Origin of the sequence: Pseudomonas sp. GM17 (genome assembly GCF_000282175.2) — a bacterium.
GTDB lineage: Bacteria > Pseudomonadota > Gammaproteobacteria > Pseudomonadales > Pseudomonadaceae > Aquipseudomonas > Aquipseudomonas chlororaphis.
Genome location: NZ_CP124732.1, coordinates 5139913 through 5252399, shown reverse-complemented (window position 1 = coordinate 5252399; position 112487 = coordinate 5139913). Strand labels below are relative to the sequence as shown.

Annotated in this window: 98 protein-coding genes, 1 tRNA gene and 7 pseudogenes (2 of these 106 only partly in view); 57 read left to right on the top strand and 49 right to left on the bottom strand. The window is 62.5% G+C overall.

Annotated features, from left to right (window positions below; all coding sequences use genetic code 11):
* Window positions 1–1136: the 5' portion of an amidase gene (locus tag PMI20_RS23375; RefSeq protein ID WP_007927899.1), read on the bottom strand. Its footprint begins 577 nt before the window's first position; 1136 of the gene's 1713 nt are visible here — the first part of the coding sequence; it begins with the start codon at window positions 1134–1136; its stop codon lies off the left edge, out of view.
* A gap of 428 nt (window positions 1137–1564) precedes the next feature.
* On the opposite strand from PMI20_RS23375, the gene PMI20_RS23370 reads away from it, so the two are divergent.
* Window positions 1565–1639 (top strand) — tRNA-Gln (locus PMI20_RS23370).
* A 126-nt stretch (window positions 1640–1765) separates the two neighbouring features.
* Here the strand turns inward: PMI20_RS23370 and PMI20_RS23365 are convergent.
* Entirely contained in the window at window positions 1766–2428 is a 663-nt protein-coding gene (locus PMI20_RS23365) for a glutathione S-transferase family protein (RefSeq protein ID WP_007927900.1), read from the bottom strand.
* Window positions 2429–2533: 105 nt separating this feature from the next.
* The gene (locus PMI20_RS23360) at window positions 2534–3139 is read right to left on the bottom strand and encodes a LuxR C-terminal-related transcriptional regulator (RefSeq protein WP_007927901.1); all 606 of its coding nucleotides are present in this window, start codon (window positions 3137–3139) and stop codon (window positions 2534–2536) included.
* A 113-nt stretch (window positions 3140–3252) separates the two neighbouring features.
* Between PMI20_RS23360 and PMI20_RS23355 the strand changes: the two genes are divergently transcribed.
* Window positions 3253–4881 (top strand): ATP-binding response regulator, encoded by a 1629-nt coding sequence (locus tag PMI20_RS23355; RefSeq protein WP_007927902.1) that lies wholly within the window; start codon window positions 3253–3255, stop codon window positions 4879–4881.
* 127 nt (window positions 4882–5008) lie between these two features.
* Here the strand turns inward: PMI20_RS23355 and PMI20_RS23350 are convergent, their stop codons facing one another.
* Window positions 5009–5710: an 8-oxoguanine DNA glycosylase OGG fold protein gene (locus PMI20_RS23350; RefSeq protein WP_007927903.1), complete on the bottom strand. Its 702-nt coding sequence runs from the start codon at window positions 5708–5710 to the stop codon at window positions 5009–5011.
* A 120-nt stretch (window positions 5711–5830) separates the two neighbouring features.
* Complete coding sequence (locus PMI20_RS23345; RefSeq protein ID WP_007927905.1) at window positions 5831–6721, bottom strand: LysR family transcriptional regulator; 891 nt, start codon at window positions 6719–6721, stop codon at window positions 5831–5833.
* 140 nt (window positions 6722–6861) lie between these two features.
* On the opposite strand from PMI20_RS23345, the gene PMI20_RS23340 reads away from it, so the two are divergent.
* Entirely contained in the window at window positions 6862–8286 is a 1425-nt protein-coding gene (locus tag PMI20_RS23340) for an MFS transporter (protein WP_007927907.1), read from the top strand.
* 109 nt (window positions 8287–8395) lie between these two features.
* Here the strand turns inward: PMI20_RS23340 and PMI20_RS23335 are convergent, their stop codons facing one another.
* The 3 genes from PMI20_RS23335 to PMI20_RS23325 all read right to left on the bottom strand — a co-directional run bounded on the left by PMI20_RS23335 (window position 8396) and on the right by PMI20_RS23325 (window position 11575).
* A complete protein-coding gene (locus PMI20_RS23335; RefSeq protein ID WP_007927909.1) occupies window positions 8396–9913 on the bottom strand; it encodes a T6SS phospholipase effector Tle1-like catalytic domain-containing protein in 1518 nt (505 codons plus the stop codon).
* A gap of 180 nt (window positions 9914–10093) precedes the next feature.
* Window positions 10094–10870: a nucleotidyltransferase domain-containing protein gene (locus PMI20_RS23330; RefSeq protein ID WP_284169400.1), complete on the bottom strand. Its 777-nt coding sequence runs from the start codon at window positions 10868–10870 to the stop codon at window positions 10094–10096.
* A gap of 114 nt (window positions 10871–10984) precedes the next feature.
* The gene (locus PMI20_RS23325; protein ID WP_007922490.1) at window positions 10985–11575 is read right to left on the bottom strand and encodes a hypothetical protein; all 591 of its coding nucleotides are present in this window, start codon (window positions 11573–11575) and stop codon (window positions 10985–10987) included.
* 439 nt (window positions 11576–12014) lie between these two features.
* Between PMI20_RS23325 and katG the strand changes: the two genes are divergently transcribed.
* The 6 genes from katG (at window position 12015) to PMI20_RS23295 (ending at window position 19252) form a co-directional block, all read left to right on the top strand.
* Window positions 12015–14279, top strand: coding sequence for a catalase/peroxidase HPI (katG, locus tag PMI20_RS23320; RefSeq protein WP_007922488.1), 2265 nt, complete (start codon window positions 12015–12017; stop codon window positions 14277–14279).
* A gap of 317 nt (window positions 14280–14596) precedes the next feature.
* Entirely contained in the window at window positions 14597–14962 is a 366-nt protein-coding gene (locus PMI20_RS23315; RefSeq protein ID WP_007922486.1) for an avidin-fold protein, read from the top strand.
* 222 nt (window positions 14963–15184) lie between these two features.
* Window positions 15185–15535, top strand: coding sequence for a BON domain-containing protein (locus tag PMI20_RS23310; RefSeq protein ID WP_007922484.1), 351 nt, complete (start codon window positions 15185–15187; stop codon window positions 15533–15535).
* Between the two features lie 556 nt (window positions 15536–16091).
* Window positions 16092–16364, top strand: a complete 273-nt coding sequence (locus tag PMI20_RS23305) for a DUF3077 domain-containing protein (protein ID WP_007922482.1) — start codon at window positions 16092–16094, stop codon at window positions 16362–16364.
* A 192-nt stretch (window positions 16365–16556) separates the two neighbouring features.
* Entirely contained in the window at window positions 16557–16736 is a 180-nt protein-coding gene (locus PMI20_RS23300) for a DUF2986 domain-containing protein (RefSeq protein ID WP_081502417.1), read from the top strand.
* 311 nt (window positions 16737–17047) lie between these two features.
* Complete coding sequence (locus tag PMI20_RS23295; RefSeq protein WP_157173136.1) at window positions 17048–19252, top strand: KAP family NTPase; 2205 nt, start codon at window positions 17048–17050, stop codon at window positions 19250–19252.
* A 135-nt stretch (window positions 19253–19387) separates the two neighbouring features.
* Here PMI20_RS23295 and argC read toward each other — a convergent pair whose 3' ends face one another.
* Window positions 19388–20314, bottom strand: coding sequence for an N-acetyl-gamma-glutamyl-phosphate reductase (argC, locus tag PMI20_RS23290; RefSeq protein WP_007922480.1), 927 nt, complete (start codon window positions 20312–20314; stop codon window positions 19388–19390).
* Between the two features lie 112 nt (window positions 20315–20426).
* On the opposite strand from argC, the gene PMI20_RS23285 reads away from it, so the two are divergent.
* A complete protein-coding gene (locus tag PMI20_RS23285) occupies window positions 20427–21311 on the top strand; it encodes a LysR family transcriptional regulator (protein ID WP_007922479.1) in 885 nt (294 codons plus the stop codon).
* Here the strand turns inward: PMI20_RS23285 and PMI20_RS23280 are convergent.
* On the bottom strand, window positions 21308–21679 hold the full coding sequence (locus PMI20_RS23280) for a PH domain-containing protein (RefSeq protein WP_007922478.1): 372 nt from the start codon (window positions 21677–21679) through the stop codon (window positions 21308–21310). The genes PMI20_RS23285 and PMI20_RS23280 overlap by 4 nt on opposite strands.
* Before the next feature lie 735 nt (window positions 21680–22414).
* Here PMI20_RS23280 and PMI20_RS23275 point away from each other — a divergent pair.
* Entirely contained in the window at window positions 22415–23230 is an 816-nt protein-coding gene (locus PMI20_RS23275; protein WP_007922477.1) for a hypothetical protein, read from the top strand.
* Between the two features lie 210 nt (window positions 23231–23440).
* Here PMI20_RS23275 and PMI20_RS23270 read toward each other — a convergent pair whose 3' ends face one another.
* Complete coding sequence (locus PMI20_RS23270; protein WP_007922476.1) at window positions 23441–23953, bottom strand: M15 family metallopeptidase; 513 nt, start codon at window positions 23951–23953, stop codon at window positions 23441–23443.
* Between the two features lie 476 nt (window positions 23954–24429).
* Here PMI20_RS23270 and PMI20_RS23265 point away from each other — a divergent pair, with 476 nt between their 5' ends.
* Window positions 24430–24672 (top strand): hypothetical protein, encoded by a 243-nt coding sequence (locus PMI20_RS23265; RefSeq protein WP_157173135.1) that lies wholly within the window; start codon window positions 24430–24432, stop codon window positions 24670–24672.
* Window positions 24673–24726: 54 nt separating this feature from the next.
* Window positions 24727–25371 carry a hypothetical protein gene (locus tag PMI20_RS23260; RefSeq protein WP_007922469.1) on the top strand — a complete coding sequence of 215 codons (645 nt, stop codon included), beginning with the start codon at window positions 24727–24729 and terminating at the stop codon, window positions 25369–25371.
* Between the two features lie 186 nt (window positions 25372–25557).
* Here the strand turns inward: PMI20_RS23260 and PMI20_RS23255 are convergent, their stop codons facing one another.
* Both PMI20_RS23255 and PMI20_RS23250 read right to left on the bottom strand, forming a co-directional pair.
* A complete protein-coding gene (locus tag PMI20_RS23255) occupies window positions 25558–26820 on the bottom strand; it encodes an OprD family porin (RefSeq protein ID WP_007922467.1) in 1263 nt (420 codons plus the stop codon).
* A 172-nt stretch (window positions 26821–26992) separates the two neighbouring features.
* On the bottom strand, window positions 26993–27886 hold the full coding sequence (locus PMI20_RS23250; protein ID WP_007922466.1) for a LysR family transcriptional regulator: 894 nt from the start codon (window positions 27884–27886) through the stop codon (window positions 26993–26995).
* 125 nt (window positions 27887–28011) lie between these two features.
* Between PMI20_RS23250 and PMI20_RS23245 the strand changes: the two genes are divergently transcribed.
* From PMI20_RS23245 to PMI20_RS23180, 14 genes and pseudogenes are all read left to right on the top strand, one after another.
* Window positions 28012–29139: a muconate cycloisomerase family protein gene (locus PMI20_RS23245; RefSeq protein ID WP_162136163.1), complete on the top strand. Its 1128-nt coding sequence runs from the start codon at window positions 28012–28014 to the stop codon at window positions 29137–29139.
* A gap of 32 nt (window positions 29140–29171) precedes the next feature.
* The gene (catC, locus tag PMI20_RS23240; RefSeq protein ID WP_007922462.1) at window positions 29172–29462 is read left to right on the top strand and encodes a muconolactone Delta-isomerase; all 291 of its coding nucleotides are present in this window, start codon (window positions 29172–29174) and stop codon (window positions 29460–29462) included.
* 51 nt (window positions 29463–29513) lie between these two features.
* Window positions 29514–30443, top strand: a complete 930-nt coding sequence (catA, locus tag PMI20_RS23235; RefSeq protein ID WP_007922461.1) for a catechol 1,2-dioxygenase — start codon at window positions 29514–29516, stop codon at window positions 30441–30443.
* A gap of 164 nt (window positions 30444–30607) precedes the next feature.
* Entirely contained in the window at window positions 30608–31564 is a 957-nt protein-coding gene (locus tag PMI20_RS23230) for an AraC family transcriptional regulator (protein ID WP_007922460.1), read from the top strand.
* 169 nt (window positions 31565–31733) lie between these two features.
* Window positions 31734–32869 (top strand): IS3 family transposase gene (locus PMI20_RS23225; protein ID WP_238543459.1). Its coding sequence is split into 2 segments (ribosomal slippage): window positions 31734–31983 and window positions 31983–32869, totalling 1137 coding nucleotides; the frame shifts between segments, so codons are not numbered across the junction.
* A 215-nt stretch (window positions 32870–33084) separates the two neighbouring features.
* A complete protein-coding gene (gene benA, locus PMI20_RS23220; protein ID WP_007922867.1) occupies window positions 33085–34446 on the top strand; it encodes a benzoate 1,2-dioxygenase large subunit in 1362 nt (453 codons plus the stop codon).
* Entirely contained in the window at window positions 34446–34934 is a 489-nt protein-coding gene (benB, locus tag PMI20_RS23215; RefSeq protein WP_007922866.1) for a benzoate 1,2-dioxygenase small subunit, read from the top strand. Before benA ends, benB begins: the two co-directional genes overlap by 1 nt.
* A 10-nt stretch (window positions 34935–34944) precedes the next feature.
* Entirely contained in the window at window positions 34945–35958 is a 1014-nt protein-coding gene (gene benC, locus PMI20_RS23210; protein ID WP_007922864.1) for a benzoate 1,2-dioxygenase electron transfer component BenC, read from the top strand.
* A 152-nt stretch (window positions 35959–36110) separates the two neighbouring features.
* Window positions 36111–36884: a 1,6-dihydroxycyclohexa-2,4-diene-1-carboxylate dehydrogenase gene (locus PMI20_RS23205; RefSeq protein ID WP_007922861.1), complete on the top strand. Its 774-nt coding sequence runs from the start codon at window positions 36111–36113 to the stop codon at window positions 36882–36884.
* Between the two features lie 170 nt (window positions 36885–37054).
* The gene (locus tag PMI20_RS23200; RefSeq protein ID WP_007922859.1) at window positions 37055–38392 is read left to right on the top strand and encodes an MFS transporter; all 1338 of its coding nucleotides are present in this window, start codon (window positions 37055–37057) and stop codon (window positions 38390–38392) included.
* Between the two features lie 117 nt (window positions 38393–38509).
* Window positions 38510–38839, top strand: a pseudogene (locus tag PMI20_RS23195) (benzoate/H(+) symporter BenE family transporter); the annotation flags it as partial.
* 242 nt (window positions 38840–39081) lie between these two features.
* Window positions 39082–39252: a hypothetical protein gene (locus PMI20_RS23190; RefSeq protein ID WP_177323779.1), complete on the top strand. Its 171-nt coding sequence runs from the start codon at window positions 39082–39084 to the stop codon at window positions 39250–39252.
* A gap of 242 nt (window positions 39253–39494) precedes the next feature.
* A complete protein-coding gene (locus tag PMI20_RS23185) occupies window positions 39495–40580 on the top strand; it encodes a hypothetical protein (RefSeq protein WP_007922856.1) in 1086 nt (361 codons plus the stop codon).
* A gap of 135 nt (window positions 40581–40715) precedes the next feature.
* The gene (locus PMI20_RS23180; protein ID WP_007922855.1) at window positions 40716–41069 is read left to right on the top strand and encodes a DUF1428 domain-containing protein; all 354 of its coding nucleotides are present in this window, start codon (window positions 40716–40718) and stop codon (window positions 41067–41069) included.
* 4 nt (window positions 41070–41073) lie between these two features.
* Here PMI20_RS23180 and PMI20_RS23175 read toward each other — a convergent pair whose 3' ends face one another.
* From PMI20_RS23175 to PMI20_RS23165, 3 genes are all read right to left on the bottom strand, one after another.
* A complete protein-coding gene (locus PMI20_RS23175; protein WP_007922854.1) occupies window positions 41074–41613 on the bottom strand; it encodes a hypothetical protein in 540 nt (179 codons plus the stop codon).
* 144 nt (window positions 41614–41757) lie between these two features.
* Entirely contained in the window at window positions 41758–41964 is a 207-nt protein-coding gene (locus PMI20_RS23170) for a tautomerase family protein (RefSeq protein WP_007922853.1), read from the bottom strand.
* Window positions 41965–42030: 66 nt separating this feature from the next.
* On the bottom strand, window positions 42031–42777 hold the full coding sequence (locus tag PMI20_RS23165) for an SDR family NAD(P)-dependent oxidoreductase (protein WP_007922846.1): 747 nt from the start codon (window positions 42775–42777) through the stop codon (window positions 42031–42033).
* Between the two features lie 118 nt (window positions 42778–42895).
* Here PMI20_RS23165 and PMI20_RS23160 point away from each other — a divergent pair, with 118 nt between their 5' ends.
* Entirely contained in the window at window positions 42896–43816 is a 921-nt protein-coding gene (locus tag PMI20_RS23160) for a LysR family transcriptional regulator (protein WP_007922845.1), read from the top strand.
* A gap of 159 nt (window positions 43817–43975) precedes the next feature.
* The gene (locus PMI20_RS23155) at window positions 43976–44425 is read left to right on the top strand and encodes a hypothetical protein (RefSeq protein WP_007922843.1); all 450 of its coding nucleotides are present in this window, start codon (window positions 43976–43978) and stop codon (window positions 44423–44425) included.
* Between the two features lie 190 nt (window positions 44426–44615).
* Here PMI20_RS23155 and PMI20_RS23150 read toward each other — a convergent pair whose 3' ends face one another.
* Entirely contained in the window at window positions 44616–45662 is a 1047-nt protein-coding gene (locus tag PMI20_RS23150) for a class I SAM-dependent methyltransferase (RefSeq protein WP_007922842.1), read from the bottom strand.
* A 389-nt stretch (window positions 45663–46051) separates the two neighbouring features.
* A complete protein-coding gene (locus PMI20_RS23145; protein WP_007922840.1) occupies window positions 46052–46903 on the bottom strand; it encodes a CAP domain-containing protein in 852 nt (283 codons plus the stop codon).
* Between the two features lie 225 nt (window positions 46904–47128).
* Here PMI20_RS23145 and PMI20_RS23140 point away from each other — a divergent pair, with 225 nt between their 5' ends.
* On the top strand, window positions 47129–47740 hold the full coding sequence (locus PMI20_RS23140; protein ID WP_007922838.1) for a cell wall hydrolase: 612 nt from the start codon (window positions 47129–47131) through the stop codon (window positions 47738–47740).
* A gap of 185 nt (window positions 47741–47925) precedes the next feature.
* Window positions 47926–48612: a GNAT family N-acetyltransferase gene (locus PMI20_RS23135; RefSeq protein ID WP_007922837.1), complete on the top strand. Its 687-nt coding sequence runs from the start codon at window positions 47926–47928 to the stop codon at window positions 48610–48612.
* A gap of 12 nt (window positions 48613–48624) precedes the next feature.
* Here the strand turns inward: PMI20_RS23135 and PMI20_RS23130 are convergent, their stop codons facing one another.
* Both PMI20_RS23130 and PMI20_RS23125 read right to left on the bottom strand, forming a co-directional pair.
* Window positions 48625–50844, bottom strand: coding sequence for a DNA/RNA non-specific endonuclease (locus tag PMI20_RS23130; protein ID WP_007922836.1), 2220 nt, complete (start codon window positions 50842–50844; stop codon window positions 48625–48627).
* 111 nt (window positions 50845–50955) lie between these two features.
* Window positions 50956–51816, bottom strand: coding sequence for a type 1 glutamine amidotransferase domain-containing protein (locus PMI20_RS23125; RefSeq protein ID WP_007922829.1), 861 nt, complete (start codon window positions 51814–51816; stop codon window positions 50956–50958).
* A gap of 121 nt (window positions 51817–51937) precedes the next feature.
* Here PMI20_RS23125 and PMI20_RS23120 point away from each other — a divergent pair, with 121 nt between their 5' ends.
* Together PMI20_RS23120 and PMI20_RS23115 are read left to right on the top strand one after the other, a co-directional pair.
* Entirely contained in the window at window positions 51938–52843 is a 906-nt protein-coding gene (locus PMI20_RS23120) for a LysR family transcriptional regulator (RefSeq protein ID WP_007922821.1), read from the top strand.
* A 150-nt stretch (window positions 52844–52993) separates the two neighbouring features.
* On the top strand, window positions 52994–55120 hold the full coding sequence (locus PMI20_RS23115; protein ID WP_007922819.1) for a TonB-dependent siderophore receptor: 2127 nt from the start codon (window positions 52994–52996) through the stop codon (window positions 55118–55120).
* Between the two features lie 110 nt (window positions 55121–55230).
* Here the strand turns inward: PMI20_RS23115 and PMI20_RS23110 are convergent, their stop codons facing one another.
* Genes PMI20_RS23110 through PMI20_RS23100 form a run of 3 tightly spaced genes read right to left on the bottom strand, consistent with a single transcriptional unit; the run spans window position 55231 to window position 59287 of the window.
* Window positions 55231–56526, bottom strand: coding sequence for a cytochrome c (locus tag PMI20_RS23110; protein WP_007922817.1), 1296 nt, complete (start codon window positions 56524–56526; stop codon window positions 55231–55233).
* Complete coding sequence (locus PMI20_RS23105; protein WP_007922815.1) at window positions 56523–58817, bottom strand: xanthine dehydrogenase family protein molybdopterin-binding subunit; 2295 nt, start codon at window positions 58815–58817, stop codon at window positions 56523–56525. Before PMI20_RS23105 ends, PMI20_RS23110 begins: the two co-directional genes overlap by 4 nt.
* Window positions 58814–59287, bottom strand: coding sequence for a (2Fe-2S)-binding protein (locus tag PMI20_RS23100; protein WP_007922813.1), 474 nt, complete (start codon window positions 59285–59287; stop codon window positions 58814–58816). Before PMI20_RS23100 ends, PMI20_RS23105 begins: the two co-directional genes overlap by 4 nt.
* A gap of 1258 nt (window positions 59288–60545) precedes the next feature.
* On the opposite strand from PMI20_RS23100, the gene PMI20_RS23095 reads away from it, so the two are divergent.
* The 5 genes and pseudogenes from PMI20_RS23095 (at window position 60546) to PMI20_RS23080 (ending at window position 68153) form a co-directional block, all read left to right on the top strand.
* On the top strand, window positions 60546–61667 hold the full coding sequence (locus PMI20_RS23095) for a hypothetical protein (protein WP_007922811.1): 1122 nt from the start codon (window positions 60546–60548) through the stop codon (window positions 61665–61667).
* Between the two features lie 68 nt (window positions 61668–61735).
* Window positions 61736–65626: an RHS repeat domain-containing protein gene (locus PMI20_RS23090; protein WP_081502419.1), complete on the top strand. Its 3891-nt coding sequence runs from the start codon at window positions 61736–61738 to the stop codon at window positions 65624–65626.
* A 64-nt stretch (window positions 65627–65690) separates the two neighbouring features.
* Window positions 65691–66002: pseudogene (locus PMI20_RS31035) on the top strand (RHS repeat-associated core domain-containing protein); the annotation flags it as partial.
* 78 nt (window positions 66003–66080) lie between these two features.
* Window positions 66081–66920: an enterotoxin A family protein gene (locus tag PMI20_RS23085; RefSeq protein ID WP_284169371.1), complete on the top strand. Its 840-nt coding sequence runs from the start codon at window positions 66081–66083 to the stop codon at window positions 66918–66920.
* Between the two features lie 48 nt (window positions 66921–66968).
* The gene (locus tag PMI20_RS23080) at window positions 66969–68153 is read left to right on the top strand and encodes an RHS repeat-associated core domain-containing protein (RefSeq protein ID WP_284169369.1); all 1185 of its coding nucleotides are present in this window, start codon (window positions 66969–66971) and stop codon (window positions 68151–68153) included.
* 264 nt (window positions 68154–68417) lie between these two features.
* Here the strand turns inward: PMI20_RS23080 and PMI20_RS23075 are convergent, their stop codons facing one another.
* Window positions 68418–69449, bottom strand: coding sequence for a response regulator (locus tag PMI20_RS23075; protein ID WP_162136167.1), 1032 nt, complete (start codon window positions 69447–69449; stop codon window positions 68418–68420).
* A 552-nt stretch (window positions 69450–70001) separates the two neighbouring features.
* On the opposite strand from PMI20_RS23075, the gene PMI20_RS23070 reads away from it, so the two are divergent.
* The 3 genes and pseudogenes from PMI20_RS23070 to PMI20_RS23060 all read left to right on the top strand — a co-directional run bounded on the left by PMI20_RS23070 (window position 70002) and on the right by PMI20_RS23060 (window position 74072).
* Window positions 70002–70499 carry a sigma-70 family RNA polymerase sigma factor gene (locus tag PMI20_RS23070; RefSeq protein ID WP_007923383.1) on the top strand — a complete coding sequence of 166 codons (498 nt, stop codon included), beginning with the start codon at window positions 70002–70004 and terminating at the stop codon, window positions 70497–70499.
* Between the two features lie 43 nt (window positions 70500–70542).
* A complete protein-coding gene (locus PMI20_RS23065) occupies window positions 70543–71526 on the top strand; it encodes a FecR family protein (protein WP_007923384.1) in 984 nt (327 codons plus the stop codon).
* A 96-nt stretch (window positions 71527–71622) separates the two neighbouring features.
* A pseudogene (locus tag PMI20_RS23060) lies at window positions 71623–74072 on the top strand (TonB-dependent siderophore receptor).
* A 164-nt stretch (window positions 74073–74236) separates the two neighbouring features.
* Here PMI20_RS23060 and PMI20_RS23055 read toward each other — a convergent pair.
* Both PMI20_RS23055 and PMI20_RS23050 read right to left on the bottom strand, forming a co-directional pair.
* A complete protein-coding gene (locus tag PMI20_RS23055) occupies window positions 74237–75397 on the bottom strand; it encodes an MFS transporter (RefSeq protein WP_114762364.1) in 1161 nt (386 codons plus the stop codon).
* Window positions 75394–75756, bottom strand: a complete 363-nt coding sequence (locus PMI20_RS23050) for a PALP domain-containing protein (RefSeq protein ID WP_007932739.1) — start codon at window positions 75754–75756, stop codon at window positions 75394–75396. Before PMI20_RS23050 ends, PMI20_RS23055 begins: the two co-directional genes overlap by 4 nt.
* 154 nt (window positions 75757–75910) lie before the next feature.
* Between PMI20_RS23050 and PMI20_RS23045 the strand changes: the two genes are divergently transcribed.
* On the top strand, window positions 75911–76381 hold the full coding sequence (locus tag PMI20_RS23045; protein WP_007932741.1) for an Lrp/AsnC family transcriptional regulator: 471 nt from the start codon (window positions 75911–75913) through the stop codon (window positions 76379–76381).
* Window positions 76382–76604: 223 nt separating this feature from the next.
* On the opposite strand, the gene PMI20_RS23040 is transcribed toward PMI20_RS23045, so the two are convergent.
* The gene (locus tag PMI20_RS23040) at window positions 76605–77027 is read right to left on the bottom strand and encodes a DoxX family protein (protein WP_007932743.1); all 423 of its coding nucleotides are present in this window, start codon (window positions 77025–77027) and stop codon (window positions 76605–76607) included.
* A 147-nt stretch (window positions 77028–77174) separates the two neighbouring features.
* Here PMI20_RS23040 and PMI20_RS23035 point away from each other — a divergent pair, with 147 nt between their 5' ends.
* The gene (locus tag PMI20_RS23035; protein ID WP_007932744.1) at window positions 77175–78080 is read left to right on the top strand and encodes a LysR family transcriptional regulator; all 906 of its coding nucleotides are present in this window, start codon (window positions 77175–77177) and stop codon (window positions 78078–78080) included.
* Here PMI20_RS23035 and PMI20_RS23030 read toward each other — a convergent pair.
* Window positions 78068–78991: a LysR family transcriptional regulator gene (locus PMI20_RS23030; RefSeq protein WP_007932747.1), complete on the bottom strand. Its 924-nt coding sequence runs from the start codon at window positions 78989–78991 to the stop codon at window positions 78068–78070. The two genes, PMI20_RS23035 and PMI20_RS23030, sit on opposite strands and share 13 nt — an antisense overlap.
* Window positions 78992–79089: 98 nt before the next feature.
* Here PMI20_RS23030 and PMI20_RS23025 point away from each other — a divergent pair, with 98 nt between their 5' ends.
* Window positions 79090–80082, top strand: coding sequence for a cyclase family protein (locus PMI20_RS23025; protein ID WP_007932749.1), 993 nt, complete (start codon window positions 79090–79092; stop codon window positions 80080–80082).
* A 302-nt stretch (window positions 80083–80384) separates the two neighbouring features.
* Here PMI20_RS23025 and PMI20_RS23020 read toward each other — a convergent pair whose 3' ends face one another.
* Window positions 80385–80636, bottom strand: coding sequence for a hypothetical protein (locus PMI20_RS23020; RefSeq protein WP_007930614.1), 252 nt, complete (start codon window positions 80634–80636; stop codon window positions 80385–80387).
* Between the two features lie 92 nt (window positions 80637–80728).
* Here PMI20_RS23020 and PMI20_RS23015 point away from each other — a divergent pair, with 92 nt between their 5' ends.
* The gene (locus PMI20_RS23015; RefSeq protein WP_007930612.1) at window positions 80729–81514 is read left to right on the top strand and encodes an AraC family transcriptional regulator; all 786 of its coding nucleotides are present in this window, start codon (window positions 80729–80731) and stop codon (window positions 81512–81514) included.
* 34 nt (window positions 81515–81548) lie between these two features.
* On the opposite strand, the gene PMI20_RS23010 is transcribed toward PMI20_RS23015, so the two are convergent.
* Window positions 81549–82265, bottom strand: a complete 717-nt coding sequence (locus PMI20_RS23010; protein WP_007930610.1) for a FadR/GntR family transcriptional regulator — start codon at window positions 82263–82265, stop codon at window positions 81549–81551.
* A 354-nt stretch (window positions 82266–82619) separates the two neighbouring features.
* Between PMI20_RS23010 and PMI20_RS23005 the strand changes: the two genes are divergently transcribed.
* The 4 genes from PMI20_RS23005 (at window position 82620) to PMI20_RS22990 (ending at window position 87192) form a co-directional block, all read left to right on the top strand.
* Complete coding sequence (locus tag PMI20_RS23005; protein WP_007930608.1) at window positions 82620–83972, top strand: MFS transporter; 1353 nt, start codon at window positions 82620–82622, stop codon at window positions 83970–83972.
* Window positions 83973–83995: 23 nt separating this feature from the next.
* Window positions 83996–85351 (top strand): glucarate dehydratase, encoded by a 1356-nt coding sequence (gudD, locus tag PMI20_RS23000; protein WP_007930607.1) that lies wholly within the window; start codon window positions 83996–83998, stop codon window positions 85349–85351.
* 76 nt (window positions 85352–85427) lie between these two features.
* Window positions 85428–86423: a diaminopimelate epimerase gene (locus PMI20_RS22995; protein WP_007930605.1), complete on the top strand. Its 996-nt coding sequence runs from the start codon at window positions 85428–85430 to the stop codon at window positions 86421–86423.
* A 130-nt stretch (window positions 86424–86553) separates the two neighbouring features.
* The gene (locus PMI20_RS22990; protein ID WP_157173177.1) at window positions 86554–87192 is read left to right on the top strand and encodes a hypothetical protein; all 639 of its coding nucleotides are present in this window, start codon (window positions 86554–86556) and stop codon (window positions 87190–87192) included.
* A 114-nt stretch (window positions 87193–87306) separates the two neighbouring features.
* On the opposite strand, the gene codA is transcribed toward PMI20_RS22990, so the two are convergent.
* From codA to PMI20_RS22955, 7 genes are all read right to left on the bottom strand, one after another.
* Complete coding sequence (codA, locus tag PMI20_RS22985; protein ID WP_007930597.1) at window positions 87307–88560, bottom strand: cytosine deaminase; 1254 nt, start codon at window positions 88558–88560, stop codon at window positions 87307–87309.
* A gap of 78 nt (window positions 88561–88638) precedes the next feature.
* Window positions 88639–89910, bottom strand: coding sequence for a cytosine permease (gene codB, locus PMI20_RS22980; protein WP_007930585.1), 1272 nt, complete (start codon window positions 89908–89910; stop codon window positions 88639–88641).
* A gap of 228 nt (window positions 89911–90138) precedes the next feature.
* Complete coding sequence (locus PMI20_RS22975; RefSeq protein ID WP_007930583.1) at window positions 90139–90762, bottom strand: NUDIX hydrolase; 624 nt, start codon at window positions 90760–90762, stop codon at window positions 90139–90141.
* Window positions 90763–90881: 119 nt separating this feature from the next.
* Window positions 90882–91394, bottom strand: a complete 513-nt coding sequence (locus PMI20_RS22970) for a nucleoside 2-deoxyribosyltransferase (RefSeq protein ID WP_007930581.1) — start codon at window positions 91392–91394, stop codon at window positions 90882–90884.
* Window positions 91391–92227, bottom strand: a complete 837-nt coding sequence (locus PMI20_RS22965) for an alpha/beta fold hydrolase (RefSeq protein WP_007930579.1) — start codon at window positions 92225–92227, stop codon at window positions 91391–91393. Before PMI20_RS22965 ends, PMI20_RS22970 begins: the two co-directional genes overlap by 4 nt.
* 168 nt (window positions 92228–92395) lie before the next feature.
* Window positions 92396–92752 (bottom strand): 6-carboxytetrahydropterin synthase QueD, encoded by a 357-nt coding sequence (gene queD / locus PMI20_RS22960; RefSeq protein WP_007930577.1) that lies wholly within the window; start codon window positions 92750–92752, stop codon window positions 92396–92398.
* Window positions 92753–92849: 97 nt separating this feature from the next.
* The gene (locus PMI20_RS22955) at window positions 92850–93929 is read right to left on the bottom strand and encodes a patatin-like phospholipase family protein (RefSeq protein ID WP_037035686.1); all 1080 of its coding nucleotides are present in this window, start codon (window positions 93927–93929) and stop codon (window positions 92850–92852) included.
* Window positions 93930–94089: 160 nt separating this feature from the next.
* On the opposite strand from PMI20_RS22955, the gene PMI20_RS22950 reads away from it, so the two are divergent.
* The 4 genes from PMI20_RS22950 to PMI20_RS22935 are packed head-to-tail and all read left to right on the top strand — an operon-like array spanning window position 94090 to window position 96693.
* A complete protein-coding gene (locus PMI20_RS22950; RefSeq protein WP_007930566.1) occupies window positions 94090–94398 on the top strand; it encodes a PepSY domain-containing protein in 309 nt (102 codons plus the stop codon).
* Window positions 94398–94712: a PepSY domain-containing protein gene (locus tag PMI20_RS22945; RefSeq protein ID WP_007930564.1), complete on the top strand. Its 315-nt coding sequence runs from the start codon at window positions 94398–94400 to the stop codon at window positions 94710–94712. Before PMI20_RS22950 ends, PMI20_RS22945 begins: the two co-directional genes overlap by 1 nt.
* Entirely contained in the window at window positions 94712–95380 is a 669-nt protein-coding gene (locus PMI20_RS22940) for a response regulator transcription factor (protein ID WP_007930561.1), read from the top strand. The genes PMI20_RS22945 and PMI20_RS22940 overlap by 1 nt, the downstream gene beginning before the upstream one ends.
* Entirely contained in the window at window positions 95377–96693 is a 1317-nt protein-coding gene (locus PMI20_RS22935) for a sensor histidine kinase (RefSeq protein ID WP_007930559.1), read from the top strand. Before PMI20_RS22940 ends, PMI20_RS22935 begins: the two co-directional genes overlap by 4 nt.
* Before the next feature lie 110 nt (window positions 96694–96803).
* On the opposite strand, the gene PMI20_RS31030 is transcribed toward PMI20_RS22935, so the two are convergent.
* Window positions 96804–97559, bottom strand: a complete 756-nt coding sequence (locus PMI20_RS31030; RefSeq protein ID WP_502945122.1) for a methyl-accepting chemotaxis protein — start codon at window positions 97557–97559, stop codon at window positions 96804–96806.
* 102 nt (window positions 97560–97661) lie between these two features.
* Window positions 97662–97808: pseudogene (locus tag PMI20_RS31025) on the bottom strand (HAMP domain-containing protein); the annotation flags it as partial.
* Between the two features lie 1570 nt (window positions 97809–99378).
* Here PMI20_RS31025 and PMI20_RS22925 point away from each other — a divergent pair.
* Together PMI20_RS22925 and ctpM are read left to right on the top strand one after the other, a co-directional pair.
* Window positions 99379–100694, top strand: a pseudogene (locus PMI20_RS22925) (Na+/H+ antiporter family protein).
* A 217-nt stretch (window positions 100695–100911) separates the two neighbouring features.
* Complete coding sequence (ctpM, locus tag PMI20_RS22920) at window positions 100912–102591, top strand: methyl-accepting chemotaxis protein CtpM (RefSeq protein ID WP_007932949.1); 1680 nt, start codon at window positions 100912–100914, stop codon at window positions 102589–102591.
* A 186-nt stretch (window positions 102592–102777) separates the two neighbouring features.
* Here the strand turns inward: ctpM and PMI20_RS22915 are convergent.
* The 7 genes and pseudogenes from PMI20_RS22915 to trhP form a co-directional block, all read right to left on the bottom strand.
* Window positions 102778–103685: pseudogene (locus tag PMI20_RS22915) on the bottom strand (MurR/RpiR family transcriptional regulator).
* A gap of 108 nt (window positions 103686–103793) precedes the next feature.
* Window positions 103794–104558, bottom strand: a complete 765-nt coding sequence (locus PMI20_RS22910; protein WP_007927261.1) for an ABC transporter ATP-binding protein — start codon at window positions 104556–104558, stop codon at window positions 103794–103796.
* 18 nt (window positions 104559–104576) lie between these two features.
* Window positions 104577–105688, bottom strand: a pseudogene (locus PMI20_RS22905) (succinylglutamate desuccinylase/aspartoacylase family protein).
* A gap of 9 nt (window positions 105689–105697) precedes the next feature.
* The gene (locus tag PMI20_RS22900; protein WP_007927258.1) at window positions 105698–106396 is read right to left on the bottom strand and encodes an ABC transporter permease; all 699 of its coding nucleotides are present in this window, start codon (window positions 106394–106396) and stop codon (window positions 105698–105700) included.
* Window positions 106397–106408: 12 nt separating this feature from the next.
* Window positions 106409–107098, bottom strand: a complete 690-nt coding sequence (locus PMI20_RS22895; RefSeq protein ID WP_007927256.1) for an ABC transporter permease — start codon at window positions 107096–107098, stop codon at window positions 106409–106411.
* 84 nt (window positions 107099–107182) lie between these two features.
* A complete protein-coding gene (gene aotJ / locus PMI20_RS22890; RefSeq protein WP_007927242.1) occupies window positions 107183–107959 on the bottom strand; it encodes an L-arginine-binding protein AotJ in 777 nt (258 codons plus the stop codon).
* 311 nt (window positions 107960–108270) lie between these two features.
* A complete protein-coding gene (gene trhP / locus PMI20_RS22885) occupies window positions 108271–109608 on the bottom strand; it encodes a prephenate-dependent tRNA uridine(34) hydroxylase TrhP (protein ID WP_007927240.1) in 1338 nt (445 codons plus the stop codon).
* 167 nt (window positions 109609–109775) lie between these two features.
* Here trhP and PMI20_RS22880 point away from each other — a divergent pair, with 167 nt between their 5' ends.
* Window positions 109776–110843 (top strand): AI-2E family transporter, encoded by a 1068-nt coding sequence (locus PMI20_RS22880; RefSeq protein WP_007927238.1) that lies wholly within the window; start codon window positions 109776–109778, stop codon window positions 110841–110843.
* Here PMI20_RS22880 and PMI20_RS22875 read toward each other — a convergent pair.
* The 3 genes from PMI20_RS22875 to PMI20_RS22865 form a co-directional block, all read right to left on the bottom strand.
* Window positions 110840–111022, bottom strand: a complete 183-nt coding sequence (locus tag PMI20_RS22875; RefSeq protein WP_007927236.1) for a hypothetical protein — start codon at window positions 111020–111022, stop codon at window positions 110840–110842. The genes PMI20_RS22880 and PMI20_RS22875 overlap by 4 nt on opposite strands.
* 108 nt (window positions 111023–111130) lie before the next feature.
* Window positions 111131–111325, bottom strand: a complete 195-nt coding sequence (locus PMI20_RS22870; protein ID WP_007927235.1) for a hypothetical protein — start codon at window positions 111323–111325, stop codon at window positions 111131–111133.
* 242 nt (window positions 111326–111567) lie between these two features.
* Entirely contained in the window at window positions 111568–111924 is a 357-nt protein-coding gene (locus PMI20_RS22865; protein ID WP_007927233.1) for a hypothetical protein, read from the bottom strand.
* 252 nt (window positions 111925–112176) lie between these two features.
* Here PMI20_RS22865 and PMI20_RS22860 point away from each other — a divergent pair, with 252 nt between their 5' ends.
* Window positions 112177–112487, top strand: the start of a protein-coding gene (locus tag PMI20_RS22860) for a shikimate 5-dehydrogenase (RefSeq protein ID WP_007927231.1). It continues 508 nt past the right edge of the window; the window shows 311 of its 819 coding nt (coding positions 1–311); it begins with the start codon at window positions 112177–112179; the stop codon falls past the right edge of the window.

Genomic DNA, 112487 nt, shown 5'->3' with positions numbered 1-112487 from the left:
CAGGCGGTCAGGTCCCACAACTCATGGTGCAGGAACTCTTTGGACACCAGGCCGCGGTTGAACACCGTCGGCGCGCCGGGGCGATCGCCCTCGCAATTGGACACCAGGGGGAAATCGACTTCGAGCACCTCGGCGCCGGCGGCTTCGAGCGCCTGGCGCGCCTGCTGCCAGAGGCCGATTACCGAAGGGCGGGTGTCGATGCGTTGCCCGGTCGGGCCACCGATCCCCGGCGCCTCGCTGGTGCCCGCCTCGGGGTCGGCGTTGATGTACATGCGCGGCACGCCGAAGCGCTTGCCGGCCAGGGCGCTGCTGCTGGCGGCCAGTTCCTGATAGGACGCCGGGCGCACCGAGGCCACGCTGGGAATCGGCACCCAGGGTTGCAGGCGCCACAGATCGCCACGGGTGTCCGGGTCCTCGGCGACCACCACGTCGAGCACTTCGAGCAGGTCGGCCATGGTCCGGGCATAGGGCACCACCACGTCCATGGTCGGGGTCAGCGGCCAGTTGCCGCGCACCGAGATCACCCCGCGCGAAGGGGTATAGGCACACAAGCCGTTGTTCGAGGCAGGTCCCCGGCCGCTGGACCAGGTTTCCTCCGCCAGGCCAAAGGCGGCGAAGCTGGCGGCGGTGGCGGTACCCGCGCCGTTCGACGAGCCCGAGGCGAAGGGTGCGGTGAGGTAGGCGGCGTTGTACGGGCTTTCCGCGCGGCCATAGACTCCGCGCTGCATGCCGCCGTTGGCCATGGGCGGCATATTGGTCTTGCCCAGGCAGATCGCCCCGGCGGCGCGCAGCCGTTCGATGGTGAACGCGTCGCGATAGGCGATCAGCCTGGCGAAGGCGGGGCTGCCGGAAGCCGCGGTGAGGCCCTTGACCAGATAGCTGTCCTTGGCGGTGTAGGGTATTCCATCGAGCGGACCCAGGGTTTCACCCTTGGCCCGGCGGGCGTCGGAGGCCTGGGCTTCCTTGAGCGCGTCGGGGTTGCGTACCACTACCGCATTGAGGGCGGTAGGCGTATCGGGGCCGTCGTAGGCATCGATCCTGGCGAGATAGGCCTGGACCAGTTCGACCGCCGTGGTCTGGCCAGTTTCGAGCGCGGCGCGCAGTTGGGCAATGGAAACCTCGGTGACTTCGATCATGCTGTTACCGCCGGCTGCTGAGGGGTGATGTAGTGAAAGTTGCCATCACACTGGCGCTGGGGTTGGGGCGGCTTGGGCACATCGCTTATCTCACAATGGGTGTTCATATTGGTTCTCGTTGCGCGGCACGACGCGACTGGGGCTGGGCTACAATCTGAGCGGGGTATTTTGCACCAAGTTGCCGGCGGGGAATCGTTAAAGGTTTCGCCGTCCTTGTTGGCGGCTGATCGGCGACTGGCGCCCGCCGTATAGCGGTTGCCGGGCATCGGCGGTTTTTACCTCACTCAGGCCCCAAAAAGTAAGTAGCTGTTTTAAAAACAAATTTATGCATCTTTGACTTCACAGACGACGAAAAAGTTGATAAATTTCCGCGCGTTCTTGCAGAGGCCCCCACGGGGCTTGCAGTGAAAGCAAGCAACAGCAGAGATAGGGGCGTCGCCAAGCGGTAAGGCAGCAGGTTTTGATCCTGCCATGCGTTGGTTCGAATCCAGCCGCCCCTGCCATCTCTCATCCCTCCCTCTATTTATCAAACGCTCCCCCAAGGTACGGCCTCGGCTCCATCCGGATGCTCAAGCGGCCCGCTTTTGTGTGCCCGGAATATTCCCATCACCTCAGCTCTGGTTCGGCGGCTAGCGAAAGCGCGGCGCGATGGCCTCGGCAAACGGGTAATGGACAAAGTAGGGCCGGGCTTCGTCGATGACCCGCTGGAACGAGGGGCGCTGTATCAGCCGCTCGAAATAGGCGCGCAAATGGCGATGGTCATCGGCAAAGGCCACCAGCGTGCTGGCATAGAACAAGGCCGGGGCGGCGGCGCAATCGGCCAGGCTGAAGTCCGGGCTGGCCACCCAGATCCTCGAGGCCAGGCGCCGTTCGAGCATGGTGTATGCGCTCAGCAGGGCTGCGCGTTCCCGGCTCAGGTCCCCATTGGTGCCATACAGGCGATCGGCGACTATCCGCTGCATCGGCCCCTGGACATGGCAATCGAAAAAACGGTCCCACAGCCGGACTTCCAGTGCGCTGTCCCAATCATCCGGAATCAATGGCTGCCGGCCCCGATAAAACCGGTCCAGGTACTCGATGATCACACTCGATTCCGGCACATCGCGCTGCCGGGCGTGATCGCGGATGACCGGGAACTTGCCCAGCGGCCACAGGCTTTGCAGCTCGGCCCGGTCGGCGTCGTTGGCCAGGTCGATGATGCGTTTTTCAAAGGCGCTGCCGTGTTCGTACAGGGCGATCAGCACCTTGTGGCAGAACGACGACAGGGGATGGAAATACAGGGTCAGCGGCATGTTCCGGTTCCTCGGTGAAGGGTGGGGCGCACGACGTGCCAGCAGGGGAACCCACCTATTATCGGCCGACCCTGGCGGCCACGCGCTGGCAGGCGACGAGCCGGGCTACAGCCCCCCTGAGTATTTCACCGCCGCCGCGGCCCGCGACGGCACGTTGAGGATACGCAGCAGCGACGACACATGGATGCGCACGGTGAAGGGCGAGATCTCCAGTTCGCGGGCGATTTCCTTGTTGGTCTTGCCCTGGGCGATCAGGCGCAGCACCTCGTGCTGGCGCGCGGTCAGGGTGGCGCCGGTGCCCAGCGGCAGCAGGCCGGAAGGGGCGAACTTGACCAGCACTTCGCCTTGGCGAATGGCCAGGACCGCCTGGCCGATCTCGTCCGGGGCGATGTTCTTGCCGATAAAGCCGTCGACGCCGGCGGCCATGACCTCGCCGATCAGCGTCTGGTCATCGACCATCGACACCACGATCAGGGTGGTGCGCGGCAATTGCTTGCGCAGTTCGGCCAGCTGGCTGACGCAGGTCAGGCCTGGAAAACGCAGGTCGAGGATCAGCGTGTCCAGTTCGTCACCGGCCCGGGTCAGGGCGAGTACCCTGTCCAGGTCGCCGGCCTGTTCGATCAGTGCATCCGGCAGCAGGCGCTGGACCGTGCGCAACATGCCCTCGCGAAACAGCGGGTGATCGTCGGCTATGATAATCCGGCATGCCATGGGGTGACTCTCCTTGGGTCGAGCTTTCCTTGAGGCAGCTACTTTAGCAGCGGGCCAGGCAACTGCCTGTGGTTCGTGTCGAGTACGACGACTGGCGCACAAGGATGTTCCCCATGAAATTCGAGAAAAACACCGAGCTCGACCAGGCCAACCTGCGCATTATTGTCGGTTCCTGTGCCGTGGCCTATATCGGCGTGCTGGGTTTCCTGCCCGGGCAGCGGGTCGATACCTACCTGCCGATCGTGATCTATATCGTCCTGTTCCTGCTGCTGTCGATCGTCCTGCGCCAGGCCATCGTGCACTGGCCCGGGCATTATCCGGCGCGAAGGATCCTGAGCATGATCCACGATTACACCGGCACCTCGTTCGGCCTGGTGGTCGGCGGGGAGGCGGCGTTGCCGCTGTACGCGGTGATGGTCTGGGTCAACCTGGGCAACGGCATGCGCTATGGCTCGCGCTACCTGGCGATTGCCACGGCCCTGGCGCTAATGGCGCTGTTGGTGGTCTATCGCCTGACGCCGCTGTGGCAGGCGCAACCCTTCATGGTGCTGATGCTGCTGATCACCAGCACGGTGATCCCGGTCTACGCCCATATCTTGCTGGAGCGCACGCGCAAGGCTTCGGAAGAGGCGATTGCCGCCAACCTGGAAAAGTCGCGTTTTCTCGCCCAGGCCAGCCACGACCTGCGCCAGCCGATCCACTCCATCGGCCTGTTCACCGCCTGCCTGCGCGAGGCGCGCCTGGGCGACGAAGAGCGGCGCCTGGTGGATAACATCGACCGCTCGCTGCTCAACGTCTCGCAATTGTTCCGCTCGATTCTCGACCTCTACACCCTCGACAACGGGCGGGTGCAACCCCGTTTCCAGACCCTGCACCTGGGCGAATTCCTCGCCGACCAGATGCGGCAGAACGCCGAAGCCGCACGCTGGGCCGGGGTCGAGCTGCGCCTGCGCCCCTGTTCGCACTGGGTCCGGGCGGACCCGGCGCTGCTCACCACCATGGTCCAGAACGTGCTGTCCAACTGCTTCAAGTACGCGGCGCGGCGACCGGTGCTGATTGGCGTGCGCCAGCGGGGCGCGGGGCTGGCCATCGTCATCTATGACCAGGGCCGGGGGATTGCCGAGGAACACCTGCCGAACCTGTTCGAGGAGTTCTATCGCGTGCGCGAGCTACGGGACAAGGACGTCGAAGGCGTGGGCCTGGGCCTGTCCATCGTCAAGCGCCTGGGGCAGTTGATGGGGCTCGAGGTGGCGATCCGTTCGCGGCTGGGCCACGGCACGGCGGTGAGCCTGTACGGGTTGCCCCTGGCGCCACCGCAGCTGCAAGCCGCCAGCCTCGACGAGGCGCGGCAGGCGGGGCTGCTGACCGGATTGAAAGTGTGCCTGGTGGAGGATGATCGCAACGTGCTGCTGGCCACCTCGGCCTTGCTGGAGCGCTGGGGCTGCGTGGTCCAGGCCGAGCTTTGCGGTAAGGATCTGGTCAGCGACTGCGACGTCATCGTCGCCGACTATGACCTGGGCAACCACGCCACGGGCATCGAGTGCATCGACAGCCTGCGCCGGCAGCGCGGCTGGGCGGTGCCGGCGCTGATCCTCACCGGGCATGAGGTGGAGAAGATCCAGGCCGCGTTGCACGACCGCAATATCGCCATCCTGTCCAAGCCGGTGCGCCCGGCCGAACTGCGCGGCAGCTTGCGGGCGCTGCGCCAGCATTCTGCGCCGGCGGTCATGCCCGAGGCGTGACAGGGCGGTTCGGCGAGCCCTGGCCGCTTCCTTCGCGCCGCAAAACCGTGGTGCTGGGGGAGGGTGGTCGATTAGCGCAAATGTGCCAGGGCGGTGATTCGCGAACCACTGTGAAAGGCACCGCGAATCAGGGCTCGGCTCCGTGCCGGGCTTTGCGTGTCTCAGGTGCATTGCTGAACATGAAGATTTCTACTCGAGACGGGTCGCTGTACCCGACCTCAAGTGCCACCTGCTCAGTGATTCGCAGGTATTCAAGGTATTGAGAGGGCGTTGGAACGTATCGGTAAGTGGCCATTTTCGCTGTCAGGGACGCATATTCCTGCGGCCTTGTCCGAGTGAGGTACTTATGTATTCTCGAGTCGTATATCTGTGCCCTATGGCCTTCGCTGGTCGTGATACCGCCAAAGTGCAGCAACTTGGTGGTGATGCCGTTCTTGACGTTGGGCAGTGAGTTGACCTGCTCGTATAGCTCGTCGTTCAAGGTGGCGCCTGGGCCAATCTGCTCGAGGATGAACGGGAGAGCGTTCAGTGCGTGTTGAAGTGTTCTGCCGCCCGGCAGCCCGCCACGCGGGAAGCCCCAGGCGATAGCGCTCAGGGCCCCCAGATGGGGATCCTGCTGGAATGCACTGAACACATCCGCTCTGCTCAGGGTGATTGCCTTGGCACCATCGAATACCGGTTGGAAGGCCGCGCCATAACGTTCGAAGCTCGACCACTTCATGCCGATGGACTGTCGCAGGGGGTCGATAGTCCGGGTGCCGCGGAGCAAGTCGACCAGGCTGACAGGAGTGGCAGCCGTCGTGGCTATTTTCTTGTTCACAAGAGTCATTCCAGTGGTAGTGAAATCGTTGAAGCGCTTTTTACCGCGATCCTTCCTGCACGCCCATGGTGAGCATGGCGCAAAGCGCCCGATGACGGCCTTGGATCATCCGTCCCCGTGTTTTTTACCTCACTTTCCACACACCTCCCGCACGCACTCGCGCAACCAGCGATGCGCCGGGTCGCTGTTCATGCGTGGATGCCAGAGCATGGACACGGTGATTTCCGGCGTGGCCAGCGGCAGGGCGAAGCTGTGCAGGCCGCTGCGCAGGTTGTGGGTGTGGCGCTCGGGGACGGCGGCGATCAGGTCCGAGGCGCGGACCAGGGCCAGGGCGGCGGAGAAACCGCCAACGACAGTGGCGATATCGCGCGTCAGGCCCGCCGCCTGCAACGCATCGTCCACCAGCCCGCGACCTGGGCCCAGGCGCGATACCAGCACATGCTCGCCAGCGGCATAACGGGCGGCGCTGATCGGCCCGCGGCTCAGCGGATGGCCGTTGCGTACCACGCCGATAAAACGATCGCGGAACAGCGCGCGGGTATGGATTTCCGGGCTGGCGTTGGCGTCCACCACGCCGGTGTCGAGGTCGACCGTGCCGTCGCGCAGGGGCGTGCTGTCCTTGCTGGTTTTCTGCATGAAATGCAGGCGTACCCCAGGGGCTTCGGCGCGCAGGCGGGTGACCAGGGCCGGGCCGAAGTTCTCGACGAAACCGTCGCTGCTGCGCAGGGTGAAGGTGCGCACCAGGCGCTGCAGGTCGAGCCGTTCGACGGGGCGCAACATGGCTTCGGCGTCCTGCACCAGGTGGCCGACCCGCTCGCGCAGTTCCAGGGCGCGCGGGGTCGGCACCAGGCCGCGGCCGGCGCGCACCAGCAGCGGATCGCCGGTGGTTTCGCGCAGGCGCGCCAGGGCCCGGCTCATCGCCGACGGGCTTAGCCGCAGGCGCTGGGCGGCGCGCACCACACTGCCTTCGGCGAGCAGCACGTCGAGGGTGATCAGCAGATTGAGATCGGGTGTGGACATGGCGGCGGTCCTGTCTGGCACAAAAGTGAGATGGCGTCAGGCGCACGAATAACCTGCAAAGGCTGCGTCTTCCGCCATGTTAGACCGCGGGCTAGATTGGCGACAGCGCCATTTCGCGCGGGTCAGAGCGGGAGTGCAGAGTGAAGCCAGTCAGTAGCGGAACAGAACCGGACGTTGTGTCAGTCGGCTGGGCGCTGGCCAGCCTGTCGTTGTCGATGTTGCTGGCATCGCTGGGCACCAGCATCGCCAATGTGGGCTTACCGACCCTGGTGCAGGCGTTCGGGGCGAGCTTCCAGCAGGTGCAGTGGGTGGTCCTTGCCTACCTGCTGGCGATGACCGCGCTGATCGTCAGTGTCGGCCGGCTCGGCGACCTGTTGGGACGGCGGCGCCTGCTGCTGGTGGGGATCCTGCTGTTCACCCTGGCCTCGATGCTCTGCGCCGCTGCCCCGACGCTGGGGATGCTGATCGGCGCCCGGGCACTGCAGGGCGTCGGCGCGGCGATCATGATGGCGCTGACCCTGGCCCTGGTTGGCGAGACGGTCAGCAAGGCCCGCACCGGCAGCGCCATGGGCCTGCTGGGCACGATGTCGGCGATCGGCACCGCCCTCGGCCCGTCCCTGGGCGGGGGATTGATCGCCGGGTTCGGCTGGCAGGCGTTGTTCCTGGCCTGCGTGCCGTTGGGCGGGCTGACCTGGGTGCTGGCTTATCGGTATCTGCCGGCCGCAGGTCACGCGCGGGCCCTTGAACGAGGCGCGTTCGATCCGCTGGGCACCTTGCTGCTGGCCCTCACGCTGCTGGCCTACGGGCTGGCCATGACCCTGGGCCGCGGCCATTTCGGCCTGCTCAACGCCGGGCTGCTGTTGGCGGCGCTGATGGCGGCCAGCCTGTTTGTCTGGGTGGAAGCGCGGGTGGCCGCGCCGCTGATACGCCTGGCGCTGTTTCGCGATGCGGCCTTGAGCGGCAGCCTGGCCATGAGTGCGCTGGTCTCGACGGTGATGATGGCAACGCTGGTGGTCGGGCCTTTCTACCTGGCCCACGGGCTCGGGCTGGAAACCTTTGCGGTGGGCCTGGCGATGTCGCTCGGCCCCTGTGTCACCGCGCTGAGCGGCGTGCCGGCCGGGCGCATCGCCGATCGTTTGGGCGTGCGGCCGATGATCTTCGCCGGTCTCGGCGCCATGGTCCTCGGTTGCCTGATGCTGGCGTTGCTGCCGGCGAGCCTGGGCATTGGCGGCTACCTGGCGCCCATCGTTGTCATCACCCTGGGCTATGCAACGTTTCAGATCGCCAACAACACCGCGGTGATGAGCGAGGTGGGCGCCGAACAGCGCGGAGTGATTTCCGGCCTGCTCAACCTGTCGCGCAACCTCGGGCTGATCACCGGCGCCTCGCTGATGGGCGCGGTGTTCGCCGCGGTGACAGGGGACCTGAGCACGGCAAGCGCCGAGGCCGTCGGCAGTGGTATGGGCTTCACCTTCGCCCTGGCCGCGGGGCTGGTGGTCATGGCGTTGTCTGTTGCGCTGGCCAGCCAGCTGCGTGGGCGGCAGGCAGTGGATTCGACGGTTTAGCCCGCAGGCAGCGTCAGCCGACCGCAAACATCTTCTGTAGGAGCGAGGCGTGGCGGGGAGCGGCTGCGATTGCGTGGGACAATCGCTGGCCGTTCCTGGTCCGGTGGTTTTATTGGGCACTCTCGACGTTCACCGCGTCGTTGTTTGCGCCTTTCCTGACGGTGCCGTTGGTGGTTGTGCAGTTGGCTTTGTAGGTGCCGACAATGATGTAGTTGCGCTCCAGGTCGTCGTTCTGGCAGCGCTCGCGCCTGGCGTAACCCAGGTTGATCGGGTCGTAGCGGGCCTCGGGTTCGCGCAAGGGATGAGGCGCCTTCAATTGGGGGATGTCCATTCTCAGAAACACACTGGCATGGACCTTGTCTCGTTCCACCGGTTTGCGGCGAATCAGCCCGGCTTCCTTGTAGGCGGAACTGATCACGTATTTGGCATCGTGGAATTCATCATGCAGCGGACCGCCGATGCACTCGGCCGGCCAGCTCGTGCTGTTGGCGAATAGGCCGTCGCTCTCGAGGTTCTTCAGCATCCAGCGCAGCGGAATGGTCTCCAGCCCCTGGCCGCCCTTGGCATACGGGCTTTCACCGCACTTGGCGGTGTCCGGGGCATTCAGGTAACCGCCCCCCACATCGGCATGTGCGCCGGCGAACCATACCTCTTCCAGTACCTGTGATTTCGATTGCTGCATGCCGAAGCGCAGCAGGCGGAACGAGGCCCTCTGTTCGTCCAGGGACATGGCGTGGTAACCGCGCTCGGCATACAGCTCCAGGCGGTGTTCGTCGGGCTCTTCCTTCAGATTGGTGCCCACCGCCGGTACGGTGTCGAATACCCCGATGACTTTGACCACGACTTTTTCAGCGCTCTTGTCGGGGGTGTCGCCATAGACCCTGATGCCGTTGTCGTGCCGGTACTGCGCCAGAAGCTTGCGCAGCTTGTCGTCGAACCCAGGCACGCCATCGTTTCTCGACTTGTAGATGTCGTACATGTCTTCGACCACATCGTGCATATGGCCGGTCCAGCCCCACAGGAAACTGTCGTCGCGGCTATCGGCTTTCAGGTTGCTGGGCAGGCCGGCGACTTCGATAAAACCGTTCAACGAACGAGCGGTGAAGGCGCCGCGGCTGAAACCGAAGATATAGATCTCGTCACCGGGCCGGTAAGCCTCAATCAGAAAGCGGTAGGCCTGGCGGATATTCAGGCTGACCCCGCTGCCGAACAGGGCACCGAAGGGAGTAGTAATGCTGGTGGCCACGCCCTTGTCGTAATAGGGAATGACCCTGGCCCCGTTCCTGGCCTGCTCGAGCGCCTGGTTGTACATGCGCCAGATATTGGTGTTGTCCTCCTTGGTGTTTTCCGTGCCGTCGAGCAGCACCACGAGTTTTCTGGGCTTGGCATCGCTGTACAGGCAGTCGAGGAGTTTCCAGCGCTCCCGGACTTTGAAATAGCCGTCTTCAATACCCTCGGTATCGAACGCATTCGCGCACTTTTGTGCTGAGGCCTGCGATGGGGCCGTTCGGGCTTTGCTCAGTAATTGGGTGTCGAGAGCTTGTGTGGTTTGCAGTTTGATCGCGCTGTTGTGTGGGGTGGAACAGGCTGACAGGAGGGCGAGGCTCAACAGAAGGGTGATGCGCATATCGAAGGTCTCCGTGACCGGATACGGAAGGCGTGGCAATGCAGCCGATGGAGGTCGGTGAGGGTGCCCCGCTGGCTGCTCAAGTGAACCTAGTCGAAGGTTGTCAAAATGCCATCATCGGGTCGGAATCAGGTTCCCCTGAGCGACGCCAGCGCCATGAGCGGAGAGGGCGGCCAGGCGTCACCCCGCGCTTTCCCCCACCAGCAACGCGCTGTAGGCCCGCAACCGCTGCACGAACTCACTCACCGAACCCTGGGGAACATAGGCCTGCTTGAGGAAGAACGCGGCGTACTCGGCCATCCCTGGTTCGGCCGCGGTCAGCAGCTGCGCATGCTCCTCCAGGGTGGTCGGCCAGCCGCGTTCCTGCTCGCCGCGCAGCAGGTTGGCCGAGCGCAGCGCCTTGCGCGCCGCGGCCCGTTGCAGGCGTTGCTGCTGCAACGGTTCGCGGCTTTGTTCCAGCTGCTGAGCGTAGCCTTCCAGCACTTGGGAGAAGTCGCCATTCAGTGCCAGGGCGATGGTCCGGCTCGGACGGAAGGGTTCGAAGCGCAGCCCCAGGTCATTGCCCCAGATGCAGCGGCACTGATGCTTGAGCCAGAAACCCCAGCGGTAGCGATTGTCGGGCGCCAGCACTTCGCTGAGCACACCGATGTCGAAATCGATCTTCGACACCTCCGGGTGCCGCGCCTCCAGCGCCTGCCGCGTCTGCTCCAGCCGCTGGCGCTCCGCGGGGCTCGGTGCCCAGGCCAGGACCAGGGTCACATCCAGGTCGGAGGTGCCCGGCCGCGCGTCGCCACGGGCCACGCTGCCGTACAGGTACAGGCCATCGAGCAGCGCCGGAAAACGCCGCGAGAGCATCGCACGCAACTCATCCACCAGGTGGCTGAACGCTGGTTGCAACGGCTGGTCGGGCAGGGACTGGATAAAACCTTCGGCGTCGACGCCTGGGTACTGCGACATGGTGATCTCGGTGGGGCAATGGCGATGAAAACCGCCCGGGCCAGGCGGGCGGTTGGCAGACAGTCTGGCTGACTTCACGGATCGCGCAAGCGGGCGCGGTTCAACGCCACGCCGTCACGGGTCGAGGCTCGCCAGATCGTTACCGAGGGGCGTCGGCGACTCGCCGTTGATCGCGCACAACAGCGCCGTGATGGCTTCCCCCTCGACCATGCCGCGCTCTTGCAGCAGGTCCGCCACCGCGCCGACCGCCGGCCAGTAGCGATGCACCAGGCAACTGGCGCGGGCCAGGGCCCGGGATTCGGCGTCGAGCAGCTTGCGCGGTGGCAGCAGGCTGATCAGCTCATGAGCGCGGCTCAGGTCGCCGCGGCCGCTGCCTCTTATCAGCCTGTCGGATCGGCCATGGCGGTAGATCGCTTCGGCCACCGGGCCGGCAAAGCAATGCAGTAGGTCGCGTTCGATGGCCTCGACCATCGACGGCAGGTATTCGGCGATCCCCGGGGCGTCGAAGGCCGGGCGCGGGACCAGGTAATCGGCTTCCACCAACCCCTCTACATAGCGCGGGTTGCCCCGCCGATCGAGCATCGGACCCGCGTCGGCTTCGGCCCTGGTGCGCACGGTAATGCGGGCGATCGGCTGACCGTTCCACCAGAAGGCCAGGGCGTGGCCGGCTTCGTGGATGGCCGTGCAACGCGGGCGCTGGTTCATGGTCTTCTCCCGTGCTCTGTACGCGTCGGGCGGACGAAAAGGGCGGGGCATCAGTCGCAAAAGCCGTCAGAGCCCCGCGGGGCTGTCCCTATCATTGGCTTCGGCCTTGGGCCCCGGGTAAAAGTTTGTCCCTATCAACAACCAATAGTCCGGCTATTAGCGATCCGCCACAGAGGGTCTAGCCTTAATTCAGCGCTGGCGCGAGCCGGCCGGATGAGACCTGATCAAGAGATAACGAAGAACGAGTCAGAAGCGTACTGGGCTTACCGTGGGCCACCGTCCTGGCAACTCGCTTGCCGCTCTGCAACATGCCCTGTGGCCACACCCATCAGTTGAGCGAACTGTGAGCCCCGCAACCTATGTCATTGCTTTCGCCTGTCGCTATTTCGTGCCCATCCGGGGCGGATAGCTGGATGAATACGACCAAAGGTAGCTCCTCATGGCAAACGAATCGAAATGCCCGTTCAACCACGCCGCCGGCGGTGGGGTAACCAACCGCGACTGGTGGCCGAACCAACTGAACCTGAAGATCCTGCACCAGCACTCGTCCCTGTCCGACCCCATGGGCGAGGACTTCAACTATGCCGAAGCCTTCAAGCGCCTGGATTTCCAGGCCCTGAAACAAGACCTGCATGCGCTGATGACCGACTCCCAGGACTGGTGGCCCGCCGACTTCGGCCACTATGGGCCGCTGTTCATCCGCATGGCCTGGCACAGCGCCGGGACCTACCGCGTCGGTGACGGCCGTGGCGGCGCCGGTTCCGGCCAGCAGCGTTTCGCCCCGCTCAACAGCTGGCCGGACAACGTCAGTCTCGATAAGGCGCGCCGGCTGCTGTGGCCGATCAAACAGAAGTACGGCCGCAACATCTCCTGGGCCGACCTGATCGTGCTTACCGGCAACGTCGCCCTGGAATCCATGGGCTTCAAGACCTTCGGTTTTTCCGGCGGTCGCCCGGACGCCTGGGAGCCGGACGAAGACGTCTATTGGGGCTCGGAAAACAAATGGCTGGGCGGCGACACCCGCTATGGCAAACCGGATAAAGCCGCCATGCAAGAACCCGGCGGGGGCCAGCTGGTGGCCGAGCCTGGCAATGAAGAAAGCCGCACCGACCAGGGGCGCAACCTGGAACCCCCCCTGGCCGCGGTGCAGATGGGCTTGATCTATGTGAACCCCGAAGGCCCCGAGGGCAACCCGGACCCGGTGGCCGCCGGGGTAGATATCCGCGAAACCTTCGCCCGCATGGCGATGAACGACGAAGAAACCGTGGCCCTGATCGCCGGCGGCCACGCCTTCGGCAAGACCCACGGTGCCGGCCCCGCCGACAATGTCGGCGCCGAACCCGAAGCCGCCGGCCTGGAACTGCAGGGCCTGGGCTGGAAGAGCACCTTCGGCAGCGGCAAGGGCGCGGACACCATCACCAGCGGCCTGGAAGTGACCTGGACCACCACGCCCACCCGCTGGAGCAACAACTACCTGGAAAACCTGTTCGGCTTCGAGTGGGAACTGACCAAGAGCCCGGCGGGCGCGCACCAGTGGACGCCCAAAGGTGGCGCCGGCGCCGGCATCATCCCCGATGCCCACGACCCCTCCAAGCGGCGCAACCCGACCATGCTGACCACCGACCTGTCGCTGCGCTTCGACCCGATCTACGAGCCGATCTCGCGACGCTTCCTGGCGAACCCCGATCAGCTGGCCGATGCCTTCGCCCGCGCCTGGTTCAAGCTGATCCACCGCGACATGGGCCCGCTCTCGCGCTACCTGGGCCCGGAACTGCCCAACGAGGAACTACTGTGGCAAGACCCGGTCCCCGCGGTCGACCACCCCCTGGTCAACCACGGCGATGTCGCCACCCTCAAGAGCAAGCTGCTGGCCTCGGGCCTGTCGGTGTCCCAGTTGGTGTCGACCGCCTGGGCGGCGGCCTCCAGCTTCCGTGGCTCCGACAAACGCGGCGGCGCCAATGGCGGGCGTCTGCGGCTGGCCCCACAAAAGGACTGGCTGGTCAACCAGCCGGCGCAACTGGCGACGGTGCTGCAAACCCTGGAAGACATTCAGCGCGATTTCAACAGCGCGCAAACCGGCGGCAAGAAAATCTCCCTGGCCGACCTGATCGTGCTGGCCGGCAGCGCCGGTATCGAACTGGCGGCGAAAAATGCCGGGTTCAATATCACCGTGCCGTTCACCCCGGGCCGCACGGATGCGACTCAGGAACAGACGGACGTCCACTCCTTCGCTCACCTCGAACCCATCGCCGATGGCTTTCGCAACTACCTCAAGGACCACTACCGCGTACCCGCCGAGGCTTTGCTGGTGGACAAGGCCCAACTGTTGACCCTCACCGCGCCGGAAATGACCGCGCTGATCGGCGGCCTGCGCGTGCTCGACATCAACGTCGGCCACACCCCCCACGGCGTCTTCACCATGCGCCCGGGGGCGCTGAGCAACGACTTCTTCGTCAACCTGCTGGACATGGGCGTGGAATGGAAACCGCTGTCCGACGCCCAGCAAGAGTTCGAAGCCCGCGACCGCAAGACCGGCCAGGTCAAATGGACCGGCACCCGGGTCGACCTGGTCTTCGGCTCCAACGCCCAACTGCGGGCATTGGCCGAGGTCTATGCCAGCGCGGACGCGCAGGAGCAGTTCGTGAAGGACTTCGTCGCGGCCTGGGTCAAGGTGATGAATCTGGATCGGTTCGATTTGAGGTGAGGAGCAGGGTGCCTTCGAGATTTGGAAGTGAAAGCCCTCGGCCTGATTGTTCAGGTCGGGGGCTGGAGCAGGGGGCTTATTTACTGCTGAGTGTTTCTGTAAGTCCGTAACGCCTTCCTGTGGGGAGGCGTTTTTTGTTTGCCTGGATGGAGTGAAGACATACCGACTTCTTCCCTTCGGTTGTAGTCCTGAGTTTGCCGAGCGATTGATGCGTAATTGACCTGATTGTAGAAAAAGTCATCGGAGAGAGCCGCTCACATGGCTTAGGATCATCGAAGGCTGGAATGGACCATCTCGACTAACAGGACGCGACATTTATGGAAACTCCCTTTTCTCAAGTCAGCGAGCGTTTGAACAATCGTCGCTTCATAGTCGCGAACAACACCCAAGGGCTATCCGGCGCAGGCACGATATTTCATTACCATGTCGAGGAAGGTGCCATTTTCAGCACTTACCAAGGCGGGCGGATCCGCATGGGTAATCAAGTCGGGCGCGTGACGGGCCCCGATACCATTGAGCTTCTTTATCAGTGCTTAACTACGGATGGCGAGATGCTTGCCGGCTGGTCGCGTGGCACGGTAGGCGTTGATCAAGCAGGACGTACCACTCTGTCTTTCGTATGGGGTTGGTTGTCGGGTGCGACTGGAGGAGGGGAGTCGAACTACGTCGAGCTTGTCGTGTAGCCGTTAAGGCATTTTTCAACTGCAATACCTCGGCCACCATCGGGAGCCCTCGTGCACGCCCACTGAGCATATCCAACCCCCGAACTATAATTAACAAGTGCCCTCATTTGCCTGGCGAGTACCGCTACGCCCATCTGTTACCTATCACGCTCACCCGCCAGGTAGAGGGCTGTCCAACCAATGGGACGGGATGCCCAGTTGATTACGCGAGAGGGTCCCGCCATGAAACTTCATTCCTTCCAGCATTACTCCCAGGGCCTGGAAACGATCATGCACGACGCGTGGATCACCACCAAGGTGAGGTCGGCCCTGACCTTCGCCGAGTCGACCCGCGGCCTGCCTATCCATATCAAGACCCATGCCGGCACGGTCGCCTTGAGCGGCCGGCTCGCCACCCACAAACAATGCGAACAGGCCGTCAGCCTGACCCGTGGGGTGCATGGTGTGGTCGACATCGATGCCAGCGACCTGCAGACCCATATGTTCACCCCGGGCAGCCTGCCTGAAGCGCCCAACGCCGAAGAAGACAGGGAATACGGGGCGCAGTCGTCGACGAAAAAGGACGATCAATAACCAGCAAGTTGCCACTCGATGTTGCTGCAAAAGCTGAAACGCCTTCCTGTGGGGAGGCGTTTTTTTGTCCGAGTGAAAGAGCGTGGCGCAGCGGATGCGGGCTTAGCGGGCGTACCGATGTTGGCAGGGGAAGAGTGAGGGCGTTTGAGGGGCGGGGGATGGACATAAACGGCGACGGTTTGGTGGTTGTTCCTTTGCGGCGGCAAACCTAGTCTCTCCCTGTCGCTGCAAAAACAGCGACCGGGCCTGAGAACCCGGTAAGATGCAGGCGCACAAGCGCCCGCCCACGATTGCAGGCGCATTTTTTTGTGCCCGCCAACTCGTGTCATGGCGGCTGTGCGTGGGAGACCTTCGGGTCTGCCGGATTCCCGTATCTCCGGTTTCTCAGCCTGCGCACAGCTGCCACCCATTCGCCTGAGAACGAATACGGCAGCTCTCACTTCGATATGGGAGTTCCCATCATGCACGCCCGTAATCTGTCTGGACTTCGCTGTTTTTTGTCTCGTGTTTCCCTGCTCAAAAACACCCGCTTCCTGGCTGTCGCAGGAGGTGACCTATGAGCACTCCAACCCCTGTCAAAACCCTGGGTTTCGTCACCTTCGGCAGTTGCGCCGATCCCGAACAGACCTTGTTCCGCATCAACGCCGACGTGCCCTTGCAGCAAGCGCTGGAGCACGCTTCGACCCTGCTGTACTACGCCAAGAAGCTTGCGCTGGACGCGGCCATGGAAGAGCAGGGCGAGCGTTATGCCTGGGCTGCGCATTTTCTGGCGGAGATGGGGAAGGCGGTGATTGATGATGTGTGTTTGGGGTTGGGGGAAGCGAGTTGACTTTGAGTTAAAGCTTTATGATGTGTCCCCTGTAAAACGTCGCTTATCCTTGGACGATCAGCGACGTTTTTTAAGCGTGTGATGAGACAGTTTTCGGCCAACGGCTTCGTTGATATCGCGAACTCATCAACCTAGCCACTGCCCTGGTAAATCACCCCTAGGCCACGTCGCAACTCTCTGTCTCATTCAAGAATTTACAAGCCGAGTAGAAAATATGAACCGCCAAAAAAACTGCAGCAGTTGTTCAAGGCCAAAGCCAAAAAGGCCAGTGCCAAGCTGGCACCGAAAAAGCCTAAATACATTAGTAAAGCCGAGCGGTTGAAGCTGGCTGCTGAAGCTGCTGCGGATTCAATCACTTCCGCTGAGAGCTGATTCAGTTTCTCGAGGGGCGATTGCAGTCCTTCGAGACAGGCAGCTATCGGCTGTGGATTCAACCGGTCGACGCAACACTCCTTCTGCTTACACAGAATTTAGATATGTTGCGTCGACCGGTTGAGTCCACAGCAAAAAGCGGACTGTCGGCCTAGGTCTGATTTCACCCAGAGAAGGTCATTGAGCGCCTACACTATCTGGGGTTATTCACATGAAAATGGGGCTTATTAAGGCATTCACCTACATTTTTGTCGACACCATCCAGCATCTAAAAAACTGAACCGTTGGAAGAAGGAAAGATAATCTTGGGTGTGGAAAATATTCACTTTCTAGCAAGACAAGATCGAGCGATTGACAACTCAGAAGCCGACGCTTTAGAGCGAGGCCCATTCATTGCGAGCCTTGTAAAAACGCTTGTCCATACGGAATACAGCGAGGACGGTAGCGTCTTGTCACGCAAAGCGACTGGATATGTTGTGGGGCTAACAGGTGAGTGGGGATTAGGCAAATCCAGCGTCCTTAACTTGCTTGGTGAAGAGCTTAAAGGCATGGGGCATGTGGTCATAGCAACTTTGAACCCATGGCTGTTTAAAGGTCGCGATGAGCTAGTGCAAGCCTACTTCAATAGTTTGCGAGAAGCACTCGGTCAAAGCTCAAGTGAGAAGGTTCGAAGCCTGCGGGGACACCTTGAACGTTACAAAGCGTCGATAGAATTTGTCGGAGCGGGGAGTGCGGCGGTCATAGACGTTCTGATTGGGAACGGGGCAGCTACGGCATTCTGGAAAAAGTGGCTAGTAAAAGCCGTTGGTACGTTGATCAAACCCAAAGATCTGACTGCGATGCAAGAGCGCAAGTCTCTTGAGAACAAGCTTGCTGAGGTCAATGTTGCCGTTGTTGTTCTGATTGATGAACTGGATCGAGTGGAGGATGAGGAGGTGCGCGCGATTGCACAACTCGTCAAAGCGGTAGGGGACATCAAGGGCATCTCTTACTTAGTTGCCTACGATCCGGATCGTGTAGCTCAAGCTTTAGGACGAGGCAGCAGTTCTGAGGAGCGGCGCAAAACTGGAGAAAGCTACTTAGAAAAAATTGTCCAATTTCCGATCCCTCTGCGGCCACTGTTCAAAGAGGATGCAAAGGCACTCCTACTCAACGCTATACAATGCAACCGAGTTGAGTTGCCGACAGCAGATCGCCCTCATCAAGTCGAAATCTATGAACAATTACTTCGCGTTGTGCGGACACCACGAGAAATAAAGCGATTGATTGGCGCTTATTCTGTGTTGGAGGAAATCGTCCATGATGAAGTTTGTCCATATGATGTCCTCGCATACAGTTGGTTGGTCACCAAAGCACCAAGTATTCGCCAGCTTATTGCGGATCGCGTTCAGAGGCTTGTGGATGATCCAGGTGTTCCAGAAATGCTTAGGCAGCAACAGTGGATGAGGTCTAATAACAACACCGCTGAAACGCTAAACGATGTGCTTGGAACCATAGAAGAAAGCTACGCAGATATGCTTAGATTATTGTTTCCTCGCTTCGGTGAAAATCGAACAGTCTCTACAATGGCTGATAATAGTGACAGAATTACGAAACGCAGAAACCTGATTAGGTTGCTTTACTTAGGTAATCCGCCTGGAATGATGTCCAAAGCCGACATTGAAAAAGTATGGTCGCTTAACAGCGTAGACGAGATGCTAAGTGTCTTGAAAGCGCTGCAAGATTCCGGGCAGTTTGATCAACTTGTCGACCGTATTGGCGATATTTTTCCGATTTTATCGAAGTCTGGAGACCAAATTTTTTGGGTGGCAATTTCCCGCTCATTGATTCGTGCTCACGACTGGATTTTAGGTGAGGAGAATACAGGCAGTGTCGTCGATGATGCAGGCGCGATACTTTGGAGATTTGCACAAACCACGCCAAATGCCAAAGTACGGGTGAAAGCCATTGTGCAGTCGTTGATAGAGAGCGAGGATCTACTCATTGTTCCTTGGATACTCAGAAAACACCTCTTTGCCCACGGGTTGACGTCATATAATCAGCAAAACCATGGTGAGTTGATTTTTAGTCTTGAGGAAACCAGAGAGCTTCGAGATTTAGAGCTTCCGCGCTATTATGCTGCCGTAATTTCTGGTGTCGCGATTCGTAAACTTCCGGACACTGAGGCGATTTATTGCATACTAAATTGTGACTTCTGGGATGATGCACTCAAACAATCTCTGACCGCACAGCTAGATAGCATGAGTGCAATCTCTACAATCGCCGCTCTGTTAAATCCTCCTAATGTGATCATTGACTTAGAAACTCTTGATCAAATGTTCGATTCGGGTGCGGTACTAGGAATGACTCAAGGGTTCCTTAGAAGCGAAGGCTTTCCTGAAAATGAATGGTTGGCTTCATCAATACGTCGTTTCCGGAACACTCTACTCGGTCGGAATCCACATGTTAGTCATCCAGATGACGATACTTTTGATGAGCAGAATGAATTGGGTGCCGAAAGTGAGGCTCTAGAATGACCATCACAATCTATTTATCTCCGTGAGAAGTGACAAAAAAGTGAAGCAGCGATTTGGCATATTTCTGAATGGCTACCTCTGGCCAAAAGAGGATTAAGGCAGCCCCTTAATCGACCTTAAGTCTCTAACCTCGACCTACTGCCCCCCCATAATCATCAACCCCAAGTTCTCCACCGCCGCCCCGGCGGCGCCTTTGCCCAGATTGTCGAACACCGCCGCCAACAACACTTGCCCCTCACCCTCAAACACCATCAACCGCATCTCGTCCGTGTCATTCAAAGCCTGCGGATCAAGCCCGGCAAGTTCATGCGCCTGTTGCATCGACATCACCTGCACACACCCACTATCGGCGTAATGCTGCTCCAGGCAGGCATGGATCCTTGCCGCATCCACCCCAGGCGCAAGCAGCCGCAATTGCAGCGGCACGGTCAGCACAATGCCCTGGCGAAACGCTCCATAAGCCGGGACGAACAGGGGCCGTTCGCTCAGGCCGCTGTGTTGCTGGATTTCCGGTACGTGTTTGTGCGCCAGGCCCAGGCCGTAGATCTGGAAGGGGGCGGTGTTAGAGGCATCCGGGCCTTCGTGGGCTTGGACCGCGGCGCGGCCGCCGCCGGAGTAGCCGGAGATGGCGTTGATGCTGATCGGGTAGTCCTGCGGCAGCAGCCCGGCTTGCAGCAAGGGGCGCAGCAGGCCGATGGCGCCGGTGGGGTAGCAGCCGGGGTTGCTCACGCGTTTGGAGGTGGCGATGCGTTGCGCCTGTTGCGGGTGCATTTGCGCGAAGCCGTAGGTCCAGTCGGGGTGGGTGCGGTGGGCGGAGCTGGCGTCGATCACCCGCACGGCCGGGTTGCGGATGCTGGCGACCGCGTCGCGGGCAGCGTCGTCGGGCAGGCAGAGCAGGGCGATGTCGCAGGCGTTGATGGCTTCGGCGCGACGGTGCGGGTCTTTGCGTTGGTCGGCGGCCAGGGTCAGCAGTCGCAGGTCGCTGCGCCCGCGCAGGCGTTGGTGGATCTGCAAGCCGGTGGTGCCTTGGTCGCCGTCGATAAAGACGAGGGGTGTGTTCATGCTGTGTGCTCGCAAGCCGGAGGAGTTGGGCAAATCTTCCGGCTGAAGCTGAAATAGAGAAAGTTGAATTTAATAACGCTAAGCTTCAGTTTTTCTGAATCTGGAGCGACCCATGCGCGAAATCAGCCTCGACCGGTTGCGCACTCTGGTGGCGATCGTCGACCTCGGTTCCTTTGCCGAAGCGGCCCGGGCGCTGAATCTGGCGCCGCCCACGGTCAGCCTGCATATCGCCGACCTGGAGGCGCGGGTCGGTGGCTCACTGTTGTCGCGCACCCGCGGCCGGGTGCAGCCCTCGGCCATTGGCGAAACCCTGGTGGAGCGCGCGCGGCGGTTGTTGGCCGATGCCGAGCAGGCGCTGGAGGATGTGCAGCGTCAGGTCCTGGGCCTGGCCGGGCGGGTGCGCCTGGGGGCGTCCACCGGCGCCATCGCCCAACTGCTGCCCCAGGCCCTGGAAACCCTCGGCCAGCGGCATCCGGGGATCGACGTGCAGGTGGCGGTGCTGACCTCCCAGGAGAGTTTGAAGAAGCTCGCCGAAGGCTCGCTGGACATCGGCCTGGTGGCCTTGCCGCAAACCCTGGTCAAGGGTTTGCGCATCGAGCCCTGGCGCAAGGACCCGGTGATGGCCTTCCTGCCGGCCCGCTGGCAATGCCCGGACCCGATCACCCCGCAGTGGCTGGCCGAGCAACCCTTGATCCTCAACGACCGCAGCACCCGACTGTCGCGCCTGACGTCGGAGTGGTTCGCCAACGGCGGGCAGCAGCCCACGGCGCGCATCCAGCTCAACTACAACGACGCCATCAAGAGCCTGGTGGCCGCCGGTTATGGCGCCACCTTGCTGCCCCACGAAGCTGCCACACCGCTACCCGATCCGCGAATCACCATGCGCCCATTGCAACCGCCGCTGTGGCGGCAGTTGGGCATTGCCCATAGGGATGGTGAAGTGGAGCGCTCGACCCAGCATGTGTTGGAGGTATTGTTGGGGCTGAGCGCCGATTAACCCAGCAGATGCCTGGAGATGTACTTCGAGATTTCGACCATCGAGGTCTTGCCGGTGAACTCGAATTTCACCTTGCCCAGCGACGAAAAGTAGATCTCCAGCTCGGAGTCCAGGTCGAAGGTGCCGGAGGTTTCCACCGAGTAGGCGACGATGTTTTTGTAGGGCAGGGAAGTGAAGTCCTTCTTGCTGCCGGTGATGCCCTGCACGTTGACCGCGATGATGCGCTTGTTGGTAAACACCACGCCGTCGCGCATGGCTTTATACGAGTCGATCACCTGCTCACCTTCCAGCAATAGGTCGCTGACCCGTTCGGCGTATTCGTCGTTTTGCTTGAGCTTGAAGAAGCCTTTGTTGTTGAAGTCGATCATGGGGCGGTCCTAATTCTTGACGTGAGCTTCTAGAGTTTTTTGGGGGTAAGGGTAGTTGGTCCAGCTTCCATCCTTTCCAATGTATATATATGTGTCTACCGGAGCGGGGGCAGTCCAGTTACAGGATTGGCCAAATCGCTTCGTACGTTGCTGCAGGAAAGTGAATCTGTCCAAGAGCTGAATAGCTGAGTCTCCGGATCTTCTACCCTACTGGTTGGGAGCTGCATTGGCTGATTACTTGGATAACCGGATTTACTCTCCTGCTGACCAAGAGGTCTCAGAGGCCGCTAACTATCTGCTTTGCGCATTATCAGAAGGTGACTTGGCAGATCCTGGGGCAGATGGTCGGCCAGCAGCGGGATAGCGTGAAGATGTTTCTGAGGCGGTGGCTGGGACGCCGATGAATAGCACTCTCTTCTTACCTCGCTAGGGTGAGATGACGGTAGCTACCACTTAAGAAGTGTGAGAGCGGCTGAGCTCAAACTTCACATTTTTCTGTGTCTTGAAACCGCTCTGGCACAGGCATTTCAGCGTGGTTGTCAGCATAAAGTTGCACATTTAATTTCACATTTTCTATCCGGTCTGCATCGCTATTGGGTATACGCGGACTGTTCGGCTGACAGATACAGAACAATCTCAGAGGACACATAGAGGATCTGTGACCGTCTGGAATTGGTGTGCTAGATTTTATAGTGGCTGCATGCCATCTCGTCAATGAGCAGCAAGGAGGTTGCTATGTATCGTGGATTAGCAGGCGTCATTTCCATAGCGTTTAGCTTGGGTGGATGCTCTCTGATTGAAACCCCATACAGCGTAAGAAATCCAGTTATCCAGGGTGAGCTAAAGAAGGGAGGAACGGACCCAGGAACAGAAGATACGACAATGTTGAGAGAAACAGCTCAGCGGTGGGTTGATGCTTACCGGGAGGTTCTCAGAGCTAAAGATCCTGTTGCTAAGAAGTCGGCTATTTATCACTTTGTCGACTCAGGGCTCACCTACTCAGGTCTTCTCTGTGAGGACTACTTTCTTACGATGAAGCATACGCAAGCCCATCGAGGCTTCTATCAAAAAGAAGCCAATCTCACATCGGGTTTAACTAGTTCATTAATGGGACTTGCTGAGGCCAGCGCAGGCTCAATTGCAGCGACTGGTGCTATTTTTAGCTTTGGAAGTGCCAGCTTCGACTCGTACAACGAGGCATTCTTGTTTTCTGCTGATTTGAATACCTTGGAGTCGCTGGTGCGGGCAAATCAATCTCAGCAGGAGGTAATTATCTTCAAGAAGTTGGACGCGGCCCCGGATGTTGTTGCGCCCAACAGTATTCTCACCTTAGACCAAGCAATCAGAGAGTTGGACAAGTATACGTATACCTGTACGAGAGGAGGAATCGTTGCGCTCCTAAATGAGACTGTGAGTGATACAGCAGGGAAAGTGAGGGGCAATACAGTATTGAAGTCAAAAAGCTCTGCAACTCCAATTGTGTTGGAGAATATTCCAAGTAATACGACGACATTGCAGATACCGAAAGACTCTGCTCCAGAGTCTCAGTAAAGTGCGCCGCAGACTCCATCGCTTCATGAGTTTGGACCGGCGCGGCTGAGGCTGAAGTCGTAAGCCACTGCCGAGTCTTGCAAAACGGGCTGGTGGCGTAACCCCAGACGTAAGAGCGATGGGTTTTCTTTAGCCTGTTCGCAACCTTTGAGCTTACGAGGCACATTAATTTCGGTTTTTTCGCATTTATTTCGAAATTCGACAGTTTCATCAGCCCATATATGTATCCAACTCCTCTTGGCTTAAGAAGCGATTAACTTCGAAATGCATGGGGTCGTTAAACGATTTTCCCCAAGTGAAGCCGAGCGACTGAAAAATCGGTGCGAGTGGGGCAACAGAGTCACCATATCCCGGGTCCTCTTCATTAAGGTCTATGGCAATTCCGAAGGCGTGATTAGAGGGGATTTTGCTTAGTGCACCGCTTGTGGGTTTTCTTAAGCGAAGATTGAGGGTGCCTGCGCAAGTCTTAACATGATGCAGGAGATCGTAGTTTTCAATTAGGATGAATGCTTTTAGCAGTTGGGCATGAGCGCGCTTATGTACTTTTAGTTTCCCTTGTGCAGCGCCGGGAATACTTTTCAACTGAGGTATAATTAGCGGCTCCACCTCGTCAATGTTGAATCCACTCAGGAATATTATTTTGTCCCCTCTTTTCCACTCCAGATTTAAAGTCCTAAATTGAATTTCACCAAAAAGAGGATGCTCGAATGTGCTTTCTGGCATGATATTAGCCTGCTAAGATTGTTGTTGTGTTTCAGGTTGAAACAGCCCTGTCTTTTATTGTAGAGGGTGGACTGCGACTGTAGGGGGAATTAGACCAATGGTAATCGAGTCTGTGGGCTGATTCTTGTTATTAACACTCGCGCATGAAGTCTGTTGAATTGGCTTTGCATCTGGGATATAAGGATTTTTGACGTGGGCGCACTTTAATGCGGAAGAAATCTAATAAAGGGCAGCCCAAACCTCTATTGATCAGTCAACAAGTCTAGCTAGTAGCTTAATAGTTTGCCAGCGTCAAATGAGGAGATGTCATCTACTGGATGGCCAGACGTTTTCGTGTAGGCGCTCGTTTCCGAAATGGTTGGAATAGCAAAAAATTATATGCCTTTGTCTTGAAGTTTCTTCCAATTACAGCATGAATATTCTATTGCGCCGTTGGTGATCAAGGTCACTGTTCATGTAACCTGTCGGGGGGCTTTATGATGTTCTTAACATTGTCGGATGCGGACTTTCAAGCGATTCTCGATGCAGGAAATTGGTCGAGTACTGCAGAAGATCATGAAGCCTTCTATGGAGAAGCATTGCCAGTTTCTCTGGTTGAAAAATGGGTGAAGGATTACGACCCTACGAAGAAGGAAACGACTGCAGGACTGGCTGCCTTGACGCTTATGACGGGAGCAGCGGCTTGGGGGGGGGACCCCCTTGGCTGGTCTGCCCGGTGACCCTGAGAAAAAAAGTGGGCTGGATCCGGCAAGGGGAATGACGGCAAGCACCTGATGAGTTACGCAATCGGAGGTGTTGGAGTCAATCACACGGACAGCAGTGCTCTGATCGAGCTGATGGATTACCTCAAGGAGCAGCATCGCACCCTGGCTCCCGAAGCAGATCGGTTCTTTGCACTGCGTGGCATAAATTTTGATTATATTCGGGCTAATGGTGGAGTCTGCGCTCATCCAAAAAAGGAAATCGCCTTTGATCTAAACGGCATAGCGTTCGGTCATTCCAACTACGGTGCGAACAAGAAATATTGCTTCGGCCGCCAAGGTAAGAAAGCAACAACGTTGGAAGATTGGCAAATTTTCCGCCATTGGATACGGGCCGCCCTGTGGCTACGCGATGTTCAGCGCTACATTATCGAACGCTGGCTCAACAAGACATGGATCCCCTCCTACGATGCGGTGATGGGCGCAGGCGGGAGCGTGGAGGAGGTCATGATCAACAGCCGTATCCGTAACTCTAGTCCCTACACGGCAAAATGCGCTCTTGACAAGGCAAATCAAGTCGCTGCTGCTGATCGAATTCAGAGTCAGTTGGATGCCTATGCAAATATCGGGTATCAGGAATGCAGAGGAAACCCTAAATACAAGGAGCGTTTTGGCGTAATGCAGAGGCCGGTAGTACTTTATCGACACTTTCGTTGAGGTTTCCTGCTGATAGGAGCAGCGTTGGGGGGAGTTCAGGCTGCCTGCCTCGCTATCTATAACTCCAAGGCGTTCGACGACTTCATCAAGACGCAGGACAAGTACATTGCCAAGTGAAGGGGATAATCACTAATCCGGTCCTCTCAGGCTGAGCGCGATATCCAATATCGCGCTCGCCATCCTGCCTTAAAACAACTTCCAGCTATAACTCAGCAACAACCGGTTCTCATTGATATCGGTCCGATAGTTCGACCGCGCCACCACATTGCGTACCTTGATCCCCAACCCGCCCAGCGGCCCTGACTGCACCACATAACCGATATCCAGATCGCGCTCCCAGTCCTTGCCCTCGTAACCCATGCCGGTATCGACGTTGTCGCCGCGGATGTAGCGCACGGTGGTGACCAGGCCTGGCAGGCCGCTGGCGGCGAAGTCGTAGTCGTAGCGCAGTTGCCAGGAGCGTTCGTCGGTGTAGGCGAATTCGTAGGTGGGCACTTCGTTGCCCAGGGGGGTGATGTTGGCGAAGACCCGGGGGAAGGCGCTGTCGCCGAACATGCCTTGGTAGCCGAGGTAGAAGGTGTGGCCGCCGCGCTTGGCCGACAGCAGCGAGAAAAACGCCTGGTTGTCGATGGCGCCGAGCAGCTGTTGGCCGTCTTCCACGCTGTTGTAGTAGCCGAGGTTGGCGCCGAGGGTCCAGCTGCCGACCGGCTGGCTGTGTTTCAGGCCGAGGAAGCGCTGGTGGTAGATGTCTTCCAGCTGGCCGTACCAGGCGCTGACGCTGGTGCGTTTGTTGTTGAAGGCGTAGTCGGCGCCGGCGTAGTTGAAGGCGTCGCTGCTGACCGCGCGTTTCGGCACGTGGCCAAGCATGGCTTGCAGATCGCTCTCGCCGGCCTCGTTGCGCAGGCTGGTGGAGCGCAGGTGGCCGCCTTGCAGGGTCAGGCCGTCGATGTCGTTGGAGACGATGCTTGCGCCCTGGTAGGTCGGCGGCAGCAGGCGGATATCGCTGAAGCTGAGCACCGGCAGGTTGGGTTGCAGTTCGCCGATGCGCAGTTCGCTTTTCGCCAGGCGCAGTTTCAGTGCCAGGCCGAGGCGGCTGTAGTCGTCGGCGGCCTCGCCGTCGCTCTGCACCGGCAGCAGGCCGGTATTGACCCGGCCCTTGCCGCTGTCGAGCTTGAGCCCCAGGGTGCCGATGGCATCCACGCCGACGCCGACGAGGCCCGGGGTATAGCCGGATTTGAAGTTGAGGATAAAGCCCTGGGCCCATTCCTGGGCCATGGACTGCTCGGGGCCGCGGATATCCGAATAGTCGCGGCTGAAGAAGTAGTTGCGGGCCTGGAGGGTGGCGGTGGCGTCCTTGATAAAACCGCCTTCATCGGCCAACAGGGGAAGGGGCGCACTCAGGCACACCGAGCTTGCGGCCAGCACGGCGAGGGGCTTTGCAGGTTTCATTGCTTTTACTCTTATTGTTATGGAAAGCAGTTCACTGCCCGGCAGGCTAGGGGCGGGGGGAGGGCGGGGACTATCCGTTGCGTGCAGACCTGTATCCCTTTTCTGCAGGCGCTACGGCGTCATGGGGCGGTTGGCGCAGCCGCGAACCGGCTGCGCGTCGGGGGGATAGGACTCAGGCGTCGGGGTGTTCGGCGCGCAGTTCGTCGATCATCCGCAAGCAGTGGCTGAGCCCCGCCGACACATCGCCGACCCGCCGGCTGATGATGATCGGCGAGGTGGCGTTGGCTTCCAGCAGCGGGCTGAAGCCGATGTCGTCGCGGTGCAGCAATTGCACCGAGGCCGGCACCAGGGTGATGCCGATGCCGGCGCCCACCAGGCCGATGGCGGTCTGCAGTTCGTTGGTCCACTGCACGATGCGGATGTTCAGGCCGTGGGTGTTGAACAGCGCGATCACATGGTCGGCGTAGCTCGGGCGCGGGTTGCCGGGGTAGAGCACGAAAGGCTCGTCGGCCAGTTGCGCGAGGTTCACCGGTTGGCCGATCAGCGGATGGCCGGCGGGCAGGGCGGCCACCAGGCGATCCTCGGTCTGCACCTTCTGCACGATGGCCGGGTCGTCGATGCGGATCCGCCCGAAGCCGATATCGATGCGCCCGGCCTTGAGCGCTTCCACCTGTTGCAGGGTGGTCATTTCCGACAGCCCCAGTTCCAGGGCCAGGGTCTCGTGGCTGCGCAGGCGGCGGATCAGTTCCGGCAGCAGGCCGTACAGGGTCGAGGGGGCAAAGCCGATGCCGAGCCAGGTCTTTTCGCCGTGGCCGATGCGCCGGGTGTTGTCGCAGACCTTGGCCAGTTGCTCCAGCAGCACGCTGGAATGCTCATAGAAAAAGCGCCCGGCTTCGGTCAGGCGCAACGGCCGGCCGCGCTCCAGCAACAACACCCCGAGTTCTTCTTCCAGTTGCTGGATCTGCCGGCTCAGGGGCGGCTGGGCGATGTGCAGGCGCTCGGCGGCCTTGGTGAAGTTGAGGGTCTGGCCCAGCACCTGGAAGTAACGCAGATGACGCAGTTCCATAAGGCCTCCGCGGGCAAAGGTTGGATACCTTCAAGGTATCGAGCCAGACCAATTCTATATTGGAACCCCGGAAAAAGCCGTACGAGAATCGGTTCCATAACTTCAAGAACCTGATGGGTATGGAAATGCTTTCAAGTGTCATTGAATCGATCGAAACGATCATTGTCGATCTGCCCACCATCCGCCCGCACAAGCTGGCGATGCACACCATGCAGAACCAGACCCTGGTGCTGATCCGCCTGCGCTGCGCCGACGGCATCGAAGGCCTGGGCGAAGCCACCACCATCGGCGGCCTGGCCTATGGCAATGAAAGCCCGGACAGCATCAAGACCAATATCGACCGCTTCTTCACGCCGCTGCTGCTCGGCCAGGACGGCGCCAATATCAATGCCGCCATGCAGCGCCTGGAGCGCAGTATCCGCGGCAATACCTTCGCCAAATCCGGCATCGAAAGCGCCTTGCTCGACGCCCAGGGCAAGCGCCTGGGGCTGCCGGTCAGCGAACTGCTCGGCGGCCGGGTGCGCGACGCCTTGCCGGTGGCCTGGACCCTGGCCAGCGGCGACACCGCCAAGGACATTGCCGAAGCGCAAAAGATGCTCGACCTGCGCCGCCACCGCATCTTCAAACTGAAGATCGGCGCCGGCGAGGTGGACCGCGACCTGGCCCACGTGATCGCGATCAAGAAGGCCCTGGGCGACCGCGCCAGCGTGCGGGTCGACGTCAACCAGGCCTGGGACGAAGCGGTGGCGGTGCGTGCCTGCCGGGTGCTGGGCGGCAACGGCATCGACCTGATCGAACAGCCGATCTCGCGCAACAACCGCGCCGGCATGGTGCGCCTGAACGCCATCAGCCCGGCGCCGATCATGGCCGACGAATCCATCGAATGCGTGGAAGACGCCTTCAACCTGGCCCGCGAAGGCGCGGCCTCGGTGTTCGCCCTGAAGATCGCCAAGAACGGCGGCCCGCGCGCGGTACTGCGCACCGCGGCGATCGCTGAGGCGGCGGGCATCGGCCTGTACGGCGGCACCATGCTCGAAGGCGGCATCGGCACCCTGGCGTCGGCCCATGCCTTCCTGACCCTCAATACCTTGAGCTGGGACACCGAACTGTTCGGCCCGCTGCTGCTGACCGAGGACATCCTCGCCGAGCCGCCGCTGTACCGCGATTTCCAGCTGCACGTATCCCGGGCGCCGGGCCTCGGCCTGAGCCTGGACGAGGAGCGCCTGGCGTTCTTCCGCCGCGACCAAGCCTGAACTGCCATTCATCACGTCTTAAGGAGAGCACCATGCTGTTCCACGTCAAAATGACCGTGAACCTGCCGGTCGACATGAACCCCGAGCGCGCCGCCCAGCTCAAGGCCGACGAAAAGGCCCTGGCCCAGCGCCTGCAGGAGCAGGGCAAGTGGCGGCATCTGTGGCGCATCGCCGGCCTGTATGCCAACTACAGCGTGTTCGACGTCGACAGCGTGCAGGAACTGCACGACCTGCTGATGCAACTGCCGCTGTACCCGTACATGGCTATCGAAGTGAACGCGCTGTGCAGGCATCCTTCGTCCATTCGTGCGGATGACCGCTGAGCCCGCGCCAGCCTGCTCCACACTCTAATAAATACAAGATGAGGAATAACCATGAACGTCCGAATTTCCCACACTGCCAGCGCCCAGAAATTTCTCGAAGAAGTCAGCGGCCAGTTCAACGATCAGGGCAACCCACGCACCAAGGCCCTGGTGTACCGCATCCTGCGTGACACGGTGAACATCATCGAGGACCTCGATGTGACCCCGGAAGAGTTCTGGAAGGCGGTCAACTACCTCAACGTGCTCGGCGCGCGCCAGGAAGCCGGGCTGCTGGTGGCCGGCCTGGGCCTGGAGCACTACCTGGACCTGCTGATGGACGCCGCCGACGAACAGGCCGGCAAGACCGGCGGCACCCCGCGCACCATCGAAGGCCCGCTGTACGTGGCCGGCGCGCCGCTGAGCCAGGGTGAAGCGCGCCTCGACGATGGCGTCGATCCGGGCGTGGTGCTGTTCATGCAGGGCCAGGTGCGCAACACCGCCGGCGAACCGCTGGCCGGGGCCATTGTCGATGTCTGGCACGCCAACACCGGCGGCACCTATTCCTACTTCGACACCACCCAGTCCGAGTTCAACCTGCGTCGGCGCATCGTCACCGATGCCGAAGGCCGCTACCGTTTTCGCAGCATCGTGCCTTCGGGCTACGGCTGCCCACCGGACGGTCCGACCCAGCAGTTGCTCGACCAGTTGGGCCGCCATGGCCAGCGTCCGGCGCATATCCACTTCTTCATCTCGGCCGATGACCACCGTCACCTGACCACCCAGATCAACCTCGATGGCGACGAATACCTGCACGACGATTTCGCCTACGCCACCCGTGACGAACTGATCGCCAAGATCACCTTCAGCGACGATCAGCAGCGTGCGGCGCAATACGGGGTCAGCGGGCGTTTCGCCGAGATCGACTTCGACTTCACCCTGCAGTCGTCGGCCCAGCCCGAAGAGCAGCAACGCCTGGAGCGGGTGCGAGCGCTGGAGGACTGACAGCGCGGCAGATCCCGATTCGGGGCCACGGGATAACGTGAGTGATCCCGTGGTTTTTGCCGTTGTGAGCCGTGGTCGAAGTCTTGCGTGATGGGCCAGCGGTGGCGAACGATCACCGCCCGGCAATAACAATCCCAATAACAAAAACGGGGAGTGACCCGCTTATGGAAACCTATCTGTTGAGTGAGCGCAGCCGGGTATTCGCCCAGGCCGATCCCTACGCTGTGTCCGGCTATGTCAACCAGCATGTGGGCAGCCACTGCATCCGTTTGCCCAAGGCCGGCAGCCCCCAGGCCAGCCTCAATCATCGGCAGTTCGCCAGCCTCGACCTGTGCTCGATCAGCTACGGCGGCAGCGTGCGCGTCACCTCGCCGGCGCTGGAAACCATCTACCACCTGCAAGTGTTGCTACGCGGCCACTGCCTGTGGCGCGGCCATCGCCAGGAGCATTACTTCGCCCCCGGCGAGCTACTGCTGATCAACCCTGACGATCCGGTGGACCTGACCTACTCCGACGATTGCGAGAAGTTCATCATCAAGGTGCCCACCCGCCTGCTGGAGTCGGTGTGTGAGGAGCAGCGCTGGCTGTATCCGGGGCAGGGCGTGCGCTTTGTGGGCAACCGCTACCAGCTGGATGAGCTGGAAGGTTTTATCAACCTGCTGAACGTGGTCTGCCGCGAAGCCGAAGCCGCCGAATGCATCCCCCGGGTGCAGGAGCATTACGCGCAGATCGTCGCGAGCAAGATGCTCAGCCTGATGAAGACCAACATCCGGCGGGTGGGCCTGGGCTCGTCGTCGGCGACCTTCGAGGCCATCGCCGACTACATCGAGCGCAACCTCAAGCAGGACATCGGCTGCGAAGAGCTGGCGCAACAGGCGCAGATGAGCCTGCGTTCGCTCTATGCGCTGTTCGAGCGCAACGCCCGCACCACGCCCATGCGCTACATCCGCCAGAAGAAACTCGAGCGGATCCACGCCTGCCTGCGTGACCCCGGCTGCAACGTGCGCAACATCACCGAACTGGCCATGGACTTCGGTTTCCTGCACCTGGGACGCTTCTCGGAAAGCTACCGCAAACAGTTCGGCGAACTGCCGTCCGACACCCTCAGACGCCGGCCTTGATCCAGATTGTGTTTCTGTAGGAGCGGCCGGTGGCGCTCGATTGCCGGCGATCGGGAACGACGCGTTGGTGTCTGATCCGACGTCATCGCGAGCAAGCTTGAACTGGCCTAATAATTCTGGACACCTCAATCGGGCGCTATGATGGCGCCCAAATCTGAGGTGTTTGGACATGCGCAACTCTTATTCAAATGAGTTCAAGCTCAAAGCAGCCAGCATGGTGCTGGACGAAGGACAGTCGGTTCCCGAGGTCTGCGCCAGCATAAATATTGGTCCTACGGCCTTGCGGCGCTGGGTCGATCAACTGCGCAAGGAAAGAGAAGGTTTAACTCCGATAGGGGCCAAAGCCATCACTGCTGATCAGCGGGAAATTCAGCGGCTCCAGGCCCTGCTCAAGCAGAAAGACCGGGATATCGAAATCCTAAAAAAGGCCAGTGCTCTCCTGCTTTTGGACGCCAAAGATCACTCGCGCTGATCGATGAGTTGGGCGAGCAGTACGGCGTAAATGAGTGCTGTCGTGTGCTTGAGATCAGCCGCAGCAGCTTCTACAGCTGGCGTCAGCGCCAAGGCCAGCAATGCCCTGAGCGAGAAAGGCTCAAGGCGGAGCTGGTCAAGCATCACAAGGCGTCGAGGGCCTCAGCAGGCTCTCGTACCCTGGCCAAAATGCTGCAGGCCGCTGGGCACCAGATAGGTCGATTCAAGGCTCAAAGCCTGATGCGAGAGGCCGGGATAACCTGCCGGCAGCGCAGGCGTCACAAATACCGGTCATCGGGTGTGGAGGCTTTGACGGCACCGCATGAACTCAAGCGTCAGTTTGATGTGAAGGCACCCAACGAGGTGTGGTGTGGGGACGTTACTTACATCAAGGCTGGCAAGCGCTGGTTGTATTTGGCGGCTGTTTTGGATCTGTTTGCCCGCCGTATCGTGGGCTGGTCGTTCTCGTCGATTTCTGATGCGACGCTGACCTGTGAGGCACTGCGGATGGCGACTGAACTGAGAGGACACCCAAAGGGCGTGCTGTTTCACTCTGACCAGGGCTGCCAGTACACCAGTCACAAATTCAGGCATGAATTGAATGAACAAGGCTATCGCCAGAGCATGAGCCGTAAAGGCGAATGTTGGGACAACGCCCCGATGGAGCGTTTTTTTGGAAGCCTGAAGTCGGAGTGGGTGCCTAAGGGCGGCTACGGCTCGGAACATGAGGCCCGAATGGACGTGCAGCGCTACATCACACGCTACAACACCACTCGGCCTCACAGTTACAACGAATATCGATCACCCGTCGCAGCAGAAAGACTGGCTGCGTAAACCTTAAATGGTGTCCAGGATTACTTGACCAGTTCAGCTTCGCTCCTACAGAAGCTGTGTCCGCCACGCCATCCCCGATTCTTCATACGGCTGTAGGACTTGCCCTACAAAACTCTGCAAAAAACGGATAGTGGTCTGCACGCAACGGATATTGCCCCCGCACACCCCGCCCTAGCATGAGCCTTGCCTGAATAAAAACAATGGAGGCGGCGGCCATGACCCTGCGACCCGAATACCTTCACTCCCTGCTTGAAGAAGACCGTGACCGGGGCGTCTACCGCTGCAAGCGGGAGATGTTCACCGACCCCCGGCTGTTCGACCTGGAAATGCAGCACATCTTCGAGGGCAACTGGCTGTACCTTGCCCACGAGAGCCAGATCCCCAACAACAACGACTACTACACCACCACCATGGGCCGGCAGTCGGTGTTCATCGCGCGCAACAAGGACGGCGAACTCAATGCCTTCCTCAATGCCTGCAGCCACCGTGGCGCCATGCTCTGCCGACACAAGACCGGCAACAAGTCGTCCTACACCTGCCCGTTCCACGGCTGGACCTTCAACAACTCCGGCAAGCTGCTCAAGGTCAAGGACCCGGCCGCCGCGGGCTACCCGTCGAGCTTCAACTGCGAAGGTTCCCACGACCTGACCAGGGTCGCGCGCTTCGAGTCCTATCGCGGCTTCCTGTTCGGCAGTCTCAACCCCGACGTACTGCCCCTGGTGGAGCACCTGGGCGAGTCGGCGAAGATCATCGACATGATCGTCGACCAGTCCGCCGACGGCCTGGAAGTGCTGCGCGGTTCCTCGAGCTACATCTACGAAGGCAACTGGAAGCTCACCGCGGAAAACGGCGCCGACGGCTACCACGTAAGCTCCGTGCACTGGAACTACGCGGCCACCCAGAGCCAGCGCAAGCAGCGCGAAGCCGGGGAAGAGATCAAGACCATGAGCGCCGGCAGCTGGGCCAAGCAGGGCGGCGGTTTCTATTCCTTCGACAAGGGCCACATGCTGCTCTGGACCCGCTGGTCCAACCCCGAGGACCGCCCGCTCTACGAGCGTCGCGATGAGCTGGCCCGGGACTTCGGCCAGGCCCGCGCCGACTGGATGATCGAGAACTCGCGCAACCTGTGCCTGTACCCCAACGTCTACCTGATGGACCAATTCAGCTCGCAGATCCGCATTGCCCGGCCGATCTCGGTGGACCGCACCGAAATCACCATCTACTGCATCGCGCCCAGGGGCGAAAGCGACGAAGCCCGGGCCATGCGCATCCGCCAGTACGAGGACTTCTTCAACGTCAGCGGCATGGCCACCCCGGACGACCTGGAGGAATTCCGTTCCTGCCAGATGGGCTATCAGGGCTGCAACAGCGCCTGGAACGACATGTCCCGCGGCGCCGAACACTGGGTCGAGGGCGCGGACGACGCGGCCCGGGAAATCGACCTGCAACCGATCCTCAGCGGCGTGCGTACCGAAGACGAAGGCCTGTTCGTGATGCAGCACAAGTACTGGCAGCAAACCATGCTCGAGGCGCTTGCCGCCGAAGCCGCGCGAACCATTGCCGTGGAGGCTGTGTGATGAGCATTTCCCATGACACCGTGCGCGATTTTCTCTACCGCGAAGCGCGCTACCTGGACGACAAGGACTGGGACAGCTGGCTGGAACTCTACGCCGCCGACGCGACCTTCTGGATGCCGTCCTGGGACGACAACGACGAACTCACCGAAGACCCGCAGCGGGAAATCTCGCTGATCTGGTACGGCAGCCGCTGCGGCCTGGAAGACCGGGTGTTCCGGATCAAGACCGAGCGCTCCAGCGCGAGCATTCCCGACACCCGCACCTCGCACAACCTGAGCAACATAGAGCTGCTGGAGCAGGCCGACGGCCTGTGCAAGGTGCGCTTCAACTGGCACACCCTGAGCTTTCGCTACAAGACCGTCGACAGCTACTTCGGCACCAGCTTCTACACCCTCGATGTGCGCGGCGAGACCCCGCGGATCCTGGCCAAGAAGGTCATCCTGAAGAACGATTACGTTCGTCAGGTCGTCGATGTCTACCACCTCTGAGGCGACCGCCATGACTCATCACATCGCACTCAATTTCGAAGACGGGGTGACCCGCTTCGTCGCCGCCAACGCCGGCGAAACCGTGGCCGATGCCGCCTACCGCCAGGGCATCAATATCCCCCTGGACTGTCGCGACGGCGCCTGCGGCACCTGCAAGTGTTTCGCCGAAGCCGGGCGCTACGACCTGGGCGAGGAATACATCGACGACGCGCTGACCGCGGCTGAAGCCGAGCAGGGCTTCGTGCTGACCTGCCAGATGCGCGCCTTGAGCGACTGCGTGGTGCGGGTGCCGGCTTCGTCGCAGGTTTGCCGCACCGCCCAGGCCACCTTCGACGCCACCATCAGCGCGGTGCGCCAGCTATCCGACAGCACCATCGCCCTGTCGATCAAGGGCGAGGCCCTGAGCAAGCTGGCGTTTCTGCCGGGGCAATACGTCAACCTCGGCGTGCCCGGCAGTGAGCAGACCCGGGCCTATTCCTTCAGCTCGCTGCAGCGCGACGGCGAGGTCAGCTTCCTGATCCGCAACGTGCCGGGCGGCCTGATGAGCAGCTTCCTCACCGGCCTGGCGAAAGCCGGTGACCCCATGAGCCTGGCCGGGCCCCTGGGCAGCTTCTACCTGCGCGATATTCGCCGGCCGCTGTTGCTGCTGGCCGGGGGCACCGGGCTGGCGCCGTTCACCGCGATGCTGGAGAAAATCGCCGAGCAGGGCAGCGAGCATCCGCTGCACCTGATCTACGGGGTGACCAACGATTTCGACCTGGTGGAAATGGATCGCCTGGAAGCCTTCGCCGCGCGCATCCCCAACTTCAGCTTCAGCGCCTGCGTGGCCAACCCCGAGAGTCGCCACCCGCTCAAGGGCTACGTGACCCAGCATATCGAGCCCAGGCACCTGAACGACGGCGATGTGGATGTGTACCTGTGCGGCCCGCCGCCGATGGTCGAGGCGGTGAGCCAGTTCATTCGCGAGCAGGGCATCGCCCCGGCCAATTTCTACTACGAAAAATTCGCCGCCAGCGCGGCCTGACAGCCCCCGCGCCCTATGTAGGAGCGAGGCTTGCCCGCGATGGCGATAGTGGGGCAACGCTGACCTTTCAGCCTGTCGGCTGATCGCGGGCAAGCCTCGCTCCTACAGATGAAGGGTGGTGGTGCGTCGGTACATTGGCATGAGGTTTTGAGATGAGCAGATTCGAGGAAAAAGTCGCCCTGGTCACCGGGGCGGCGCAGGGCATTGGCCGGCGGGTCGCCGAGCGCCTGGCCGAGGAGGGCGCGCGGCTGGTGCTGGTGGATCGCTCCGAGCTGGTGTTCGAGTTGCAGGCCGAGCTGGCCCCCAGGTTCGAGGTGCTGGCGTTGACCGCCGACCTTGAGCAGTACGCCGAATGCAGCCGGGCGATGGCCGCGGCCGTCGAGCGTTTCGGGCGCATCGACGTGCTGGTCAACAACGTCGGCGGCACCATTTGGGCCAAGCCGTTCGAGCACTATGCAGAGCAGCAGATCGAAGCCGAAGTGCGTCGTTCGCTGTTCCCCACCTTGTGGTGCTGCCACGCGGCGCTGCCGTACATGCTGGAGCAGGGCAGCGGTGCCATCGTCAATGTGTCGTCCATCGCCACCCGCAGCATCAACCGCGTGCCCTATGGCGCGGCCAAGGGCGGGGTGAATGCCCTGACCGCCTGCCTGGCGTTCGAGACCGCCGGGCGCGGGGTGCGGGTCAACGCCACCGCCCCCGGCGGCACCGAAGCGCCGCCACGGCGCATTCCACGCAACAGCGCCGAGCAGAGCGCCGAGGAACAGGTCTGGTACCGGCAGATCGTCGACCAGACCGTCGATAGCACCCTGATGAAACGCTACGGCACCATCGACGAGCAGGCCGCGGCGATCCTGTTCCTGGCCTCCGACGAGGCGTCCTACATCACCGGCCTGGTCATGCCGGTAGGCGGTGGCGACCAGGGCTGAAGTATCAGGCGTCATCGAAAATCGCACCCTGACCGTAGGAGCGAGGCTTGCCCGCGATGGCGTCCGGCCTGGCACACCGCAGCGCTCCAATCGCGGGCAAGCCTCGCTCCTACAGGACTGCGCAAACGCACATCCGGTTTCTCATAAAACAACAACAAGAGTCAGATGCCATGCGAAACATAGACAGCAATCAATTGATCGACGGGGCACGCTTCAATGCCTTTCACTGGCGCGTGCTGTTCTGGTGCTCGCTGATCATCATCTTCGACGGCTACGACCTGGTGATCTACGGCGTGGTGCTGCCGGTGCTGATGCAGGAGTGGGGCCTGAGCCCGCTGCAGGCCGGGGCGCTGGGCAGTTATGCGCTGTTCGGCATGATGTTCGGCGCGCTGTTTTTCGGCACGCTGTCGGAGCGCATCGGCTGCAAGAAAGTCATCGCCATCTGCGTGGTGCTGTTCAGCGGTTTCACCCTGCTCAACGGCTTCACCACCACGCCCACCCAGTTCGGCATCTGCCGCTTTATCGCCGGCCTCGGCATCGGCGGGGTGATGCCCAACGTGGTGGCGCTGATGAACGAATACGCGCCGAAGAAAATCCGCAGCACCCTGGTGGCGATCATGCTCAGCGGCTACTCGGTGGGCGGCACGCTGTCCGCCGGCCTGGGCATCGTGCTGCTGCCGAATTTCGGCTGGCAGGCGGTGTTCTATGTGGCGGCGATCCCGTTGTTGCTGTTGCCGCTGATTCTCAGATTCCTGCCCGAATCCCTGGGCTTCCTGCTGCGCCAGGGCCGGGACGACGAAGCGCGCCAGGTGCTGCAATGGGTCGAGCCGGGCTTCGTCGCGCAACCCGGCGACTCGTTCGTCAAGGCTAACCTCAAGACCGCCGGCGCACCGGTGGTGCAGCTGTTCCGCGAAGGCCGGGCGCTGAGCACCCTGATGCTCTGGGTGGTGTTCTTCTGCTGCCTGCTGATGGTCTACGCGCTCAACTCCTGGCTGCCCAAGCTGATGGCCAGCGCCGGTTACAGCCTGGGCTCGAGCCTGATGTTCCTGCTGGTGCTGAACCTCGGGGCGATTTTCGGCGCCGTGGGCGGCGGCTGGATCGGCGATCGCCTGCAGCTGCAAAAGGTCCTGGTGGCGTTTTTTATCGTGGCTGCGGTGTCTATCAGCCTGCTCGGCTTCAAGAGCCCGCACGGGTTGCTGTACGCACTGATCGCGATTGCCGGGGCCACCACCATCGGCACGCAGATCCTGGCCTTCGCCTGCGTCGCCCAGTTCTATCCGGTGACGATCCGCTCCACCGGCATTGGCTGGGCCTCGGGCATCGGCCGCAGCGGGGCCATTGTCGGGCCGCTGCTGGGCGGTGCCTTGGTGAGCATCGAGCTGCCGCTGCACTATAACTTCATGGCCTTTGCCATTCCGGGGGTGGTGGCGGCGCTGGCGATGTGTTTCGTCTACCCGCGGCCCGCCAAGGCGCTGCCGGTCAGCCAGGCCAGCGCGCCGTCCCTGTAGCAGGGCCCGTGACCGGTGCGGGCGCCCAGATGCCTGCGCCGGTGGTTCTGTCATGCCATGCCTCAGGGCTTCGGAGCCTGCATGCAGCCGTTGATCGAGGATTTTTCATTGTCGGCGCTGGTAGCCAGGTTTATCGCCACGCTGATTTCCTATGCCGGGCCGCTGGTGATCATCTTCCAGGCGGCCCTGGCCGGGCTCGCCCTGTTCGCCGCCCTGTTCGCCGCCATGGGCGGCGCCATGGGCGGCGCCCTGAGCAGCGCCATGGCCGTGCCGCGGGATCGCGAGGCGGCGTTGATCACCTTCCTGGTGACGGCGTCGGGCATGTCGCTGTTCGGTTTGTCGGCGGCCTTCTGGGGGCTGCTGTTTGGCCTGGTGGCCCGTGGTGTGCTGACTCTGCGTCGTCCGCAGGGGTTACCGGCGGCGGGGGAGGCACAGGCGCGTAATTGACAGTGCCGCGGCATTGGCCATGTATCGAAATCCTTGCACAGGCCAATCACCTCCGGCCCGGCCAGGGGCTGCGGGGTTGCCGTTCGCTGCTGCCGAAATGAGCGTGCAAGTCCATGGAAATCTGTGGGTTTTTCGATACAACCCTTACCCATTCTTTACCTTCATGTGGTGCTCGATGTCGCACAAACGCTGTCTGAAACGGCGAGAAACTTGTGGTTCTCGTCCTGAAAGAGAGTGAAGCGATGATATTGAGTCGAGTTGCAAAAGTGGCGGTAGTGATCGCGTTGTTGTCGTCCCTGTCGGGCTGCTGGATGTTCTTCCCGCCGGGTGGCGGCGGTGGCGGGCATGGCGGCGGTGGCGGTGGCCCGCATGGCGGTTTTGGCGCAGGTCCCGGCGGTGGCGGTCCACGCTGACCACGACTGACCTGCTTCTGTAGGAGCCAGGCTTGCCGGCGATCGAGGCGCCGCGGTGTATCAGGCCGGACGCCATCGCGGGTAAGCGACTGGTCGGATACGCCGTCGCGAACCCCTTCTCGAGCCTGGGGCGCAAACCCCAGCACCTATACTCAATCCAGGCATGGTCGTGTGGTATCCGGTTGAAGCCTGCCCCGTCGTGAGCGGGTGGCCGTGGTCGACGCTGTGCGAGGGTTGCCATCTTGTACCTGCGTGCGCTGATCGTCGTGATGCTGCTGGTGCTGGCCGGATGCGCCGCGACCCAGCGTGTCCGCGAGGTGGTGGCGCCGGTGGTGGTGCCGGCCAGCACCTGGCGCCAGGTGGACCGGGAGATCGCCGAGGCTTCGCAGCAGGCGGTGATCCAGGTCAAGGTCTTTGCCCGCGGCTCCATGGAGCACTGGCGGGTGCGGGTCTATGCCGTTACCGAGGAAACCTTCATCCCCTGGTTCAGCAGTTACTGGACCCAGGAGTGGATGGCCATGAAAGTCAGTTGGTACAGCCTCACCGCCGGCGACGAGCAGGACGCGGCGGCGACGCGGCTGGCGGAGTACCTCAAGGAACAGTATCAGGAGCAGGTGCTGGCACCGGTGGCGGTGGAGATCGACCCGGATGCGATTCTCAACCAGGCCACGGAGTTCTATATCGAGCTGCTGGACAAGCAGGTGCAGGTTATCGCCCAGCGTTATCGGTTGCCGGCCAGGCAACTCGATCAACGGCTCAATGGCATCCAGGCGATTCGCCTGGGGCCGCCGCCGGCGCGCGATGCGTCGTTGTATCAGGTGTTGCATGCCAAGCCCCTGACTACGCTGCCGGCCTACTCGGCGCTGTACCAGCAGATCCATAGCGCGCCGGCGGGCACCGGCGAGGTGTCGTCCGAGGCCGGGATTGTCTCGGTGGCCAGGCAGGCCAGCGAAAAATTCGAAGCGCAGATGGCCGGCCGTGGCATTGCCGGCGCCGCATCGGCGGTGGCCGGCAAGGTCGCCGGCGCGGTGATCTCCCTGGGCGCCGCGGGGTTTCGCGCGATTGCCCATGAGAGCGACCGGGCCGAGACCGAGGCGCAGATTCGCCAGAGCCTGGGCAAGGCGTTCGACCAGGCCTGGTTCAAGCTGTTGAACAACACCGGCAACGGGGTGATGGCCGGGGTGTATTACCTGGCCGGGCATATCGAGGGCGAACTGGGCCAAAGCGCGGTACCGGAGCCCCCGCTGGAGACGGTACCGGGCACTGTGCATCCGCCCGCGACGCCGGGCCTGAGCGCCCCGCAAACCGGTTGGCAGCCGGAGCCATGAAGTCCGGCGGTCGGCCGATTCAGGTTTTTTCGCGCCGACTTGTCGATTGTCGGCGATGCGGATCGACCAGTTCCCAGAGTGACCGACAGCAAGGTCGGGATCCGATGTTCAACCCCAATCAGCAGGAGCAGGATCATGTCTTATGTCGATGGTTGTGTACTGGCGGTACCCACCGCCAACCGCGAGGCCTTCAAGCAGCATGCGCAGGTCGCGGCGAAGGTGTTCAAGGAGTTCGGCGCCCTGAGCGTGGTCGATTGCTGGGGCGACGATGTGCCCGAGGGCAAGCTGACCTCGTTCCCCATGGCGGTCAAGCTCAAGGTGGACGAGACGGTGGTGTTCAGCTGGATCATCTGGCCGTCCCGCGAAATTCGCGACGCGGGCATGCAAAGAGCCATGGAAGACCCGCGGCTCAAGCCCGATGTCTGCCCGATGCCGTTCGACGGCCAGCGCATGATTTATGGCGGGTTCACGATGCTGGTGAATGCCTGAGGCGTCACCAGCGGAACATCGGTAGCGGCCGCAGCGGCGTACGCAGCAACTGCCGGGCCGAAGCGCGCGCCAGCATCCAGTGAAACCCCTGGTCGGGGTAGCGTGCCTGCACCTCGCGGATAAACGGGCGGGGCAGGCCGAAGTTGAGCAAGCCCAGGGAGACGTCGATCGTGTCGGCCTGCCGGAACGGTTCGACGCTCGCGGCGTGGGCCTGGCGATAGGGGCGCAGTTTGTGATGCTGCTCGATCAGCGCGCTGACCTGCTCCGCCAGCCGTGACTCGCCGCGCTCGGCCAGAAAGGCCCGGGCCAGCTGGATCGACGGCGCCAGGTAGTCGAGGGTGCCGTGGGTCCAGATACCCAGGTCATGAAAGGCCGCGGCGATCTGCACCGCGCAGGACAGCGGCCGGTCCTGCGGATTGAGCGCGGTGTAGAAGCTCAGCACGCGATACACATGATTGCGATAGCCGGGCAGGTCCTTGCCGATCACCGTGGCGAAAGAGGCAAGGATCTGTTCGGTGAGCGGGCATTCGAGAACGACGTCCATGTGGTCTGCTCCGGGTCTGGAAGGGCGACAGTATAAGGCTCGGTGCAGGGCTTGAGGATGCGGGCGTCGCGGTGTATTCGGCAGGTCGCGGATCGATTCAACGCCAGGAACAACGGGCGGACCCGATGCTGGCCCGCCCTTTTTTCATTGCGCCGTTCGCTGGCGGTATTCGGTGGTGGTCATGCCGGCGTAGCCCCAGTTGTCGGTGTCGACTTCTTCGATGACGATGTGGGTCAGTTCCGGGGCCTTGTTCAGCACCCGTTGCAGGGTTTCGGTGATCTCGCGGATCACCTGGGCTTTCTGTTCGCGGGTCACGCCGTCACGGGTGATGCGGACGTTGACGAAAGGCATGGCATTACTCCTGAGGAAAAGGTGGGGGTTGCAAGGGGCGGGAGGCACGCGGGCCTCCCGCCGGGTTTACCATTTGCCGCTGCTCATGCCGCCGTCCACCGGCAGCACCACGCCGGTGGTGAAGCCGGCGCCGGACAGGTAGAGCACCGCGTCGGCGATTTCCTCGATGCGTCCGACCCGTCCGGCCGGTTGCAGGCCGTCGAGGAAGGCACGGTGCGCCGGGTCGTGCATCGGCGTGTCGATGATCCCCGGGGCCACCGCGTTGACCTGGATGTTGAACGGCGACAGCTCCAGGGCCAGGGCGCGGGTCATCTGGTTCACACCGCCCTTGATCAGCACCGGCAACGCCGCCGGGACCGCCAGGTTCGGTTGCAGCGCGACGCTGGCGCTGATGTTGATGATGCGGCCCCGGCGCCGCTCGATCATGTGCCGCGCGGCGGCCTGGGAGGCGTAGACCACACCCTTGAGGTTGGTCTGCAGCAGGCTTTCCAGCTCCTCGGGGCTGTAGTCGATAAACGCCTTGGGCAGGAAGAAGCCGGCGTTGTTGACCAGCACATCGACCTGGCCGAAACGGTCGATGGCGCGTTCGACCAGTTGCGTGGCGGTGGCCGGGTCGGCGATGTCGCCTTCGACCCCGAGAAAACGCTCGCTGTGGCCCAGGGTTTCGGCCGCCGCGGCCAGCCGCTGTGCCGAGCGGGCATTGCCGACCACGTTGTAGCCGCGGGCCAGGTAGGCCTGTGCCAGGCCGAGGCCGATGCCGCTGGAGGCGCCGGTGATGATGACGGTGCTGTTGTGGTTCAGGGTGTGGCTCATGGGGATAGTCCTGTTTTGCGGTGAGAGGGGTTCCAGCGCTGTTGGGCAGAACTATATTTGTGTGCCGAATGCTGATAAACAGCGCGTCAGGTACTTCACTTGATACGTGGTGTAATCAATGACTCGGCAATTCGACGACGTGCTGCTGGGCAGCATCGAGCTGTTCTGCATGGCGGCGGAGATCGGCAGCTTTACCGGCGCGGCGCTGGCGGCCGGGGTCACGCCGGCGGCGGTCAGCCGCTCGGTGTCGCGCCTGGAAGAGCGGCTCGGCGTCCGCCTGTTCGTGCGCACCACCCGCAGCATCCGCCTGACCGACGGCGGGCGTGACTATCACCAGCAATGCCGCAGCGCGCTGAACCAGATGCTCGAAGCCGAGCGCCAGTTGACCGGGCAACAGCTGGCGCCTTCCGGCACCTTGCGCATCAGCCTGCCGACCACCTACGGCCATCTGCGGATCCTGCCGCTGCTGCCGGAGTTTCGCCGGCGCTACCCGCAAATGCGGGTGGAGGTCAACCTGAGCAACCGCAATATCGATTTCGTCGAAGGGGGCTACGACATGGCGATCCGGGTGCGCGCGCAGCCGGATTCCGGGCTGGTCGCGCGGTTGCTGGAGGACGCCGAACTGGTGGTGTTCGCCGCCCCGGATTACCTGGCGCGGGCCGGTACCCCGCAGCGGCTCGACGACCTGGCGCAGCACGAGTGCATCCAGTTCGAGCTGCCCAGCAGCGGCCGGCGCATCGCCTGGCTGTTCAACGGCGCCGATGGCCCCTGCGAAGTGCTCGCCGAGGGGGCCTACGTGTGTTCGGAAGACCTACAGGGGGGCGTGACCTTGGCCAAATACGGCGCCGGCCTGTTCCAGACCTACCGTTTCATGGTCGAGCGCGAGCTGGCCGAGGGTTCCCTGGTGGAGGTGCTGCAGCCTTACGGCGGCCGTTCGCGGCCCTTCAGCCTGCTGTATCCCCACAGCCGGCACGTGCCGTTGCGCCTGCGCGCCTTTATCGATTTCCTGCTGGAGAAACAGCCGGGCTGGAAGACCTGAAGCAGGGATGGGCAGCCCGGAATGGATTGGTTAGTATGGCAACCGGGCTTCCTGGGCGCCCACCTCGCGAAAGCGCAAGCACCTTCAAATCCCGCAAGCACCACGCTTGCATACCCCCTCCGGGCCAATAGCGAGCAGGCCGATTCTCTTGGAGTTGGTATGCCTATCCAGAAATCCGTTCCCCGTTCACCCGCCAGTCAGGCCGCCAGCCTGGTACTGCGCGAAGCCAAACGCCTGCATCGCACTGCAACCAGTGGTTCGCTGGCCGGCGCCTTGCCGATCCTGCGGCGCTTGCTGGCGAGCAACAGTTTGCCTGGCCTGTCGTTGCCCGAGCTGTATCGGCAGCGCGACAAGGTGCAGCGCAAACACCTGTTGCGCACCCTGGCCAGCGAGGCCGGTTTTGCCAGTTGGGAGACCTACCGCCAGGTCCTCGACGAGCTGGCGCCCGAGCAGTTGCAGCATTTTGAACTGGTCTACCGCCAGGCGGGCCATCTCAACTGCTGGTTCTCGTCACCGGACGAGGCCCGGGAGTATGTGGCCCATCATGGCGGCCGGCTGTTGTGCGTAGGGCAACAGGCGGTGGTGCTGGTGGATCTGCCGGCGGCGTAAGACAGGCACGGCCCCCGGGATTTCCCCGAGTGCCGTTTTTTCATTGGCATGCGGCACCTGCGTGTCCCCGTAGGAGCGAGGCTTGCCCGCGATGGCGGCCTGCCTGAGCCACCGCGGCGCTCCGATCGCCGGCAAGTCGGATCGCCGCCCGCTGGCTCCTACAGGATCGCATCGCTCGCACGATCCTCCTTCATTTACGTGCCTCGAGAATCAGGTTGAACGGCGTCTCCGCGGCCCGGCGGAACTGGCTGAAGCCGGCTTCGCTGAAGACCTGGCGCAGGCGCGCTTCGCCGGCCTGGGCACCGAGCCCCAGGCCGACTTCCTGGGACAGCGAGTTGGGCGTGCAGATAAAGGTCGAGGCGGCATAGAACAGCCGGCCGACCGGGGTGATGTTCTGGTCCAGTTTATCGTTGGCGAACGGCTCGACCAGCAGCACGCTGCCGTCGTCTTTCAGCGCCTGGAAGGCATGTTGCGCGGCGCCCACCGGGTCGCCCATGTCGTGCAGGCAGTCGAAGAAGCAGATCAGGTCGTAGTCGTTGCCGGGGTAGGTCTTGGCGCTGGCCTGGGAGAACTGCACGCGGCCGGTCACCCCGGCTTCCTCGGCCCGTTGCGTCGCGGTGGCGATGGAGGGCTGGTGGTAGTCGAAACCGAAAAACCGCGAGGCGGGGAAGGCCTGGGCCATGATCACCGTCGAGGCGCCATGGCCGCAGCCGATGTCGGCCACCTTGGCCCCGGCCTGGAGTTTTTCCACCGCGCCGTCCAGGGCCGGCAGCCACTCGGCCACCAGGTGCGCCCGATAGCCGGGGCGGAAGAAGCGCTCGGTGCCGCTGAACATGCAGGGGTGGTGATCACCCCAGGCCAGGGCGCCGTCGCCGCGCATCGCCGCCAGCAGTTTGTCCTTGTCGTGAAACAGCGCAGAGACCACCACGGCGCCACCGGCCACGTACACCGGCGAGTCCTCGATGGCCAGCGCCAGGGCTTGTTCTTCCGGCAGGCGGAACTGGCCGCCCTGGTGTTCCATGTAGCCGGACGCGGCATGGGCGCTCAGCCATTCGCGCAGCAGCCGCGCGTTGCAGCCGGTCTTGGCGGCCAGCGCCTCGGGGCTGACGAAATGACTGTCGGCCATGGCCCGGTACAGGCCCAGTTCTTCGCCGACAATCATATTGGCGAGCATCGCCGCGCCGCCCATGTCTGACACCAGCTTGCCCATGAAATCGTTGAGCTTGGCTTCGTCCATGGCCTGGTCCTCCGCTGTGAGGGTCACTGTCGCCGACGGCCCGGCAGTGGCCGGATGGAGATACGCGGCGTGCGCGGGGAGGCCATGTCCCGGCGCTGCCGAATGAGCGGGCCTGGCAGGGCCGGCCCGTGTTCTGAAGAGCTGACGCACGCCTCCCGCGGGGGACGGGGTGCGTGCCTACCGTTCAGGCAGATGAGGCTGGCCATCGGGCCTGGGCGTCGAACCCGTGGCGGCAGGCGAGGCTGCGCGTGGGTTCCGGGACGCCCGGAGCAAGCGATTGCCGGTCGGTAGATGAGTCAGTTTAGTTGCCCGGCGGGGGCGTCGCGGGGTTGGCCGATGAGGGGGCGGGGCTCCGCTGACGGCGCCCCGGGGCAAGGTCGGTCAGGCCGTCAAGGCGTGCCGAACATCGCGGTCCAGTAGATGCCGGCATCGCTTTTCGGATCGACCGCATAGGACGCGCCCAGCTCGCGATACTGCGGGTTCATCAGGTTGGCGCAATGGCCCGGGCTGGCCAGCCAGCCATCGACCACCTTGCGCACGCTGTCCTGGCCGGCGGCGATGTTTTCGCCGATCTGTTGGCCGGCATAACCCGCCAGTTCGGCGCGGTCGCCGGGGGTGCGACCGTCGCGGTCCTTGTGATCGAAGAAGTTGTGATTGGCCATGTCCCGGGTATGGTCCTGGGCCGCGCTGGCCAGGGTGGCGTTCCAGGCCAGCGGGGTGGCGGCGGCGAAGATCTGGTTGCCGCACTGGCGCGGCTGCGCGCGGGCGCTATTGAGGGTTTCCAGGAGCTTCTGGCCCTCGGCCTGCCAGTCGCCGAGGCGTGCGGTCAACAGTGGCCGGGCGAGGACGATGCGCCATTCCTGGCCGGTGCGGCTGACACCGATATCGACGAACTGCGGGTCCAGCACCACCTGGCAGAAACTTTCCTGCACCGCCTTCATGGCCGCCTGGGCATTGCGCGGTCCGGACAGGCTGATGGCCTGCACATTGACCATCGGGTAGGCACTGCTGGCCAGGGCCTGTTGCAGATTGCCGATGCTATTGGCTGGCAGCACCAGGCGCGGGTCGGCGGCCAGCGGCGGCAGTTCCTGGGACACCTGGCCGGCGCAGCGCTGGACCTGGCTGCGGTAGCTATTGATCGATGTCACCAGTTGCGTCTCGTCGCTCGCCACGGCAGCGGTGGCGAAGGCCATGCTCAGCGACAACAGGGTCAGCGGCAGAACGGAGGATAGGCAGCGCATGGAGGTCTCCCTTGAGCGAATTGCGCCCATGATGCGCGATTTTGCCCCGTTCGGCGCAAGGTCTTTTTGCCGAAAACCGGCGCCGTTATCCGTCCTTGCCGTTGCTGGCGCGGTGCAGGTTACGGGCGGACGGCGGCGAACTACACTCAAGTCCAGTCGCTGCCAGCCGGCAGGCTGGCGGCGGCTTTTCCGTGCCCGGATCGGGTTTTTGGCGAAGGTACGAGCATGCGCCCGACAGCGATTGCCGGCGGTTTTCTGATCCTCCTGTGCGGGGGGCTGGCAATGGCCGCGGGTGAAACAGCGGACCCCGAAGTGGCGCAGGACAAGGCCCAGGTCCTGGAACAGAAAGCCGCGGACCAGCAGCCGGCGCCACGCGGCGAAACCATTACCCCTCCCGAGGCCCAGGCGGTGGACCCGGCGGGCGCCGCGCCGCTGGACGACGCCATTACTTGCCTGGCGCGGTCCATCTACTGGGAAGCCAAGGGCGGGGCCGCCGCCGACATGGAAGCCGTGGCCAGCGTGGTGCTCAACCGGCTCGGCCATGAGGGGTTTCCCGATACGGTGTGCGCGGTGGTCAAGCAGGGGTCGGAGCAGCGCGCCTGTCAGTTTTCCTGGTGGTGCGACGGGCGTGCGGATCAGGTGAAGGAAGATGAGCCCTACATCGCGGCCAAGGAAATCGCGCGCAAGGCGCTCAACCAGCAACTCGCGGACCGCACCCACGGCGCCCTGTATTTCCATGACCGGCGCGTGCGGCCCGATTGGGCCAGGCAATACCGCAAGACCGCCGAGACCGGCAAGTTCCTGTTCTACAAGCCACGAGGCGACAGCGCGCGTTAGCCCGGTTTACCCAGGCCATCTGTAGGAGCGAGCTTGCTCGCGATAGCGTCCGTGCTGACACGCCGCATCGCGAGCAAGCTCGCTCCTGCAGGGACTGCGTCAAATACGCGGGCGGAGTATCATGCCGGCCCGCCGCCGACGCCTGCTGTCCCAGGCGTGCCTCAACCTTTGGAGCCCACCGCGCAATGCCGATCATCAGCCACTTCCAGACCCCGTGCCCGGAAGCCGTCAACAGCCAGATCCTGCAAATGGTGGTCGACTACCTGACCGATATCAGCGCGGTAGCGATCCCGCCCAGCAACCTGCTGTACAACATCTACCAGTACGCCATCGGCTTTGAGGTGCATCTGTATCTGCAGGCCCTGGACGGCTCCCGGGGCATCGCCGTGGAACTGCTGGTGGCCACTGACGAGGACGACCCGCAGCAGGTGCTGGGTTTTGTGCTGTACCTGCCGGTCAAGGACGATCCCGAGGCGTGCGGCGTGGCCTATATGGCGGTGCGTGCCAGCCATCGCCGGCAGGGGATCGCGCGGGCGCTGCTGGCACGGATGCGCGAGCGCTACCCCCATGCCGAACTGACCTGCGCGGTGGGCAAGGTGGCCTGGTTCGAAGCGCTGGGTTTCCAGGTGCTGGGCGTGCGTGGCCCGCAGGTGCTGATGAATACCCGCGATCACGCTACCGACGGTTTGATGGGCCTGCTGGACACGGCGCCGATCTATCGCTCGCTGGAGGTACGGCAGATCCACAGCTACCTGCTGCAAAAGCATGGCAAGCGGGCAATGCTCGATGCCGAAAAACAGCGTGACCGCCACCTCGACCAGATGACCCGCAACGCCCAGGCCCTGGTCCGCGAGCGCCTGGGGCAGGGCTGAAGCCGCTCGGTTTCACCTGCCAGGTTTCAGCCGCCAGACCCCTGGTACCGGGCGGTCAGGCTGCTTGTACTGGTCGGCGGCCATGATCGACGGCGTCAGGGAAATCCCCGTGAGCAGGCAGATGGCCGTGAGCGGCACCTTCTGCTTCTGGAAGGTGTTGGCCAGGTCCTGGACGGCTTCCTTGACGTTGAGGCCGAACTCCTTGATGACCTCGCTCTGATCGAACAGGAATCCGTAGGCCAGCAGTTCCGGGGTGCGCGATTCGTCCTTGGGCACTATGACGATTTTCCAGAAGCGGGTCGGGTAGCGCACCGGGCCCTTGCCGAAGTCCTGTTCCACGCAGGAGGTCTGGTCCAGTACCGGGCCGGCGAAGATGATCGCCTGGCCGCCGCCCGTTTCGATCTGTTCGGCCAGCTCGTTTTCGAAGTAACCCCAGACCCCTTTGCGATTGCGGTATTCGGCACCGTCGGGCGATTCCTGGTTGAACAGCTCGTGCTGCGGCGTGCAGTTGGTCCAGTGGTAGGTGTCGGCGTTGGCGTACTCGGTATCGAGCCCCGGCTGCCCCCAGCAGCTGTCTTCGCGGCGCACGATATGGCCACGATCGAAGTTGCCGGCCGGCCCGTAGATATCGCCGTTGGTGAGCTGGTAGCGGCTCGGCACCCGGCGGTCGAGGCGCCAACTTTCGCCACCGTACTTCTTGCGCGCGCGGGTATCGCCACGGACCTCGGGCCGGTAGTCGACATTGCAGGCGGTCCACATCGGCATGCGGTAATCCTTGTTCATCACCAGCGAATAGTGGTGGTAGGGCAGGGCCAGCGGCGCCTCGTCATCCAGGCCGGCAAGCGGCACTGGCGGTACGTTGCGGGCCGAGGCGAGGTGTTCGCGGTAGTCGCCGACCCGGTAGAGCTGGGCCAGCCGCATGCCCTCGATAGCGGGCGGCGGGACGGGCACCCCAAGAAAATCCGGGTCGTAGCCTTTGCGGGCGGCGTAGTCGAGGTCGAAGGTCAGGGTCTTTTCCAGCGCCGCGGCTGCCGGAGCCGGCGCGGCAGGCACCGGCTCGGCAGGCGCCAGGTTGAGGATGGGCATGACGCTGGCCGGGCTGTCCGCGGCGTGGCTGACGATGTTGATGGTGGCGGGGCCGGAGATATGAAAGATGTTCTGCGACATATCGGGCGCTCCTGGGCGGTGTGGCGCCGCGGGCAGGGTTTCGTTGGTGCTGAGCACGGCTAGCGGGTCGGGGGTCAGCTCCATGAGCTGGGCCAGCAGCTCGGCCGGCCTGCCACTCAGTTGCAGGGCCTTGAGCGCGCCAATGATGCTGCTGACCCGGGTGCCCTCGTTGGCCACCCAGTCCACCGTGCTTTCCTCGTCCCCTTCGGGGTTCCAGATGCTGTGGTCGGTCTTGAGGATGTTGCCGGCTTCGTCGGTCCTGGGGATGCCGCAGTGGTGCAAGGCGATCAGCTCCCAGTTGTCGCTGAACACCGGGGAGCCGGAAGCGCCTTCGGCGGTGTCGGTTTCGTAATGCAGGAAGCCCTGGTCGAGGATGTCCAGCAGCCGGTTGTGGGTGGTGGCGTACTGGCGCGGGCCGCCATCGGGGTGCTGGATGATGTTCATCGGCCGGCCACGCAGGGTCTTGCCGGTGGCTTCGATCAGGCGGATGCAGCCGTAGTCCGACAGCGCCTCGCCGCGTGAGCCCTGCGTGGAGATGGCCACCAGGCAGAAGTCCAGCGCCTCGTCGGCGAAGTAGAACTGGTCCGGCTGCAGGTTGAAGTAGGTGCCTTCGTTGATGCCGCGCTCCTGCCTTTCGTAGAGAAAGTTGGCGGCGCAATCCACGGCATCCACATACCGGGGAAACACATGCTGGTTGGTCAGCAACAGGCTGGGCGAGACCAGGAAACCGGTAGCGAAACCCTCGACCACCGTGCCCGGGCGTGGCGCATTGACCAACCGCGCCACCGGCCTTGCCGCCTGGCGGGCGGCCTCGCTGGGGGCGTAGAAGGTTGGGTCCCAGGTGCCGATCCGGCGTTCCAGCCCGGCCCGGGTCAACAGGGCACGGGCGTTCTCGCGGGCGATCCACTTGGCCAATTGTTGCGGTGAGTCGCCGGCGCCCGGGCCCAGTTCGCGGATGCGCGACTGCGATTCGCTGCGTGCTCCGGCCTGCTGGTTCCAGCGTTGCAGGGCTTTGGCCATGTTGCTTCGGCGGGCAGTGGCAACGGCATCTGGCGTCTTGCTCATGGGCAGCTCCTGGCGAGTACGGGATTCCTTTCAGGCTAGCCATTTGAGCGTAGACAACCAGCGCGCTGGCAGACGGCTGGCGGCATGCCGGCTCGTCGGATCCACCGGCCTTTACGCGCCTTTGCCGGCACGCTCCTGCAAGCGTTCCAGCAACACCTTGGCCACGCCCTGGGCCGAGCCCGGGTTCTGCCCGGTCACCAGCTCGCGGTCGATCACCACGTTCTCGCTCCATGGCGAGCGGTTGCTGCGGTACAGGCCGCCGGCCTGTTCCAGGGCGGTTTGCGGGTAGAAGCGCATGGCGCCGCCGCCCAGCAGGCCCTTGGCCAATTCCTCTTCCTGGTTGCTGATCACCGTGAACCGGTAGCCGGCGTAGATCCAGCCCGGGGCGCTGGCCTTGCCGCCGCTGGCCAGTTGCCGGGTGAAGTCCTGCGCCTGGGGCAGGGTCGACAGCAGGGCGATCGGGCCGTGGCAGACCAGGGCGGTGGTTTTGTTGTTCTGATGGAAATTGCTCAGCAGCCGGCCCAGCTCGGGGCTGTGCAGCAGGTCCTGCATCGGCGCGTGGCCGCCGGGCACATACAACGCATCAAAATGCTCGTAGCCGATCTGCTCGACCCGGGCCAGGCTGATCACCGGCGATTCGCCGGGGGAGGTGATTTTCAACTGGTCGAGCAGCGCCTGGTGCGCCTGCAGCGCGGCGACATCGTTGTTGAAATACATCTTGTCGGTGGACGAGCGGTCCAGGGTCGGGGCCTTGCCCTGCGGGGTGGCGAAGGTCACCGAGTGGCCGGCGTCGAGCAGCTGTTTGACCGGCTGCATCAGTTCGTTGAGGTAGAAGCCGGTGGCAAACACCTTGCCGTCCTTGAGGTCGAGGTGGTCGGCGTCCGAGAGCACCACCAGGACGTTTGCGGCCTGGGCGTTGAAGGTGGCGGCGGTGATGCTCATGGCAAGAGCGAGGGTACTGAGTGGGCGCATGTGGGTTTCCAGGGTGTGAGGTCAGGGAGCCGGCGGTGGTCGACGGGTGATTCACTGTATTCATGCCTTTGTGGGCGATAAACTCGCGCCACTGGAAATCACTTGTTCCCTGGAGATAAAGGTGAGCCGTCGATTCGATTATCTGGCTGACGTCGAGGTGTTCGTCAGCGTGGTGGAAAAGGGCTCGTTGAGCGCCGGCGCGGTGGCCTTGGGCACCACGCCTTCAGTGGTCAGCCGGGCGATTTCCCGGCTGGAGGCGCGCCTGGGCGTGCAGTTGCTACGGCGTACCACCAGACGCCTGAGCCTGACCGAAGCCGGTCTGTTGTACCTGGAACAGTCGCGGGCGGCGTTCGAGTTGATCGACGGCGCGGAGCGCAGCATCCAGGGCCAGGACGGCGAGCTGAACGGGCGAGTGCGCCTGAGCGTGCCGACCACCTATGGCCATTACCGGCTGCCGGCGCTGCTCGGCGGCTTTGCCCGGCACTACCCGCAGGTGCGCATCGAGCTGAGCATCAGCAACCGCAATGTCGACCTGGTGGCCGAGGGTTACGACCTGGCGATCCGCCTCGGGCCACTGCCCGACAGCGGCCTGGTCGGGCGCAAGCTGGAGGACGCGCCGCTGTGCCTGGTGGCGTCCCCCGACTACCTGCGCCGCGCCGGCACGCCCCGGCGCCTGGAGGACCTGGCGGCCCATGCCTGCCTGCCGTTCATCATGCCCAGCAGCGGCCGGGTCGGTGCCTGGCTGCTGCGCGAGCAGGGGCGGGACCTGGAGTGGACGCCCCAGGCGAATATCCAGGTGGCCGACGATGTGCTGGGCATCGTGTCCCTGGCCGAACACGGCATGGGTATCTGTCAGACCTACGAGTTCATCGTTCGCGAGCGGATCGCCAGCGGCCGCCTGGTGGAACTGCTGCCGCAGGCGGGCGGACGTTCGCGGCCGTTCTCGGTGATCTACCCGCCGCACCGCCAGCTGTCGGCAGCGGCGCGGGCCCTGATCGATCACCTGACCCAGGCCGTGGCGCAGTGACAGGCCGACTGGCCATCAGTCCCGCCGTTGCTCGGGAGAAGGATTAAAAAAGCGCCAACTCCCGTGGGGTAGGGGATTTACTGAGAATCAGGCGCTGATTACAATGATAATCATTGCTATTTATGTCCTTCCCTCCCTTGAGTGCACACCTTGAAGTCATCCTGTCCGCGTGCCCGCCGTAAAACCCTGATCAAACGCCTGTTACCGACACTGTCCTGCTGTCTGGTCGCCAGCCCGCTGTGGGCCCAGGAGGCGGTCGAACTGCCGACCACCGATATCCAGGCCGATCGCCTCGGCCAGGACACCGGCTACACCACGTCGCAAGCCAGCACGGCGAGCAAAAGCAATGTGCCGATCAAGGAGGAGGCGCAGTCGATCAACGTGGTGACCCAGCAGACCCTGGCCGACTATCAGGTGCACTCGCTGAACGACGCGATGAAGTTCGTCAGCGGCGTCAGCCAGGGCAATACCCTGGGCGGCTCCCGGGACTCGCTGGTCAAGCGCGGTTTCGGCACCAACGACGACGGCTCGATCCTGCGCGATGGCGTGCGTTCCAACCTGGGGCAGAACTTCAGCGCCACCACCGAGCGGGTCGAAGTGCTCAAGGGCCCGGCGTCGATGCTCTACGGCGCCCTGGAACCTGGCGGCCTGGTGAACATCATCAGCAAGCAGCCGCAGTATTCCCAGAGCACCACCCTCAGCGGCTCGGCCTACAGCGAGGGTGGCGGCAGCATGGCCCTGGACACCACCGGGCCGCTGGGCGATACCGGCCTGGCCTACCGCCTGATCGCCGAGCGCGGCCATGAGGACTACTGGCGCAACTACGGAGTCAACGAGCACACCCTGGTGGCGCCGTCGCTGACCTGGACCGGCGAGCGCGCCAGCCTGACCCTGAACTACGAATACAACGACTACTCCAGCCCCTTCGACCGCGGCACCGTGTTCACCAACGGGCACCCGGCGGACATCGACTACGACAAGCGCCTGGACGAACGCTGGGCGAAAAGCGTGGGCATCCGCGAAGTGGCCAGCGCGCGCTTCGAGTACCAGTTGAGCGACGCCTGGAAAACCCGCGTCACCTACGGCTGGAACAACGACCGCTACAGCCTGTCGATCGCCCAGCCCAACAGCCTGACCGGCAACACCCTGCGCCGGGCCGCCAACGGCGCCCACTACGACGACGAAACCCGCTACGCCAGCTGGGACTTCATCGGCCAGCAGGAGCTGTTCGGCCAGCGCCACGACCTGCTGGTGGGCGTCGACAGCGAGCACTCCGACCAGTACCGCGGCAAGACCTACCGCAATACCGCCCAGGGTGGTTTCAACATCACCGCGCCGGTCTACGGCAACCTGGCCGAGCCGAGCCTGGTCAGCGCCGCCCAGAGCAACCTGCGCAACCAGCTGACTTCGAGCTCGCTGTACTTCAAGGACAACTGGCATTTAAGTGAACAGTGGATCCTGGTCTTCGGTGGTCGCCAGCAGCATTACGACCAGTACAGCGACCAGGGCCTGGGCAAGAGCTACAAGGTCAACCGCGACAGCAATGGCGATACCTTCGTGCCGTTCCTCGGCCTGGTGTTCAAGGCCACCGACAGCCTGTCGCTGTACGGCAACTACAGCCGTTCGTTCAAGCCCAACACCGACGTCGACGACGCCGGCAACACCTTCGATCCGGAAGAGGGCCGCAGCTACGAGGTGGGCGCCAAGTACGATCCGCTGCCGGGCCTGAACATCAACCTGGCGCTGTACGACATCGAGAAGAAGAACGTGGTGACCACCACCACGGTCAATGGCGTGAGCCTCTCGGAAGCCGCCGGCAAGGTCGGCTCCCAGGGCGTGGAACTGGACGTCACCGGGCGCATCGCCGAGCGTTGGGACCTGATCGGCACCTACGCCTACAACCACACCGAGATCCTCGACGACCCGAGCAATGAAGGCCACCGTCTGGCCAACGCGCCCAAGCACACCGCCAGCCTGTACCTCAGTCATCACCTCAACGTACCGGCCGAATTCGGCGCCTGGCATGCCGGCGGCGGCGCGCGTTACGTCGGCGAGCGCGCGGCCAACAACGCCAACGACTTCTGGCTCAGCAGCTACACCGTGGCCGATGCCTTCGTGCGTTGGGAGTCGCCGCTGTTCGGTTACCAGACCAGCTTGCAGTTCAACGTCGACAACCTGTTCGACAAGCAGTACTACCCGTCGTCCACCGGCAGCCAGTTGCAGGTTAATGTCGGCGAGCCGCGCACCGCGCGCCTGAGTGCCAGCGTGACCTTCTGATCCTGTTCTGAGCGGTGCCCGATCGACCTGTTGCGCCGCCTGCGTTGCGCGCCCAACGCAAACGATAAAAAGCCCCGCATTCGCGGGGCTTTTTCATGGGCGGGAACGGATCAGCCGGGTGGCAGGCTGGCGCGGATGTGGCCGACGCGTTGTTTCACGCCTTGCCACGGCGCCTGGCCTGCCAGGTCCTGGCGCAGGAAGCCCAGCAGGTCGGCGATCTGCTGGTCGTCGAGGCTGTAGCGAAAGGCCGGCATGTAGCCCAGCGCTGGGTTGGCCGGTTGGGCGATGCCTTCGAGGATCACGCGGATCGCGTTGTCGGGGCTGTCGGCGTAGAGGTTGCTGTTGAGGGCCAGGGAAGGGCGCACGCCGGTCAGGGTCGGGCCTTTTTCCTGGGCGTGGCAGGCCATGCAAGCCCCCGAGAACAGGCGGGCGCCGGGGGAGCCTAGGGGGTCGGTGCGTTGCTCGGCCTGGTGGTTCAGGGTGGCGGCGCTGGCTTGCGTGGCGCTGGCCGGCTGCAGGCTGGACAGGTAATGGGCGATGGCCTGCAGGTCGGCGTCCGGCAGTTGCGCCAGGCCTTCGTGGATCACCGGCGCCATCGGGCCGGCGGCGACGCCGTGGCGCGGGCTGTAGCCGTGGCGCAGGAAGTCCAGCAGGTCCTGTTCGGTCCAGGCCAGCGGGGCATTGCCGCCGACCAGGGCATGGGCGCTCCAGTCTTCGGCAACGCCGCCGCTCAGGTGGCGCCGGCCGCCGCGTTCGCCAAACAGCGGGTCGCGGGGCGAGTGGCAGGCGCTGCAATGTCCCAGGCCCTCGCTCAGGTAGGCGCCACGGTTCCACTGGGCGCTGCGCCCGGGATCGTCGGCCATGGCGCCGGGCCTGAGGTAGAGCCAGTTCCAGGCGAGGATGCCCGGGCGGATATTGAAGGGGAAATTCAGGTCGGTCTGCGGTGGCTGGTGGCGGACCGGCGGCTGGCTCATCAGGTAGGCGTAGAGCGCCTTGAGGTCTTCGTCGCGGGTCTTGGTGAAGGCGGTGTAGGGGAACGCCGGGTACAGGTAGCGCCCGCTGCGGTCGATGCCGTGGCGCATGGCGCGCTCGAAGGCCGGATAGGGCCAGCTGCCGATCCCCGTCTCGGGATCGGGGGTGATGTTGGTGCTGTACAGGGTGCCGAACGGGATGCGCATGGCCAGGCCACCCGCGTTGCGTGCTCCGCCCGGCGCGGTATGGCAGACCGCGCAATCGCCCACGGCCGCCAGCTGCTCGCCCCGGGCGACTTGCTCATGGCTGAAGTACTGGGTGTCGTGATTGTCCAGCGGCGCGATAGCCGGCTGCCAGCTGAGAAAGGCGCCCGCGGTGGCGACCAGGCTCAAGGCGGTCAGGCTCCAGCCGGCGATGCTCTTGAATTTGCTCATGGGCGAGCCTCCTGGCCAGGGCGGTCAGTCTCGGGAGCTCGCTGCAAGGCTTGCAACACCCGCTCCGGGGTAAAGGGCACTTGTCGCAGGCGCACGCCCACCGCGTCGAAAATCGCATTGGCGATGGCCGCCGCGCTGGGTACCGAGGCCGATTCGCCGGCGCCCATGGACGGTTCTTCCGGGCGGTCCAGCAGCTGCACATCGACCTCGGGCAATTCGTCGAAGCGCAGGATCGGATAGCCGCCCCATTCCAGGGAGGTGCTGCCGGAGCGGTCGAAGCTGACGTATTCCTTGAGCACCCGGCTGCACGACTGGACGATGTTGCCGTGCACCTGGTGACGCACGCCGGCCGGGTTGACCATGCGCCCGCAGTCGTGGCTGACGAAGATCTTGTCCAGGCGAATCTGCCCGGTGCGCCGGTTGACGCTCAGGTCGCAGACCCACGCGGCCCAGGCGGCGCCGAAGCCGGGGAACTTGCTGTGGAAATACCGGGCATAGGCAAAACCCCGGCCCTTGGCCCATTCCTGCGAGGCCGGCGCCGGGTAGCGGTGGGCGCTGCCGTCCTGCCAGCCGGCCTGTTTTTTTAGCGCCGCGATCAGCGCCAGGGCCCGCGGGTCGTCCAGGTAGCGCAGGCGGAAGGCGATCGGGTCCTGCTGGGCGATGTAGGCCAGCTCGTCGATCCACGATTCGTGGGCGAAGACATTGGGCAGCGCGGAAACCCCGCGCATCCACGAGGCGCGAACGATCGGCGCGGCGTCCTGGCAGACGATGCGCATCTGCGGGAAGCGGTATTGCGGGATCGCCGTGCGGTCGCCCATCTGCTGGATGTCGGGGCGGTTGGCGACGGTGCCGGTGAGCAACAGCGCCAGGGTGCGGGCGTTGTTCGAGGGGTAGCAGGTCTTCAACTCGTAGGCGGCCACTTCGCGTTTGCCGTCGAGGCCACCGCGGACCTGCATCAGCTGCGCGGTGCCCTTGGGTTCCCAGCCGGCTTCCTGTTCGCGCATCAGTTGCACCCGCACCGGGCGCCCGACCGCCTGGGAGAGCAGGGCGGCGTCGGCGGCCACGTCGTCGGCGCAGTTGCGTCCGTAACAGCCCGAGGCCTCCATGCGGTTGATCTGCACCTGTTGCGGCGCGCGCCCCAGCAGCAGGGCGATGTCCTTGCGCAGGTCATGGGGGTTCTGGCTGCCGGTCCAGACCTCGGCGCGCTCGGCGTCGATCATCGCCACCGCGCAGGACGGGCCGATGGAGGCATGCAGGTGGTAGGGCCAGACATAGTCGACATCGAGCGGGCTGTTGAGCGTGCCCAGGCTGCTGTCGATACCGGGATCGTCACGCAGCACGCGGTCCTGCTTGGGGTGGGCCTGGAGCGTTTCACGCAGGATGTCCGGCCGCAGGTCGGGCAGCGCGTCCCAGGGTTTCCACTGGACCTTGAGCTGGCGCATGGCGTCGATGGCCTGCTCCTCGCGCTCGGTGACGATGCCGACAAAGTCACCGATCACCACCAGTCTGACGATGCCCGGCAAGTGCGCGATGGACGCTGCGTCCACCGCGATCAGTGCGTGGCCCAAGGGCGCGCTGGCGTCGGCGCCGGGGTAGGGCGGGCGTACCACGCGGCCGTGGAGCATGCCGTCCAGGCGCAGGTCGTGGACATAGGTCAGTTGGCCGGTGACCTTGGCCGGGATGTCCACGCGCGGGGTGGACTGGCCGACATAGCGACCGGCGCCGACCGCCTTGAGTTTGACGCGCGGGTCCAGGGGCAGGTGCAGGTCCTGCCCGCGGGCCAGTTCGGCGTAGCTCAGGCGCCGTTTGGGGCGCGCACTGGCGTAGATCTGCCCGCGCTCGACCCGCAACCCGGCAATCGGCTGGTCGAGGATTTCCGCTGCGCCTTCCAGCAGCCACTGGCGCAACTGGGCGGCGGCCTGGCGCAGGGGCAGGGCGCTGACCTGGAGGGTCGCGCTGGCGATGGTCGGGCCCTGGTCCGGGGTGCTGGCGGTGTCGCCGAGGATCATCCGCACTTGCTCGAAGTCGACATCCAGTTCGTCGGCGACGATCTGTGCCAGCGCGGTGCGTACCCCGGTGCCGAGATCGACATGACCGCAGAACGCGGTGACGTGGCCGTCGGCGTCCAGGGCGATAAAGCTGTCGACATGGTCCGGCGTCGGGTCCGCTGGCAATGCGCTCGAGTTAAGAATCTCGGCCGTGGCCAGCAAGGGTTTGGACAGCAGGGTGCTGATCATGATCAGGCCGCCGGCCTGGAGCAGGCGGCGACGGGTCAACGGCAGGTCGTTCATGGCCGCCCCCGCTCTGCCAGCAGTTGGCGGGCTCGTGCCGCCGCTTGCAGGATCTCGAAGTGCGCGCCGCAGCGGCAGAGGTTGTAGGCCAGCTCGTTCTTGATCCGCTGCTCGTCGGCCTCGGGTTCGCGCTCGAACAGCGCCACCAGGGTCATGATCATGCCGTTGCTGCAATAGCCGCATTGCGCGGCCTGCTCATCGATGAACGCCTGTTGCACCGGGTGCAGGCGCTCTTCCTGCACCAGGCCTTCCAGGGTGGTGACGTGTTTGCCTTGCACGCTGGACAGCGGCAGGGTGCAGGAGCGGGCGGCGATGCCGTCCACCAGCACCGTGCAGGCGCCGCATTGGCCCAGGCCGCAGCCGTACTTGGGGCCATTGAGGCCGAAGTCGTTGCGCAGGGCATACAGCAAGGGAGTGTTCGGCGGCAACTGATCCAGTAAAAGGCGGCGGCCGTTGAGGGTAAAAGTCATGGCGGCTTGGGTCCTGTGGCTGAGTGACGTGGCGCTGTTCTCGTCCAGACGCGAAGCGCGACAGCGCCTGGAAGCGGCAACGTGCTCCGGTAAGGGGCTGGACCGCGGGGAGGGCGGTCAGGTTCTGGGCAGGTTTGCGGAGGCGAAGCGTGCGGGTTTTGCGGCGGGGGGATAAATCAGACATTTCTTATTTTTTGGTAGGGCTAACGGCAAGGGATAAGTCTGTTTTGTCTGATGTGTTGAGGAAGGTTGGGACAGGTTGCAGAGCATCAGGTGAATGAGCGGAGGTCGCTTCAGTAACCTAATGGGTACGTGCGTGTATTTCCGGGGCGGGGCTACTCTGCCTTTATCTTGTTAATCGAGTGTTTGCTCAGTTTTAGCGCGGAATCCACTATGAGCGACGATCGCATTGACTCATGGTTTCGCCTTGAATGCCGGGTAGCCAGACAACCAGTCTGTCCCCGTACCAGATGCGCACCCAGTTCGCCGGCCAGGAGAACTCCGCACCAGAGTTTAGCCGTGTAGATCAACGGACTTTCCAGGTCCTTCCGCGCCTCAGGGGATAAGTTGTTATAGCCCTCCATCTTGACCAGCGAATCATGAACTCTTCCCGTGATTTTTCAGGGAGTCTTGCAATGTCAAAAGTAAAGTCTCTGGGGGTGAGTTTATAGCGGGGCGGGATCAATCTATCTATATCCTTGTGCTTGGCGCTTCTTGTGCTCTATCAACGAAGTAGGCTGCAGGGCTTTTACTCGACTCACTATTTCCTCCTTTTCTTAGCTCATGTGCACTTGGTCAAGCTGCGAACCCAGAGATCTCTAATCTCTGCTGGTCACGACTGTTAGTTGAAGTCGAGCGGCGCAAATATATCAAGCATTTCAGGTGTCAGGCACAAGGCGTAACCCCTGTGGGATTCCTCCTACCACATCTCAAGAGTCCCTCCTACAGACCAATGTTCTGCACTCGAAATAGTCTGATGCCTACAGAGAAGTTGTATGGAGACGCCTCTGTAAAAATGAATCATGAGCGTTTCCTGTTCGGCTGATTGTCAGTTTCTATTGTCCTGAGAGGTAAGCATCGAAAACGGAGAGTGCCATGCAGAACAGTTTATAACCTAAGCAGGGGAGGCTGTTGTGCAGTTCATGATCACACTTTCAGTGCGTGTAGCATTGAAATTAATGCAGGTATCGACTGCGACTCAATACTTTGCACTCGACATTGGCAAGTGAAAATAATTTTTGATGAGTGAGGAATAAATATGACTGTTTGGGATAATGTAACCTCAATCGCAGATGTAGCTATCGACGCTAACAATGGGACATCAACATCCGGTACGGTGTTTACTAACGGAAACCATCAACTACCACTCTCCTTCAAAGTCCTTTTCAATCTTAAGGATGAGACCCAGCCAGGACCCAGTGATAAAGATGTTATAGATGCTCTCACTTGGATAAACTACGATGATGCCACTCCAGTGAACGGTCTGTCTATTGAGACGGGTAACTCTGGTGAGTACTGCCTCTACTACTACGACGGTGCTTCTCTCTCCAACAATAAAGATAACCTTGAAAGCGACTATGGCAACACCATAGCCTACCAGATAAAAGCCACATCTGGAGCTGCTGGCAGCAAGTATAAGCTCGCTATTAAGCTACAAGGGGACAGATCCAGTGGTGAGCCATTCATATATCAATCGAATTCCACGAGTGGTTCGCTATCTGCATTCTTCAATGTAAACCTTGTTCCAAATAAAACCTATGCAGCCCCGAACGACTCCGGCAGCACTTCACACAGGTTGAAGTTTGATAACGTTACTTATTCATATAATTATTCAAATAATGGGCGTCAAGACTATGCTTCACTTTCTTCCCGCTTGTATAGAGTGTATATAGACACCGTCGCTGACCACGGCTCATCATTTTATCTCTCTCATATTGATGATATTGAGAATTATCACACGGCAAAAGATATCTACTTTGCTCCATGCCGTATGAGTGAGTTTAAAGACAAGACGATGTGGAACTATTTCAAGCAGCTTGTATTCTGGTCGATGGATCGGAAAAATACAGCCGACAATGCTGATATCAATAATAACAGTAGCATTCAAAACGACCAAGTCATCGCCAAGCTTTACATGTGGGACGAGGGCGGTCTCTTGTATGAGGGAGGGACTATTACATCAAAGGGCGTCAATAGCTTGCAGCCTTACAGCTTTGTCATGGCGTGGGCGAATATCGAGTATGAACATACATCGGACAATGTTTCAACTTTTGGGCAGGATACATATACAGTTCCATTTCTCGATAATTATGGAAATAAGTTGAGTGTCATCGTTGGTTTCAATGACGACAATACGCCAAAAATAAACTCCGTAGCTTAATCAACAAAGATAAAAGCACCCTGCCTCTCTAAAGGCAGGGTGCTTGACCTTAATGGGGCTCCGATCAGATGAACTCAAGCTATTACACTCAAACCCCTAATTTCATCAGCGCAACATCTAATGATGTCGACCCCCGTACCCGCCTTTTCGGCTTCCAGCAGTCGTTGGGCAAGGTCACCGGAAATAACGGTATGGGGCCTGAGTTAGACCTGATGATGACCTATTCACCAACCTCTTCCACTGACGATTTTCTACTCGGTATTGGGGTTGTGTTTTCGTTCACGACGTATGATAAAAACAGTTCGACACTAAGTCTGGATACTGGAGAAGTATTCAAGGTTCTTGAGAATACGGGAACCGCCGACACTTATTTTGAAATAAAACAACAAAAGATCAAGACCTTTGTTGCCCAGAAGCTGGATGCAAAAAACTACCGCGTCATCAGTCGGAACGGCAATGTTACGGACTTGCGGGATATTGGTGGAGGCAGTTGCCGGCCGATAAAGATTTACTCACCTCTCGGAAATATCCTGACACTGGATTGGGGGTACGATAATTTTGGTCGATCCTATCTGGCTAGGATTACAGATAGCACTGACACATTATATTCTGCGGTCTACGATAATAAATACAAGTATCTCACCATCACGTTTTGGCCAGAAACCTCTGAGTCCTATTCTCTCGTATGCTATACCGGCAATGGGTACCTTACTCAAATCACCAGCACTGCACTTCCTACCAATGCCAGTTGGCGTTATTTTTATAAGGAAGTAGGGGTCAGTGGCCTGTACACACTATTCAAGACTCAGACGCCGACAGGGCTGACAAAAGAAGCCATCTATAATAACGGGCTGACCGACTGCATTATGGCGTTTCCCGATGAAGCCAACTTACCGCCGCTTCCAGCTGTAACGTCGCTTACAGTCAACCCAGGCCAAGGGCAGAGTCCTATAGTGACAACCTATGCCCCCACCAAAGGATACTTCCCAAATTACCTGGGGTATGGCGGGAAACTAGGTGCCTCTTGGTCTCCCGATAGTGATAATTTATACGGGGTTTTGGATGCGGATTACCAATATCAGACTACTGTTACGCAGCTAGCCGTCGACGGCGGTAGCGACCTCGTTACTAAGTACACCTATGATAGTTATCATCTGCTGCTCTCCACCGAGGCGAACCAAGGTAGTACCCGCCATGTCACCGAGATGAGCTACTATGCGCAAGGGTATGCCAGTTTTGACGAACAGCCCGCGCAGTTTCAATATCCCTTTAAGCAAGTCGAAACTTGGACAGACACTTCATTGCCCGCTGGGGGGGATTCTCGCAGTGAAACCACTTTGTTTGAGTATGACGTCGATGGTAACTTGATCAAACAAACTAGTCCGGACCAGGCTGTGACAACTTGGGAGTACTATGCGGCTGCCGGGGAAATTAACAATGCAGACGAATCGACAGGATGTCCGGCTGACCCAAATGGTTTTGTTCGTTGGATAAAAGCTCAGACTACGTATCCGCCACTACTGTCTGGGTACTACGATGTTCCAACAAGAGCAGTTCGTTATCGTTATACGAGCGCTACCACAATCAATGATAGTCCACTAGGTTTTGCTGTGCTCCCTGCGCAAGAGACCTTCATGCAACTAGCCTCTGCCAGCACTCTTGAAAAGACATTGCATCGCCAATTGCTGTCATATCAGACTGATACGACTTCGCCGGACTATGGCAAGGTTAAAAAGGTATTGCTCAGCATGCCCAGCACCGCTGGTGATGACTATGTACAGACAATAGACATCGGCTATCTGCTGCAGAACGACACTCTGATCCAAAGCACTACGTTAACCACTCACGATAATCTGTGTCTGAGTAGCTCTCGCAGTAACTCGCGTTTTACCGATCAGCTACGGTCCCATACTGACGAATTGGGTAACAAAAAAGATTTTACCTACGACGACCTTGGTCGCCTGTCCTCTTGGACACATAATGCTGGTACAGACTATGAGGTGAGCTATAAACAGACTTATTCCCTGAATGTCGGTAGCGATGGTATCGCTTCGGCGATTTACACCATCCATACTGATGAGAAAGGTAATGCCTGGGAGGAACATGTTGATGGCATGGGACGCCCGATCACACGCAAAAGCAATGATGTCGACAATGGTATTGTTGAGTGCCAGTTCACGATCTCGACTGTAAATTACGACGGCTGGGGGCGACCGTACGAACAAGTAGCAACGGATTACCTCGACACTTCAGATGCAAGCAGAACTGTCGCTATTAGTACCAGCGCGCTATTCGACGACTGGGGGCAACAGTATTTGGCGCAGTACACATCGGGACAGAGTGCATGTCAGCTATTTGATCCAGTTAACCACCAGTCAGTAACGAACTTGCAGGTTATTTCTGGAAATCTGACGTTAGGCTCACAACGTACTGATTTTAACGTGCAGGGACTCCCGATCGCCGTAAGCAACTTGGATAGCACTCAGGCTCAGTACTCCCAGTCCTTCAGCGAGTTCGATGGTCTGCAACGGTTACGTAAACAAACAGATGAACTAGGGAATATCACCCTGTATTCATACGATGAATTTGACAGGCTGATGACCCAGACCCTGCCAGACCAGTCGACGGTGACTCGAACCTACGCGCCATTTTCAACCAGCGAGTTGCCGATAACGATCACGGTGACCGATCCGTTGACTCAAAAAACGGTGACGATGGGACAACAAACATTTGACGGGCTGGGACGCCTGACAGGGAGTTCCTGTGGTGGACGAACTCTGGCCAGTGTCTACAGTGGGGTCAATCAAGTCCCGACCACAACCACCGATGCAGCAGGACAAACACTGACCTACAGCTATATTCCCCAGCTCGGCAACGCCCTCAGCACGGTGGCAGGTGGGGCGCTGGCACAAAGTTTCAGCTATGAAAAAGCAACCGGGCGACTCTTGTCTGCCAGCGAGAGTGGAAGTCAGAGCGAATCGCGGACGTGGTCTGCCTCCGGACAGCTCAACGATCAGCAGTTCACACCAATCAGTGGCCTCGCCCGCGAGGTGGGATATGCCTGGTCACTGCAGGGGCTACCGCTGAGTTACTGTGACATCAGGGGTAACACACAGACTATTACCTATGATGCATACGGCCGCCCTCAGACCCTGGTAGACCCCCAAGTCACTGTTGCGCTGACCTATGACGATGCCGGCCGCCTGAGCACCCAAATCGTCACAGCCAATAGCGCAGGGGACACCTTGAAAACTGTTCTGTCATGGGACGATTTCAGTCGGGAGGTCCAGCGCGATATTGTCCCATCGACAGGCGAAACCCTGACCATCAAGCAGGCTTATCGAAAGAACCATCAATTGGAGTGCCGAACGGTGTTACAGGGCAGCACTAGCACTTCCCTACGGCACGAGCTTTTCTCCTATGACAACCGCAACCGGCTGACTCAATACACATGCAGCGGCAGCGTGCCGCCGGTGGATGCCTACGGTAAACCCATCGCCGAGCAGAAATTCACCCTGGATGTTTATAGCAATATAAAAACATGCGTCACCACGTTGGCGGACGGCAGCATTGATACTGCCAGTTATGAGTTCACCAACGCCGACGATCCGACTCAGTTGACAGCAGTCACTCATACGCTGACAAGCCATTATCCGCTCAGGATTGACCTTAAATACGACGCCAACGGACGCATGACGGTGGATGAAACCGGACGGGTGCTGACCTATGACGTCGCAGGCCGGTTATCCAGCATCAGTGGCGAAGATGGCATGAGCCAATACGGGTATGACGGTTTTGATCAGTTGGTCATGCAGTCCCTCAATGGCAACGAAACGCGACAACTTTATTACCAGGGTAGCCATCTGGTGAATGAGGTGCACCTGGAGCAAAACCAACACAGTCGCTTTATCCCCGGGGCCACCGGACATGCTGCGGTCAGCGATGAGCCACTGCAATAAACCGTAATTGGCGTCTCCGAGAGCATTTCAGAAGACGGGACGCCTATATCACCGGAGTTTCGATATGAACTTGCAATTAACCGGTAGTGACAACCGTGGCAGCCTGGTGCTGTCCTCGAGTGGCGGTGTCATCTCAACCTTTGCGTATTCACCATTCGGGGCCACGGCCCCACGGACCGGCTCGGCAGCGTCCTTGCCGGGTTTTAACGGGGAGCGCGCAGATCCGTTCTCCGGGGTGACGCACCTGGGGAACGGCTACCGGGCGTACAGCCCGGCATTACGGCGTTTTACCTGCCCAGACAGTGAAAGTCCGTTCGGCATCGGAGGGGTTAATCCCTACGTCTACTGTGACAGCGACCCTATTAACCTGAGTGACCCCAGCGGGCATGGCCCGATTACCTGGCTACTAAGGAAGGCGACGACATTGGCCATTCGATGGGGGATGAAAGCCGCCATGGCTGACAGCCTTACCGCAGCGGCTGCCGTGACTGCAAATGTTGAAAGTGGATTCGCCATCGCCGCAGGAGCCGCCTCAGCGGCAACAGGAATAGCCTCTGAAGCAACAAAACAAAGTAATCCGGAAGTGTCCCAGAAACTGAAGTGGGCATCGTTGGGGCTGGGTGTGGGTTCGGCAGTGTTCGGGATGGGGGCAGGGGCGGCCAAAGTACAGAAAGGTCTACGCGGGCTCTCTGGGCGGTTGGGGCGAATCAAGGAGCAGGGGCTTAGTGGCCGAGGGGCCACAGCTGCCGGAAGGGAGATGGCAGCTGAACGCAATTCACCATTACGCTTACGGGGTGGTGGTAATGATGAGACAGTTCTCTATCGTGGCGACTCTCGCTCACCAGGTGCAATAAGAAGTGCAGGGGGATTCACTCCCAAAAGCGGTAAAAGTGCTTCAGGTGTTCGGCAAGAATATTATGACAAATTAAGATCGTCGCCTGACGGTGTTGCTCGAGGCCATGTCGCTTTCAAAAATCCAGATTTCGTTTCAACGGCTGTTGACGAGCAATGCGGCGGTTATTCCAGTGGCTATATATATAAAATTAAAATGCCTAATTTCAATGTTCATAAGTTTGGCCCCGATATCTTAGGCGCTGGAGCCAAGCCATTGATGTCAGGCAGATTGTTTCCGCACTTGATGGTGAGTGGAGAAACGTACTCTGGGTCAGAACTTGTGGCTATACAGCAACCTCTTCAGTCCGACTCGCCTGAGGTTTCCTTTCTAACCTCTATACCCAATAGGTACATAACCAACTGGCGTGAAGGCAATAGTAATGAATGGAATGTCTTTTAACCCCCGAAGCCCTTTCAAGACGTAGGGAACTTCCGCAGGAGGTTTAATATGAACTTGCAATTAACCGGTAGTGACAACCGTGGCAGCCTGGTGCTGTCCTCGAGTGGCGGTGTCATCTCAACCTTTGCGTATTCACCATTCGGGGCCACGGCCTCACGGACCGGCTCGGCAGCATCCTTGCCGGGTTTTAACGGGGAGCGCGCAGATCCGTTCTCCGGGGTGACGCACCTGGGGAACGGCTACCGGGCGTACAGCCCGGCATTACGGCGTTTTACCTGCCCAGACAGTGAAAGTCCGTTTGGCATCGGAGGGGTTAATCCCTACGTCTACTGTGACAGCGACCCTATTAACCTGAGTGACCCCAGCGGGCATGGCCCGATTACCTGGCTACTAAGGAAGGCGACGACATTGGCCATTCGATGGGGGATGAAAGCCGCCATGGCTGACAGCCTTACCGCAGCGGCTGCCGTGACTGCAAATGTTGAAAGTGGATTCGCCATCGCCGCAGGAGCCGCCTCAGCGGCAACAGGAATAGCCTCTGAAGCAACAAAACAAAGTAATCCGGAAGTGTCCCAGAAACTGAAGTGGGCATCGTTGGGGCTGGGTGTGGGTTCGGCAGTGTTCGGGGTGGGGGCAGGGGCGGCCAAAGTACAGAAAGGTCTACGCGGGCTCTCTGGGCGGTTGGGGCGAATCAAGGAGCAGGGGCTTAGTGGCCGAGGGGCCACAGCTGCCGGAAGGGAGATGGCAGTTGAACGCAATTCACCATTACGCTTACGGGGTGGTGGTAATGATGAATATCCAACTAGGTTGCCATTGGATAATAAAAGATATCCACCGTCCGAAGAAGTTGAGTTCATAAGGGGCAGGTTTAATGCCGAGCCTGGAAGAAATATCGCTTTTATGGACTACGACGTTGAGGGGCAGCTAGGTACTTTTGCCAGTGTAAGTGGTCAGGTCAAGAGGTTGGGGACAGTCAGCCCACCGGTAAGACGCAGGTTCAGAACCTTTGCCGTTGGACATTCTCGGGATTACGACACCGAGGTGAAGCTGCTTGAAAAATTCCAAAGAGTATTTCCGGATACTAATGCAAGAGGAGCAATCTACTTACACTCTCAGCTTCCCATGTGCAAATCATGTCTTTCTGTATTGAGTCAATTCAGTAGGCAGTACGAAAAAGTAGCCGTTTACGTTGGGGAGGGAACTAAATCTGCAACTAGGTTTCGGCCATCTTAGCGGGTGTCCATAATCATCAAGTTCTCATGAGCTCTTCAATGTTTCTTGGGCTTCTTGGGGTCTTTACAGGCCCTGAGGAGCAAGAAACAAGAGCACCGACTTTGTTGAAGGTGCTCTTTCTGAGTCCTGGGAGAACGAGATTTTGGCTGAAGATTATCGGTCAGCTAATTTTTATCTGTGAAGACCTGGTGTTTTTCAGGTGCTGGTTGCTCTCTGGAAAAACACGAGCGAATGCCTTATTTGCAATGATTGAAGAGGCATCCACTATATTTGCCCACGGTCAGTCATATCCAATGCCCCACAGATCATCCCTATCAGGTCTCCGTTATGATCATGAATGGGTGTAGTCCAGTACTGGACAATCATGCGTCGTCCACCAATATGCAGCACTAGATTGTCGTTGTTAGTCTTGATCTGACGAATCATAAGAAAGTATTGGGTTTTGAAATTTTCTATTTCATCAAATGGTGGCCAACCTAGATCAGCGATCTGCTTGCCATATATTTCGGCTTCGCTCTTGTCGATAAAGTCACAGAACGCTTGGTTGCAAAATATTAAACGTCCTTCCGTGTCGCATGCATGTATCTGCAAGAGCATGGAGCTGACGATGGAGTGGGATATGTAAAGCTCATTCTCGGCTTTCAATGTTTCATGCAGGGCGGGGCGAATCTTGCGTGTGTTGTTTTCTCCGTGAGCAAAGCTGTTTCGATTGTAAACTTCGATAACTTCAATCAATGAGGTTACGTTAAGCTTCTGCATCAGCCGGGTCTTGTACGTGCTGACGGTTTTAAAACTGATGGACAACAGGTTGGCTACACCTTGATTCGTCAGTCCTTGTGCCAAATATTGCAATACTGTCAACTCGCGTTCAGATAACTGGTGCAAAGCCTCATTCTCCGAGGGCTTGGTTGCGAGCAATCCCTCGGCACCGACAGGAAAATAACTGCGCCCAGAGAGGGCAGCCTTCACACCCCTGTCCAGTTCTTCCAAATCATCGTCTTTACTCACAAAGCCGACAGCTCCTGCTTGTAGGCAGCGCCCTGCAAAATATTCCGCATTCTGAGAACTGAAAATCAATATCTTGAGACTGTTATGGTGTATTCGCATTCTGCGAATCAAGTCCAATCCGCCAATTTTTCGAGTATTGAGCTCCAGGATTACCAGGTCAGGGTGCAACTCTCGATGTACTGTAAGAGCCTCTAGCCCGGTTCCTGATTCAGCGACAATTTCGTGTCCCAGACTTTCAAGTCTTGTGCGAACGGCATATCTGATAACTGGATGTGAATCGATAATCATGATTCGGCACATCTATCCACCCCTTTATTGATCTTTGCGCTTCTGCATACAGCTAGGGATTAAGCAATTGACCTGTAGGTTAATTGTGTTGCGGTTGTTGTCTGGAATAGCAGGTCTGGCATTGTACTCAATATTTTTAGTGCACTCTACAAAGTTGGGGTGGGATTACTCCTACAGACTTGTTCTGAGTGCTTGTGGATACTAATGTCTATTTCAGGTTTTTATGGGGGGCAATCTTTATTGCTCCGCCCAAAGAACAGTGCTTGATTCCGTGAGCTCGTTCCGGGTTTACCCACCGTGCCTGCTCCAGCACTTCTCACTGATATTAAACATTCAGGTATCGGCCTGGCGCATAAAGGTTCTCGGCAGCACTGGCAGCTATAACTCCGACGTAATGGGGTACGGGCTTTTGTTGATTATCTGCTGACCGTATTCTGCTGGCCGGGTGTAGTCAGGTCGCGCTCCGTCACCGGCTATCCTTCCATCCGAACCAATTGCCGCCTTTAATAAGAAGCATTACTATTCACGCCTCCCCACCCTCAGCACACCGCAATGACCCCCAAGCTGCCTCGCCGACCAGGCTTTTTCGAGCACTACGAAGAGTTGATCGGCACCTGGACGCGTCGGCTGAAGAACCGTTCGCAGGCGGAAGACCTGGCCCACGACACCTTTGTCCGGGTGCTGGAGTCGGATGCGGCGGCGGTGCAGCAGCCGCGGGCGTATCTGCACCAGACGGCGCGCAATATTGCGGTGGATGCTTACCGTCGCGAGGACCGGCGCGGCGCCATGGAGGCGGAGGCGATGTATCCAGTTGCGTCGCCCGGCGGCGACCCGGAGCATTTCATGCATGCGATCCAGCTGGCCGACTCCATCGAACGGGCCCTTGGCGAGTTGCCGTTGAACTGCCGCAAGGTGTTCGTCTGGCAGAAGCTCGAAGGGCTGACCCAGGCCGAGATTGCCGAGCGCCTGGGGCTGTCAAAAAACATGGTGGAAAAGTATATGATCCGCACCCTGCGGCATCTGCGCGAGCGTGTGGACGGGCCGCAGTGATGAATGCCATGACTTTTTCACCCCCAGCCCAGCAGGATGTTCCATGACGCAGATTCGTGAGTGCGCGTGCGGGCAGGCGACGGTTCGCGACGAGGCGGCGCTGTGGTTTGTGCGCCTGCAAGAACCGGCGATCGCCGCCGAGGAGCGGCAGCGTTTCGACGCCTGGCTGGCGCAGCACGACGCGCATCGGGACGAATTCCAACTGCTGCAATCGCTGTGGGCGGCCACCGACCTGGTGCCCAAAGAGCGTTTGCAGGCGCTGTGCGCAACCCCCGTCGCTTCCCTCAAGCGCCGCCCGCTGCTGCGTTACGCGGTGGCCGCCAGTGTGCTGGCGGCGGCGCTGGGCCTGGGGCTGTTCAGCGGCCTGGGCCGCTCCGGCATCTACAGCGCCGAGTTCGCCACGGCCTTGGGCGAGCGCCGGCATGTGGCCTTGCCCGACGGTTCCCAGGTCGACCTCAACAGCCGCAGCCGCTTGCTGGTGCGCTTTGAAAGAGGCCAGCGCAGCGTCGAGCTGAGCGAGGGCGAGGCGATGTTCAGCGTCGAGCACGACAGCAGTCGGCCCTTCGTGGTGGCGGCAGGCCCGGGCAAGGTCACGGTCACCGGCACGCGTTTCGACGTGCGCCGCGATGCCACGCAGACCCGGGTGGCGGTGGAGCAGGGCACGGTGAAGGTCCAGGGCCGCGAGGCCGCCGACGGCGAGTTCGTCAGCCTGACCGCGGGCCTGGGCACCGCGGTCGATGCCCGGGGGCGGGTGGCCGCGGCTTATGCGGTCGACTCGCAAGCGTTGACGGCATGGCGCAGCGGCAAGCTGGTGTTCAACAACGCCAGCCTCAGCGACGTGGCCGCCGAAGTGTCGCGTTATCGCCAGCAGCCGCTGCGAGTCGGCAACGAGGCAGTGGGCCGGCTGCGCCTGACCAGCGTGTTCAAGGCCGACGACACCGACGCGCTGCTCAAGGCCTTGCCGAGCATCCTGCCGGTGGCGGTGAAGACCCATGCCGACGGCAGCCAGGAAATAATTGCGCGATAGATTCAGGTTTTTTTCGAGCTCTTCGTCTTCTTGTCCAACTGCAACTGGTTTGCATTAACAGCCGCATCTTCTTGCGATCAACAGGACTGCTCGAACTTGAAACGCCACGACCTGAATAACAACAATCCGTCCCTGCCTTCCACCCGCTGGCTGCCGCTGGCCTTGGCCCTGGCCCTGGCGGTCAGTGTCGCGCTGCCCCAGGCCCATGCCGAGCAGGCGCCGAGCGCCATTCATATCCAGGCCCAGCCCCTGGGCGAGGCGCTGAGCCAGCTGGGGCTGCAAACCTCGCTGCAGGTGTTCTTCAGCCCCGAGCTGGTGGCCGGCAAACAGGCCCCGGCGGTGGACGGCAACCTGTCGCCGGAGCAGGCGTTGCGCCAGTTGCTGCAAGGCAGCGGCCTGCAATATCAGATCGATGCCGGCTCGGTGACCCTGAGCCCGGCGCCGTCGGCCGCGGCGGGCGCCCTGGAGCTGGGCGCCACCAGCATCAGCGTGGTCGGCGACTGGCTGGGCGACGCCAACGAGGCGGTGGTGCAGAACCACCCCGGCGCGCGCACGGTGATCCGCCGCGAAGCCATGGTCGAGCAGGGCGCGATGAACGTCGGCGACGTGCTGCGCCGGGTGCCCGGGGTGCAGGTGCAGGACGCCAACGGCACCGGCGGTAGCGATATTTCCCTCAACGTCGGCGTGCGCGGCTTGACCTCGCGCCTGTCGCCGCGCTCCACCGTGCTGATCGACGGCGTGCCGGCGGCCTTCGCGCCTTATGGCCAGCCACAGTTGTCGATGGCGCCGATCTCCTCGGGCAACCTCGACAGCATCGACGTGGTGCGCGGCGCCGGTTCCGTGCGCTATGGGCCGCAGAACGTCGGCGGGGTGATCAACTTCGTGACCCGGGCCATCCCGGAAAAAGCCACCGGGGAAATCGGCACCACCCTGGAAACCTCCCAGCGCGGCGGCTGGAAGCATATCGACACGGCGTTCCTCGGCGGCACCGCGGACAACGGCATCGGCGCGGCGCTGCTGTACTCGGGGGTCAACGGCAACGGTTATCGCGCCAGCAACAACGGCAACGACATCGACGACGTGATCCTCAAGACCCATTGGGCGCCCACCGACCAGGACGATTTCAGCCTCAACTTCCACTACTACGACGCCAAGGCCGACATGCCCGGCGGGCTGACCCAGAAGCAGTACGACGCCGACCCCTATCAGTCGGACCGCGACTGGGACAACTTCAGCGGCCGCCGCAAGGATGTGTCGTTCAAGTACCTGCGGCAGATCGACGATCGCACCCAGTTCGAAGTGCTGACCTACTACTCCGACAGCTTCCGTGGCAGCACCATCGCCGCTCGCGACCAGAAGACCCTGGTGTCCTATCCGCGCACCTACTACACCTTCGGTATCGAGCCGCGGGTGTCCCATGTGTTCGACCTTGGCCCGACCACCCAGGAAGCCAGCGTCGGCATGCGCTACCTGAAAGAAGGCATGCACGAAGAGGCCAGCCGCCTGGCCCTGGTCAACAACCAGCCGGTGGTGCGCCCGGGGTCCGACGGCCATGTGTACCAGGACCGCACCGGCGGCACCGAGGCCACGGCTTTCTATATCGACGACAAGATCGACGTCGGCAACTGGACCGTCACCCCGGGCATCCGTTTCGAGAACATCCGCACCGAATGGCACGACCGCCCGGTGCTCGGCACCAATGGCGCGCGGGTCGAGGAGAAGCGCCGGGAGATCAACAGCAACGAGCCGCTGCCGGCGCTGAGCGTGATGTACCACCTCTCCGATGCGTGGAAGCTGTTCGCCAACTACGAGACGTCGTTCGGCAGCCTGCAGTACTTCCAGCTGGGCCAGGGCGGCGTCGGCGACCAGACCGCCAGCGGCCTGAACCCGGAGAAGGCCAAGACCTACGAGATCGGTACGCGCTACAACGATGAAGTGTGGGGCGGCGAGCTGACGGCGTTCTACATCGACTTCTCGGACGAGCTGCAATACATCAGCAACGATGTCGGCTGGACCAACCTCGGCGCGACCAAGCACCAAGGGATCGAGGCATCGGTGCACTACGACCTGGCCGCGCTGGACCCGCGCCTCGACGGCCTGACCGCCAACGCCGGTTTCACCTACACCCGTGCCACTTATGAAGAGGGCGGTTCGGCGTTCAAGGACCGCGACCTGCCGTTCTACTCGCGCCAGGTGGCGACCCTCGGCCTGCGCTACGACATCAACCGCTGGACCTACAACCTCGATGCTTTCGCCCAGTCCAAGCAGCGTTCGCCGGGCAGCATGGTCAACACCGACGGCAGCTTCAACAACAACTACATCACCGAAGGTACCGCCGACGGCCAGTACGGTGACATACCGGGCTATGTCACCTGGAACGTGCGCGGGGGTATGACTTCGGCTCGCAGCTGTCGAACCTCAAGCTCGGCGCCGGGGTGAAGAACGTCTTCGACAAGCAGTACTTCACCCGCTCCAGCGACAACAACGCCGGCATGTACGTCGGCGCGCCACGGACCTTCTTCGTCCAGGCCAGCGTCGGCTTCTGACCGACCGTGTCGCGCCCATCGCGGGCAAGCCTCCCGAGGATTGCCCGCGATTTTTTATGCCCGGCGCAAATCCCTGTAGCCGCTGCCGCAGGCTGCGCAAAGGCCCGCAGGGCCTTCCTGCAATCTTGAAAACACAGTGGGCGCTCGATGGCCCGCGAAAGGGCTCACACCTTCAACACTTTCCCACTGGCCGCCACGCCGATCAGCATCACCGCGATAAGGCCGAAGGCGATGCTCAGGCTGCTGCCGTGGGCGATAAAGCCGATCAGCGCCGGGCCGGCGAGGATGCCGGCGTAACCCAGGGTGGTGATGGCCGGCACGGCGATGGCTTCGGGCATGACGGTCTGTTTGCCCACCGCGGTGTACAGCACCGGCACGATGTTCGAGCAGCCGACGCCCACCAGCGCGTAACCCACCAGCGCGGCTTCCCAGGCCGGTGCCAGGGTCGCCAGCAGCAGGCCCGCGGCGGCCACCGAGCCGCCCATGACGATCACCCGCGTGGCCCCCAGCTTGTGCACGATGGCATCGCCGGTCAGGCGGCCGACGGTCATGGTCAGGGCGAAGGCCGCGTAACCCAGGCCGGCATAGGCGGCATCCACCTGGCGCTCGGCGCTGAGGAACACCGCGCTCCAGTCCAGCACCGCGCCTTCGGCGAGGAACACCACGAAGCACAGGCAGCCAATGAACAGCACCACGCCGTGGGGCACGGCAAAGGCCGGGCCCGAACTCCGGCTGCCATACGGCAACATGTGCGGCGCCGCCTTGAGCAGGGCGACGACCAGCAAGGCCACCACCACCAGGGTCGCGCCCAGCGGCGACAGGCCCAGGCCGAGCATGGCGCTGACCCCGGCCGCGCCGACGATGCCGCCGAGGCTGAACAGGCCATGGAAGCCCGACATCATCGGCCGGCCGCTGGCCCGTTCGACGATCACCGCCTGCAGGTTCACCGTGGAATCCACCGTGCCCAGCCCGGCGCCGAACATGAACAGCCCGGCGATCAGCAGCGGCACCGTGCTCACCGTGGCCAGCAACGGCAGGGCCAGGCAGATCAGCAGGCTGCCGGCGGCCATCACCCGCCGGCAACCGAAGCGCCCGGCCAGCACCCCGGCGATCGGCATCGCCAGGATCGAACCCACGCCCAGGCACAGCAGTAACAGGCCCAGGGTGCCTTCATCGAGCCCGGCCCGGGCCTTGGCGTAGGGCACCAGCGGCGCCCAGGCGGCGATGCCGAAACCGGCGATGAAAAAGGCGATGCGCGTGGCCATCTGTTCCAGGCGGCCGGGGCTGATCTGTTGCTCTGAGGTGTGGGTGTTGAGGGCTGTCATAAAAATCCTTGGCGGTCAGCTCCAGGCGCCTGTCGGGCAATCGGCGGTTGCCGCTGGAGGACCGGGCCGGCCGTTTCACCGACCCGTTGTTGATACACCGCCGGCGACATGGCGCCTTCGGTGTGGATAAGCAGGACGCGCGAGTGGGCGTCGAGGTGCGCGACTTTGCGCCGCGCGCCATCCTTGCACATCAGGCTCAGTCCCGCGAGGCCCGCGGCAGCGGATTCGCCGGCCAGCAGGGGAATGTCCCGGGCGCTGCCGGTGGCCAGCTGGCACATGGCGCCGGCGGTGAGCGCGTCGGGGAGTGTGACCAGGCAATCGTTCGAAGGTTGCAGGAAGCGCCAGGCCGGGCCAGCCATCGACGAGCCCAGCGCGCCACTGGCCAGGCCCCGGCTCGCAGCCCTGGAAATAATATTGCGTGGCTGGCGAATTTGTTTCGCATAATCGCCAGCCTTTGCACAATTTCATTCCATTGATTGCCCACCACTGATTGCCCGCCCATGGATTGCCCGCATGACCACCAGCCTGGATGCCTACGACCTGAAACTGCTCGCCGAACTGCAACGCGATGCGCGCACCCCGCAAAGCGAGTTGGGGTTGCGGGTGAACCTGTCCACCGCGGCGGTCAACCGGCGCCTCAAGCGCCTGAGCGATGAAGGGGTGATCGAACGCTACAGCGCGGTCATCGCTCCCGAGGCCCTGGGCTATGAGTTGAGCATCATTGTCGAGGTGGAGGTGGAGAGCGAACGCATCGATCAGCTCGATGCGCTCAAGCGCAGCTTCCAGGCCTGCCCGCAGGTGCAGCAGTGCTACTACGTGGCGGGCGAGTGCGATTTCGTGCTGATCTTCGCCGTGCGCAACATGGCCCAGTACAACGAATTGACTCGTGAGCTGTTCTTCGAGAACAACAACGTCAAGCGCTTCAAGACCCTGGTGGCCATGAGCCGGGTCAAGGTCGGGCTGGATGTGCCGACCCAGCCTTGATGAGTGATTGGCCCCGGTTTGCCAAAAACAAAAGTTCTTCTGTAGGAGCGAGCGGGCGGCGATTCGACTTGCTCGCGATAAACGAAAACGCGGTCTGTCAGGCGGACCGCGTCGTTCTTATCGCGAGCAAGCTTCGCTCCTACAGAACCCAGGGTAGTTCTGGCTGGCTGGTAAAAACGACAACGCGGCGCCCTTGGGCGCCGTGTTGTCGTGGGGAGGCCGATCAGCCCTGGCGACGGGCATCCAGGCTGAAGCGACCGGCGCCGAAGGCCACCACTTGCAGCAGGCCGCCGGCCATGGCGATGTTCTTGAAGAAGTGGATGAACTGGTTCTGGTCGCCCAGGTTGTTGTGGAAGGCCAGGGCGGTGGCCACGCTGAACACGGCCAGGCCCAGGGCGACCAGGCGGGTGCGATAGCCGGCGATCAGCAGCAGGCCGCCACCCAGTTCCACGGCGATGGCGATGCCCAGGGCCAGTTGCGGGAAGGGCAGGCCGACCGACTGGATGTAGCCGACCATCGCGGCCGGCGCGGCGATTTTCGAGAAACCGGAAAGGATGAAAATGGCGCTGAGCAGGACGCGCCCGATCAGGCTGATGCTGGCGTTGCTGTTCGAGGTAGTGGACAGGCTGTTGGTCAGTGTGGACATGCTGGATTCTCTCGGTGGATTCGGCCTCACCACCTTGGTGCGCCGCGATGGAGAGAAGTTTGCCACTGGCGTTATGAACGTAATAGCCGAATAATTTCGAGTGTCAGGTTCGATTTTTTAGAACGTAGCCTTTGCGAGAACAGCCCCATGTCCAGCAACCCCGGTACGCCCACCCTCGATCAATTGCGCATCTTCCTCACCATCGTCGAGGTCGGCAGCTTTGCCGGCGCGGCGCGCAAGCTGCATCGCGCCACCTCGGTGATCAGCTATTCCATGGCCAACCTGGAGCTGCAACTGGGGGTCAGCCTGTTCGACCGCAAGACCACCCGCAAACCCCAGCTCACCGAGGCCGGGCGCACGGTGCTGGCCGAGGCGCGGAGCATCTATAACGGCATCGACGGCCTGCGGGCCAAGGTCAAGGGGCTGCTGCAAGGCCTGGAAGCAGAGGTTCACCTGGTGATCGACGTGATGTTCCCGGCGGCGCGCATCGTCGATGCGCTGAAAAACTTCCGCCGCGAGTTCCCCACGGTGCAGCTGCACCTGCACATGGAGGCCCTGGGCGCGGTGGCCGAGATGGTGCTGGCGGGGCGCGCCGCGGTGGGTGTCAGCGGCATGGTGAACCGCAATATTCCCGGTATCGAGCGGGTGCAGGTGGGGTTCGTCCGGTTGATCCCGGTCGCCGCCCCGGAACACCCGCTGGCGCAAGCATCGGTCAACCTGCCGGGGGCTGGTCGCGAGCATGTGCAGTTGGTGCTGTCAGACCGTTCCGAGCTGACGCGCAATCAGGATTTCGGCGTGGTCGGCACCCACAGCTGGCGCCTGGCGGACCTGGGCTCCAAGCATATGCTGCTCAGGGAAGGCATCGGCTGGGGCAACATGCCGGCGCCGATGGTCGAGGAGGACCTGGCCGGTGGGCGCCTGGTGCAACTCGATCTGCCGGGCGGCCAGGGCCTGCCTTATGGCTTCGACGCCATCTACCGTCTCGACACGCCACCGGGGCCGGCGGCGTCCTGGCTGATCGCTTGGCTGGTGGCCCAGGCTCAGTCCGCCTGAGGCATTGCCTGATCGGCTTCCTGGAGCGGGCCGAGGGCCTGGGCCAGGAAGTCGACGAAGAAGCGGATCTTCTGCGACACATGGCGATTGCTGGCATACACCGCGTAGATGGTCCGACGCGGCATGGAGTGACAGGGCAGGACCCGCTGCAACTGGCCGCTGTCGAGCAGCGGCTGGGCGATGAACGAGGGCAGGGCGCCAATGCCCAGCCCGGCCTGGAGCATGTCGCTGAGCATCAGGCTGTTGTCCACGGCAAAACGCACCGGCAGTTCCAGGCGGCTGCTGCCTTGCGGGCCTTCCAGCTGCCAGTGGCCGGGGTGTTCGGCCAGGCGATAGGCCAAGCAGCTGTGCTCGCGCAGCTCATCGACCGTCTGTGGGCTGCCCTTGGCCTGCAGGTAGGCCGGGGCGGCGCAGATCACCTGTTCGATTTCCCCCAGGCGCCGGGCGATCAGCGACGAGTCGCTCAACTGTCGGCGTATCCGCAACGACACGTCGAAGCCTTCGCTCACCACATCCAGCAGGCGGTCGTCGAGGGTCAGGTCGATGTGAAATTGCGGGTAGCGCCGCATGAAGTCGGCCAGGATCGGCGACAGCACCTTGAGGCCGAACGACAGCGGCGCGTTGACCCGCAAGCGGCCGCCGGGCTCGCGGGTGCCGGCGCGGGTCGCGCATTCCAGGGCCGTCAGTTCGTCGAGCAGGTGGCAGCACTCGCTGAAGTAGGCCTGGCCGGCGTCCGACAGGCTCATGCGGCGCGTGGTACGCAGCAGCAACAGGCTGCCCAGGTGTTCCTCCAGCTGGCGCACCTGCTTGCTGACCGCGGCGGTGGATTGCCCCAGGTCGTTGGCCGCGAGGCTGAAGCTGGCGCGCTCCACCACTCGACGAAAGGTGCGCATGGCTGCCAGCACATCCATATTGTTTCTCCTGGGTTGAATATGTCTTAACGAAACGGCTGATTATCGCCGAATTGTTAATCCATACCATGGACACTTCATTTCACAGGAGTGTCGTCATGGCTGTTTCCCGTTTGTTGCCTGTCATCCCCGGCCTGGCCGCCTTGTCGCTGTTCAGTGCGCTGTGCGGCGCCGCGCCCCAGGCCGAAGTCGGCGTCAGCCCCTGGGGGCCGAAAGATGAGATCGGCCGCCTGAACCTGATCACCGAGCAGTCGCGGGCGGCGATCATGGCCCGGGTCAGCGGCAGCCAGGCCTACGACCTGGCAGTCGAGTATTTCGTCGGCATGCCCAGCTGGCAGGCGGCGGGCGATCCGCCGTACCAGATGTGGATGACCCACACCCCCCACGGCAATGTGATCGCCGACCCGATGCAGGTCGGCGAACCGATGAACCGGCATGTCAGCTATACCGGCTCGGCGGTGTCGATGTACGCCCATATGGGCACCCATATCGATGCGCTTAACCACTTCGGCCTCGACGGCAAGATCTGGAACGGCTTTCGCGCCGACCAGCACCTGGGCGACCGTGGCTGGAACGTCACCGGCGCGGAAAAACTGCCGCCGATCGTTGCCCGCGGGGTGCTGATCGACGTCGCCGCGGCCAAGGGCGTGGACATGCTGGCGGACAATTACCGGGTGACCCGCGCCGACCTGCAACAGGCGCTGAAGGCGCAGAAGGTCAGCCTGGAAAAGGGCGACGTGGTGCTGATCCGCACCGGGCGCATGCGCGACTACGAAAAGGCCCAGGCCTATATGGCCAACCCGCCGGGCATGAGCCTGGACGCGGCGAAGTTCCTGGTGGAGGAGGGCGGCGCGATGGTGGTGGGCGCCGATAACCTGAGTTTCGAGACCTTCCCGTCGGAGGTGGAAGGCAACTACTTGCCGTTGCATACCTACCTGCTGGCGATGCAGGGCGCGCCGATCCTGGAACTGGTCAATCTCGAAGGCCTGTCGCGGGACCGGGTGTACCAGTTCGCCTTTATCGGTGCGTCATTGAAGTTGCGCGGTGCCGATGCCGCGCCGATTCGGCCGATTGCCTTGCCGATTCGCTAAACGCCTGCCGTCCGGTCAGCCCGATGTTTGTGTAGCCGCTGCCGCAGGCTGCGATCGAGCGGCACGCTCGCGGGGATCTTGCGGGCGCCGAGACCCTGCGGGTCTATCGCAGCCTCGCGGGCTCGGCAGCGGCTACAGGGAACGGGGACTCCCTCGATATTCCGGTCAGGCTCGATGCTTGTGTAGCCGCTGCCGCAGGCTGCGATCGAGCGGCACGCTCGCGGGGATCTTGCGGGCGCTGGAGACCCTGCGGGTCTGTCGCAGCCTCGCAGGCTCGGCAGCGGCTACAGGGGCTGTTGGCGTTAGTCTTGCTCGCACAACGTCCGTAAGGCCGGGTCGCGCACGCGCATCAGCTCGAACAGCCCCAGGGCCCTGAGCGCCGGCAGGGCGGCCAGCAGATCTTCTTCGGCCACGCGGCGCTGCTGCGCCGAGGTGCCCGGGTCGCTCCACAGCCGGGCATTGATCAGGAAGGCCCCCACCGTACCCTTGCGTACCTGGGTGCCATTGAAGTCGCCATGGTTGAGTTGATCGGGTAACAGGTCTTCGGCGCGCATGGAGCAATCCTCGTGTGAATGAGCGTTCAGTCTGCGGCCCGAGGATTGGCTAAACTGCCTGGTTCTTGCCGTTGAATAACGTGAAACAGCCAATGTCCCAACCTTTGGTTTCCCCCTTGCTCGCTCAAGCCGAGAGCGGCCCGCTGCTGGTCGCGGCGTGGCAACACAGCCCGATCGAACGGCAGACCGCCGCCCACAGTCATGCCCGCGGCCAACTGCTCGGCGCCCGGCGCGGCCTGTTGTCGGTGACGGCGGCCGACAGCCAGTGGGTGGTGCCGGCGACCCATGCGGTGTGGGTGCCGCCCCGCTGCGAACACGCCCTGCGTTCCCATGGCCCGTTCGACGGCTGGAGCATCTATGTCGAGCCCGAGGCCTGCCACGAACTGCCGGCGCAACCACGGATCATTGCCACCTCCGGGTTGTTGCTGGAGGCGGTGATGCGTGCGGCGAGCTGGCCACAAGGCGCGCTGGATGAGCCGCAATTGCGCATCGCCCGGGTGATCCTCGATGAACTGGGCAGCCTGCCGGTGGAACCCTTTGGCCTGCCATTGCCTGTGGACCCGCGGTTGCGGCGGATCTGCCAGGTGCTGGCCGACGACCTGGCGGACAGCCGCGGCCTGGAGGCCTGGGCGCAATGGGCGGGGATCTCGCCACGAACCCTGGCCCGGCGTTTTGTCGCCGAGACCGGTTTTGCCTTCAGCCAGTGGCGGCAGCGCGCGCGATTGCTGCGGGCCCTGGAGCGCCTGGCGGCGGGCGATGCAGTGACCCGGGTGGCGCTGGACCTGGGCTACGACAATGTCAGCGCCTTTATCGCCATGTTCCGACGTCAGTTCGGGGTGACGCCGGGGCGCTATTTCGCCCGGCACGGAACAGGCTGAGCGCCGCTACCCCGATAGACGCGGGCGCATGCCCTCACCCCGCCGAAAACCGCTCCCGGCTGTTGCTCAGGTGGGTCCACATCGCCGCCCGTGCGGCATCCGGGTCCTGGCGGCGGATGGCGGCGTAGAGGGTTTCGTGTTCCTGGTTGGCCAGGGTCGCCAGTTGCGCCAGGTCGACATCGCCGCGCTCGGCGTCGCGCACCCGGGTCCGGGGGATCAGGGCGTTGCCCAACGATTGCAGGATCTGCACGAAATAGGGGTTGCCGGTGGCTTCGGCGATCAGCAGGTGGAAACGCTGGTCAGCCTCCACGCAACTGTCGTTGTTGGCCAGCAGTTGCTGGTAGTCGTCCAGCGCCTGGCGCATCTGCGCCAGTTGCTCGGCGCTGCGCCGGCGGGCGGCGAGAGCCACCGCCTGGGTTTCCAGGCCCAGGCGCAATTCGAGGATGTCGCGCACGCTCAGGGCGGTATCGACGTTCAAGCGCAGGCCGTGAGTGTCCTGGCGTTCCAGCACGAAGCTGCCGACGCCATGGTGGGTTTCCACCCAGCCGGCGGCCTGCAGTTTGGAGATGGCTTCGCGCACCACGGTGCGGCTGACGCCATGGGCGCGGACGATGGTGCTTTCCGACGGCAGCTTGTCACCGGGCTTGAGCAGGCCGCGCATGATCTGTTGGGTCAGGTCGCTGACCAGGTCATGGGCCAGGTTGGTGGAAGGGCGACGGCGGCCCGGGGCGATATCGGATTCGGTGCTCATGGCAAGGTCGCGCGGGGAGGAAGCAAAAAGCTTATCACCGAAGTGGCCGGGCAGGGCTCAACTTGTCTGACATGTATGACAAGTTATCGGATAAGTCACTTCAGGGTTCAGTGCAGGTTCTCAGCGCGAGTGCAGCCTGAAAAATATTTCTGTGCCTATATTTTTTATTTATATGAATTAAATCAATTGGTTGAGTTTATTTCTCAACATTCTCTTCGATCAACAAAGCCTCGAGTACCGACTTCTGCGACGAGTCTGCGCTTGTGACGCTATTTTTCTACTTGTATGATGACTGTCAACTAGGGCGCTCGCCCAGTCACCCGCACACAACAACAAACAAGTGGGAGAGGCATCGTGAATACCACCCTCAATCCGGCCGGCGACGATTCCCTGCTGGCCATCGCCGTGGCGAAGGTCAAGCGCCATGTGCTGCCGCTGTTCGTCATCATGTTCATCGTCAACTACATCGACCGGGTCAACATCGGCTTCGTCCGCACCCACCTGGAACATGACCTGGGCATCGGCGCCGCGGCCTACGGTTTTGGCGCCGGGCTGTTCTTCATCGGTTACGCGTTGTTCGAAGTGCCGTCCAACATGCTGTTGCAGCGGGTCGGCGCGCGGATCTGGCTGACCCGCATCATGTTCACCTGGGGGCTGGTGGCCACGGCCATGGCCTTCGTGCAGAACGAAACCCAGTTCTATGTGCTGCGCTTCCTGCTGGGGGTGGCCGAGGCCGGGTTCTTCCCCGGGGTGATCTATTACTTCACCCGCTGGTTGCCCGGGGTGGAGCGGGGCAAGGCGATCGCCATTTTCCTAAGCGGTTCGGCCGTGGCTTCGCTGGTCTCCGGCCCGCTGTCCGGAGCGCTGTTGCAGATCGAGGGCCTGGGCTGGCACGGCTGGCAGTGGATGTTCATCATCGAGGGCATGGCTTCGGTGCTGCTCTGCGGTTTTGTCTGGTTCTGGCTCGACTCCACGCCCCGTGACGCCAAGTGGCTGAGCCCCGGCGAGCAGGAGGCGCTGGTGCGGGCGATCGACGGCGAACAGCGCGAGCGCGAAGCGGCGATGCCGGTCAAGCCGTCGCTCTGGACCCTGCTCAAGGACCGGCAGATCCTGCTGTTCTGCCTGATCTACTTCTGCATCCAGCTGACCATCTACGCCGCGACCTTCTGGCTGCCGAGCATCATCAAGAAGATGGGCGACCTCAGCGACCTGCAGGTGGGCTTCTTCAACTCCATTCCCTGGCTGATCTCGATCATCGCCATGTATGCCTTCGCCGCGGCGTCCGGCAAATGGAAGTTCCAGCAGGCCTGGGTCGCCAGCGCCTTGCTGGTGGCGGCCGTCGGGATGTTCCTGTCCACCACCGGCGGGCCGGTGTTCGCCTTCGTCGCCGTGTGCTTCGCCGCTATCGGCTTCAAGTCGGCATCCGCGCTGTTCTGGCCGATTCCCCAGGCCTACCTGGATGCGCGCATCGCCGCCGCGGTGATCGCCCTGATCAACTCCATCGGCAACCTCGGCGGCTTCGTCGCCCCGGCCACCTTCGGCCTGCTGGAACAACGCACCGGGTCGATCCAGGGTGGCCTGTACAGCCTGGCGGCGACCTCGATCATCGCCGCGATCATCGTGTTTTTCGCCCGCACCCGGCCCAAGGCCCATGTCATGCCGACGCCCTTGGACGATGCCCGCCCGCTGCTGGACAAAACCCACTGACCTTTGCCGACAGGAACCGCCCCATGACTTTTGAATCCACCCATCATCACCCTGGCCAGACACCGCTTGTCACCCGACTGCAAGTGGTGCCGGTGGCCGGGCATGACAGCATGCTGCTCAACCTCAGCGGCGCCCACGGCCCGTTTTTCACCCGCAATATCGTGATCCTTACCGACAGCGCCGGTAACACCGGGGTCGGTGAAGTGCCGGGGGGCGAGCGGATTCGCGCGACCCTCGAAGAGGCCCGGGAACTGCTGGTCGGCCAGCCCATCGGCCATTACCAGAAGCTGCTCAACCGGGTGCGCCAACGTTTTGCCGAGCGCGATGCCGGCGGGCGGGGCCAGCAGACTTTCGACCTGCGCATCGCCATCCATGCGGTGACCGCGCTGGAAGCGGCGCTGCTCGACCTGCTCGGCCAGTTCCTCGGGGTGCCGGTGGCGGCGTTGCTCGGCGAAGGCCAGCAGCGCGAATCGGTGAAGATGCTCGGCTACCTGTTCTACATCGGCGACCGGCGCCAGACCGACCTGGCCTACCGCAACGAAGCCGAGGCCGACGATGCCTGGCTGCGCCTGCGCCATGAACCGGCGCTGAACGCCGAGAGCATCGTGCGCCTGGCCGAGGCGGCCAAGGCGCGGTATGGCTTCAACGACTTCAAGCTCAAGGGCGGCGTGCTGCGCGGCGAAGAGGAAATGGAGGCCGTCACCGCCCTGGCCGAATGCTTTCCCAAGGCGCGCATCACCCTCGACCCCAACGGTGCCTGGTCGCTGAAACAGGCGATCGCCCTGTGTCGCGATCAACACCGGGTGCTGGCCTATGCCGAAGACCCCTGCGGCGCGGAAAACGGTTACTCCGGGCGCGAGGTGATGGCCGAATTCCGCCGCGCCACCGGGCTGCCCACGGCGACCAACATGATCGCCACCGACTGGCGGGAAATGGGCCACGCGATCCAGTTGCAAGCGGTGGACATTCCCCTGGCCGATCCGCATTTCTGGACGATGCAGGGTTCGGTGCGGGTGGCGCAGATGTGCCATGAATGGGGGCTGACCTGGGGCTCGCATTCCAACAACCACTTCGACATTTCCCTGGCCATGTTCACCCATGTGGCGGCCGCGGCGCCGGGCGAGATCACCGCCATCGACACCCACTGGATCTGGCAGGACGGCCAGCACCTGACCCGCAATCCGCTGCAGATCGTCGAGGGCTGCGTGGCGGTGCCGCAGACGCCGGGGCTGGGCGTCGAACTGGACCTGGACGCGCTGGCCCGCGCCCATGAGCTGTACAACAGCCGGGGCCTGGGGGCGCGGGACGACAGCGTGGCCATGCAGTTCCTGATCCCGGGCTGGCGCTTCGACAACAAGCAGCCGTGCCTGGTGCGCTGAGCCAGGCAGGAGAAGCTTGGCCGGGCCGCTGCATTCACAGTAATGTCAGCGGCCCGTCTGCTTTTGGAGCCCTGCAATGACTGCTTTCTACGATGCCCGCGGCAATCTTTACGGCGTGGTGGCGCCCGAGGCGGTACGCCGGTTGGGGATCGCCTTGCCGGCCAGCGCGGCCGAGGCGGCGCTGGCCCGGGCCAATTGGAGCGAGCAGGCCATCGAAGCCCTGTGCAGTTGGCCCTCCGGCACCCGGCCGGAAGGGGCCAAGGCCCATCGCAGCGACGGTTTGCTGGTCGGGCCGTTCCAGGACGCGCCGCCGTTCGACCTGCTGATCGTCAACACCGACGGCACCCTGGCCGAGCGCAGCGGCAACGGCCTGACCATCTTTTCCCAGGCCTTGACCGAGCAAGGGCTGCTGCCGGCCCAGGGGCCTGCGCAGCTGCGGGTGCATCACGACAAGCCGGACGGGGTGTCGCCGCTGGCGACCCTGGTCGAGCCGGCGCAGGTGGCCGGGGTGTCCGGTTTCTGGCTGGACCTCGGGCAACCGGCGTTCGGCCCGCACGCCGTGGGTGCGCAACACGGGGTCGAGCATGACGGTTCGAGCTGCGTCGAGCTGAGCCGGGTGCGCGGGCTGGCGCGGTTGCACCCGCAATGGTGCCGTAGCCAGTTCGTGCGTATCGGCAACCCCCATTGCGTGACCCTGGTCAGTGACGCCAGCGCCTTGCCGGGCAACCGGCAGATGAGCGAAGCGCCCCTGGCCGAGGCCCTGACCCGTATCGCCTACGCCCTGCCCACCGGCAGCGGTGAACCCTGTCCGGCCGGGGTGAACCTGCAATGGGCGTGGCTGGAGGGCCCGCAGCGCATCGCTGCACGGGTGTTCGAACGCGGCGAAGGCCCCACGGCATCCTCCGGCACCAGCGCCAGCGCGGTGGCCAGCGCGGCGTGGCGGGTCGGTTGGGTCAAGGCCGGCGAAGTCGCGGTGGTGATGCCCGGCGGCACCGCGCCGCTGCGCCTGGAGGAGCGGGGTGGGGAGCTGGTGCGGGTGAGCCTGTTCGGGACGGCGCGCCTGATTCCGTAGCCGCTGTTGCAGGCTGCGCAATAGTCCGCAGGACTTTTCGGAGAGCTTGAAGAGCGTCTGTAGAGGTTCAGGCACGATGATGCTTGGGATAACAACTCAAGGGTGGCGATTGTGTGCCGATTAGTGTGTTGTGAAAGGCATCTCGTCTTTTGTGCTGATCTTCGGAGTATTTGTGACGCTCAGAGTAATTATTGCCGCATTGGCGATATTGGCCGGATGTGTGATTGCTGTTCTTAATGCTTGCGATAGTGCCTGGTTTTCCGCTGCGGTGGCGCTTGAAGCAGGTTTTCTGGCTGGCTTCTGCGTGCTCTTGGGGTTCTCCGGGTCCAGAGAGTCCGTGTGGGTCAAGTTGGGCGGTGGTCTTTTGCTGTTGTTGGGCATTCTTGCCGTCGTTAACGAAAAACCTGCTTTTGATCTTGACCGATCGAAAGCCAATCAGCAGTTGGCCCTGGCTTTTGCAAACCGAGACGTTGAATGCACCAGTGAATATGCAGAGATGCAGCGGTTGCGTGATAGGGGGATCTCAGCCTGTTCTACTCAAGGGGCCAAGGATATACGGGAGGCGGCGACAGAGCTGTCCAAGGCACAGCATCTAGGTGCCGGGGCGACACTGGCCGATGGTGCTTATACGCAGATAAAAGGTTCCGCCTCGGATCATTGTTTTGAGGCGTATTTGGCAGCCAAGAAGCTATGCCCGAATGCGTTCTCTTCGCTTGAAAAGCCTGTCCGGATCATTCTGGAAAAGTACGAGTCCAGTCGTAAACCCTGATTCGAAAAAGTGTTGAGTCAGATGCCGCCTTCGCGGGCAAGCCTCGCTCCTACAGAGGAATATGCAACCTGCTTCTGTAGGCGCGAGGCTTGCCCGCGATGATGTCAGCGGCCGTTACACAAACCCCGCATCACCTGGCAGCTCGACCTGGGCCATCTGCCGTTTCATCAGCACCTTGCCGTCGCGGATCGAGTACAGCGGCAGGCCTTGGCTGCGGATCATTTCGTAGTCGCTGTCGGCCGACAGGATCAGCAGGTTGGCCGGCCGGCCTTCCTCCAGGCCGTAACGCTCACCCAGGGCCAGGGCCTTGGCGCTGTTGTCGGTGACCAGGTCGAGGGCGCTCTGCAGGTTGCGGTAGCCGAGCATGTGGCAGATATGCAGGCCGGCTTCCAGCACCCGCAGGATGTTGCCGTTACCCAGGGGGTACCAGGGATCGACGATCGAGTCCTGGCCGAAACACACGTTCATCCCGGCTTCCAGCAGCTCGTTGACCCGGGTCACGCCGCGGCGTTTCGGGAAGCTGTCGAAGCGCCCCTGCAGGTGGATGCTTTCGGTGGGGCAGGAGACGAAGCTGATGCCCGAGTGGCCGAGCAGGCGGAACAGCTTGGCGCAGTAGGCGTTGTCGTAGGAGCCCATGGCGGTGGTGTGGCTGGCGGTCACCCGCGAACCCATGTCGCGGCTGCGAGCTTCCTCGGCCAGCACTTCGAGAAAACGCGAATGCGGGTCGTCGGTCTCGTCGCAATGCACGTCCACCAGGCAGCCGGTGCGTTCGGCCAGGTCCATGAGGAACTTCACCGAGCTGACGCCCTGGTCGCGGGTGTACTCGAAGTGCGGGATACCGCCCACCACATCGGCGCCCAGGCGGATCGCCTCTTCCATCAACTCGCGGCCGTTGCGGTAGCTTTCGATGCCTTCCTGAGGGAAGGCGACGATCTGCATGTCCACCAGGTGCGCGCTTTGCTCGCGCACTTCGAGCATGGCCTTGAGCGCGGTCAGCTCCGGGTCGGTGACATCGACATGGGTACGCACGTGCTGGATGCCGTGGGCGGCGAGGGCGCGCAGGGTTTTCCGGGCGCGGGCCTTGGTGTCTTCCTGGGTGATGGTGACCTTGCGCTCGCCCCAGCATTCGATGCCTTCGAACAGGGTGCCGCTCATGTTCCAGCGCGGCTCGCCCGCGGTGAGGGTGGCGTCCAGGTGAATGTGCGGCTCGACGAAGGGCGGCACCACCAGGTTGCCGCCGGCGTCGAGGTCGTCGGGGCCCAGGGTCGGGGCTTCGGTCTGCCGGGCGATGCTGGCGATGCGACCGTTCTCCAGGTGCAGTTCGTGCAGGCCTTCGCGGTTGCGCAGGCGGGCGTTGATGATGAGCATCGGAGCGATTCCTTTTTCAATCCTGGCGGTCAGGGTACGGCGCTCGGGCCGGCGGCCGCAACGTCGCGTGGCCCGGGCTCATGCCTGGATGTCCGCGGCGGTGGTGGCGCGTGCGCCGAGCAGGCTGCTCAGCAGCATGTAGCTCAGGGCGGCGGCCGCGATGCCTACCAGCGGCGCGACCCAGGGCGAGCCGAAGGCCGCCACGGTGCCGATGGCATAGGCGCCCAGGCCGGCCCAGTTGAACGCCGGCAATTTGCTGTCGGCCAGGCGCGGGTACTGGCCGCGGTAGCGATAGAAGAAGTCGGCCATGATCACCCCGCCAATCGGCGGGATCACCGTGCCCAGCAGAATCAGGTAGGGCACCAGCATGTCGTACATGCCCAGCAGCGCTAGCAGGGTGCCGATCACCGCCCCGGCCAGGGTCACAGTCTTGCGTCGGCCAGTGCGCAGCAGGTTGCAGCCGGCGACGGCGAAGTTGTAGATGGTGTTGTCCTGGGTGCTCCAGATATTCAGCAGGAGCATGGCCATGGCGGCCATGGCGAAGCCCTGCAACAGCAGCACTTCGACCACGTCCGGCTGCTGGTAGACGATGGCGCCGTAGGCACCGATCAGCACCATCAGGCCGTTGCCGATAAAAAAGCCGATCAGGCTGGCCAGCACGGCGACCCTGGCCGAGCGGGAAAAACGCGTCCAGTTGGTAGCCTGGGTGGCGCCGCTGACGAAGGTACCGAACACCAGGGTGATGGCCGTGGACAGGTCGAGGCTGGCGCTCGGCACCACGGCCAGCAACCCCTCGAGGCCGCCGACCTTGACCGTGGCCACCCACATCGACAGCAACAGCAGCAGGGCCATGGCCGGCACCGCGATCCAGGAGAGAATTTCCAGCCCGCGATAACCGACGTAGGCGGTGGCGCAGAACACCAGACCGAACAGCACCATCAGCCCCAGCACGGTGCCCTGGCCCAGCTCGAAATACTTGCCCAGTACCACTGCGGCGGTGGCGGTGCCCCAGGCGTACCAGCCGATCTGGGTGAAGCCGAGGATCAGGTCGCTGAGCTTGCTGCCCACCTCGCCGAAACAGAAGCGCCCCATCAGCACCGAGTTCAGGCCGCTCTTGAAGGCGATATAGCCCAGGCCCGCCGCGTACAGGCCCAGCAGCAGGTTGCCGAGGACGATCACTCCGAGCATCTGGCCAAAGCTGAAGGCCACGCCGAGCTTGCCGCCGGCGAACATGGTGGCGGTGAAAAAGGTGAAGCCCAGCAGCACCATGGCCGTGGAGGCCAGGCCCTTGCGCGCGTGCATCGGCACTTCGCTGAGCGGGTAGTCGTTGCCTGGATCGTTCTGCGTCATGTGCCTTCCCCTGATTGGCCCAGGCGTGGCCTGGTGCGTAAGCGACGCAGGCATCTGCTGCAGTCGCCGTGCCAACGCCCCCAGGGTCAGGGGCGTTCGGCTGGCGCTGTGCAACCTGCAGGAGATTTATAGACAAGCAGGGGATTTTTGCTTTCCGGCGCGGCCGATTGGCCGGCTCAGGCGCGAAAGCGGTGCGCCGGTGAGACAAATTGGATCACGGACGCCCGATCAATCGAACAGGGTCAGGCGGGTTTCGCCGCGGTGGAAGGCAAAGGCGGCTTCGATATCGCTTTCCACGGTGCGGCCGCGGGACAGTTCGGGCAGGGCGTCGAGGGCGAAGAACCCGGCGTCGCTGACTTCCGAGCCGGCCACCGGGGCGCTGCGCTCACTGCGTTCGCAGAGAAAATACAGCTTGTAGAAGTCCCGGGTGTCGGGGGTGAAGGGGCCCTTGGCCTTGTGCCGGACGCTGTAGAGGGCGCGGGCCGAGACGCTGAGCCCGGCCTCTTCGTGGATCTCCTTGACGATGTTTTCGGCGGCCGACAGGCCGATGTCGGCATACCCGCCGGGCATGGCCCAGCGCCCGTCGGTCTGTTCGCGGACCAGGAGGATGCGCTCGTCTTCGATCAAGGCGCCGCGCACATCCACCAGGGGTGTCGAGTAGCGTTTGGCGAAGTCCGACACCAGGCCGGCGATGCGTTCCAGGGGCACGTCGGCCAGTTGCGCGAGCATGCTGTGGGCGATGTCGGCGACTTCCTGGTAACGCTCGCGATCGAACGGGTCCTTGCAGAAATGCAGCCCGGTGGAGGCCAGGGCCTGCAAGCGTTTGGCGTGGGTGAGCCAGGTGTTTTCCATGGTGCGTGTCCTCAGGTAATCGCCGGGGCTGAATCCGTCACTGTAGGAGCGAGCTTGCTCGCGATGAGGCCCTTGAGTATTGCATCGGCCTTGAAGACTTATCGCGAGCAAGCTCGCTCCTACAGGGGACGGGGCGGTGGTTGCTGGGCGAGGTAGGCGGCCAGGCGCGGCAGGGCTTCTTCGGCGCTGCCGCTGTGGCCGGCCCAGGTGCAGGCCAGCATCAGGTTGCGCGGCAGGTGGAAGTCCTCCACCAGGAAACCTTCGGCGTCGCGGCCGTCGGCGTCATGGGGCACCTGTTCGCGCAGGGTCGCGGGCGCCTCGAACCAGGCCCACACCGGTTTGCCCAGGGCGATGGCCATGCCCACCTCGAAGGCGGTGCCGGAGTCCGGCTCCAGGCCGCGAAAGTCGTTGAGGTTGGCCAGCACCGCGTCGCAGCCGCGGATTAGCTGCATGTTCTGCTGGCAGATCAGCTGCGCGGTCTGCTCCGGCGTCGGCTGGGCCGGCACCTGCTGGTCGAAGGGGTAGAGGCCTTGCAGGCCCTGGGCCTGGCACAGGTGCTTGAGGTATTCGCCGCGGGCGATGGCATCGCGGCGAAACAGGTCGAAGCCGGCGAGGTAGATACGTGGGCTCATGCCTGGCTCCCGGCCTGGGGCAGAAAGCGCAGCAGCGCGGCGATGATGGCTTCCGGTGCGTCTTCCTGCAGCAGGTGGCCGGCGTTGGGCACCGCCTGGAACCGTGAGCCGGGGATCAGCCGGTGCAACTGGCGCCCGCGTTCGATGGGGATCCACTGATCGTCCTCGCCCCAGAGGATCTGGGTCGGGCAGCGAATGCCGGGATAAAGCCCGGCCACCTCCGCGGTATAGCGCTCGTCCATTTGCGCGATCTGCCGGTAGAAGGCGGCCTGGCCGCTGGCGCCGAGCCAGGGCTGGACGTAGGGCGCCAGTTCCCGGTCGGGGATCTCGCGCTGGATCGCCCCACGAATGTAGGCCGGCACTATGGCGCGCTGGATATAGTCCGGCACCCCGCTGAAGGCCTGTTCATGCTGGCGCACGTGCTGCACGAACGGCGAGCCCCAGGGCGACAGCGCCACCGGGTCGAGCAGGGTCAGGCTGCGGTAGTCCTTGCCGTTGAGCAGGTGGGCGCGCAGGGCGGTGGCGCCGCCGAAGTCGTGGGCCACCACGTCCGGGCGCTCCAGGCCCCAGTGCTCCAGCAGTTCGGCCAGCAGCTGGTTCTGCACGCCGAGGGACACATCCTGGCCGGCGGCCTGTTCCGATTGGCCGTAGCCCAGCAGGTCGAAATAGTGCACCCGGTGGCTGGCGCTGAAATGCGGGGCGATGCGGTGCCAGACGTAGGAAGAAAACGGCGTGCCGTGCACCAATACCAGAGGCGGGCCGTCGCCGTGAATGGCGTAGCGCACCGTTTGCCCCTTGAAACGATATTGCCGATCCAGCAGCCAGTCGGTCATGGCGATCTTCCTCTGGGCACAAGAGGCAAGAGCATAAGCCAAAACGACGGGTTATCTGTAGGAGCGAGCTTGCTCGCGATAAATCCGCAAGGGCGATGCCGTCTTCGAGGACCTCATCGCGAGCAATCGAGCGTCGACCGGCTGCTCCTACAAGGGTAGGTTGGGGCGTTACTCGCCGCGATAGATGCAGCCGCTGGTGCAGGTCTCGTGAATGCGGATCGCACTCAACTCCGGCAGCAGGGGTTTGAGCTCGTTCCAGATCCACTTGGCCAGCACTTCGCTGGTGGGGTTTTCCAGGCCGGGGATGTCGTTCAGGTAGTTGTGGTCCAGGCGCTCGTAGAGCGGCTTGAAGATCTCCTTGATCTCGGAGAAATCGCGAATCCAGCCGGTGTGCGGATCGAGGTCGCCGCTCAGGTGGATGGCCACCTTGAACGAGTGGCCGTGCAGGCGCCCGCACTTGTGGCCTGCAGGCACATGGGGCAGGCGGTGGGCGGATTCGAAGGTAAATTCTTTGAAGATTTCCACAGTGTCGGTCAGCTCGGTCAGGTGGCTATCGCCGCGGGCGATGTAAGGCAGGCGGCGAGTTTACCAGCTTGGTTATACGGTTGCGGGAAAACACTGACTAAAGGGTCAATAGCTGTTCGCCGAGACGACCGCTACCGGCCAGCTCAAGGAACTCGTCGCCCAGGCGCCGGCTTTCGTCCATCGCGCTGCGCCAGTATTTCTGGCGGCTGGCGTCGTCGCCCATGAAGCGCTTGAAGTCGTTGCGGTCCGGCAGTTTGCCGTAGGGCAGGCGCGCCAGGTATTCCTTCGACGGTGCCAGCAGCAATACGTCCTGCAAACGGCCCGGGTTGCCGCGGCGCCAGGGCAGGGTCTTGTCGAACCAGCCGGGAATCACCCGGTCGGTGAAGTGCGGGTAGAGCACGATATCGTCGCCGCTGTAGGGCAGGTCGAGGTGGTAGTCCAGCAGGCCGCCGTCGCGGAAGGTGCCGGCCCCGGCCCCGGGCAGGTCGCGCACGCCTTGCATGACCATCGGGATCGAACCCGAGGCCAGCAGGGCCTGGCGCAGGTTGCCGGTGTCCAGCGGCACGAAGCGCGAGGGGAAGTCGTCGAGGGCATGCAGCGGTGGCGCCAGGCGCGGGTCATGCAGCACCAGGCGTTCGAAGTGCCGCGCCAGGCGCGCGCGACCACGCAGGTTGTCGGCGATCACCGAGGACAGCCCCAGGCCCAGCCGCCCGCGATGGTCGTCGGCGAGCAGGCCGTGGCTTTTCACCACCATGATGTTCAGCCGGTAGTGCGGGTTGTCGAGAATGCTCGCGTCGCGGCCGTCGAGCAGCTCGTGCAGCATGCGCTGCGAGCTCTGGCTGATCTGCGCCATGCTCACGCCCTTGGCGAAACTCTGGGCGTTGTACAGCTGGCCCAGGCGGCGGATGCCTTCGGCGGCGTCCGGCAGGCAGGCGCTGGCGAAGCGCCAGGAACCCACCGAGGCGCCAATCAGCGAACGTTCCCGTGGCGCCGCTGGCAGCCATTCGCCGAACAGCGCCAGGTCCAGCCCCTGGATGCCCAGGGCTTTCGGCCCGCCGGCGGCGCCGGGCAGGGTGCCGACTTCGGCCGCGCTCAGGCCGTTGGCGCGAATGCGCGCCAGGGCGCGTGGGCCGGCCTTGAGGGTCAGGGCGGGGAACTTGATGTGGATAGCGGTCATACCGGCCTCAATCTCGAGCGACAGCCGAGTATAAAAGTTCGGGCCCGCGGCGCCGAATGAAACCTGCGCGGCGCCGATGATGGCCATTCAGTTTCAATTAAGTTCGACCGGCTATCGTGAGCCCCGTAGCAACACATAACGAGAAATTCGGAGACACCCCATGAAAACCCTGACTGCCCTGTTCACCGCGACCCTCATCGGCATGACCGCCAGCCTGGCCCATGCCCGCGACCTGGGGCCCGACGAGGCCCTGAGACTGCGCGACGCTGGTACCATTGTGTCCTTTGAAAAACTCAATGCCACGGCATTGGCCAAGCACCCGGGCGCGACCATCACCGAAACCGAGCTGGAAGAGGAGTACGGCAAGTACATCTACCAGATCGAGATGCGCGACCCTCAAGGGGTTGAGTGGGACCTGGAATTGGACGCAGTGAGCGGCCAGGTGCTCAAGGATCATCAGGATACGTAATGAAGGTGAATCTACGCGCCGGCAGCAGGGTGGCCCTGGCGCTTCTGGCTTTTTGCTCGGTGGCGCTGGCCCGCGACCTGGACCAGGACGAAGCCCTGCGCCTGCGCCAGCAAGGGGTGATCCTGCCGCTGGAGCAATTGCTGCAGCAGGCCCTGGACCGTTACCCCGGGGCCAAGTTGCTGGAAGCCGAGCTGGAAGAAAAACACGACGTCTACATCTATGAAGTCGAGCTGCTGACCGCCGAGGGCGTGGTCCGCGAGCTGGACCTGGAGGCCACCACCGGCCGCTTACTGAAAGACAAGGAAGATGACTGATGCGCCTGCTCCTGGTGGAAGACCACGTCTCCCTGGCCGACGAACTGCTGGCCGGGCTCAACCGCCAGGGCTACGCCGTGGACTGGCTGGCCGATGGCCGTGACGCGCTGTACCAGGGCGCCAGCGAGCCCTACGACCTGATCGTGCTCGACCTCGGCCTGCCGGGGGTGCCGGGCCTGGAAGTGCTGGCCAAATGGCGCGCCGGCGGCCTGGCGACCCCGGTGCTGATCCTCACCGCCCGCGGGTCCTGGGCCGAGCGCATCGAAGGCCTGAAGGCCGGTGCCGACGACTACCTGACCAAACCCTTCCACCCGGAAGAATTGCACCTGCGCATCCAGGCGCTGCTGCGCCGTTCCCATGGCCAGGCCAACCAGCCGACATTGCAGGCCGCCGGGCTGCACCTCGACGAAGGCCGCCAGTGCGTGCTGCGCGACGGCGTGGACATCCAGCTGACCGCCGCTGAGTTCCGCCTGCTGCGCTATTTCATGCTGCACCCGGAGCAGATCCTCTCGAAAAGCCATTTGGCCGAACACCTCTACGACGGTGAGACCGAGCGCGATTCCAACGTGCTGGAAGTCCACGTCAACCACCTGCGGCGCAAGCTCGGGCGCAGCGTGATCGAAACCCGCCGCGGCCAGGGCTACCTGTTCGGCGGGAACGCCCAGTGAGGTCGATCCAGCGCCGCCTGAGCCTGGGCCTGATCAGTGTGATGGTGATTGTCGGCCTGGTGCTGGCGCAGACCAGCCTGTGGCTGTTCGAGATGGGCTTGCAACGCTACCTGGAAGCCGGCTTGCGCAATGACAGCGAAAGCCTGCTGGTGGCGCTGGTCCGGGGCCCCCAGGGTTTGCAGCTGGACGAGCGGCGGTTGTCGCCGGCTTATCAGCGGCCGTTTTCCGGGCATTACTTTCGCATCGACTTCGATGACGTGCACTGGCGCTCCCGCTCGCTGTGGGACCAGGACCTGCCTGCACTGGCACAGACCGGACTGCACAGCAACCTGCAACTGGGGCCGGAAGGCCAGCGCCTGCTGGTGCTGCGCACCGACTACCGGCGCCTCGGGCAATCGATTTCCATCAGCGTGGCCCAGGACTACACCCCGGTGCGCGAGAGCTTCCTGCGCATGCAACAGGTGGGCTTGGGCCTGGGCCTGGCCGGCCTGCTGCTGATCCTGATCCTGCAGCGGGTCACCGTGCGCCGCGCCTTGCGCCCGCTGGAGCAGGCCCGCGAGCAGATCGCCCAATTGCAGCGCGGCCAGCGTTCGCAACTGGACGAGCAGGTGCCGCTGGAGCTGGAACCGCTGGTGGCGCAGATCAACCATTTGCTGGCCCATACCGAAGACAGCCTGAAGCGTTCGCGCAATGCCCTGGGCAACCTCGGGCACGCGCTGAAGACCCCGCTGGCGGTGCTGCTGAGCCTGGCGTCCAACCCCAAGTTGCAGGCGCACCCGGAGCTGCGCCAGTTGCTCGAGGAGCAGTTGGAGCAGGTGCAGCAGCGGCTCAACCGCGAGTTGAACCGCGCGCGCCTGGCCGGCGATGCCTTGCCCGGCGCGCTGTTCGATTGCGACGCCGAGCTGCCGGGGCTGCTGGCGACCCTGAGCATGATCCATGGCGAGCACCTGGACCTGAGCTATCAGGCGGCCCCCGGCCTGCAACTGCCCTGGGACCGGGAAGACCTGCTGGAACTGCTGGGCAACCTGCTGGACAACGCTTGCAAGTGGGCCGATGCCGAAGTGGCGCTGAGCGTGTGGCAGACCGCCGAGGGTTATGGCCTGGCGGTGGACGACGACGGGCCGGGGATTCCCGAGGAACAGCGCAGCCAGGTGTTCAGCCGTGGCACGCGCCTGGACGAACAGACCGACGGCCACGGCCTGGGCCTGGGCATCGTGCGCGATATCGTCGAGAGCTGGGGTGGGGTGCTGCGCTTGCTGGAAAGCCCGCAGGGCGGCCTGCGGGTGTTGATCGAGTTGCCTGGGCGCCAGTAGCGGTTGCCCCCGAGCCTGGCGATGACAGGTGGGTCGCTATCGCGAGCAAGCTCGCTCCTACACTGACGGCGCCGTCCCTTTAGGAGCGAGCTTGCTCGCGATGAGGGGCGTCAGACCCGGAACTGGTCCATCAGGCTCTGCTGCTGGTTGGCCAGGCTGTTCAGCGACTGGCTGACCCGCGCCGATTCGTTGGCCTGCTCCGACAGCGATTCGGTGACGTCGCGAATGGTCGCCACGTTGTTGTTGATCTCCTCGGCCACCGCGCTTTGCTCTTCGGCGGCACTGGCAATCTGCAGGTTCATGTCGCTGATCACCGTCACCGCGTCGCCGATCTGCCGCAGGGCGGTGACCGCCTGGCCGACCTGCTCGACGCTGCCCTGGGCCTGGCGATGGCTGTTGCCCATCGAGCCGACTACTTCCTGGGTGCCGCTTTGCAGCTGCTCTATGACCTGGCGGGTTTCCTCCACCGATTCCTGGGTGCGCCGGGCGAGGTTGCGCACTTCGTCGGCGACCACCGCGAAACCACGCCCGGCCTCGCCGGCGCGGGCGGCCTCGATGGCGGCGTTGAGGGCCAGCAGGTTGGTCTGCTCGGCGATGGCGCGAATCACTTCCAGCACCGAGCCAATCTTTTCACTGTTGGCGGCCAGGCCTTCGACCTGGGTCATGGCGGTGCTCATATCGGCCGCCAGGTGATCGATGCTCGCGGTGGTGCGGTCGATCACGCTCAGGCCCTGGCGCGTGGCCTGGTCGGCATCGCGGGCGGCCTGCGCGGCCTGGGCCGCGCTGCGGGCGACGTCCTGGGCGGTGGCGCTCATCTCATGGGAAGCGGTGGCCACCTGGTCGACCTGGTGATACTGCTGCTCCATGCCGGCGCTGGTCTGGGTGGCGATGGCCGAGGACTGGTCGGCGGTGCCGCGGGCGTCCTGCACCGAGCGTTTCACCTCGGCGATGATCGGTTGCAGCTTGTCGAGGAAGCGGTTGAACCAGCCGGCCAGCTGGCCCAGTTCGTCTTTCTTGTCGTAGGCCAGGCGCCGGGTCAGGTCGCCTTCGCCGCTGGCGATGTCTTCCAGCATGTGCGCCACGCCGAGGATCGGCCGGGTCACGCTGCGCGCCATCAGCCACACCAGCAGCAGGCCGAGCACCGCGGCCAGCAGGCCCAGGCCCAGTTCGACCAGGGTGCCGGCTTTATTGCTCTGGTCCAGCTGGTTCTTCAGGGCTTCGGCCGGGCCCACCAGGACCCGCTCCGGCACTTGCAGCAGCACGCCCCAGGGCTTGCCGCCGGGAATCGGGGTGAAGGGCGCGAGCACTTTCAGGGCGTTGTCGTTGTGCAGGCTCTGGGTCTGGGTGCTGGCCGACAGCAGGCGGATCAGTTCGCCACCGTTGGTTTTGTCCAGTTGGTCCAGGCGCTGGCTGAGCTTGCTGGCGTCGGCGCTGTAGCCGGCGAGCAGGCCGACCGGGCTGATGATGCTGACCATGGTCTGGCCGTCGTAGAGCTCTTTGCTCGCTTGCTGGCTGACCGATTGCAGGCTGTTGAGGTTGATGTCCACCGACAGCGAGGCGATGACTTTGCCGTTCACCAGCAGCGGGAACACGATGCTGGTCATCAGCACGTTCTGGCCGTCGATCACATAGAAGTAAGGCTCGATCACACAAGGCTTGAGGGTGCTACGCGGGCAGGTGAACCAGGCGTTGGCCGGCTGGCCGCTGGGGCCGGTGGTGGTGTCGCTCATGTCGCTTTCCGGCAGCGCCATGGAGGTCAGCTTGCCCGGGGTCGGCTGCGACCAGTACAGGGCGAAGCGGCCCTTGTCGTTGCTGCCCAGTTCGTTCTGGTCGCTGAAGAGTTCGTCCTTGCCGTCCAGCGCGTTGGCTTCGAACACCAGCGACAGGCCGAGCAGGTCGGGGTTGGCCTGCAGCGCCGACTTCACCTGGCGGGTCAGGTCCTCGCGCAGGTCGAAGGCATCGAGGAAGCGCTTCTCGGCCTGCTCGCGCAGGAACAGCACCTGGCGCGAGAAGCCGTGGCCGTATTGATAGGCGTCCATGAATTGCTGGCGGATGCCCAGCGCCTGGACCTCGCCCTGGGCCTCGATGCGGGCCTGGGCGGCTTCGTTGAGCATCTCCATGCTCGAGGCTTTCACCAGGGCGGAGCTGTGCTCCATGCGGTACAGCGAAAGCCCCACCAGCAGGGTCACTACAGCGGCCAGGCAGAGGCCGGCGAGCAGGGTGATTTTCCACTGGATGGAAAGTTGTCTGAGCGACATGGAGACGTCCTTATTCGATATTTATTTGAGACTTTGCAGCGTATCGGCTGAAGAACGGCCTTCTTTAAACGCTCGTTCGAATGCCGCTCCCTGTAGCCGCTGCCGCAGGCTGCGATCGAGTGCGCAGCACTCGCAAAGGCACGCAATGCGACTGGCCTGGAAGACTCGATCCTCAGCCCGGCGTCCGCTGCGCGGCCGATCGCAGGCTGCGCCAGCGGCTACAAGTGATGGCGGAGCTGCCGGCGCAGGCGGTAGTCGGTCGGGCAGCGAATGCCCGCCGGTTTTGACAAGCGTTGCCCGCTGCTGCAAAGTGCGCGCCCTCTAATAAGACCCTCCTTTTTCAATCCGGCGTCGGCAATGGTTGCCCTCTGGCCGGACTCATTCCTTTTGCGGCGTTTTCCCGCCGCAGTGCCATGAGGTAACGATGATTAATGCAGTAATTGCCGCGGTTGGCGTCATGCTGGTCCTCAGCCTGTCCGCGTGCATGTGGTGATCGCGCTGATCGTAGGCGCGCTGGTGGGAGGGCTGACCGGTGGCCTGGGCATCGAGGCGACGCTCAAGGCTTTCAATAACGGCCTCGGCGGCGGGGCGACGGTGGCCCTGTCTTACGCCTTGCTCGGCGCCTTTGCGGTGGCGATCGCCAAGTCCGGCCTGGCCCACGCCCTGGCGGACAAGATCCTGCTGCTGGTGGACCGCCAGGACGCCAACGGCGGCGGCAACGTCAAATGGCTGCTGATCGGCCTGTTGTGGGTGGTGGCGATCGCCTCGCAGAACATCCTGCCGATCCATATCGCCTTCATCCCGCTGCTGGTGCCGCCGCTGTTGTATGTGCTGAGCAAACTGCAGTTGGACCGACGGTTGATCGCCTGCGTCATCACCTTCGGCCTGATCACCCCGTACATGTTCCTGCCGGTGGGGTTCGGCAACATCTTCCTCAACGAGATCCTGCTAGCCAACGTCGCCCGCAGCGGTGTGGACATCAGCAACATCAATGTCACCCACGCCATGGGCATTCCGGCGCTGGGCATGGTCTTCGGCCTGCTGCTGGCCTTTGTCAGCTACCGCAAGAAGCGCGTGTATGACCTGGAACTGATCGAGAAAGTCGAGCAGGTAACGGTGCAATACAACCCGCGCACGCTGTTGGTGGCGGGCCTGGCGATTGTTGCGGCCTTTGTCATCCAGCTGCTGCTGGACTCGATGATTATCGGCGCGCTGTCCGGCTTCCTGATCTTCTCGGTGTCGGGCATCGTGCGCTGGCGCGAGACCGACGACCTGTTCACCGAAGGTATGAAGATGATGGCGATGATCGGCTTCATCATGATCGCCGCCGCCGGTTTCGCCGAAGTGATGAAGGCCACCGGCGAGGTGAAAAGCCTGGTGGAGTCCTCGGCCAGCTGGATCGGCCACAGCAAGGGCGTGGGTGCCTTGCTGATGCTGCTGGTGGGGTTGCTGGTGACCATGGGCATCGGCTCGTCGTTCTCCACTGTGCCGATCCTGGCGACCATCTTCGTGCCGCTGTGCGTGCAGCTGGGCTTCAGCCCGCTGGCCATCGTCTGCATCGTCGGCACCGCCGGCGCATTGGGCGACGCCGGCTCGCCGGCCTCGGACTCGACCCTGGGCCCGACCTCCGGCCTGAACATCGACGGCCAGCATCACCACATCTGGGACACCGTGGTCCCGACCTTCCTGCACTACAACCTGCCGCTGCTGGCGTTCGGCTGGGTGGCCGCCATGGTGCTCTGAGCCCGCGGGGGGTTCAGTTGCAGCGCGTTGTTCCTATCGCGAGCAAGCTTCGCTCCTACAGAAGCATCAGATATCTGTAGGAGCGAAGCTTGCTCGCGAAAGATCTCAAGGGCGCTGCGCGTCCGCAGATTCCGTTCATCTTCCTGCCGGGCTCAACTTTTGTGGCGGCGTGCCGTTAAGGCTGTATCACGCCAACAACATCAAGAGTGAACCTCCTATGCGCTTAAGTCTGAAGGGCAAAGTCCTGTCCCTCGCGGTCCTCCCGGTCCTGTTGTTTGCGCTGGTGATCAGCCTGACCACGGTCGTCATGCTCAAGGAGCAGGCGCAGAACGAGGTGGACGAGACCCGGCAGCGCCTGCTCGGCGAGGCCAAGACCACGCTGCAAAGCTATGTGGAGGTGGCCCTGAGCACCGTCAAGCCGCTCTACGATGCGGCGGCGCCCGGCGATACCGCGGCCCGCGCCCAAGTGGTGAAGCTGCTGTCGAACATCACCTACGGCAAGGACGGTTACTTCTTCGGCTACGACTCCGAGACGGTGCGCCTGTTCAAGGGCAACAGCCCGGACGGCGTCGGCAAGAGCTTCAAGGACAACCGCGACCCCAACGGCGTGTACGTCAACCGCGAGCTGGTCAAGGTCGGCAAGGACGGCACGCATTATGTGCAGTACAGCTCGACCCAGCCGGGCAGCGACGTGCTGGTGCCGAAGCTGGGCTACACCGAATACCTGCCCAAGTGGGACCTGATTGTCGGCTCCTCGGTGAACCTGGACGGCATCGACGCCCAGGTGGCCGAGGTCGAGGCCAGCGTCAACCAGCGCATGCGGGGCATGGTCCTGAGCATCATCGGCATCGCCGTGGTGGTGCTGCTGGTGATCGCCGCCATCGGCCTGCTGGTAGCCAACACCATCCTGCGGCCGCTGAACCTGATGAAGCTCAACCTCGACGATATCGCCGCCGGCGAAGGCGACCTGACCCGCCGCCTGGCCATCACCAGCCAGGACGAGCTGGGCGACCTGGCCAGTTCCTTCAACCGTTTCGTCGACAAGATCCACGGCCTGGTGCGGCAGATCACCGAGATGACCGGCCAACTCACCGGCCTGGTGACCCAGGTGTCCGAACAGGCCCAGCGCTCCGAGCAGGCCATGGAGCGCCAGCGTCACGAGACCGATCAGGTGGCCACGGCGATCAATCAAATGTCGTCGGCGGCCCAGGAAGTGGCGCGCAGTGCCCAGGGCGCGGCCGTGGCGGCGCAGCAGACCGACGAGGAAGGCCAGGCGGCCAAGCGCGTGGTGGATGGCAGCATCCAGCAGATTCACGCGCTGGTCAGCGATATCCGCAGCAGCGGCACCTCCCTGGACAGCCTGCAGAAGGACGTGGCGTCGATTGTCAGCGTGCTCGACGTGATCCGTTCCATCGCCGAGCAGACCAACCTGCTGGCCCTCAACGCCGCCATCGAGGCGGCGCGGGCCGGTGAGGCCGGGCGTGGCTTCGCGGTGGTGGCCGACGAGGTCAGGGCGCTGGCCAGCCGCACCCAGCAGAGCACCCAGGAAATCCAGGGCATGATCGACCGCCTGCAACAGGGCACGCGCACTGCCGTGGAGGCCATGCGCCGCTCCAGCGATGCCGGCGACGGCACTTCGCACCAGGCCAACGAGGCGGGGGCTTCGCTGGATGCCATGGCGCAACTGATCGGCACCATCAACTCGATGAACGCGCAGATCGCCAGTGCCGCGGAAGAACAGACCGCGGTGGCCGAAGAGATCAACCGCAGCGTGCACCAGATCGCGGTGGCGGTGGACAGCGTCGCCGACGAAACCCAGCTCGGCGCCCAGACCTCACGCAGCCTGGCCGACCTCGGCCAGCGCCTGGGCAAGCTGGTGGGGCAGTTCCGCATTTGACGCTGGAGGCTCTCTTGTAGCCGCTGCCGCAGGCTGCGATAGGCCGGGGTCGCGCTCGACCCGCAGGACCTTACGAGGCCCTCAAGAGCACGGCTCCTTCGGAGCCGATCGCAGCCTGCGGCAGCGGCTACAGGGGCTGTCAGGCATTCACATCGAGCCAGCCCCTGTAGCCCGATAAAAACCGCCTCACGGCTTGCGCGGTTTGCCGCTGCCCGGGATATGCAGGTAGGACATCACGCTTTCGGTCAGCTCGGTCGCCAGCTTGACCGCTTCCTTGTTGCGCGCCATCACCCCGGCCACCAAGCCTTCGATCAGGGCCAGCACCGCGATGTTGGAGCTGGTCATCACCGGATGGTCGGCGGGGCGAACAGCACATGTTCGGCAATGCTGGCCAGCGGCGAGGCGGGCGAATCGGTGATGGCCAGCACTGAGGCGCCGCGTTCGTTGGCGAAACGGGCGAGTTGCAGGGTATCGAGGGAGTAGCGCGGCAGGGAGATGGCCAGCAATACGTCCTGATCGGTGATCGCGGCCAGGCGGTAGGCGGCATTTTCGTTGCCGCCCTCCATGCTGATGGCGGTGGCGTCGGCACAGAAAGGCATCAGGGTCGAGGCGGCGAGGCCGGCGAAGTAGACGCTGTTGCCAAAGCCCAGGATGTAGATCTTGCGCGCCTGGACCAGGCTGGTGACGAAGGCGTCGAAGGTCTGGGCATGATTGTTGGTCGCCGCCATGGCGAGGTTGCTGCTGGCGCTCTGGATCTGCTCGTGCAGGCCGAAGGCGCCACCGGGACGATGGGCCAGTTCGTTGCGCAGCTTGTCGACCGGCGAGACCATTTGCTGCAGCGTCGTCACCAGCTCGGCCTTCATGCCGGTGTAGCCGCCGAGGTCGAGGGTCTTGGCCAGCCGGTTGACCGCCGCCGGCGAGGTCGAGGTTGCGTGGGCCATCTCCTCGATGGTCAGCGTCGCGGCCTTCAACGGATGGCGCAGGATAAAGTCCGCGACCTTGCGCAGCGACGGCGGCAGGTCGGCAACGATTTGTGCCAGTTTGCGCATCACCGGCGCGGCATAGACCGTGGTGTCTTTCAGTGGGGTCGGCATATCCGGCTCAACATGTCCTGAGGATGGGAGGAGGGGCACAAGGTTGGCGGAGTGTATCCGAAGCCGCCCCCTGGCGTGCAGCGCCAGGCCAGGGGGCGCCGCGTCGGGTTATTTCAGGCTGCCGGCGAGGAACTGCCGCAGGCGTTCGGACTGGGGCCTGGCCAGCACTTCGCGCGGCTCGCCGCGTTCTTCGACCAGGCCCTGGTGGAGGAATACCAACTGGTTCGAAACCTCGCGGGCAAAACCCATTTCGTGGGTCACCACGACCATGGTCCGGCCTTCCTGGGCGAGGTCCTGCATCACCTTGAGCACGTCGCCGACCAGTTCCGGGTCGAGTGCCGAAGTCGGCTCGTCGAACAGCATCACTTCCGGTTCCATGGCCAGCGCCCGGGCAATCGCCACGCGCTGCTGCTCGCCGCCCGACATATGGGCCGGCCAGGCGTCCATACGGTGCGCCACGCCGACCTTGTCCAGGTAGTGCCCGGCCTTTTCCCGGGCCTCCTGCTTGCTCAGGCCCAGCACATGCACCGGTGCTTCCATGACGTTTTCCAGGGCGCTCATGTGCGACCACAGGTTGAAGTGCTGGAACACCATCGACAGCCGCGAACGCATGCGTTGCAACTGCCTGGGGTCGGCCGCCTTGAGGCTGCCGAGTTTACTGGCGCGCAGTTCGAGGGGTTCGCCATTGAGCACGATGCTGCCTGCGCTGGGCTGCTCCAGCAGGTTGATGCAGCGCAGGAAGGTGCTTTTGCCGGAACCGCTGGAGCCGATGAGGCTGATCACATCGCCGGCTTTCGCCTGCAGGGACACACCCTTGAGCACCTGGTGCGCGCCGTAGCTTTTGTGCAGGTCCTGAATTTCAAGTTTGTACATGGTTGCGATTCTCTGGAGTCAGTCGCTGAGCAGGCGACCCTGGCGGATGGGGGTATTGCCGGCCACCTTGGCCAGCCACAGACCGGGTTGGGCAAAACGCAGGCGCTCGCGGGCATAAAGGATGCCGTTGGTCTCGGCGCGCACCAGGCTGTGGTGATCGGTCAGCGGGTCGATGACCTCGAACAGCGGGTCGCCGACCTTGACCCGGGCCCCAGGGGTTGCAGAAAACTCACCACCCCCGGGTGCGGCGCATAGGCGTACTGCGCGCCGGCGAAGGGCGTCGCTTCGCAGATGCACGGTGGCGCTGGCGGCCAGCCGCCGCTGATCAGGCCCTGGTCGGCGAGGTAGCCGAGAATGGCCTGGGCGCTGTCGGCGCAGGGCTCGCGCTCGGTGTCGGCCATGCCGCGCAACTCGATGGTAGTGGCCACGCACGCCAGCGGAATATCGGCCGCCGGAAAGCGCTCGGCCAACTGTAGCCAGGGGATCGCGCAGGCTTCATCGAAGGCGCTGCCGCCCGCGGCCTCGGCCAGCAGGGCGGCCCCTGCGTACAGGCGCGCGGCCAGAGAGCGCAGGTGTGGCCAGTTCTGCGGCATGGCGTACAGCAGCATCACCGACTCGAAGTCGCAGTGCAGGTCCAGCACCACATCGGCATCGCAGGCATGCTGCAACAACAGGCGGCGCAGGCCGTCGAGTTCCGAGGCCGGCGCCGGCATGTCTGCCAGGGCATCGAGCAGGGCGCGGCGGATCAGCGCGATGTTGGCGCTGGCGTCGTCGCCCAGCCGGCCTTCCAGCAACGGCGTCACGGCCTCGGTCAGCTCCGGGAAATCGCGATTGAAGTTCTTGCCGCTGCCGAACTCGAAGCGGCCTTGGTGGGTGGCCTGGAACATCTGGGCGATGCCGATCGGGTTGGCCATCGGCACCAGCTCGATCACCCCCGTCAGGCGGCCTTGTTCTTCCAGTTCGAGCAGGCGCCGCTTGAGTTCGACGGCCACCCGCATGCCCGGTAGCTCGTCGGCGTGCAGGGATGCCTGGATGTAGGCCTTGCGCGGCCCGCTGCCGAAACGAAACAGCGTCAGCTGGCGTTCGGTGCCCGAAGCGCTCCAGGGCAAGCGGTATTGAATGTGTTCCATAACAGCTCCTCAGTGCTTGCGCGGTGCCAGGTACGCCAGCCAGCGGCGCTCGGCGAGCTTGAACAGGCGGACCAGGATGAAAGTCAGGACCAGGTAGATGAGCCCGGCGGTGATGAACGCCTCGAACGGCAGGTAGAAGCGCGAACTGACGGTGCGCGCTGCACCGGTGATGTCGACGAGGGTGACGATGGAGGCCAGGCTGGTGGTTTGCAGCATCATCAGCACTTCGTTGCTGTACTGCGGCAGCGCCCGGCGCAAGGCCGAGGGCAGGAGAATGCGCCGGTACAGGGTCAGGCGCGACATGCCCATGGCCCTGGCGGCCTCGATCTCGCCGTGGGCCGTGGCCTTCAGGCTGCCGGCCAGCAGTTCGGCGCTATAGGCGCCGGTGTTGAGCGCGAAGGCCAGGCAGGCACAGAAGGTGGCGCTGGAGAGGTAAGGCCAGAGCAGGCTCTGGCGTACCGCTTCGAACTGGGCCAGGCCGTAGTAGATCAGGAACAGCTGCACCAGCATCGGCGTGCCGCGGATCACGTAGGTGTAGAGCCACGCCGGGAAGTTGATCAGCGGCGAGCGGGACACCCGCATCAGCGCCAACGGAACCGCCAGCAGCAGGCCGCAGGCCAGGGAAATCAGCAGCACTTTGAGGGTCACCAGTACGCCACCGAAATACAGCGGCAGGTTCTCCCAGATCAGGTGGTAGTCGAGAATCATGGGGGCTCCCAATCACAGTTCGGCGGCTTTGAGGCCGACCGAGTAGTGTTTTTCCAGATAACGCAGCACCAGCAACGACAGGCTGGTCAGCAGCAGGTAAAGCGCCGCCACGGCGAGAAAGAAGGTGAAGGGTTCATGGGTGGCGTCCGCCGCGTTCTTGGCCTTGAACATCATGTCTTGCAGGCCGATCACCGAAATCAGCGCGGTGGACTTGGTCAGTACCAGCCAGTTGTTGGTGAAGCCGGGAATGGCGAAGCGAATCATCTGTGGCACCAGGATTCGCCAGAACACCTGGGCGCCATTCATGCCATAAGCCGCGCCGGCCTCGGCCTGGCCCTTGGGGATCGCCATGAAGGCGCCGCGAAACGTCTCCGAGAGATAGGCGCCAAAAATGAAGCCCATGGTGCAGACGCCGGCGATAAACGGGTTGATGTCGAAATAGCGGGTGTAACCGAGCGCCAGGGCAAGGCGGTTCACCAGATCCTGGCCGCCGTAGAAGATCAGCAGGATCAACACCAGGTCGGGAATCCCGCGAATCAGGGTCGTATACCCTTCGCCCAGCATCGCCAGCCATTTCAGCGGCGACAGGCGAAAGGCCGCGCCGACCAGGCCCAGGGCAATGGCCAGGGTCATGGAGGTCAGCGCCAGGTTGATGGTCAGCCAGGCGCCATCGAGAATGCTCGATCCGTAGCCGTGGAGCATGATGAAGTTCCTCAAGCGAGCGCCGCGAGGCGCAAGGCGGGCGCGGCACCGGCAACGGGCCGGCGCCAGGGCCCTGGGTCAGGCTTATTCGCCGTAGATATCGAATGCGAAGTAACGGGCCATTACCTGCTGGTACTTGCCGTTGGCGCGGATGGCGTCGATGGCCGCATTGAGGCGCGCGGCATTGGCGCTATCGCCCTTGCGCACGGCGATCCCGGCGCCCCTGCCGAAATAGTTCGGGTCGCTGATGTCCGGCCCGACCAGGGCGAAACCCTTGCCTGCCGCGGTCTTGATAAAGCTCTCGTCGGTGTTGACGATGTCGGCGAGGGTGGCGTCCAGACGGCCCGAGGCGAGGTCGAGGAAGGCTTCGTTCTGCGAGGCATAGCGAACCACCTCGATCCCGGCGTTGGCCAGTTGCTCGGTGGCGAAACGGTCGTAGGTCGAGGAGCGTTGCACGCCGACTTTCTTGCCCTTGAGGTCCTGCACCGGGTCGTTGATCACGTTGCCGGCCTTCATCGCGAACTTGCCCGGCGTGTGGTAGTACTTTTTGCTGAAGTCGACCGACTTCATCCGGTCCTCGGTGATCGACATCGACGACAGCACGGCATCGATCTTGCGCACCTTGAGCGACGGGATCATGCCGTCGAATTCCTGGATGACCCACTCGCATTTCACCTTCATCTCTGCGCACAAGGCGTTGCCGATGTCGTAGTCGAAACCACTGACGTTGCCCTCTGGCGTCTTGAAGGAAAAGGGCGGGTAGGCGGCTTCGATGCCGATACGCAGGCGGTCTTCGTCGGCGTGGGCCAGGAAGCTTGCGGCGCACAGCGCCAGAGCACCTAGAAGTTCTGTCTTGTTCATATTGTTGACTCCTTGGAGGGGCGTTGGGGTGGTACGGGTACAAGCCGTCCGGTCTGGCGTGCTTCGGTCCTGGTGATTTTGGTGTGGCTATAAATGACATGTATTATTTCATAAATCAATATTGTGAAAATAATAATGTCAGAATGGCCCGTGCGGATATCTGGCCGCACCGGTCGGCGCAGCCTGTTGGGATGGATTTGGGGGAGGGGGCGTACGTGATGCAGGGGCAGGGTTATTGCGGTGTAGAAGCGAGCGGACGGCGATCCGGCTTGCCCGCGATGGCGTCATCAGCGACGCCACCTCAATCAGGATTACACCGCGCTGTTCGGCGTCACGTCGCGCATCAGCAAGGCAAAGCGCAGATCCACGGCGTCCGGGATCGGCAGGTACACGGTGTGTCCGTCCCCCGGCGCGACCTCGATCGGCTCGCCGCGCACGTTGTGCAATTGGTGCAGGTCGAAGTGGAAGTTACCCTTGGGGGTCATCAGTTCCATATGGTCGCCCAGGGCAAAGCGGTTCTTCACCTTGACTTCCGCCAGCCGGTCGCGGCGTTCGCCGGTGAGTTCGCCGACGAACTGCTGGCGTTCCGACACCGAGCTGCCGTTCTGGTAGTTCTGGTACTCGTCATGCACGTGGCGGCGCAGGAAACCTTCGGTGTAGCCACGCTGGGCCAGGGACTCCAGGTCGTTCATCAGGCTGCGGTCGAACTCGCGGCCGGCCACCGCGTCGTCGATGGCCCGGCGATAGACCTGGGTGGTGCGGGCGCAATAGAAGTGCGACTTGGTGCGGCCCTCGATCTTCAATGAGTGCACGCCCATGCGCGTCAGGCGCTCGACATGCTGCACCGCGCGCAGATCCTTGGCGTTCATGATGTAGGTGCCGTGCTCGTCCTCGAAGGCTGGCATCGCTTCGTCCGGGCGATTGGCCTCGCGCAGCAGGAACACCTGGTCGGTCGGCGCGCCCAGGCCCAGGGTCGGTTCCGGCTGGAACTGCCGGACGATCTCGCCGACGGTATTCTCCGTGGCTGCCTCGGCCTGGTATTTCCAGCGGCAGGCATTGGTGCAGGTGCCCTGGTTGGCATCGCGCTTGTTCATATACCCCGACAGCAGGCAGCGCCCGGAATAGGCCATGCACAGCGCGCCGTGGACGAATACCTCGAGCTCCATGGCCGGCACTTGCTGGCGGATTTCCTCGATCTCTTCCAGGGACAGCTCGCGGGACAGGATGATCCGGCTCAGGCCCTGTTGCTGCCAGAACTCGACGCTGGCCCAGTTCACCGTATTGGCCTGCACCGACAGGTGGATCGGCATCTGCGGGAAGTGCCGGCGCACCAGCATGATCAGCCCCGGGTCGGACATGATCAGCGCGTCCGGGGCCATGGCGATCACCGGCTCCAGATCCTTGAGGAAGGTCTTGAGCTTGGCGTTGTGCGGGGCGATGTTGACCACCACGTAGAAGCGCTTGCCCTGGGCTTGGGCCTCGCGAATGCCGAGGGCCAGGTTGGCGTGGTCGAATTCGTTGTTGCGCACCCGCAGGCTGTAGCGCGGTTGGCCGGCGTACACCGCGTCGGCGCCATAGGCGAAGGCGTAGCGCATGTTTTTCAGGGTGCCGGCGGGGGCGAGCAGTTCGGGGCGGGTCAGGGGCGTCATGGCGATTGTCGATGGCAAAAGGTCGCGAGGGTAAGGCCAGGGCCGGTTGGCGGCATTGATCTGGGTCTATGCTCGACGAATAAAACAGGGCACTTGGCCGAACGCCGGCGGACTAACGCTGTAGGAGCGCTTTGCGGCGTCCTGGACTTTATTGACGGGGAGCGGACATGAACCAGCACCTCATGCAACACAAAAGCCTGTTGCTTCTGCTGACCCTGGTGACCGTCGCCTTTATCTGGCTTCTGCTGCCCTTTTACGGCCCGGTGTTCTGGGCGGTGATTCTCGGCATCCTGTTCGACCCGCTGCAACGGCGCCTGCAACTCAAGTTCGGTTGGCCACGCAACCTGACCGCCCTGTGCACCCTGAGCATCTGCCTGGTCATCGCCATTCTGCCGGTGGCGATCATCAGCACCTTGCTGGTGCAGGAGGGCGCCAACCTCTACCAGAGCATCGAAAGCGGCAAGCTGGACATCGCCGGTCACCTGGACCGGTTCAAGCACAGCCTGCCGCCGTACTTCCAGCAACTGCTGGACCGTTTCGGCCTGGGTGAGCTGGAGAGCGTGCGCGAGAAAATCGTCAAGAATGCGCTGCAAGGCAGCCAGTTCTTCGCCACCCAGGCGTTCAGCGTCGGCCAGGGCACCTTCAAGTTCGTGGTGAGCTTTTTCGTGATGCTGTACCTGTTGTTCTTCTTTTTGCGCGATGGCCCCGAACTGGTACGCAAGGTGCGCATCGCGGTGCCGTTGGCCGAGCACCAGAAACGCCGGCTGCAGCTCAAGTTCAATCGGGTGGTGCGGGCCACGGTGAAGGGTAACGTGCTGGTGGCGATCAGCCAGGGGCTGCTGGGCGGGTTGATCTTCTGGTTTCTGGAGATTCCCAGCCCGTTGCTGTGGGCGGTGCTGATGGCCCTGCTGTCGTTGTTGCCGGCGGTGGGCGCGGCGATCGTCTGGGGCCCGGTGGCCCTGTACTTCCTGTTCAGCGGGGCGATCTGGCAAGGGGTGCTGCTGGGCTTGTACGGGGTGTTCGTGATCGGCCTGGTGGACAACGTGCTGCGCCCGATCCTGGTGGGCAAGGACACCAGGATGCCGGACTACCTGATTCTGATTTCGACCCTGGGGGGGCTGGCGATCTTCGGCCTGAACGGCTTTGTCATCGGGCCGTTGATCGCCGCGCTGTTCATCTCCAGCTGGGGCCTGTTCGTCGATACCCGGCCGCGGCCACAGCTGCCGTTGCCTTAGGCATGCAGGACGCGCTGCTCGATCTTTTGCGACAGGGCCTGGGCGGCGGTCAGCGAAGTGAGCGGGCCGCTGACCGGCTCGCCGTCGCGCACCAGGTACCAACACGCCAGCAACCCCAGTTCCCTGAGCGAGGTGGGAACGGCGCTACCGATAACGGACATGATCTGAACCTTGGGCATAAGTACCTCCATCAATCTGTGGAGTTACCTTACGGACCGGCAGGTGCTACGAAAAATCACCGCGCTCGATAGTGGACATCGATACCGGCGAAAAAAGCGCCAGCCCGATCAGTCGACGACCTGATCGAGCATGTAGACCACTTCCGGGTCGTGCAGCAGGCCCTTGCGCACCAGGTGCTCGGCCAGCAAGGCCAGGAACTTGGCGCTGCGGTGGCCTTCCAGGTGCTTGAGTTCGGTCAGGGCGCTGTACACCTTGCTCGCGGTACCCAGGGTGGGGGAGTGATGGGGGTTCTGTGTCGGCATGGGAGTCGTCCTTGTTGTTATGGGGCTGTTTTGTGGACAGATCCGATCTTGCGGACCTGGCATGACATAAATATGACAGTCGTGGGCTCGCCTGCACGGGCTGCCGTTGGGCAACACTATTGCCGGATTGAATCGCAAAAACTGTTCCAGCAACGACCTTTGCAAGATTTATTCAGACGTTTGGCAAAACGCAACAGGCCCCGCTGGCGAAGGCGGGGCCTGTAGGTGTGTGGTCGCCTGGCTTACCAGCGGCCGGGGCCATAGTAGTAATGGCGGGGCGGGCCGTAGTAGCCGCGGGGTGGGCCGTAGTACACCGGGGCCGGGCGGTAATAGACCGGCGGGCCTTCCACGTACACCGGCTGTGGCTGGTAGTAGACCGGTGGCGGCGCGGCATAGACCGGCTGCGGCTGGACGTAGACTGGCTGTTGCACGTAGACCGGGCGGCTGTGGCTGGCGATCACCGAACCCACTACCGCGGCGCCGACCACCGCACCGACTACCGCCGGGCCACCCCAACCACCGCCACCGTGGGCGGACGCTTGACCGGCGACAGCAAGTGCACCAATGAGCAAGGCTATCTTGGGGATTTTACGCATCATGGCTATTCCTCGGTTCCGACCCCAGCGCTCGGTCTGCAATAGACGCGAGGACTGTCGCGGGGATACTTCTAAGACCGCTTTTTTCTGAAAAACTGCACAGCCGCCGGGTAAATTTTGTGTAAGGTCTGTACCGGTTTATTGACCCTCGTCCGTGGGCGGCAGGCCCGTTTTTCAGGCACGTCGATATGATCGGGCAGAACCCGATGACTGGCTAATCCCGTCTATCCGAAAGTGCGTTCCAAGGAGATCAACATGCAGATGAACCCCAACAAAGACACCCAATTGTGTATGTCGCTGTCAGGGCGTCCGGGGAATTTCGGCTTGCGCTTTCACAATCACTTGTATGAACAGCTGGGCTTGAACTTCTACTACAAGGCCTTCAGCAGCCAGGACCTGCCAGGCGCCGTCGGCGGGATCCGCGCCCTGGGCATTCGCGGCTGTGGCGTGTCCATGCCGTTCAAGGAAGCCTGCATTGCCCTGGTGGACGAACTGGACGCCTCGGCCAGCGCCATCCAGTCGATCAACACCATCGTCAACACCAATGGCCACCTCAAGGCCTACAA

Excerpts from the sequence above, each read along its gene's own strand:
- PMI20_RS23365 (WP_007927900.1), bottom strand. The coding sequence starts at position 2,428 with ATGCCGCTGACCCTGTATTTCCATCCCCTGTCGTCGTTCTGCCACAAG.
- PMI20_RS23360 (WP_007927901.1), bottom strand. The coding sequence starts at position 3,139 with ATGGCATGCCGGATTATCATAGCCGACGATCACCCGCTGTTTCGCGAG.
- PMI20_RS23355 (WP_007927902.1), top strand. The coding sequence starts at position 3,253 with ATGAAATTCGAGAAAAACACCGAGCTCGACCAGGCCAACCTGCGCATT.
- PMI20_RS23350 (WP_007927903.1), bottom strand. The coding sequence starts at position 5,710 with ATGACTCTTGTGAACAAGAAAATAGCCACGACGGCTGCCACTCCTGTC.
- PMI20_RS23345 (WP_007927905.1), bottom strand. The coding sequence starts at position 6,721 with ATGTCCACACCCGATCTCAATCTGCTGATCACCCTCGACGTGCTGCTC.
- PMI20_RS23335 (WP_007927909.1), bottom strand. The coding sequence starts at position 9,913 with ATGCGCATCACCCTTCTGTTGAGCCTCGCCCTCCTGTCAGCCTGTTCC.
- PMI20_RS23330 (WP_284169400.1), bottom strand. The coding sequence starts at position 10,870 with ATGTCGCAGTACCCAGGCGTCGACGCCGAAGGTTTTATCCAGTCCCTG.
- PMI20_RS23325 (WP_007922490.1), bottom strand. The coding sequence starts at position 11,575 with ATGAACCAGCGCCCGCGTTGCACGGCCATCCACGAAGCCGGCCACGCC.
- katG (WP_007922488.1), top strand. The coding sequence starts at position 12,015 with ATGGCAAACGAATCGAAATGCCCGTTCAACCACGCCGCCGGCGGTGGG.
- PMI20_RS23315 (WP_007922486.1), top strand. The coding sequence starts at position 14,597 with ATGGAAACTCCCTTTTCTCAAGTCAGCGAGCGTTTGAACAATCGTCGC.
- PMI20_RS23310 (WP_007922484.1), top strand. The coding sequence starts at position 15,185 with ATGAAACTTCATTCCTTCCAGCATTACTCCCAGGGCCTGGAAACGATC.
- PMI20_RS23305 (WP_007922482.1), top strand. The coding sequence starts at position 16,092 with ATGAGCACTCCAACCCCTGTCAAAACCCTGGGTTTCGTCACCTTCGGC.
- argC (WP_007922480.1), bottom strand. The coding sequence starts at position 20,314 with ATGAACACACCCCTCGTCTTTATCGACGGCGACCAAGGCACCACCGGC.
- PMI20_RS23285 (WP_007922479.1), top strand. The coding sequence starts at position 20,427 with ATGCGCGAAATCAGCCTCGACCGGTTGCGCACTCTGGTGGCGATCGTC.
- PMI20_RS23280 (WP_007922478.1), bottom strand. The coding sequence starts at position 21,679 with ATGATCGACTTCAACAACAAAGGCTTCTTCAAGCTCAAGCAAAACGAC.
- PMI20_RS23275 (WP_007922477.1), top strand. The coding sequence starts at position 22,415 with ATGTATCGTGGATTAGCAGGCGTCATTTCCATAGCGTTTAGCTTGGGT.
- PMI20_RS23270 (WP_007922476.1), bottom strand. The coding sequence starts at position 23,953 with ATGCCAGAAAGCACATTCGAGCATCCTCTTTTTGGTGAAATTCAATTT.
- PMI20_RS23265 (WP_157173135.1), top strand. The coding sequence starts at position 24,430 with ATGATGTTCTTAACATTGTCGGATGCGGACTTTCAAGCGATTCTCGAT.
- PMI20_RS23260 (WP_007922469.1), top strand. The coding sequence starts at position 24,727 with ATGAGTTACGCAATCGGAGGTGTTGGAGTCAATCACACGGACAGCAGT.
- PMI20_RS23255 (WP_007922467.1), bottom strand. The coding sequence starts at position 26,820 with ATGAAACCTGCAAAGCCCCTCGCCGTGCTGGCCGCAAGCTCGGTGTGC.
- PMI20_RS23250 (WP_007922466.1), bottom strand. The coding sequence starts at position 27,886 with ATGGAACTGCGTCATCTGCGTTACTTCCAGGTGCTGGGCCAGACCCTC.
- PMI20_RS23245 (WP_162136163.1), top strand. The coding sequence starts at position 28,012 with ATGCTTTCAAGTGTCATTGAATCGATCGAAACGATCATTGTCGATCTG.
- catC (WP_007922462.1), top strand. The coding sequence starts at position 29,172 with ATGCTGTTCCACGTCAAAATGACCGTGAACCTGCCGGTCGACATGAAC.
- catA (WP_007922461.1), top strand. The coding sequence starts at position 29,514 with ATGAACGTCCGAATTTCCCACACTGCCAGCGCCCAGAAATTTCTCGAA.
- PMI20_RS23230 (WP_007922460.1), top strand. The coding sequence starts at position 30,608 with ATGGAAACCTATCTGTTGAGTGAGCGCAGCCGGGTATTCGCCCAGGCC.
- benA (WP_007922867.1), top strand. The coding sequence starts at position 33,085 with ATGACCCTGCGACCCGAATACCTTCACTCCCTGCTTGAAGAAGACCGT.
- benB (WP_007922866.1), top strand. The coding sequence starts at position 34,446 with ATGAGCATTTCCCATGACACCGTGCGCGATTTTCTCTACCGCGAAGCG.
- benC (WP_007922864.1), top strand. The coding sequence starts at position 34,945 with ATGACTCATCACATCGCACTCAATTTCGAAGACGGGGTGACCCGCTTC.
- PMI20_RS23205 (WP_007922861.1), top strand. The coding sequence starts at position 36,111 with ATGAGCAGATTCGAGGAAAAAGTCGCCCTGGTCACCGGGGCGGCGCAG.
- PMI20_RS23200 (WP_007922859.1), top strand. The coding sequence starts at position 37,055 with ATGCGAAACATAGACAGCAATCAATTGATCGACGGGGCACGCTTCAAT.
- PMI20_RS23190 (WP_177323779.1), top strand. The coding sequence starts at position 39,082 with ATGATATTGAGTCGAGTTGCAAAAGTGGCGGTAGTGATCGCGTTGTTG.
- PMI20_RS23180 (WP_007922855.1), top strand. The coding sequence starts at position 40,716 with ATGTCTTATGTCGATGGTTGTGTACTGGCGGTACCCACCGCCAACCGC.
- PMI20_RS23175 (WP_007922854.1), bottom strand. The coding sequence starts at position 41,613 with ATGGACGTCGTTCTCGAATGCCCGCTCACCGAACAGATCCTTGCCTCT.
- PMI20_RS23170 (WP_007922853.1), bottom strand. The coding sequence starts at position 41,964 with ATGCCTTTCGTCAACGTCCGCATCACCCGTGACGGCGTGACCCGCGAA.
- PMI20_RS23165 (WP_007922846.1), bottom strand. The coding sequence starts at position 42,777 with ATGAGCCACACCCTGAACCACAACAGCACCGTCATCATCACCGGCGCC.
- PMI20_RS23160 (WP_007922845.1), top strand. The coding sequence starts at position 42,896 with ATGACTCGGCAATTCGACGACGTGCTGCTGGGCAGCATCGAGCTGTTC.
- PMI20_RS23155 (WP_007922843.1), top strand. The coding sequence starts at position 43,976 with ATGCCTATCCAGAAATCCGTTCCCCGTTCACCCGCCAGTCAGGCCGCC.
- PMI20_RS23150 (WP_007922842.1), bottom strand. The coding sequence starts at position 45,662 with ATGGACGAAGCCAAGCTCAACGATTTCATGGGCAAGCTGGTGTCAGAC.
- PMI20_RS23145 (WP_007922840.1), bottom strand. The coding sequence starts at position 46,903 with ATGCGCTGCCTATCCTCCGTTCTGCCGCTGACCCTGTTGTCGCTGAGC.
- PMI20_RS23140 (WP_007922838.1), top strand. The coding sequence starts at position 47,129 with ATGCGCCCGACAGCGATTGCCGGCGGTTTTCTGATCCTCCTGTGCGGG.
- PMI20_RS23135 (WP_007922837.1), top strand. The coding sequence starts at position 47,926 with ATGCCGATCATCAGCCACTTCCAGACCCCGTGCCCGGAAGCCGTCAAC.
- PMI20_RS23130 (WP_007922836.1), bottom strand. The coding sequence starts at position 50,844 with ATGAGCAAGACGCCAGATGCCGTTGCCACTGCCCGCCGAAGCAACATG.
- PMI20_RS23125 (WP_007922829.1), bottom strand. The coding sequence starts at position 51,816 with ATGCGCCCACTCAGTACCCTCGCTCTTGCCATGAGCATCACCGCCGCC.
- PMI20_RS23110 (WP_007922817.1), bottom strand. The coding sequence starts at position 56,526 with ATGAGCAAATTCAAGAGCATCGCCGGCTGGAGCCTGACCGCCTTGAGC.
- PMI20_RS23105 (WP_007922815.1), bottom strand. The coding sequence starts at position 58,817 with ATGAACGACCTGCCGTTGACCCGTCGCCGCCTGCTCCAGGCCGGCGGC.
- PMI20_RS23100 (WP_007922813.1), bottom strand. The coding sequence starts at position 59,287 with ATGACTTTTACCCTCAACGGCCGCCGCCTTTTACTGGATCAGTTGCCG.
- PMI20_RS23095 (WP_007922811.1), top strand. The coding sequence starts at position 60,546 with ATGACTGTTTGGGATAATGTAACCTCAATCGCAGATGTAGCTATCGAC.
- PMI20_RS23090 (WP_081502419.1), top strand. The coding sequence starts at position 61,736 with ATGAACTCAAGCTATTACACTCAAACCCCTAATTTCATCAGCGCAACA.
- PMI20_RS23085 (WP_284169371.1), top strand. The coding sequence starts at position 66,081 with ATGGCTGACAGCCTTACCGCAGCGGCTGCCGTGACTGCAAATGTTGAA.
- PMI20_RS23080 (WP_284169369.1), top strand. The coding sequence starts at position 66,969 with ATGAACTTGCAATTAACCGGTAGTGACAACCGTGGCAGCCTGGTGCTG.
- PMI20_RS23075 (WP_162136167.1), bottom strand. The coding sequence starts at position 69,449 with ATGATTATCGATTCACATCCAGTTATCAGATATGCCGTTCGCACAAGA.
- PMI20_RS23070 (WP_007923383.1), top strand. The coding sequence starts at position 70,002 with ATGACCCCCAAGCTGCCTCGCCGACCAGGCTTTTTCGAGCACTACGAA.
- PMI20_RS23065 (WP_007923384.1), top strand. The coding sequence starts at position 70,543 with ATGACGCAGATTCGTGAGTGCGCGTGCGGGCAGGCGACGGTTCGCGAC.
- PMI20_RS23055 (WP_114762364.1), bottom strand. The coding sequence starts at position 75,397 with ATGACAGCCCTCAACACCCACACCTCAGAGCAACAGATCAGCCCCGGC.
- PMI20_RS23050 (WP_007932739.1), bottom strand. The coding sequence starts at position 75,756 with ATGGCTGGCCCGGCCTGGCGCTTCCTGCAACCTTCGAACGATTGCCTG.
- PMI20_RS23045 (WP_007932741.1), top strand. The coding sequence starts at position 75,911 with ATGACCACCAGCCTGGATGCCTACGACCTGAAACTGCTCGCCGAACTG.
- PMI20_RS23040 (WP_007932743.1), bottom strand. The coding sequence starts at position 77,027 with ATGTCCACACTGACCAACAGCCTGTCCACTACCTCGAACAGCAACGCC.
- PMI20_RS23035 (WP_007932744.1), top strand. The coding sequence starts at position 77,175 with ATGTCCAGCAACCCCGGTACGCCCACCCTCGATCAATTGCGCATCTTC.
- PMI20_RS23030 (WP_007932747.1), bottom strand. The coding sequence starts at position 78,991 with ATGGATGTGCTGGCAGCCATGCGCACCTTTCGTCGAGTGGTGGAGCGC.
- PMI20_RS23025 (WP_007932749.1), top strand. The coding sequence starts at position 79,090 with ATGGCTGTTTCCCGTTTGTTGCCTGTCATCCCCGGCCTGGCCGCCTTG.
- PMI20_RS23020 (WP_007930614.1), bottom strand. The coding sequence starts at position 80,636 with ATGCGCGCCGAAGACCTGTTACCCGATCAACTCAACCATGGCGACTTC.
- PMI20_RS23015 (WP_007930612.1), top strand. The coding sequence starts at position 80,729 with ATGTCCCAACCTTTGGTTTCCCCCTTGCTCGCTCAAGCCGAGAGCGGC.
- PMI20_RS23010 (WP_007930610.1), bottom strand. The coding sequence starts at position 82,265 with ATGAGCACCGAATCCGATATCGCCCCGGGCCGCCGTCGCCCTTCCACC.
- gudD (WP_007930607.1), top strand. The coding sequence starts at position 83,996 with ATGACTTTTGAATCCACCCATCATCACCCTGGCCAGACACCGCTTGTC.
- PMI20_RS22995 (WP_007930605.1), top strand. The coding sequence starts at position 85,428 with ATGACTGCTTTCTACGATGCCCGCGGCAATCTTTACGGCGTGGTGGCG.
- codA (WP_007930597.1), bottom strand. The coding sequence starts at position 88,560 with ATGCTCATCATCAACGCCCGCCTGCGCAACCGCGAAGGCCTGCACGAA.
- codB (WP_007930585.1), bottom strand. The coding sequence starts at position 89,910 with ATGACGCAGAACGATCCAGGCAACGACTACCCGCTCAGCGAAGTGCCG.
- PMI20_RS22975 (WP_007930583.1), bottom strand. The coding sequence starts at position 90,762 with ATGGAAAACACCTGGCTCACCCACGCCAAACGCTTGCAGGCCCTGGCC.
- PMI20_RS22970 (WP_007930581.1), bottom strand. The coding sequence starts at position 91,394 with ATGAGCCCACGTATCTACCTCGCCGGCTTCGACCTGTTTCGCCGCGAT.
- PMI20_RS22965 (WP_007930579.1), bottom strand. The coding sequence starts at position 92,227 with ATGACCGACTGGCTGCTGGATCGGCAATATCGTTTCAAGGGGCAAACG.
- PMI20_RS22955 (WP_037035686.1), bottom strand. The coding sequence starts at position 93,929 with ATGACCGCTATCCACATCAAGTTCCCCGCCCTGACCCTCAAGGCCGGC.
- PMI20_RS22950 (WP_007930566.1), top strand. The coding sequence starts at position 94,090 with ATGAAAACCCTGACTGCCCTGTTCACCGCGACCCTCATCGGCATGACC.
- PMI20_RS22945 (WP_007930564.1), top strand. The coding sequence starts at position 94,398 with ATGAAGGTGAATCTACGCGCCGGCAGCAGGGTGGCCCTGGCGCTTCTG.
- PMI20_RS22940 (WP_007930561.1), top strand. The coding sequence starts at position 94,712 with ATGCGCCTGCTCCTGGTGGAAGACCACGTCTCCCTGGCCGACGAACTG.
- PMI20_RS31030 (WP_502945122.1), bottom strand. The coding sequence starts at position 97,559 with ATGGAGCAGCAGTATCACCAGGTCGACCAGGTGGCCACCGCTTCCCAT.
- ctpM (WP_007932949.1), top strand. The coding sequence starts at position 100,912 with ATGCGCTTAAGTCTGAAGGGCAAAGTCCTGTCCCTCGCGGTCCTCCCG.
- PMI20_RS22910 (WP_007927261.1), bottom strand. The coding sequence starts at position 104,558 with ATGTACAAACTTGAAATTCAGGACCTGCACAAAAGCTACGGCGCGCAC.
- PMI20_RS22900 (WP_007927258.1), bottom strand. The coding sequence starts at position 106,396 with ATGATTCTCGACTACCACCTGATCTGGGAGAACCTGCCGCTGTATTTC.
- PMI20_RS22895 (WP_007927256.1), bottom strand. The coding sequence starts at position 107,098 with ATGCTCCACGGCTACGGATCGAGCATTCTCGATGGCGCCTGGCTGACC.
- aotJ (WP_007927242.1), bottom strand. The coding sequence starts at position 107,959 with ATGAACAAGACAGAACTTCTAGGTGCTCTGGCGCTGTGCGCCGCAAGC.
- trhP (WP_007927240.1), bottom strand. The coding sequence starts at position 109,608 with ATGACGCCCCTGACCCGCCCCGAACTGCTCGCCCCCGCCGGCACCCTG.
- PMI20_RS22880 (WP_007927238.1), top strand. The coding sequence starts at position 109,776 with ATGAACCAGCACCTCATGCAACACAAAAGCCTGTTGCTTCTGCTGACC.
- PMI20_RS22875 (WP_007927236.1), bottom strand. The coding sequence starts at position 111,022 with ATGCCCAAGGTTCAGATCATGTCCGTTATCGGTAGCGCCGTTCCCACC.
- PMI20_RS22870 (WP_007927235.1), bottom strand. The coding sequence starts at position 111,325 with ATGCCGACACAGAACCCCCATCACTCCCCCACCCTGGGTACCGCGAGC.
- PMI20_RS22865 (WP_007927233.1), bottom strand. The coding sequence starts at position 111,924 with ATGATGCGTAAAATCCCCAAGATAGCCTTGCTCATTGGTGCACTTGCT.